The sequence below is a fragment of the Streptosporangium sp. NPDC049376 genome, assembly GCF_044466505.1.
In the GTDB taxonomy this organism is placed as follows: Bacteria; Actinomycetota; Actinomycetes; order Streptosporangiales; family Streptosporangiaceae; genus Streptosporangium.
Window position 1 is genome coordinate 168,563 of sequence record NZ_JBITMT010000010.1, and the last position, 100,117, is coordinate 268,679.

97 protein-coding genes (1 of these 97 only partly in view) are annotated in these 100,117 nt (G+C 70.0%); 40 read left to right on the plus strand and 57 right to left on the minus strand.

Features of this window, described 5'->3' with window-relative positions:
• Positions 1-570: the end of a M28 family metallopeptidase gene (locus tag ACIBVQ_RS24850; protein WP_399180256.1), read on the plus strand. It extends 687 nt beyond the left edge of the window; the window shows 570 of its 1,257 coding nt (coding positions 688-1,257); the start codon falls outside the window, past its left edge; its stop codon occupies positions 568-570.
• On the opposite strand, the gene ACIBVQ_RS24855 is transcribed toward ACIBVQ_RS24850, so the two are convergent.
• Positions 456-1,223 carry a DUF2306 domain-containing protein gene (locus tag ACIBVQ_RS24855; RefSeq protein WP_362913547.1) on the minus strand — a complete coding sequence of 256 codons (768 nt, stop codon included), beginning with the start codon at positions 1,221-1,223 and terminating at the stop codon, positions 456-458. The genes ACIBVQ_RS24850 and ACIBVQ_RS24855 overlap by 115 nt on opposite strands.
• Before the next feature lie 155 nt (positions 1,224-1,378).
• On the opposite strand from ACIBVQ_RS24855, the gene ACIBVQ_RS24860 reads away from it, so the two are divergent.
• Together ACIBVQ_RS24860 and ACIBVQ_RS24865 are read left to right on the plus strand one after the other, a co-directional pair.
• On the plus strand, positions 1,379-2,530 hold the full coding sequence (locus ACIBVQ_RS24860) for a sensor histidine kinase (RefSeq protein ID WP_399180258.1): 1,152 nt from the start codon (positions 1,379-1,381) through the stop codon (positions 2,528-2,530).
• Positions 2,527-3,183: a response regulator transcription factor gene (locus ACIBVQ_RS24865; RefSeq protein ID WP_362913543.1), complete on the plus strand. Its 657-nt coding sequence runs from the start codon at positions 2,527-2,529 to the stop codon at positions 3,181-3,183. Before ACIBVQ_RS24860 ends, ACIBVQ_RS24865 begins: the two co-directional genes overlap by 4 nt.
• 51 nt (positions 3,184-3,234) lie before the next feature.
• On the opposite strand, the gene ACIBVQ_RS24870 is transcribed toward ACIBVQ_RS24865, so the two are convergent.
• The 3 genes from ACIBVQ_RS24870 to ACIBVQ_RS24880 form a co-directional block, all read right to left on the minus strand.
• Positions 3,235-3,606, minus strand: coding sequence for a YciI family protein (locus ACIBVQ_RS24870; RefSeq protein ID WP_386195529.1), 372 nt, complete (start codon positions 3,604-3,606; stop codon positions 3,235-3,237).
• 98 nt (positions 3,607-3,704) lie between these two features.
• Entirely contained in the window at positions 3,705-4,493 is a 789-nt protein-coding gene (locus ACIBVQ_RS24875) for an SDR family oxidoreductase (RefSeq protein WP_352014442.1), read from the minus strand.
• 185 nt (positions 4,494-4,678) lie between these two features.
• Positions 4,679-5,047: a YciI family protein gene (locus ACIBVQ_RS24880; protein WP_386195531.1), complete on the minus strand. Its 369-nt coding sequence runs from the start codon at positions 5,045-5,047 to the stop codon at positions 4,679-4,681.
• A gap of 202 nt (positions 5,048-5,249) precedes the next feature.
• On the opposite strand from ACIBVQ_RS24880, the gene ACIBVQ_RS24885 reads away from it, so the two are divergent.
• Complete coding sequence (locus ACIBVQ_RS24885; protein ID WP_399180261.1) at positions 5,250-6,782, plus strand: MFS transporter; 1,533 nt, start codon at positions 5,250-5,252, stop codon at positions 6,780-6,782.
• 223 nt (positions 6,783-7,005) lie between these two features.
• Positions 7,006-7,782, plus strand: coding sequence for a DUF2306 domain-containing protein (locus ACIBVQ_RS24890; protein WP_352014445.1), 777 nt, complete (start codon positions 7,006-7,008; stop codon positions 7,780-7,782).
• Positions 7,783-7,880: 98 nt separating this feature from the next.
• Here the strand turns inward: ACIBVQ_RS24890 and ACIBVQ_RS24895 are convergent, their stop codons facing one another.
• The 3 genes from ACIBVQ_RS24895 to ACIBVQ_RS24905 form a co-directional block, all read right to left on the minus strand.
• Complete coding sequence (locus tag ACIBVQ_RS24895; protein ID WP_352014446.1) at positions 7,881-8,222, minus strand: VOC family protein; 342 nt, start codon at positions 8,220-8,222, stop codon at positions 7,881-7,883.
• 142 nt (positions 8,223-8,364) lie between these two features.
• Positions 8,365-9,285: a TIGR03619 family F420-dependent LLM class oxidoreductase gene (locus ACIBVQ_RS24900; protein WP_352014447.1), complete on the minus strand. Its 921-nt coding sequence runs from the start codon at positions 9,283-9,285 to the stop codon at positions 8,365-8,367.
• A gap of 24 nt (positions 9,286-9,309) precedes the next feature.
• On the minus strand, positions 9,310-10,626 hold the full coding sequence (locus ACIBVQ_RS24905; protein WP_352014448.1) for an extracellular solute-binding protein: 1,317 nt from the start codon (positions 10,624-10,626) through the stop codon (positions 9,310-9,312).
• 277 nt (positions 10,627-10,903) lie between these two features.
• Between ACIBVQ_RS24905 and ACIBVQ_RS24910 the strand changes: the two genes are divergently transcribed.
• Positions 10,904-12,085 (plus strand): acyl-CoA dehydrogenase family protein, encoded by a 1,182-nt coding sequence (locus ACIBVQ_RS24910; protein ID WP_399180265.1) that lies wholly within the window; start codon positions 10,904-10,906, stop codon positions 12,083-12,085.
• A 57-nt stretch (positions 12,086-12,142) separates the two neighbouring features.
• Here the strand turns inward: ACIBVQ_RS24910 and ACIBVQ_RS24915 are convergent, their stop codons facing one another.
• Positions 12,143-12,847 (minus strand): DUF2306 domain-containing protein, encoded by a 705-nt coding sequence (locus ACIBVQ_RS24915; protein WP_399180267.1) that lies wholly within the window; start codon positions 12,845-12,847, stop codon positions 12,143-12,145.
• A gap of 322 nt (positions 12,848-13,169) precedes the next feature.
• On the opposite strand from ACIBVQ_RS24915, the gene ACIBVQ_RS24920 reads away from it, so the two are divergent.
• From ACIBVQ_RS24920 to ACIBVQ_RS24965, 10 genes are all read left to right on the plus strand, one after another.
• Positions 13,170-14,645 carry an FAD-dependent oxidoreductase gene (locus ACIBVQ_RS24920; RefSeq protein WP_399180269.1) on the plus strand — a complete coding sequence of 492 codons (1,476 nt, stop codon included), beginning with the start codon at positions 13,170-13,172 and terminating at the stop codon, positions 14,643-14,645.
• Complete coding sequence (locus ACIBVQ_RS24925) at positions 14,563-15,720, plus strand: epoxide hydrolase family protein (RefSeq protein ID WP_399180271.1); 1,158 nt, start codon at positions 14,563-14,565, stop codon at positions 15,718-15,720. The genes ACIBVQ_RS24920 and ACIBVQ_RS24925 overlap by 83 nt, the downstream gene beginning before the upstream one ends.
• Before the next feature lie 7 nt (positions 15,721-15,727).
• The gene (locus ACIBVQ_RS24930; protein ID WP_362780276.1) at positions 15,728-17,098 is read left to right on the plus strand and encodes a condensation domain-containing protein; all 1,371 of its coding nucleotides are present in this window, start codon (positions 15,728-15,730) and stop codon (positions 17,096-17,098) included.
• Positions 17,099-17,237: 139 nt separating this feature from the next.
• Positions 17,238-18,476, plus strand: coding sequence for an acyl-CoA dehydrogenase family protein (locus tag ACIBVQ_RS24935; protein WP_352014454.1), 1,239 nt, complete (start codon positions 17,238-17,240; stop codon positions 18,474-18,476).
• Positions 18,473-19,834, plus strand: coding sequence for an FAD-binding oxidoreductase (locus ACIBVQ_RS24940; protein WP_399180273.1), 1,362 nt, complete (start codon positions 18,473-18,475; stop codon positions 19,832-19,834). The genes ACIBVQ_RS24935 and ACIBVQ_RS24940 overlap by 4 nt, the downstream gene beginning before the upstream one ends.
• A gap of 40 nt (positions 19,835-19,874) precedes the next feature.
• Complete coding sequence (locus tag ACIBVQ_RS24945; RefSeq protein ID WP_399180275.1) at positions 19,875-21,356, plus strand: multicopper oxidase family protein; 1,482 nt, start codon at positions 19,875-19,877, stop codon at positions 21,354-21,356.
• Positions 21,357-21,534: 178 nt separating this feature from the next.
• The gene (locus ACIBVQ_RS24950) at positions 21,535-22,284 is read left to right on the plus strand and encodes a maleylpyruvate isomerase family mycothiol-dependent enzyme (protein WP_399180277.1); all 750 of its coding nucleotides are present in this window, start codon (positions 21,535-21,537) and stop codon (positions 22,282-22,284) included.
• 161 nt (positions 22,285-22,445) lie between these two features.
• On the plus strand, positions 22,446-22,982 hold the full coding sequence (locus ACIBVQ_RS24955; protein ID WP_352014458.1) for an NUDIX hydrolase family protein: 537 nt from the start codon (positions 22,446-22,448) through the stop codon (positions 22,980-22,982).
• 115 nt (positions 22,983-23,097) lie between these two features.
• On the plus strand, positions 23,098-23,520 hold the full coding sequence (locus ACIBVQ_RS24960) for a hypothetical protein (RefSeq protein ID WP_399180279.1): 423 nt from the start codon (positions 23,098-23,100) through the stop codon (positions 23,518-23,520).
• Positions 23,517-23,975 carry an NUDIX domain-containing protein gene (locus ACIBVQ_RS24965; RefSeq protein WP_399180281.1) on the plus strand — a complete coding sequence of 153 codons (459 nt, stop codon included), beginning with the start codon at positions 23,517-23,519 and terminating at the stop codon, positions 23,973-23,975. The genes ACIBVQ_RS24960 and ACIBVQ_RS24965 overlap by 4 nt, the downstream gene beginning before the upstream one ends.
• 58 nt (positions 23,976-24,033) lie before the next feature.
• Here the strand turns inward: ACIBVQ_RS24965 and cyaB are convergent, their stop codons facing one another.
• Both cyaB and ACIBVQ_RS24975 read right to left on the minus strand, forming a co-directional pair.
• Positions 24,034-24,573 (minus strand): class IV adenylate cyclase, encoded by a 540-nt coding sequence (cyaB, locus tag ACIBVQ_RS24970; RefSeq protein WP_399180283.1) that lies wholly within the window; start codon positions 24,571-24,573, stop codon positions 24,034-24,036.
• A gap of 318 nt (positions 24,574-24,891) precedes the next feature.
• Positions 24,892-25,734, minus strand: coding sequence for a M55 family metallopeptidase (locus ACIBVQ_RS24975; RefSeq protein ID WP_352014469.1), 843 nt, complete (start codon positions 25,732-25,734; stop codon positions 24,892-24,894).
• Between the two features lie 140 nt (positions 25,735-25,874).
• Here ACIBVQ_RS24975 and ACIBVQ_RS24980 point away from each other — a divergent pair, with 140 nt between their 5' ends.
• Positions 25,875-27,461: an FAD-dependent oxidoreductase gene (locus ACIBVQ_RS24980; RefSeq protein WP_399180286.1), complete on the plus strand. Its 1,587-nt coding sequence runs from the start codon at positions 25,875-25,877 to the stop codon at positions 27,459-27,461.
• 205 nt (positions 27,462-27,666) lie between these two features.
• Here ACIBVQ_RS24980 and ACIBVQ_RS24985 read toward each other — a convergent pair whose 3' ends face one another.
• The 4 genes from ACIBVQ_RS24985 to ACIBVQ_RS25000 form a co-directional block, all read right to left on the minus strand.
• Complete coding sequence (locus tag ACIBVQ_RS24985; protein WP_352014471.1) at positions 27,667-27,927, minus strand: hypothetical protein; 261 nt, start codon at positions 27,925-27,927, stop codon at positions 27,667-27,669.
• A gap of 65 nt (positions 27,928-27,992) precedes the next feature.
• Complete coding sequence (locus tag ACIBVQ_RS24990) at positions 27,993-30,137, minus strand: hypothetical protein (RefSeq protein WP_399180288.1); 2,145 nt, start codon at positions 30,135-30,137, stop codon at positions 27,993-27,995.
• A complete protein-coding gene (locus ACIBVQ_RS24995; RefSeq protein ID WP_362913509.1) occupies positions 30,134-31,705 on the minus strand; it encodes a peroxidase family protein in 1,572 nt (523 codons plus the stop codon). The genes ACIBVQ_RS24990 and ACIBVQ_RS24995 overlap by 4 nt, the downstream gene beginning before the upstream one ends.
• Positions 31,702-33,000: a cytochrome P450 gene (locus tag ACIBVQ_RS25000; protein WP_399180291.1), complete on the minus strand. Its 1,299-nt coding sequence runs from the start codon at positions 32,998-33,000 to the stop codon at positions 31,702-31,704. Before ACIBVQ_RS25000 ends, ACIBVQ_RS24995 begins: the two co-directional genes overlap by 4 nt.
• Before the next feature lie 261 nt (positions 33,001-33,261).
• Here ACIBVQ_RS25000 and ACIBVQ_RS25005 point away from each other — a divergent pair, with 261 nt between their 5' ends.
• Both ACIBVQ_RS25005 and trpS read left to right on the plus strand, forming a co-directional pair.
• Positions 33,262-34,215, plus strand: coding sequence for an acyl-CoA desaturase (locus tag ACIBVQ_RS25005; protein WP_399180293.1), 954 nt, complete (start codon positions 33,262-33,264; stop codon positions 34,213-34,215).
• 269 nt (positions 34,216-34,484) lie between these two features.
• Entirely contained in the window at positions 34,485-35,528 is a 1,044-nt protein-coding gene (trpS, locus tag ACIBVQ_RS25010) for a tryptophan--tRNA ligase (protein WP_399180394.1), read from the plus strand.
• Positions 35,529-35,566: 38 nt separating this feature from the next.
• Here the strand turns inward: trpS and ACIBVQ_RS25015 are convergent, their stop codons facing one another.
• From ACIBVQ_RS25015 to ACIBVQ_RS25030, 4 genes are all read right to left on the minus strand, one after another.
• Positions 35,567-36,769 carry a methyltransferase domain-containing protein gene (locus tag ACIBVQ_RS25015; protein WP_352014476.1) on the minus strand — a complete coding sequence of 401 codons (1,203 nt, stop codon included), beginning with the start codon at positions 36,767-36,769 and terminating at the stop codon, positions 35,567-35,569.
• Positions 36,770-37,201: 432 nt separating this feature from the next.
• On the minus strand, positions 37,202-38,338 hold the full coding sequence (locus ACIBVQ_RS25020; RefSeq protein WP_399180296.1) for a hypothetical protein: 1,137 nt from the start codon (positions 38,336-38,338) through the stop codon (positions 37,202-37,204).
• Positions 38,335-38,835, minus strand: coding sequence for a SigE family RNA polymerase sigma factor (locus ACIBVQ_RS25025; protein WP_352014478.1), 501 nt, complete (start codon positions 38,833-38,835; stop codon positions 38,335-38,337). The genes ACIBVQ_RS25020 and ACIBVQ_RS25025 overlap by 4 nt, the downstream gene beginning before the upstream one ends.
• A gap of 61 nt (positions 38,836-38,896) precedes the next feature.
• On the minus strand, positions 38,897-39,379 hold the full coding sequence (locus ACIBVQ_RS25030; RefSeq protein WP_399180298.1) for a MarR family winged helix-turn-helix transcriptional regulator: 483 nt from the start codon (positions 39,377-39,379) through the stop codon (positions 38,897-38,899).
• Positions 39,380-39,460: 81 nt separating this feature from the next.
• Between ACIBVQ_RS25030 and ACIBVQ_RS25035 the strand changes: the two genes are divergently transcribed.
• A complete protein-coding gene (locus tag ACIBVQ_RS25035; RefSeq protein ID WP_399180300.1) occupies positions 39,461-39,877 on the plus strand; it encodes an SRPBCC domain-containing protein in 417 nt (138 codons plus the stop codon).
• Positions 39,878-40,053: 176 nt separating this feature from the next.
• Positions 40,054-41,445, plus strand: coding sequence for a hypothetical protein (locus ACIBVQ_RS25040; RefSeq protein WP_399180301.1), 1,392 nt, complete (start codon positions 40,054-40,056; stop codon positions 41,443-41,445).
• A gap of 105 nt (positions 41,446-41,550) precedes the next feature.
• Here the strand turns inward: ACIBVQ_RS25040 and ACIBVQ_RS25045 are convergent, their stop codons facing one another.
• The gene (locus ACIBVQ_RS25045; RefSeq protein WP_399180303.1) at positions 41,551-44,916 is read right to left on the minus strand and encodes a BTAD domain-containing putative transcriptional regulator; all 3,366 of its coding nucleotides are present in this window, start codon (positions 44,914-44,916) and stop codon (positions 41,551-41,553) included.
• Between the two features lie 116 nt (positions 44,917-45,032).
• On the minus strand, positions 45,033-45,719 hold the full coding sequence (locus tag ACIBVQ_RS25050; RefSeq protein WP_362913496.1) for a hypothetical protein: 687 nt from the start codon (positions 45,717-45,719) through the stop codon (positions 45,033-45,035).
• A gap of 205 nt (positions 45,720-45,924) precedes the next feature.
• Between ACIBVQ_RS25050 and ACIBVQ_RS25055 the strand changes: the two genes are divergently transcribed.
• From ACIBVQ_RS25055 to ACIBVQ_RS25080, 6 genes are all read left to right on the plus strand, one after another.
• The gene (locus ACIBVQ_RS25055) at positions 45,925-47,127 is read left to right on the plus strand and encodes a sensor histidine kinase (protein WP_399180305.1); all 1,203 of its coding nucleotides are present in this window, start codon (positions 45,925-45,927) and stop codon (positions 47,125-47,127) included.
• A 13-nt stretch (positions 47,128-47,140) separates the two neighbouring features.
• Positions 47,141-47,815, plus strand: coding sequence for a response regulator (locus ACIBVQ_RS25060; protein WP_399180307.1), 675 nt, complete (start codon positions 47,141-47,143; stop codon positions 47,813-47,815).
• A 205-nt stretch (positions 47,816-48,020) separates the two neighbouring features.
• Positions 48,021-48,167 carry a hypothetical protein gene (locus ACIBVQ_RS25065; protein WP_399180309.1) on the plus strand — a complete coding sequence of 49 codons (147 nt, stop codon included), beginning with the start codon at positions 48,021-48,023 and terminating at the stop codon, positions 48,165-48,167.
• A gap of 74 nt (positions 48,168-48,241) precedes the next feature.
• Positions 48,242-49,225, plus strand: coding sequence for an MvdC/MvdD family ATP grasp protein (locus ACIBVQ_RS25070; protein ID WP_399180311.1), 984 nt, complete (start codon positions 48,242-48,244; stop codon positions 49,223-49,225).
• Positions 49,226-49,251: 26 nt separating this feature from the next.
• A complete protein-coding gene (locus ACIBVQ_RS25075; RefSeq protein ID WP_399180313.1) occupies positions 49,252-50,304 on the plus strand; it encodes a TIGR04500 family putative peptide maturation system protein in 1,053 nt (350 codons plus the stop codon).
• Between the two features lie 1,161 nt (positions 50,305-51,465).
• Entirely contained in the window at positions 51,466-51,753 is a 288-nt protein-coding gene (locus ACIBVQ_RS25080) for a carbohydrate-binding protein (protein WP_352014484.1), read from the plus strand.
• A 278-nt stretch (positions 51,754-52,031) separates the two neighbouring features.
• On the opposite strand, the gene ACIBVQ_RS25085 is transcribed toward ACIBVQ_RS25080, so the two are convergent.
• The 16 genes from ACIBVQ_RS25085 to ACIBVQ_RS25160 form a co-directional block, all read right to left on the minus strand.
• The gene (locus ACIBVQ_RS25085) at positions 52,032-52,907 is read right to left on the minus strand and encodes a hypothetical protein (protein WP_399180315.1); all 876 of its coding nucleotides are present in this window, start codon (positions 52,905-52,907) and stop codon (positions 52,032-52,034) included.
• Entirely contained in the window at positions 52,904-53,410 is a 507-nt protein-coding gene (locus tag ACIBVQ_RS25090) for a SigE family RNA polymerase sigma factor (RefSeq protein WP_399180317.1), read from the minus strand. The genes ACIBVQ_RS25085 and ACIBVQ_RS25090 overlap by 4 nt, the downstream gene beginning before the upstream one ends.
• Positions 53,411-54,010: 600 nt before the next feature.
• A complete protein-coding gene (locus tag ACIBVQ_RS25095; protein WP_362913488.1) occupies positions 54,011-55,474 on the minus strand; it encodes an FAD-binding protein in 1,464 nt (487 codons plus the stop codon).
• A 147-nt stretch (positions 55,475-55,621) separates the two neighbouring features.
• Entirely contained in the window at positions 55,622-56,125 is a 504-nt protein-coding gene (locus ACIBVQ_RS25100) for a helix-turn-helix domain-containing protein (RefSeq protein WP_399180319.1), read from the minus strand.
• Positions 56,126-56,251: 126 nt separating this feature from the next.
• On the minus strand, positions 56,252-57,112 hold the full coding sequence (locus tag ACIBVQ_RS25105; RefSeq protein ID WP_399180321.1) for a helix-turn-helix domain-containing protein: 861 nt from the start codon (positions 57,110-57,112) through the stop codon (positions 56,252-56,254).
• 33 nt (positions 57,113-57,145) lie between these two features.
• A complete protein-coding gene (locus ACIBVQ_RS25110) occupies positions 57,146-58,045 on the minus strand; it encodes a transporter substrate-binding domain-containing protein (protein ID WP_362913484.1) in 900 nt (299 codons plus the stop codon).
• Between the two features lie 145 nt (positions 58,046-58,190).
• Complete coding sequence (locus tag ACIBVQ_RS25115; protein ID WP_399180324.1) at positions 58,191-58,952, minus strand: amino acid ABC transporter ATP-binding protein; 762 nt, start codon at positions 58,950-58,952, stop codon at positions 58,191-58,193.
• Positions 58,949-59,776 carry an amino acid ABC transporter permease gene (locus tag ACIBVQ_RS25120; protein WP_352014492.1) on the minus strand — a complete coding sequence of 276 codons (828 nt, stop codon included), beginning with the start codon at positions 59,774-59,776 and terminating at the stop codon, positions 58,949-58,951. The genes ACIBVQ_RS25115 and ACIBVQ_RS25120 overlap by 4 nt, the downstream gene beginning before the upstream one ends.
• 126 nt (positions 59,777-59,902) lie before the next feature.
• Positions 59,903-60,136: a helix-turn-helix domain-containing protein gene (locus ACIBVQ_RS25125; RefSeq protein ID WP_399180326.1), complete on the minus strand. Its 234-nt coding sequence runs from the start codon at positions 60,134-60,136 to the stop codon at positions 59,903-59,905.
• The gene (locus ACIBVQ_RS25130; protein ID WP_399180328.1) at positions 60,136-60,729 is read right to left on the minus strand and encodes a DUF2975 domain-containing protein; all 594 of its coding nucleotides are present in this window, start codon (positions 60,727-60,729) and stop codon (positions 60,136-60,138) included. The genes ACIBVQ_RS25125 and ACIBVQ_RS25130 overlap by 1 nt, the downstream gene beginning before the upstream one ends.
• 125 nt (positions 60,730-60,854) lie before the next feature.
• Positions 60,855-64,142 carry an ATP-binding protein gene (locus tag ACIBVQ_RS25135; RefSeq protein WP_399180330.1) on the minus strand — a complete coding sequence of 1,096 codons (3,288 nt, stop codon included), beginning with the start codon at positions 64,140-64,142 and terminating at the stop codon, positions 60,855-60,857.
• Positions 64,139-64,804, minus strand: a complete 666-nt coding sequence (locus ACIBVQ_RS25140; protein ID WP_399180332.1) for a hypothetical protein — start codon at positions 64,802-64,804, stop codon at positions 64,139-64,141. The genes ACIBVQ_RS25135 and ACIBVQ_RS25140 overlap by 4 nt, the downstream gene beginning before the upstream one ends.
• Before the next feature lie 4 nt (positions 64,805-64,808).
• On the minus strand, positions 64,809-66,077 hold the full coding sequence (locus ACIBVQ_RS25145) for a DUF559 domain-containing protein (protein ID WP_399180334.1): 1,269 nt from the start codon (positions 66,075-66,077) through the stop codon (positions 64,809-64,811).
• A 262-nt stretch (positions 66,078-66,339) separates the two neighbouring features.
• Positions 66,340-67,650 carry a M20/M25/M40 family metallo-hydrolase gene (locus ACIBVQ_RS25150; RefSeq protein ID WP_399180336.1) on the minus strand — a complete coding sequence of 437 codons (1,311 nt, stop codon included), beginning with the start codon at positions 67,648-67,650 and terminating at the stop codon, positions 66,340-66,342.
• Entirely contained in the window at positions 67,647-68,384 is a 738-nt protein-coding gene (locus ACIBVQ_RS25155; protein WP_399180338.1) for a GNAT family N-acetyltransferase, read from the minus strand. Before ACIBVQ_RS25155 ends, ACIBVQ_RS25150 begins: the two co-directional genes overlap by 4 nt.
• A 131-nt stretch (positions 68,385-68,515) precedes the next feature.
• Positions 68,516-69,256, minus strand: a complete 741-nt coding sequence (locus tag ACIBVQ_RS25160) for a helix-turn-helix domain-containing protein (protein ID WP_399180340.1) — start codon at positions 69,254-69,256, stop codon at positions 68,516-68,518.
• A gap of 184 nt (positions 69,257-69,440) precedes the next feature.
• Between ACIBVQ_RS25160 and ACIBVQ_RS25165 the strand changes: the two genes are divergently transcribed.
• The gene (locus tag ACIBVQ_RS25165; protein ID WP_352014503.1) at positions 69,441-70,640 is read left to right on the plus strand and encodes a cytochrome P450; all 1,200 of its coding nucleotides are present in this window, start codon (positions 69,441-69,443) and stop codon (positions 70,638-70,640) included.
• On the opposite strand, the gene ACIBVQ_RS25170 is transcribed toward ACIBVQ_RS25165, so the two are convergent.
• The 3 genes from ACIBVQ_RS25170 to ACIBVQ_RS25180 form a co-directional block, all read right to left on the minus strand.
• Positions 70,641-71,213 carry a hypothetical protein gene (locus ACIBVQ_RS25170; protein ID WP_399180342.1) on the minus strand — a complete coding sequence of 191 codons (573 nt, stop codon included), beginning with the start codon at positions 71,211-71,213 and terminating at the stop codon, positions 70,641-70,643.
• Between the two features lie 780 nt (positions 71,214-71,993).
• On the minus strand, positions 71,994-72,149 hold the full coding sequence (locus ACIBVQ_RS25175; protein WP_399180344.1) for a hypothetical protein: 156 nt from the start codon (positions 72,147-72,149) through the stop codon (positions 71,994-71,996).
• Positions 72,150-72,252: 103 nt separating this feature from the next.
• Positions 72,253-72,708 (minus strand): hypothetical protein, encoded by a 456-nt coding sequence (locus ACIBVQ_RS25180; protein ID WP_399180346.1) that lies wholly within the window; start codon positions 72,706-72,708, stop codon positions 72,253-72,255.
• Between the two features lie 253 nt (positions 72,709-72,961).
• On the opposite strand from ACIBVQ_RS25180, the gene ACIBVQ_RS25185 reads away from it, so the two are divergent.
• Complete coding sequence (locus tag ACIBVQ_RS25185) at positions 72,962-73,927, plus strand: LysR family transcriptional regulator (protein WP_399180348.1); 966 nt, start codon at positions 72,962-72,964, stop codon at positions 73,925-73,927.
• Between the two features lie 281 nt (positions 73,928-74,208).
• On the opposite strand, the gene ACIBVQ_RS25190 is transcribed toward ACIBVQ_RS25185, so the two are convergent.
• A complete protein-coding gene (locus ACIBVQ_RS25190; protein ID WP_399180350.1) occupies positions 74,209-75,591 on the minus strand; it encodes an alpha/beta hydrolase in 1,383 nt (460 codons plus the stop codon).
• Positions 75,592-75,828: 237 nt separating this feature from the next.
• On the opposite strand from ACIBVQ_RS25190, the gene ACIBVQ_RS25195 reads away from it, so the two are divergent.
• Entirely contained in the window at positions 75,829-76,002 is a 174-nt protein-coding gene (locus ACIBVQ_RS25195) for a hypothetical protein (RefSeq protein ID WP_399180352.1), read from the plus strand.
• A gap of 106 nt (positions 76,003-76,108) precedes the next feature.
• Here the strand turns inward: ACIBVQ_RS25195 and ACIBVQ_RS25200 are convergent, their stop codons facing one another.
• Entirely contained in the window at positions 76,109-76,702 is a 594-nt protein-coding gene (locus ACIBVQ_RS25200; RefSeq protein WP_399180354.1) for an RICIN domain-containing protein, read from the minus strand.
• Between the two features lie 124 nt (positions 76,703-76,826).
• On the opposite strand from ACIBVQ_RS25200, the gene ACIBVQ_RS25205 reads away from it, so the two are divergent.
• A complete protein-coding gene (locus ACIBVQ_RS25205) occupies positions 76,827-76,958 on the plus strand; it encodes a LysR family transcriptional regulator (RefSeq protein ID WP_386190321.1) in 132 nt (43 codons plus the stop codon).
• A 3-nt stretch (positions 76,959-76,961) separates the two neighbouring features.
• Here the strand turns inward: ACIBVQ_RS25205 and ACIBVQ_RS25210 are convergent, their stop codons facing one another.
• A complete protein-coding gene (locus ACIBVQ_RS25210) occupies positions 76,962-77,765 on the minus strand; it encodes an ABC transporter permease subunit (protein WP_399180357.1) in 804 nt (267 codons plus the stop codon).
• Positions 77,766-77,770: 5 nt separating this feature from the next.
• Positions 77,771-78,685 (minus strand): ATP-binding cassette domain-containing protein, encoded by a 915-nt coding sequence (locus tag ACIBVQ_RS25215; protein WP_399180359.1) that lies wholly within the window; start codon positions 78,683-78,685, stop codon positions 77,771-77,773.
• 97 nt (positions 78,686-78,782) lie between these two features.
• On the opposite strand from ACIBVQ_RS25215, the gene ACIBVQ_RS25220 reads away from it, so the two are divergent.
• The 4 genes from ACIBVQ_RS25220 to ACIBVQ_RS25235 all read left to right on the plus strand — a co-directional run bounded on the left by ACIBVQ_RS25220 (position 78,783) and on the right by ACIBVQ_RS25235 (position 81,747).
• The gene (locus tag ACIBVQ_RS25220; RefSeq protein ID WP_399180361.1) at positions 78,783-80,150 is read left to right on the plus strand and encodes a sensor histidine kinase; all 1,368 of its coding nucleotides are present in this window, start codon (positions 78,783-78,785) and stop codon (positions 80,148-80,150) included.
• A complete protein-coding gene (locus ACIBVQ_RS25225) occupies positions 80,147-80,794 on the plus strand; it encodes a response regulator transcription factor (RefSeq protein ID WP_362780377.1) in 648 nt (215 codons plus the stop codon). The genes ACIBVQ_RS25220 and ACIBVQ_RS25225 overlap by 4 nt, the downstream gene beginning before the upstream one ends.
• 132 nt (positions 80,795-80,926) lie before the next feature.
• On the plus strand, positions 80,927-81,280 hold the full coding sequence (locus ACIBVQ_RS25230; RefSeq protein ID WP_386190325.1) for a VOC family protein: 354 nt from the start codon (positions 80,927-80,929) through the stop codon (positions 81,278-81,280).
• A gap of 14 nt (positions 81,281-81,294) precedes the next feature.
• Positions 81,295-81,747 (plus strand): pyridoxamine 5'-phosphate oxidase family protein, encoded by a 453-nt coding sequence (locus ACIBVQ_RS25235; protein ID WP_399180364.1) that lies wholly within the window; start codon positions 81,295-81,297, stop codon positions 81,745-81,747.
• A gap of 7 nt (positions 81,748-81,754) precedes the next feature.
• On the opposite strand, the gene ACIBVQ_RS25240 is transcribed toward ACIBVQ_RS25235, so the two are convergent.
• The 6 genes from ACIBVQ_RS25240 to ACIBVQ_RS25265 all read right to left on the minus strand — a co-directional run bounded on the left by ACIBVQ_RS25240 (position 81,755) and on the right by ACIBVQ_RS25265 (position 85,079).
• Positions 81,755-81,979, minus strand: coding sequence for a BldC family transcriptional regulator (locus ACIBVQ_RS25240; RefSeq protein ID WP_362780385.1), 225 nt, complete (start codon positions 81,977-81,979; stop codon positions 81,755-81,757).
• A 12-nt stretch (positions 81,980-81,991) separates the two neighbouring features.
• Entirely contained in the window at positions 81,992-82,225 is a 234-nt protein-coding gene (locus ACIBVQ_RS25245) for a hypothetical protein (protein WP_362780387.1), read from the minus strand.
• Between the two features lie 281 nt (positions 82,226-82,506).
• Entirely contained in the window at positions 82,507-82,806 is a 300-nt protein-coding gene (locus ACIBVQ_RS25250) for a hypothetical protein (RefSeq protein WP_399180366.1), read from the minus strand.
• Between the two features lie 53 nt (positions 82,807-82,859).
• Positions 82,860-83,210 (minus strand): hypothetical protein, encoded by a 351-nt coding sequence (locus ACIBVQ_RS25255; RefSeq protein ID WP_362785490.1) that lies wholly within the window; start codon positions 83,208-83,210, stop codon positions 82,860-82,862.
• On the minus strand, positions 83,207-83,425 hold the full coding sequence (locus ACIBVQ_RS25260) for a hypothetical protein (protein ID WP_399180368.1): 219 nt from the start codon (positions 83,423-83,425) through the stop codon (positions 83,207-83,209). Before ACIBVQ_RS25260 ends, ACIBVQ_RS25255 begins: the two co-directional genes overlap by 4 nt.
• Before the next feature lie 355 nt (positions 83,426-83,780).
• Positions 83,781-85,079 carry a helix-turn-helix domain-containing protein gene (locus ACIBVQ_RS25265; protein ID WP_399180371.1) on the minus strand — a complete coding sequence of 433 codons (1,299 nt, stop codon included), beginning with the start codon at positions 85,077-85,079 and terminating at the stop codon, positions 83,781-83,783.
• Between the two features lie 125 nt (positions 85,080-85,204).
• Between ACIBVQ_RS25265 and ACIBVQ_RS25270 the strand changes: the two genes are divergently transcribed.
• The 3 genes from ACIBVQ_RS25270 (at position 85,205) to ACIBVQ_RS25280 (ending at position 89,301) form a co-directional block, all read left to right on the plus strand.
• Complete coding sequence (locus tag ACIBVQ_RS25270; protein ID WP_362785498.1) at positions 85,205-85,345, plus strand: hypothetical protein; 141 nt, start codon at positions 85,205-85,207, stop codon at positions 85,343-85,345.
• A 23-nt stretch (positions 85,346-85,368) separates the two neighbouring features.
• Positions 85,369-86,295 carry an inositol monophosphatase family protein gene (locus ACIBVQ_RS25275; RefSeq protein ID WP_399180373.1) on the plus strand — a complete coding sequence of 309 codons (927 nt, stop codon included), beginning with the start codon at positions 85,369-85,371 and terminating at the stop codon, positions 86,293-86,295.
• Positions 86,296-86,976: 681 nt separating this feature from the next.
• Positions 86,977-89,301 carry an excinuclease ABC subunit UvrA gene (locus tag ACIBVQ_RS25280; protein ID WP_352014527.1) on the plus strand — a complete coding sequence of 775 codons (2,325 nt, stop codon included), beginning with the start codon at positions 86,977-86,979 and terminating at the stop codon, positions 89,299-89,301.
• A 91-nt stretch (positions 89,302-89,392) separates the two neighbouring features.
• On the opposite strand, the gene ACIBVQ_RS25285 is transcribed toward ACIBVQ_RS25280, so the two are convergent.
• Positions 89,393-89,989: a hypothetical protein gene (locus ACIBVQ_RS25285; RefSeq protein ID WP_399180375.1), complete on the minus strand. Its 597-nt coding sequence runs from the start codon at positions 89,987-89,989 to the stop codon at positions 89,393-89,395.
• 248 nt (positions 89,990-90,237) lie between these two features.
• Between ACIBVQ_RS25285 and ACIBVQ_RS25290 the strand changes: the two genes are divergently transcribed.
• The gene (locus ACIBVQ_RS25290) at positions 90,238-90,822 is read left to right on the plus strand and encodes an ArsR/SmtB family transcription factor (protein ID WP_399180377.1); all 585 of its coding nucleotides are present in this window, start codon (positions 90,238-90,240) and stop codon (positions 90,820-90,822) included.
• Positions 90,819-92,006 carry an MFS transporter gene (locus ACIBVQ_RS25295; protein ID WP_362913417.1) on the plus strand — a complete coding sequence of 396 codons (1,188 nt, stop codon included), beginning with the start codon at positions 90,819-90,821 and terminating at the stop codon, positions 92,004-92,006. Before ACIBVQ_RS25290 ends, ACIBVQ_RS25295 begins: the two co-directional genes overlap by 4 nt.
• A 60-nt stretch (positions 92,007-92,066) precedes the next feature.
• Here ACIBVQ_RS25295 and ACIBVQ_RS25300 read toward each other — a convergent pair whose 3' ends face one another.
• From ACIBVQ_RS25300 to ACIBVQ_RS25330, 7 genes are all read right to left on the minus strand, one after another.
• Complete coding sequence (locus ACIBVQ_RS25300; protein WP_399180379.1) at positions 92,067-92,867, minus strand: S1 family peptidase; 801 nt, start codon at positions 92,865-92,867, stop codon at positions 92,067-92,069.
• Between the two features lie 130 nt (positions 92,868-92,997).
• Positions 92,998-94,113 carry a 50S ribosomal protein L11 methyltransferase gene (locus ACIBVQ_RS25305; RefSeq protein ID WP_399180381.1) on the minus strand — a complete coding sequence of 372 codons (1,116 nt, stop codon included), beginning with the start codon at positions 94,111-94,113 and terminating at the stop codon, positions 92,998-93,000.
• A gap of 4 nt (positions 94,114-94,117) precedes the next feature.
• Positions 94,118-95,278 carry a cytochrome P450 gene (locus ACIBVQ_RS25310; protein ID WP_399180383.1) on the minus strand — a complete coding sequence of 387 codons (1,161 nt, stop codon included), beginning with the start codon at positions 95,276-95,278 and terminating at the stop codon, positions 94,118-94,120.
• A complete protein-coding gene (locus ACIBVQ_RS25315; RefSeq protein WP_352014534.1) occupies positions 95,259-97,025 on the minus strand; it encodes a non-ribosomal peptide synthetase in 1,767 nt (588 codons plus the stop codon). Before ACIBVQ_RS25315 ends, ACIBVQ_RS25310 begins: the two co-directional genes overlap by 20 nt.
• Positions 97,022-97,777, minus strand: a complete 756-nt coding sequence (locus ACIBVQ_RS25320; protein ID WP_352014535.1) for an alpha/beta fold hydrolase — start codon at positions 97,775-97,777, stop codon at positions 97,022-97,024. The genes ACIBVQ_RS25315 and ACIBVQ_RS25320 overlap by 4 nt, the downstream gene beginning before the upstream one ends.
• The gene (locus ACIBVQ_RS25325; RefSeq protein ID WP_362913408.1) at positions 97,777-99,192 is read right to left on the minus strand and encodes a condensation domain-containing protein; all 1,416 of its coding nucleotides are present in this window, start codon (positions 99,190-99,192) and stop codon (positions 97,777-97,779) included. Before ACIBVQ_RS25325 ends, ACIBVQ_RS25320 begins: the two co-directional genes overlap by 1 nt.
• Positions 99,182-100,117: phosphopantetheine-binding protein (locus ACIBVQ_RS25330; protein WP_399180386.1), on the minus strand; the 936-nt coding region annotated here is incomplete at its 5' end. The genes ACIBVQ_RS25330 and ACIBVQ_RS25325, both read right to left, overlap by 11 nt.

Genomic DNA, 100,117 nt, shown 5'->3' on the forward strand with positions numbered 1-100,117 from the left:
CTTGCCGACATCGGCCGCAGGCCCGCCGTACCGGGGGCCAACGACAACCTCTCCGGGGTGGCCGCGCTGGTCTGCGTCGCGCGGGCGCTCCAGCGGGAGCCGGTCTCCGGGCTGCGGGTCGTCCTGCTGTCCGCCGGTGCCGAGGAGGCCCTGCAGGAGGGCATCCGCGGGTTCGCCCGCAGGCACTTCCCCGACCTCGGCCCCGGCACCTGCTTCGTCAACCTCGAAAGCGTCGGCTCGGGAAGGCTCGCCCTGCTCGAAGGTGAGGGGCCCGTGCTGATGCGCGACTACCCCGAGCCGTTCCGCCGGTTCGTCGCGGAGTGCGCGCGCGACATCGGGGTGCCGCTCCTGCGGGGACTGCGTTCGCGCAACAGCACCGACAGCGAGGTCCCCCGGCGGCACGGGTACCCCGTCGCCACGATCGTCTCGCTCGACCACGACAAGCTCATCACCCACTACCACCTCGACTCCGACGTCCCCGACAACGTCGACCTGGACAGCGTGGTCTCCGCCGCCGAACTGGCCGAGGCCGTCATCCGCAGGCTGGCCCGCGAGGAACCGGCCCCCTGAGGAACGGCCCGGCGGCCGCGGCTCCGCCGCAGCAGGGCCTCGGCGAACAGCAGGTTCGGCACCCAGCTCAGGAAGGAGTCGGCCAGATAGGAGCGGTCGAAGGCGGTGACCTCGTCCACGCCGAACGCGGTCTGGAGCGGAACGAGGACAAGCGGCCACGCCCTGAGCATCACCGCGGCGTACGTCAGCGCGAACGCCCGTGTCGCCCAGCGGCGGTGCGCGGCGACGTCACCGCGCCTGATCGCCCGGTAGGCAGCCACGGCGAAGGTCGTCCACAGTACGGCCAGCGTCCCGAAGCCCGCCGTTCCCACCGGACCGGCCATGTTGGCCGGAGCCATCACCAGTCCCGCCACCCCGGCCACGATCATGGCGACGATCACGACCCGCCCGCAGAGCCGGTGGAACCCGGGAAAGCGGGTACGCAGCCGTACGACGAACTGGGTGGGTGAGACCAGCAGCGCCAGGCCGCCGAAGCAGATGTGCACGTACAGGGCCGCCTGCGCCCAGCCCGGCTGATCGACGTAGGTGGCCGCGATCCCGACGTCGCTCCGCGCGAGGTGCCGCAGCGTGTCCGTCAGGTACGGCAGCGGCGCGTACACCGCGATTCCCACCGCGGTGAGGACGACCCACCACAGTCCGACTGTTCTTCTCATGAACGCCCCCATCGTCGATCGACCGTCCGTAACGGCCGTCCACAACGTAGGTTCGTCCCGGTACGGCGGTCGCCCCCCTGCCGAGGGAAGTGCGTCTCCCTCATCAGAGGGAGACCGGTTGACCCGTTTGCCCGGGTTCGGGGAAAGATGGGGACATGCGTTTGACCGGCGGCTTCCGCCGTACCCGGCCCGCCGGGGCCGACCGCTGGCTGGCGGGAGCACTGGCCGCCGGGTCCGCCGTCGCGAGCCTGCTGGCCGCCGCGGGGCCGCCCTACCGGGAGGCCGACCTTCCCGGGCTCGCCCTGGTCACGGTCGCCTCGCTGGCCCTGCTGTGGCGGCAGGTCTTCCCGCTGCCGGTGGTCGCCGTCGTCTCGGCGCTGCTGATCGTCAACGAGGCGGCGGGATACGCGGTGACCGTCGTGCAGTGGCCTGCCTGGATCGCACTGTTCACCTGCTTCTCCCTGTACCGCGACTGGCCGCACAGGCTGGTGGCCGCCCTGTCCGGCGGGCTGGCGGTCCTCGGGTACGTGGTGTTCGACCGTGGCCAGGTGAGCCCGCTCGAACTGTCGGGGATCACCATGTGCTTCCTGATCTCGACCATCGGGGGTGACGCCGCGCTGAGCCGCCGCGCGTACGCCGCGGCGGCCGAGGCGCGGGCCGTGAGTGAGGCGCGGGAGCGGGTGGCGCTCGCCGAACGGGTCCTGCTCCAGGAACGCGCCCGGCTGGCCGGGGAACTGCACGACGCCCTCGGCCACGCCGTCAACGTGATGGTCATGCAGGCCGGGGTCGGCAGGCGGGTCTTCGCGGAGAACCCGGACTTCGGCCACGAGGCGCTCGGGCACATCGAGACCCTCGGCCGGGGCGCGCTCGACGAACTCGACCGTCTGTTACGCGTCCTCGACCCGGCCGCCGACGGCTCGGGGCACACGAACGTCGACCCCACGACGGCCGACCTCGCCGACCTCGCCGGGCGGGTGCGCGCCGCCGGGCGGGAGGTCGAACTCAACACCGGCGAGGTCGAGCTTCCGGCCAGCGGGGCGCGGGCGGTCTACCGGATCACCCAGGAGGCGGTGACCAACGCGCTGCGGCACACCTCCCGCGGACGTATCCGGATCGACCTGACGCAGACCGGGGACCGGGTGCTGCTTGAGGTGACCAACGAGGGGGACGACTTCCCCGAGCCGGTGCCGGGACGCGGCCTGGTCAACATGCGGGAACGGGCCCGGCTTGAGGGCGGCGACCTGGAGGCGGGCCCCGTCGCGGGCGGCTTCGGCGTCCGGGTGGTCCTGCCGGTGGCGCGGCCATGATCAAGGTGTTCCTCGCCGACGACGACGCGCTGGTCAGGGGTGGTCTGCGAGCCCTGCTCGGCGCTGAGAAGGACATCGTCGTCGTGGGAGAGGCGGCCAACGGGACGCAGGCCGTACACGGGGTCAGGGCGAGCAGGCCGGACGTCGTGCTGATGGACGTGCGGATGCCCGGCCACGACGGGGTCCGCGCCACCCGGGAGATCACCTCCTGGCCCCGGCCGAGGCCCCGGGTGCTGGTGCTCACCACCTTCGACCTCGACGAGATCGTGGACGACGCCATCGCGGCGGGGGCCGACGGCTTCCTGCTCAAACGGGCGACCCCGGAGCAGGTGGTCGAGGGCATCCGCACGGTCGCGGGCGGGGACGCGCTCGTCGCGCCCTCGGTGACCCGCAGGCTGCTTGAGACGCTCGCCGCCCGGCGCGGCACCGGCGGCCGGGACGCCGCCCTCGCGGCTCAGCTGACCGAACGCGAGGCCGACGTACTGCGCGCCCTCGCCGAGGGCCTGTCGAACATCGAGATCGCCCGGTCGATGCACGTCTCCCTGGAGACCGTGAAGACCCACATCAAACACATCCTGTACAAACTACGCGTACGCGACCGCACCCAGGCAGTCGTCTGGGCCTACCGCACCGGCTTCGCCGACAGAAGGTGAGCCCGTTCCCACCCGCCCCGAGCCGGGTGGGAACGGGTCACGGGAAGGTGCTCAGAGGTTGGCGCCGGCGGAGAACAGGATCGGGCGGACCTCGACGGCCAGGCCGTCGATCTTCGCGTCCGGGATCAGCGCGGCGACCTCGTAGGCGCGGTCCTTGCTCTCGCACTCGACGATGTAGTAACCGCCGATGCCCAGCTCACTCACCACGGCCGGGCCTTCCTTGACGACGGTGGTGCCGTCGGCGACGCTGACCACCGCGCTGTTGGACGTGTCACCGAGCGCGTGCGTCGAGACGAACTCCCCGGACTCCTTGATCGTCTCCTGGAAGGTGCCGTGACCGCTCATGATCTCGTTGAGTTCGGCCTCGGACAGCTTCTCCATGACCGCGGGGCTGGTGTGCATGATCAGCATGAACTTCGACATATGACTCGCTCCTCCGATTGGGCTTTCGATGTCTTCCATGGAGAGGTCGGAGCCGGGAGCGGGGTTTTGACATCCCGGCGCCGACGAGTTCGGGAGGGTCAGCTGTGGTACTCGCCACCGTTGACGTCGAGGCAGTGCCCGGTGATCGCACGGGCCATGTCGGAGGCCAGGAAGATCACCGCGTCGGCCACCTCCTCGGGCTCCTGGAGCCTGCGGCGGTCGATCGAGCTCGTCATCTCGTCGTAGACCGTCGTCGGGGGGACACCGCGGGCGGTGGCGATCTCCTCGACGAACGCCTTCACCGTGTCGATCAGGATCGGCCCCGGGGCGACGCTGTTGACGCGCACCCCCTGCGGGCCGAGTTCGGTGGAGAGCATCTGGGCGAGCGCGAGCAGCCCTGCCTTGGCCATCTTGTAGGAGCCGCAGCGCTCGATGGAGTGTCGCAGGACAGAGGAGTTGACCATCACGACGGAGCCCCGGTTCTCGACCAGCGTCGGCGCGAGCAGCCTGACCAGCCGCAACGCCGCGTAGACGTTGATCTCGAACCCCTCGCGGACCTCGTCGAGACCGACCTCGACCATCGTCAGGTGCCGCGGCGCGGCGAAGGCGTTGTGGATGAGCGTGTCCACCCGCCCGTAGGTCTCAAGCGCCGCCAGCACCAGGCTCTCGGTCTCCGCCTCGTCGGTCAGGTCGGCCGGTACGACCAGCGCCCGGCGGCCGAGTTGCTTGACCTCGTCGGCCACCACCTCAAGGCGGGACGCGGTGCGCGCGGCCAGCACCAGGTCCGCTCCCGCGCGGGCGCACCGTACGGCCAACTCCCGCCCGAGGCCGGGGCCGACTCCGGCGACCAGGACCACCTTTCCCGGCAGCAGTTCAGGGACGTTCACGGTTCCACCTCCGGTCGAGGACCCGGGAAACGGGCCCTTCCTCGATGTTCGCGATTCCTTTCCCGGCCACGGGACCGGGTTCTCCCGGCCTCGCGTCCAAGATTTCCGACCCCCGTGAAAAGACCTCCCGCCGAAGCGGAAACACGCCTTTCCCGATGCTCTGACGCGGTGCGGAAAGGCGTTTCTCAGACACCCACGCCCACCGAGAAGGCGATCGGCCGGACCTCTATGCCCAGTCCCTCGATTCCCGTGTCCGGGATCATCGCGGCGATGGCGTGCGCGCGTTCCCTGCTCTCGCACTCCACGACGTAGCAGCCGACGAGGTGGTCGGCGCGTTCGGCGTGCAGGCCACCGGTGACCCAGGTCAGTCCGTCACGGACCTGGACGACGGCGCCGTGCGAGAGGTCCCCGAGCGTGATCCTGCCGAGGAGTTCCCCGCTGGCGCCGATCTCCTCGACGAACCGGTGACGGCCCTCGTGCACGTCGGCGCGGACCCGTTCCGGCAGGCCGTTCCAGACGCCGGGGTTCTCGTAGATCGCCAGCAGGTACTTCACGTCTTCGCTCCTAGCGTTCGCGCCGGTTCCGTAGACATGTCGGAGCGGACGTCCCGTTCTTGTCATCCAGCCGCGGAACCCGGCAAATCTCTCGAAGGAGGGCGTCGAGATCCTCGAACCGGCTCCGATCTGTCCATGAGGGGTGCCTTCGGCACCGTCCTCACCAACCGCCATCCGACCGGACGAGGAGTGACAAGCCCCCATGCATGACGAGACGACGAAGGAGGCACCGCCCAGGGCCGGACGCAGGGAGTGGACCGGGCTCGCGGTGCTGGCCCTGCCCACCCTGCTGGTCGCGCTGGACATCGGTGTCCTGTTCCTCGCGGTGCCCCACCTCAGCGCCGACCTGGGGACCAGCAGTGTCGAACAGCTGTGGATCGCCGACGTGTACGGCTTCCTCCTGGCCGGGTTCCTCATCACCATGGGCACCCTCGGCGACCGCGTCGGCCGCAGGAGACTGCTGCTCATCGGCGGTGCCGCCTTCGGCCTGGCCTCCATACTGGCCGCCTACTCCGGCAGCCCCGGCATGCTCATCGCCGCCCGCGCCCTGCTCGGCGTCGCGGGCGCGACCCTCATGCCCTCGACCCTGGCCCTGATCAGCAACATGTTCGCCGACGCCGGGCAGCGTGGCCTGGCCATCTCGCTGTGGGCCGCCTGCCAGTTCGGCGGCGCCGCGCTCGGCCCCGTCATCGGCGGCGTCCTGCTCGAACACTTCTGGTGGGGTTCGGTCTTCCTGCTCGGCGTCCCCGTCATGGCGCTGCTGCTGGTGCTGGCGCCGCTCCTGCTGCCCGAGTACCGCAACCCGGACGCCGGGCGCCTCGACCTCGTCAGCGTCGCCCTGTCGCTGGCGACCGTGCTGCCCCTGGTCTACGGGGTCAAGGAACTGGCCGTCGGCGACGGCACCGCGCCCGCCGTACCCCTCGCCGCGCTCGCCACCGGCCTGCTCCTCGGGTTCGTCTTCGTACGGCGCCAGCTCAGCCTTGAGCGTCCCCTGCTCGACCTGCGGCTGTTCGCCGAACGCTCCTTCGGCGTCGTCCTGGTGACGATGCTGCTCGGCGGCGCGATGATCGCCGGGACGGGGCTGCTGGTCAGCCAGTACCTCCAGTCGGTGCTCGGCCTGTCCCCGGCGACGGCGGCCCTGTGGTACGCGCCCATGGGCCTGGCGCTGGCCGCGGGAGCCGTGCTCTCACCCGCCCTGGTCCGCAGGATGCGGCCGGGCACGGCCATCGCGGGCGGCCTGGCGCTGTCCGCCGCCGGGTTCGCGCTCGTCGCCCTGACCGGCGGCTCCGGTGGCCCCGGCGGGCTGGCCCTGGCCGTACTCGGCATCGCGGTCATCGCGCTCGGCGACGGCCCGCTGGTCTCGCTGGGGACGGGCCTGGTCGTCGGCTCCGTGCCGCCAGGGCGGGCGGGCTCGGCCGCCTCGATCTCCGAGACCAGCCTGCACTTCGGCGGAACGCTCGGCATGGCCCTCATGGGCACGGTCGGCGCCGCCGTCTACCGCTCGCGCATCGCGGGCGCGCTGCCCGCCGGGCTCGGTGACCAGGCGGGACAGGCCGGGGAGACCCTCGCCGGGGCCGTCTCGGTGGCCTCGGGGCTGCCCGCGGAACCCGCGGCCCGGTTGCTGGCCGTCTCGCGGGAGGCCTTCACCGCCGGGCTCAACACCGTCGGCGCCATCGGCGTCGTCGTCTTCGTCTGCCTGGCCGCCCTCACTGCGGCCACCCTGCGCCGCCCCTGACCCGGAAATCGACCTGTTTCCTGAGAACACAACTCCGCATTTTCAGAGAAACGCCGTCCCGATCCCGGTGGGACCATCGAGGCGCGACATTCCCACGCCGTGTTCGAACGCCGATGAGGCGTTTTTCGGCGCGCATTCGTGAACGGCCTCGGAGGGATTCACGCCCCGGCCGAAAAACGCCGTCCGCGTCCCCCGCCGAGATCTTCCAGAGAGGGAGTCGACTGTGACGCAATCACCGGAGAAGGCATTCGACGTCCGCGACGCGCCGGACGAGATGGCCGAGCTCGACCGGAGGCTGACCGAACGGGCGAGGCGGATCTCGCCCAGGCCCCGGTGGTGGCGAAGGCCGTGGATGATCCCGCTGGTCATCCTGGTCGGGGTGTTCCTGACCTACATCTGGGGCCCCTACATCAGGCTGGACCCGCGCACCGCGACCGTGCACCTGGTCCAGAGCATCCCCCTGCACTACGTGCTGGTCGTCACCCACATCGTGACCGCCAGCGTCGCGATGGCCACGGCCTGCCTGCAGGTGTGGCCGTTGGTCCGCAGACGCTACCCGGCCGTGCACCGGATCAGCGGGCGGCTGTTCGTCTTCGCGGGCGCCGTCCCCACCTCGATCGTCGCCATCGTCCTGATGCGCATCCGCAACGACCGCGACGGCGGCGTACAACCCGGCAGTTCGGGCCTGTACATCACGGCCGCCCTGTGGCTGGTCATCACGCTCGTCGGCTACCGGATGGGACGCAAGCACCGGTGGGCCGAACACCGCCGCTGGATGACCTACAGCTTCGCGCTGTCGCTGACGAACATCTACAGCAGGCCCATCGCGATCTACGTGTCGAGCATCCCCGGCGCCAACATGAACCTGTGCTTCGAGCTGATCGGCTGGCTGCCCTTCATCGTGCACCTCGGCATCGCCCAGTGGTGGCTCGACCGGACCTCCGGGCTGCCGTGGGGAGGCCGTCGCAGACCCAGGCGCGCCGTACCGTCACAGAGCTGAGCCGTCGTAAAGCCGCCGTCACGGAGGTGGGCCTCCGCCGGCGGGACCTCGGGCCGGGCGCGCATGGCCCGCCCTGCCCGAGGTCCACGTCCACCGCGTTACTTCTGCTGCATGATCTGGACGTAGTTGCCGTCGGGGTCGACCAGCGTGCCGATCCACCCGTGGTCGTTCTCGCTCAGCTCGGACAGCCACGTCACCCCCAGCCCGTTGAGCCGCTCGGCGGTCTCCACGGCGTTCTCGACGTTGAAGTTGAGAATGTGCCTGCCGGGTTCTGAGTTCTTCTCCGCGACGTCTTCACGCTGGTCGCAGAACAGGGCGACGTCGCCGAAGAACAGGGCGGGTCCCTCGGTCCTGGGGTTGAACGCCTGGACGTACCACTCGCGAAGCCGCTCGGCGTCAGCCGTACCCAGCAGAATGCCGGCGAAGCTCTGTGCGGACATGTCTCCTCCTCAGTGCGGCCCCCTGTGGGCCCCTCTACCCCTGGGTCGGAGCCGTGGACCGATCCTTGACATCCGGCGCCGCGTGAATCACAAAAAAGCCGGGCCCCAGGGCGAAAACCCCGAAACCCGGCCCGAAAAAGGCTCAGAACCCGGCGTCCGTCACCGCCTCGAACACCTCAAGGGCCCGGTCGAGCAGTTCCTCGCCGCCCTTCGCCGAGGGCACCAGGTCGAGCAGGATCTCGGTCGCCCCGGCCTCCGCCAGCGCCGCCACGTCCTCGACCACCTGCCCGATCGACCCCTGGAACGGCCTGCGCCCGGCGGGAGCGGGCGTCTCGGACAGCACGACGGCGGCCCTGGGGACGAGCTCCAGCGCGGCGGCGTCCCTGCCGTGTTCCACGGCCCGCTGCCTGATCCTGTCCCACAGCTCGGCGACCACGGGCGCGGGCAGCCCCGAGGGAAGCCACCCGTCGGCCTTGCGGGCGGCCCGCTCCACGGCCCTGACGGAACGGCCGCCCAGCAGCACCGGGATCCGCCCGGCCGGTTTCGGGGCGACCAGGGCGCCCTCGACGCTGAGCCGTGAGTCCCGGTACGAGACCGGATCACGCCCCCAGAAGGCGCGGCAGGCGTCGAGGGTCTCGTCGAGGGTACGGCCCCGCGCCGCGAAGTCGGCCTCCATCCCCCGGTACTCGTCGGAGGACCAGCCGCTGCCGAACCCGGCGACCACCCGCCCCCCGCTGGCCCGGTCCAGCGTCGCCAGCGCCCGCGCCAGGTGCAGCGAACGGTACAGCGGTGCCACCAGGACGCCGGTGCCGAGCCGTACGGTGTCGGTCACCGCGGCGGCGAGGGTGAGGACGGTCAGCGCGTCCGCGCACTCCCGGTAGTGGTCGATCCACGGCAGCCCCGGCACGCCGTTCATGCCCTCGGCCGGTTCGAGCGGGAAGAGCACCCGTTCGTAGACCCAGAGGCTGGAGTAACCGGCGCTCTCCGCTCCCCTCGCGATCCTCGCGACGTCGAAGCGCAGGTCGAAGCCGCTGCTCTGCGGCAGTCCCAAGCCGAACCTCACGGTGTTCCCTCCGGTCGTCAGAAGTCAGTGCACGCGGTAGCTGCCGGGGTCCCTGCCCGGTCCCCGGTGCGCGTTGTAGTCGTCGATGAGCCGCTGCCCCTCGGCGTTGGCCTGGGCGAAACGGGCGACCGGGTCGGCGCCGGACAGCAGCACGTCGTGCATGGCGTAGGTCATCACGTCCTGGAGTCTGGGCAGCTCCCCCACCAGGGCGCCCAGCGCAGCGGGCGAGTCGTCCGAGCCTTCGAGCTGGTCGACGGCCACCTTCCGGTGCGGGTTCTCCTCGAACCAGCCCTGCTCCTGGAGGAGTTCGACCGCGGAGTAGGTGATCGGCATGTAGTTGGTGCGCCGGTGCCTGTCGATCGCGTTGGCCGGGTTGTTGAGGTACTGCAGGAAGGCCAGCGCGCCGTCCCTGACCTCCTCGTCGAGGCCGTCGGCCAGGAAGATCCCGTCCCCGCCGAGCACGTTGCCCACGTAGGGCACGTCGTCGTTGTACGGCAGGCGGCTCGCCCTGACGACGAACCCCCGGTCCTTTCCGACCTGCACCAGCCGGGGCGCGTCGACCGAGGAGGTGAACATGAAGGCCACCTGCTGTTCGGCGAACACCCCGAAGCTGCCGACCCAGTCCATCCTGGTGCCGGTGTAGTGGTAGTGGCCGTCCCGGTGCAGGCGCCGCCACCAGTCGACGAAGGCCATCATCTCCTCGGAGTCGAGGTGGGCGGTGTCGGCGACGCCCGCCCTGCCGTTGTCCCGGTTGACGAGGTGGCCGCCCTGCGCGGCGACGGCCTGCATGAACATCCAGCCGTGGTTGCACCAGGTGATCGCGTGCGCGGGCGGGTCGGGCAGCTTGGCCAGGGCCCGGCAGGCGGCGTCGATCCCCGCCCAGGTCCGCGGCACCTCGGTGATGCCCGCCGCCTCAAGGAGCGTCATGTTGGCGTACAGCAGGGTCGTCGAGGACAGCGGGGACAGGCCGGTGCGCCCGTCGGGGGCGGTGAAGTAGTGGCGGGCGTGGGAGAGCACGTCGTGGTCGACGACCGGCTCCCCGAGGATCTCCGTACGGCCTCCGATGGCGTCGGCGACCGAGGTGTACAGCGGTGAGCCGTCGTTGCGCACCATGTCGAAGGCGACCTGGCTCGACGTCGAGTAGTACTGGCCAAGAGTGGGGATGACGCCCCGTTCGACCGCGCGGGCGATCTCCAGGGGCATCCGCACGTAGTCGTGCTCGTGCAGCCTGACCTCGTAGCCGGGGTGCGCCTCGTTGAAGCCTCTGATCGCGTCCCTGGTGCTGTCCAGGAAACGCGGGGTCTTGTAGTAGTGCAGCCACGCGTCGATGACGATCCTCATCCGGCGTGCTCCCTCATCTCTGGGTGGTCCCTTGGCGGATGATTCCGCGCGCGACCCCGTGGCAGAGGTTTTCCCGGGATGGCCGGAATCGCGGGGAAAACAAACTCGAAGCCAATGATGCGGGCCGTTCCCCGAAAAGGCATCTTCCTGGTTGCGGCGTTTGTTCTCTCATGCGAACGGTGTGGGAGGTGGGCAATCAGGGAGATGCGTCACGGTGAATGCGACTGTCAGGGTCAACGTGCACCGAAACCTGCCGCATTTTTCCCGAGGAGGACCGATGGAAATCACCGAGGCGCCGTCGAGGGAGGAGCTCGTCCGCCGGGCGTCCGAACTGGTGCCCCTGCTCCAGAAGAACGCCCTGTGGGCCGAGGAGAACAGGCGTCTGCCCGAGGAGTCGATCGAGGCGCTGACCGAGGCGGGCATCCTGAAGATGCGCGTCCCCACCAGGTACGGCGGCTACGAGTCCGACATGGGCACCGTGGTCGAGGTGCTCGCCGAACTGGCCAGGGGGGACGGCTCGCACTCCTGGACCGTCGCGGTCTGGGCGATCAGCACCTGGATGGTCGGGCTGTTCCCCGACGAGGTGCAGGACGAGGTCTTCTCGACCCCCGACGTCCGGGTCAGCGGCATCCTGAGCCCGACGGCGGTCGCCGTACCCGTCGAGGACGGTGTGGTGCTCAACGGCAAGTGGTCGTTCAACACCGGCTCGCAGCAGAGCCACTGGAACACCAACGCCGCGGTCCTGGCCACCGCCGACGGCGGCTACGAACCGATCATGGTCGCGATCCCGCTGCCCGACCTGCGGATCATCGACGACTGGCACACCTCGGGGCTGCGCGGCTCGGGCAGCGTCACCACCGTCGCCCATGACCTGTTCATCCCGCGGGAGCGGGTGCTGGCCATGGGGCCGGTGCTCCAGGGCCGGATCTCCTCGAAGCTGAACGCCGACTCCCCGATCTTCCGCGCGCCGTTCATGCCGACCGCCTGCACCACCGTCGGCGCCACGGCGCTGGGCCTGGCCAGGGCCGCCAGGGACGCCTTCTTCGAGCGCCTGCCCGGCCGGAAGATCAGCTACACGAACTACGACAGCCAGAAGGACGCCCCGCTCACCCACCTCCAGGTCGCCGAGGCCGTCACGAAGATCGACGAGGCCGAGTTCCACGCCTTCCGCGCGGCCCGCCTGGTGGACACCAAGGGGCCGACCGGCGAGCCGTGGACGCTTGAGGAGCGGGCCCGTGTCCGGCTCGACCTGGGGGCGGTCTGCCGGCGGGCCAAGGAGGCGGTGGACATCCTCAACACCGCCAGCGGCGGCTCCTCCGTCTACACCTCGGTCCCGATCCAGCGCATCGAGCGTGACGTGCAGACCCTCAACCTGCACGCCATCATGCACCCCAACACCAACCTCGAACTGTACGGCCGGGTCCTGTGCGGCCTTGAGCCCAACACGGTCTACCTCTGAACCGCCGAAGGGGTCCTCACGGGAGGTCTCCCGTGAGGACCCCTGACGCGGACGGCCCTACCGTCCGGCGGGGACACGCCTCCTGGGGGTGGTCCGCTCAAGCCACAGGTAGGCCGCGATGAGGCTGACCACCCAGCCCATCCACGAGGAGATGTCGAAGAAGACCGCCACGTCGATGCCGTTGCCCGGGATGGCGAACTGGCTGATCACCCGGCCCCACGAGGTGCCCATGGCCAGCGCGAAGCTGTAGACCATCCAGCGCCGGTGGTCCACGTAACGGCGCTGCCGCGCGGCCCGCAGCCCGGCCAGCGACGTCGCGATCCACAGCACCGCCATCGTCGCCAGCCCCAGCTTGCCCATCGGCGCGGTCGAGTACGGCAGCAGCACCAGCGACAGCAGCGAGGCCGGCAGCGCCCCGGCGAAGACGTAGACCCGCCCGGAGATCCGGTGCAGGCCGGGACGGTGACGCCGTACCCACGGCAGCAACTGGACGAAGACCGTCACCAGCGCCACGTTGCCCGCGACGACGTGCGCCACGACCACCGGGTAGTGCAGGGCGAAGCCCGGGTCGATACGGGTGCGCGACAGGACCGGGTCGAAGCTCAGGTAGCGCGGCAGCGCGTAGATCAGGTTGAACACGACGAGCGCGCCGAGCCCGTACAGCCACGGGCTGCGCCACCACGGCCACGGGGAACGTCGCGTGAGGCCCCCCTCCCTGTCCTCCAGCCCGTCGACCAGGGTCCCTTCGGATTTCTTCGTCACTGCTTTTCCACCTTTTCCTAGGCGGCCCCGCCCAGGGCCGAAAACGTCGTCCGGGGGAGAGAAAGATCGCGGCTGAAGGCGCCAATGGGAGTTTCACGTCCGCTCCCCGGAAAACGCATCTCCCGTATTGCCATGTTCGTCGGCGACACCTGGAAAGCGATGACCCGGAGCAATTCAGAAGATGTCTCACCCGTGTCCCCGGTGCGACCATGCAGTGGCGGAGAGGGCGCACGGAATCCACTGGGAAATCCATTTCGGTTGTCCCTTCCGCGTGCCCGGCCGTACCCAGGCCACGGAGTCGAACTTGTGAGGTGAACCCCTGATGGCCGATGGAGCGGGAACCCGCGCGGTGGTGCTCGGCGGGAGCATGGCGGGCCTGCTGGCCGCCCGGGTGCTCTCCGAACGGTTCACCGAGGTGCTGCTCGTCGATCGTGACCGGCTGACCGGGGTGGCCACCTACCGGCCGGGCGTCCCGCACGGGCGGCACGCCCACGGCCTGGTCGCCAGGGGCCACCAGATCCTGGAGGAGCACTTCCCCGGCCTCACCGGGAACCTGGTCGCGGCGGGCGTACGGCCCGGCGACTTCAACGGCGACATCCGCTGGCTGTTCAACGGCCGGCGGATCGCCCCGTCCCACTCGGGGCTGGGGTGCGTCCCCGCGACCAGGCCGGTGCTGGAGAACCAGGTGCGCCTGCGGGTCCAGGCCATCCCCAACGTGCGCTTCGTCGAGGGCCACGACGTCCTCGGCCTTGAGACGACGGCCGACCGGAGCCGGGTGACCGGCGCGCGGGTGCAGCGGCACGACGGCGGCGCCCCGGCGGAGACCCTCGACGCCGACCTGGTGCTCGACACCACGGGCCGGGGGTCGCGCACCCCGCTGTGGCTTGAGGAGCTGGGCTACGGACGCCCCGAGGAGGAGCGCATCAAGATAGACCTGGCCTACACGACCAGGCACTACCGGCTGCGCGCCGACCCGTTCGGCGGCGACCTGGCGATCATCCCGGCCGCCACCCCGCGGACCCCGCGCGGGGCGTTCTTCTTCCCCATCTCCGGAGGCGAGGGCCTGGTCGAGCTCTCGCTCACCGGCATCCTCGGCGACCACCCGCCGACCGACCCCGACGGCTTCCTCGACTTCGCCAGGTCCCTGCCCATCCCGGACATCCACGAGTCGATCAAGGACGCCGAACCGCTCGACGACCCGGTGACGTTCAAGTATCCGGCCAGCGTGCGGCGGCACTACGAACGGCTGGCCGACTTCCCCTCCGGCCTGCTCGTCATGGGCGACGCGGTGTGCACGTTCAACCCGGTCTACGCCCAGGGCATGACGGTCTCCGCGCTGGGGTCCCTCGTCCTGCGGCGCCACCTGGAGCAGGGGACGGAACCGGACGCCAGGGCGTTCTTCAGGGACCTCTCCCGGGAGATCGACTCCCCTTGGGAACTGGCCGCCGGGTCGGACCTGGGCTACGCCGGGGTGCGGGGGAAGCGCTCGGCGAAGGTCAGGTTCGTCAACGCGTACGTGGCCAGGCTCCAGGACGCCGCCGTCAACGACCCCACCCTCGCCAACGCCTTCATCAGGGTCGCCGGGCTCGTCGACCCGCCCGCCTCCCTCATGCTGCCCCGCCACGTCGTCCGGGTGCTGCGCGGGTCACGGCGATCCCCGGCCGCGCACGGAAACCATGACTCCAGCCCCTCCGCACCGACCGAAAGGCCCTTCGATGCGTCCCTTCCGAGTCGAGTTCCCCCAGGCGGACATCGACGACCTGAACCGGAGACTGGCCGGGACCCGCTGGCCCGGTGAACCGCCGAGCGCCGGGTGGGAACGCGGCGTCCCCCCGGACTACCTCAGGGAGCTGGCCGAGTACTGGCGCACCGGTTTCGACTGGCGGGCGGCGCAGGAGCGCCTGAACCGCTTCCCCCAGTTCGTCACCGAGATCGACGGCGTCGACGTGCACTTCCTGCACGCCCGCTCCCCGCGGAGCACGGCCGTACCGCTGGTCATCACGCACGGCTGGCCCGGCTCCTACGCCGAGTTCCTCGACGTGGTCGGGCCGCTGACCGACCCGGCGAGCCACGGCGGCGACCCGGCCGACGCCTTCCACGTCGTGGTCCCCTCCATCCCGGGGTACGGCTTCTCCGGCCACCCGGGCGAGCCGGGGTGGTCGACCCGCAGGGTCGCGCGGGCGTGGGCGGAGCTGATGCGGCGCCTGGGCTACGACCGTTACCTCACGCAGGGCGGCGACTGGGGCATGCCGATCTCCCTGGAGGTCGGGCTGGCCGACCCGAACCACGTGCTGGGCGTCCACGTCAACATGTTCGCCGCGTTCCCGCCGCAGGACCCGGCCGAGTGGGGCGAGCTGAGCGAGTCCGACCTGGCGCGCCTCGATTTCGCGGCGCGTTTCGAGCAGGACGGGGCGGGCTGGCGGTTCATCCAGTCCACCAGGCCGCAGACGCTGGCGTACGCGCTGACCGACTCCCCCGCCGGGCAGCTCGCCTGGATCGTGGAGAAGTACAAGGAGTGGACCGACTCGGCGAAGTCGCCCGAGGACGCCGTCGAACGCGACCACCTGCTGACCATCGCCTCGATCTACTGGCTGACCGCCTCCGCCGGGTCGAGTGCCCAGCTCTACTACGAGTCCAACCACCTGACCGCCGACTTCCTGCGGACCTGGGGCGGCCCCTGGCCGTTGCGGGCCCCCGTCGGGGTCGCGGTCTTCCCCTCCGACGTGGTGCTTCCGGTGCGCTCGTTCGCCGAACGGGTGCTGCCGACGCTGTCGCACTGGTCGGAGTTCGACCGGGGCGGGCACTTCGCGGCCATGGAGCAGCCGGGACTGTTCGTCGAGGACGTGCGGGCCTTCGCCCGCCCGCTGCGGTGAGGACGCCATGACCACTTCGGACACCGTCACCGGAACCATCGCGCCGCTCTCCCTCAACCAGGAGTTCGTCTGCGTCTTCGACCAGGGGGACGACTGCGGCCCGTTCGGCCCGCGCTACCACCTCGTCCACGGCTGGCGGGTACGCGGCGGCGTGGACGAGGAGACCCTGCGGGGCGCCCTCGCCGACGTCGTCGTCAGGCACGAGGCGCTGCGCACCCTCATCGTCAGGAAGGACGGCTCCCGCCACCAGGAGATCCTGCCGCCCTGCCCGGTCGAGCTGGAGGTCAGGGACCTGTCGGGAACCGCCCCCGAACGGCGGGACGCGGTGGTCGACGACCTGCTCGACGAGGTCGAGGCGTCCACGATCGAGTCGGGGACGCTGCCGCACCTGCGGGCCGTACTGGGCCGGTTCGACGACCAGGACGCGATCCTGGTGATCATCACGCACCACACGGCGACCGACGGGTGGTCCATGCGGCTGATCATCAGGGACGTCGCCCGGTACTACGCGGCGCGGCGCGAGGGCGTCCCCGCCGCGCTGCCCGAGACGCGCCCCTACCGGGAGTACGCGCGCTGGCAGCTGGCCTCCGCGCAGGAGGGGGGCGCGGAGGCCGACCACGCCTACTGGCGGGAGAACCTGCGCGGCGCGGAGATCTTCACGGTGCGCACCGACCGGCCCCGGTCGGCCGAGGCCGGGCAGGAGACGTCGGTGCATCGTTTCCTGATCGGCGCCGAGACGATCTCCCGGGCGACGGCCCTGGCCAGGGCGGTGCGCGGCACGCTCTTCATGGTGCTGCTGTCCGCCTTCTACCTGCTCGAACACCGGGAGACCGGCCGTACGGACATCACCGTGCCCACCTTCACCCCCGGCCGGGGCCGGGAACGGGACGGGTTCGGGGACATGGTCGGCTCCTGCTTCAACTTCCTGCCGCTGCGGACCGACCTGGCGGCCTGCCGTACCTTCCGCCAGGTCGTCGAACGGACCAGGACGACCTGCCTTGAGGGGTACTCGCACGACATCCCGACCCTGCGGATCTTCGGGCAGGCGCCCGAACTGATGCGGCCCGCCATGGAGGCCGACCGGGCGCCCTGGGTCTTCCAGGTCTTCCCGTTCCCGTTCGTGCTCGACGGCGAGGTGATCGGCGACCTGGAGTACACGGAGGTACGGCTGCGCCTGCTCGACCAGTCCGTCGGCTCCGACGTGCCCGACGGCGCGCTGTGGACCCTGAACCTCCACCCGACCGGCGAGATCGTGGGCAGCGTCCAGTACAAGAACGCCCTGTACGACCACGACACGATCGCGGGCCTGGTCGCCGAGTACGGCCGCCTGCTCACCGAGGCCGTCGCCGCCCCGGACGCCCCGCTCCCCCGGGACTGACCCGGAAGGAACCGCCGCCCCGGAACCCGACATCCGGAACCGGAACCGGCGCCCCGGAACCCGAAGCCCCAGGGCCGAGACCCCTCCAGGACCCGCCGCCCCCGGACCGAGATCCCAGAACGGAAGGAGCCGATCAGCGATGACGGCCGTCACGAACGCCCCGGGACAGGGCTTCCCGGCTCCGCCCGAGCCCGGCCTCACCCCGAACGAGGTGCTGGCCAGGGCCGAGGCGATCGCGCCCACGCTGGTCGGCCTCCAGGCGGAGACCGAGCAGCGCACCCACTACTCCCGGCGGACGCACGAGGAGTTCGCCAGGGCCGGTTTCCACCGCATCCTGGTGCCCCGCCGCTACGGCGGCTACGAGTTCGGGATCGACACCTTCATGCGGGTGGTGACGACGCTCGCCCGTGGCTGCCCCTCGACGGCCTGGATGTACTGCCTGGGCGCCACCCACGCCATCGCCGCCGCCACACTCTTCGGCGAGGAGGCGCAGGCCGAGATCTTCCGGGACGGCGACTTCGTCTGCCCGGCGACGATCGTGCCCAGCGGCTCCGCCGTACCGGCCGCCGACGGGGGGTGGGTGCTCAACGGCACCTGGAACTACTGCTCGGGCGCGCCGTACGCGACGCACTTCATCGGCCACGCCCTGGCCCAGACCGGCGACGGGCCACCCGCGCCCATGCTGTTCATCGCCCCACGTGACCAGTGGCGCCTCGTCGACGACTGGGGGCGGCAGCTCGGCCTCAAGGGCAGCGGGTCGCACAGCGTCACCATGGAGAACGGCCGCATCCCGGCCTCCTTCGCGCTGCCCGGCACACACCTGAGCGAGGCGACCGTCGCCGGCGGGACCCCGGGCCGCGAGCTGCACGGCAACCCCCAGTACGGCGGCGGCCCGCTCAGCTACATGGTCCTGGAGATCGCGTCGCTGGCCGTCGGCATCGCCCAGGGCGCCCTCGACGTCTACGGCGAGCTGATGCGGTCGAGGAAAACGCTGCTGCCGCCCGTCGTCGGCCGCGCCGAGGACCCCGACTACCAGTTCTGGTACGCCGAGGCCGCCGGAATGATCGCCGCGGCCGAGGCCGGGGTGCAGGGCGCGATCAGGCAGTGGCAGGAACTGTGCGCGCTCGGCCCCGAGGCGTTCACCAGGGAACAGGACCTGCGGATCACCACGATCTGCCGCCACACGATCCGGCTGTGCTGGACGGCGGTGGAGAGCTACCTGTTCCCGACGGCCGGGTCCAGCTCGGTCCGCCAGGGCGAACGCCTCGAACGGGTGTGGCGGGACATGTCCATGCTGCACAGCCACGCCGGGTTCGCGGTCTTCCTGCCGACCGTGGCGAACCGCGAGTTCACCCGCGTCCACTTCACCGCGCCATGACCGCTCCTGAGGCCCGCCTCGCTCGCCGGGGCGAGGCGGGCTACGCGGAGGCGACACGGGTCTTCAACCTGGCCGCGCCCGCCGAACCCGCCGTCGCGGCGACGGTGCGCGACGTCGCGGGGATCAGGGCCGCGCTCGCCCACGCCGTTGCGGAGAACCTGCGGGTCCGTGCGCACTCGACCGGCCACGGCTCGGCCACCGCCCGCCCGATGGGCGAGGCGCTGCTGCTCAGGACCGAACTGTCCGGCGGCGTCGAGATCGACTCCGCGGCCCGCGTCGCCCGGGTGCCCGCGGGGACGCGCTGGGGTCAGGTCGTCGAGGCCGCCGAGCCGTACGGCCTGGCCGCCCCGCACGGCTCCTCCCCGCTCGTCGGCGTCGTCGGCTACCTGCTGCGCGGCGGGGTGAGCCTCTACGGACGGCACACCGGGCTGGCCGCCAACTCCGTCAGGGCGATCGAACTGGTCACCGCGGACGGCGAACCGCGCAGGGCCGACGCCTCCTCCGACCGCGAGCTGCTGTGGGCGCTGCGCGGCGGCGGGGGCGGGTTCGGCGTCGTCACCGCCGTCGAGTTCGACCTGTTCCCCCTGGGACGGGTGGTCACCGGCGCCGCGTACTGGCCCGCCGTACACGCCGGACGGCTGCTGCCGCTGTGGCTGGACTGGACGCGCAAGGCGCCGCGTGAGGCGACCACGACGCTGCGGCTGATGAACCTGCCGCCGCTGCCCGAGGTCCCGGAGCCGTTGCGCGGGCGGAGCGTGCTCTGCGTCGACGGCGTCGTGCTCGGCGGACCCGGGGACGAGGCGGTCGCCGAGGACCTCCTCGGCCCGCTGCGCGCGCTCGCCCCGCCGATCCTCGACACCTGGGGTACGGCACCGCCCCGCCAGGTGACGCTGACCCACATGGACCCCACCGAGCCGTTCCCCATCTTCGGCGACCACATGCTGCTGGACGACCTGCCCGAGGAGGCGGCCGGGGAGTTCCTGCGGATCGCCGGGCCGGGGTCGCCGCTGACCAACGCCGAACTGCGCCAGCTCGGCGGGGCGCTGGCCGTACCGGAACGGGAGGGCGGGGCGCTCGACCGCCTCGACGCGAGCTTCGCCTACATGGGCGGGGGCGTGCCGTTCGGCGACCTCACCCCGGAGGCCCTCGTCGGCCACTGCGCGCGGACGCGGGCCGTACTACGGCCGTGGGACACCGGCCTGACCGCGCCCTCGTTCGTGGAGAACCTCTCCCAGCCCCAGCGCCACCTGAGTCCCGAGCGGGTCGAGGCCGTCGACCGGGTCAGGGCCAGGGTCGATCCCACCGGGCTGTTCCGCGACGACATCGCCCCCGGTGCGACGGCCCACCGCAATCCGTGAGACGCCCGGGTGGAACCGGTATGACCCGATTGGGGAGAAGATGCTGAACAGACGACGCCTGCTGACGGCCGGAGGCCTCACGCTCGGCGGTATGGTCGGCGGGACCCTGCTGCTGCCCAGGCAGGAAGCCTCCCCCGCCATGGCCGACGCGGGCCTCGGCCCCCACCGGCGGACGCACATGACCCACGGCGCGACGCCCACCCGGGGCTCGGACCCGGCCCCGTTCCGGGTGCGGATGCCCGTGCCCCGCGTGCTCACCCCGGTCGCCTCCTACCGCGACGTGGACGTCTACCACCAGGACATCCGCGCCTCCCGGGTGGAGATGCTGCCCGGCGTGCGCACCGAGGTCCTCGGGTACGGCGGCGCCTTCGTCGGCCCGACCCTGCGCGTCAGGCAGGGGCGGCGGGTCGTCGTGCGCTACCGCAACGGCCTCGACCGGGCCGTCAACACCCACCTGCACGGCGGGCACGTCGCGGCCGACAGCGACGGTTATCCGATGGACCTCATCGAACCCGGCCGGTCACGGTTCTACGAGTACCCGAACACCCAGCCGGGGGCGACGCTCTGGTACCACGACCACACCCACCACATGGAGGCCGAACACGTCTACCGGGGCATGCACGGCTTCTACCTGGTCGAGGGCCGGGACGAGAGGCGCCTGCGGCTGCCCTCCAGGGACCACGACGTGCCGATCATGCTCACCGACGCCCACTTCGCCTCCGACGGCTCCCTGATCTACGCCCCCGAGGACACGCCGAACCGCACGACGCTGCTGGCCAACGGACGGCCGCGGCCGTACTTCCCGGTGGCGGCGCGCAAATACCGGTTCCGGCTGCTCAACGTGTCCAACTTCCGGACCTTCCACCTGAGCCTCGACCGTGACATGACGATGACGCAGATCGGCTCGGACGGTGGCCTGCTGCCCGCCCCGGTGCGGCGGGAGGTCGTGGTGCTCTCCCCCGGCGAACGGGCCGAGGTGGTCGTCGACTTCGGCCCCCGCAGGGTCGGCGACCAGGTCGTGCTGAACGACGTCAGCGGCCCGGTCCTGCGCTTCGACGTGGTCACCAGGGCCGCCGACGACAGCCGGGTACCCGACGTGCTGCGCCCCCTGCCGCCGCTGCCCGCCCTCGGCAGCGGACGGACAGACCGGGAGATCACCCTCAAGGTGGACATGGTCCGCGGTGCCGCCTACATCAACGACCAGGTCTTCGACCCCAACCGGGTGGACGTCCGCGTCAGACGGGGAAGCACGGAGATCTGGCGCGTCACCAACCTCGACACCGACGTGTCCCTCGACCACAACCTTCACCTGCACCTGGTGCAGTTCAGGATCCTGGACCGCGACGGCGCCCCGCCGCTGCCCGGCGAGTCGGGGCTGAAGGACACCGTGCTGGTGCCCGCGGGCGCCTCGGTCAGAATCCAGGTCACCTTCGGCGACTTCCTCGGCCGCTACCTCTACCACTGCCACATGCTCGAACACTCGGTCGGCGGAATGATGGCGCAGATGGAGATCGTCCCCTGACCCCGTTCCCCGCCGAAAACCATGTCGTAAGCTCCACTGAAACCCCACCGAAAGCCATGTCTAAGGCCGTCGGCGGCCACCACCAGGAGCCTGCCGGATGCCCGCTCCCGGAACCGATGAGGGTTCTGGGTCACCGCGACAACCTTCCCCGACCTCCAGAACTGATGAGGACCCTGCCATGAGCGACCTGAGGGACGTGATCGACGACCTGCACGCCGAGGCCGAGGAACTCGACCGGACGGTCGTCGATCTCGACGCCGACGGGTGGGCGACGCCGACCGCCGTAACCGGCTGGACGGTCGGGCACCAGATCGCCCACCTCGCCGCCCTCTACCGGCTGATCGGCCTGGCGGCCTCGGACCCGGTGGCGTTCACCGCGCTGACCACGCAGCCCAGGTTCGACCTGGAGGCGAGGCTGCGCGCGTCGTTGTCCGGCTACCTGCTCGAACCGCCGGGGGCGCTGTTCCCCCGCTGGCACACCGAACGCGAGAACACCGCCACCGTCCTCGCCGCCCTCCCGCCGGACCGTACGGTGCCGTGGCTGGGCGGCCCACTGGAGGCCTCGGCGCTCGCGGGCGCCGCGATGACCGAGTTGTTCCGCCACGACCAGGACATCGCGGACGCGCTCGGGCTGAGCAGGAAGCGGACGGACCGGGTCAGGCACGCGATCGAGTTCGGGCTGCTGCCCGAAAGCGCCCGCTACCGCCCCACCGGCTGGACCCCGCCCGGCCCCGACCTGCACGTGTTCCTCACCGCCCCCTCGGGAACCCTGTGGGACTACGGCCCCACCGAGTCCCGGCAGAAGATCGTCGGCGCTGCCGAGGACTTCTGCCTGCTGGTGACCGGGCACGGAGCACAGGCCTCCGACCTCCTCGCCAGCGGCCCCGAGGCGAGACGATGGCTGGCCGACGCCCAGGGACACCCCTGAACCCCCTCCGAACGCCTCCTGCGCATCAGCCGTACCCCCTTGGACACATCCCGTACGCCCTACCAGACTCGGACATGTCCCACATGACCTGGGCATATCCGGTTCGCCACGCCCCAGGGTGCCTACGTGTCCACGCGCTGACCGCGAAGTACGATCGACCAATGACCGAAATGACCGATACCGCGCCCGGATGGCTCTCTCCCGACGAGCTTGAGGCCGCTCGCGCCCGGATGCCGATCCTCTACGTCGACGCCGTCCCCGTCCGGGTGGACGACACGGGGGTGGTCACGCACGTCGGCCTGCTGCTGCGCATCGGCGCCGACGGCACGGTCAGCCGTGCCCTCGTCTCCGGTCGTGTGCTCCTGCACGAACGGGTCCGCGACGCGCTCATGCGCCACCTGGAGAAGGACCTCGGCCCGGTGGCGCTGCCACGCGTACCCGCCTCACCGCAGCCCTTCACGATCGCCGAGTACTTCCCGACGCCGGGTGTCACGCCCTACCACGACCCCCGGCAGCACGCGGTCTCCCTCGCCTACGTCGTCCCGGTGGCCGGGGACTGCCGCCCCAGGCAGGACGCCCTGGACCTGGTCTGGTTCACCCCCGAGGAGGCGGCCTCCCCCCTGGTCCAACAGGAGATGCAGGGCGGCCACGGCACCCTCCTCAAGCAGGCCCTGGCCCACGTGGGCCGCCTGTCCTAAGGCTCAGACGCCCGGCGCCGGAGCTTCCCCGATGCCGTGCGCGAGGGGTGTCGGCTTGTGCTTTACCGGCGCGCCCAAGCCCGCGCCGCCGCCAGGCGGAGCAAAGAGACCCGGCTTGGGCGCGTCGGTGCTTGGACTGAGGAACGCAGGAGCGCAGCAACGGAGTGACGAGGGAAAGCGCCGACTCGAAAGCGCCCAAGCCCGTGACGGCGTCCCCCTGGACTACATCCGCCACCTCAACGCCCTGGCCGACCGGCCCGGTCTGGCAATTCTGGTCACAGCCGCTTCTGCCGTTCTGGAGGAGCGGCTCACCGTGCGAGGAGCACACTCGCGATTTGAGCACGAAGGCTCCAGCGCCGCCGAGGTCGCCCTATACGAGGACCTCGCCGACGTCCTGGCTGTCGATGGATATGTCTTCCACCGAATCGACACAGGTCATCAATCACCGCAAGACGCCGCTGCGGCCCTCACCGGCCACATCCTTGGGCTATCGTCACGGGCGTCCTACCCGCCTCGGGAAAGGCTTCTGCCGCCATGACGACGCAGCGCCAGCAGGTCACCGTGGATGTTCATGTGATCCTCGAACGCGACGGTCATATTCTGCTGTCCCTTCGGCAGGGCACCGGGTACGCCGACGGGCTGTACTGCCTGCCCTCCGGTCATCTCGACCCCGGTGAGACCGTCGTCGACTGCGCGATCCGTGAGGCCCGTGAGGAGGTCGGCGTCATCATCGACCCCGGCCGTCTACGGCCCGCCACCGTGGTCCACCACCTGTCTCCCGAAGGTCGGCCACGGGTCGGGTTCTTCTTCGCCACGGATACCTGGGACGGGGAGGTGGTCAACGCCGAACCGAACAAGTGCGCCAAGGTCGAATGGGTGCCCGCTGACGTCCTGCCGAGTAACACCGTGCCATATACCGCCGCCGGGGTCAGGCTCCACCGCACCGGCACTGGCATCGGCATACATGGTTGGTCCGAACCGGCAGCCACATAACACGAGTACGGCCCCGGCCTCCGAAGAGAACCGGGGCCTTCTTACCAGCTGTTCTAAATCAAGCCAGGACGGCACGTACCAACGAGTCGTAGGTGTCCCTCGTGCGTTCCAACTCGATGCCGAGGGAGCGGGCGAAGGTGTCCAACTCGTCCTGTACGGCGGTGCCGGGCTCCTGGTCACTCGTTGTGCGTTCGAACTCGATGAACACTCCGGCGTGCTCGACCTCGTCCACGCAGATCGCCATGTCGCCAAGCGTCGCGCTCCGGCGAGTCTTCACGATGCGGACAGTGGGGTGGAAGCCCATCGCGACGATGGCGTGGTGCATCTGCTCGCGGTCGGCGATCTCGGTCTCGTGCTCAAGGCAGGCCATCGCGTTGTCCAGTGGTCGTTTGATCGTGAACAGGTACCGCCCCCGCTGGGTGCGCAACCGGGCGAACGTCACGCCGATCTTGCTCTGCTCGTAGGTCCAGCCGTTCTCGGCATACGCCTGGTCGTCCTGCCGTACCGGAGGAGAGAGAATCACTCCGCGCCGGGCCAATGCCTCCTCCAGGGCCACGAGGTCACGCACGCGGTACTTGACCTCAATCTCCTGCGCCACATCGGCCTCCCTGGTCTCCGCTGGGACGCGGGGAGCCTACCGAGAGCGTGCGTGGTTCGACGTGGAATCAGCACAGCCGACTCTGAAACGGCGGAACGCCAAACTCACATCACAAGAGAACCTGGCTGAACCCGTCGATGAGGGAGGGGTTTGGGTTTGGGGTACCGGTGCCAGGTGTGAGGAGTGTCGGCTTGGGCGCGTCGGTGTCTGGACTGAGGAGTGAGGGAGCGCAGCGGACGAACGACGAGGGAAGACACCGACCCGAAAGCGCCCAAGCCCGCGACGCCGAAGGCGGCGCAAAAAGGCACAGCGCAAAAGTCACCGATCAAACAAGATCGAGCGCGCCCTCGCCGTGGCCGCGGCGAGTTGGTAGCAGACGTTGACGACCCCCAGCACCTCACGGGGGCTGGACAGGCCGCCGGCGACCGTACGGTCGCCGGTGCGGGTCATCCCGGGGATCATCGCGCCCTGTTCCGCCGCCGCCGCGCTCGGCATGTCGATCTCCAGGTGTAGTTCGTCGGGCACCTGGATGGTCGGCAGTTCCCCGGCCTTCTCGACCGTCTCGGCCGCGGCCGCCCTGATGCGCTCGCGCGCCACGGTCGGCGAGAGGCTGTCCGCGGCGAAGTAGCCGTGCGCGGCCTTCACCTCGACGGTCCGCGCGCCGGGCAGCCGGTCCCTGATGGTGGCGCAGATGACGTCGTCACCGGTGACGAGCCCGACCGGCACACCGACCGCGGCGGCCCGCAGCGCGTTGACCTCGGCCTCGGAGACGACGAGACCGTTGAGGCGGACCTCGGTGAAGTACGAGGAGTAGGTGTGCGCGAGCACGCCCGGTTCACCGGCCGCCGCGTGGTAGCCGAGGAAGAGCGCCACGTCGTGTTCCTCGCTGATCCCCTCGGCCATGCAGTCGAGTTTGGGGGAGCCGAAGATGAGCCTGGCCCTGGGGTCGAGATCCTCATGGATGAGGTTGTCCATGGTGCCGTGACTGTCGTTGACCAGGACGCTCTCCGCACCGGCGTCGAAGGCGCCCGCGATGGCGGCGTTGGCCTCGGCGGTCATCAGGCGCTGCGCGGCGGGGTAGCCGTGTCCGCCCCTGACCACCTGGTCCATGGTCGCGATCCCGGCGACGCCCTCCATGTCGATGGACACATAGACCCTCATGTTCAGGACTCCTCACGCTCCACGGACGACACCGTCCAGCCTCACCGCGAACGCCTCCGAGGGATACGTTCCGCCCGCCAAGCCGTACGGCTCTCATTTGGAGATGACTCCGTTGCTCCTTCGCGTGATGGATGTTCCGGGTGGTCTTGACGTTCTCCCCAGCAGGTGAGATTACTGACAGCGATATTAATGTCGCTTTACGTGAACATAGGGGGTGTGAAGCTCTGAACACCAACAAACCGCCGGTCCTGGGTACGGCGACGCCCGAAGAGCTGATCGAGGCGGGAGCCCCGAGACCGAGTCACGAGCTGCGAGTCCCCGCCGCCCTGGTCGCGACCGCCGAGCACGGCCTGACCTCAGGCGGCACGCCGCGCAAGCGGGTGCTGGTCATCGGCGGCGGGATGGCCGGCCTCGTCGCCGCCTACGAGCTGATGCGCCAGGGGCACGATCCCGTCGTCCTGGAGGCCCAGCAGCGGGTCGGCGGACGGGTCCTCACCCTGCGGGACTTCGCCCCCGGTCTGTACGCCGAGGCCGGAGCGATGCGCATCCCGCGCGTGCACGACCTCACCCTGGCCTACTGCGAGCGGTTCGGGCTCACCCTGCGGCCTTTCGTGATGGGAAATCCGAACACCCTCGCCTACATCCAGGGCGTCAGGACCACCGTCAGGGAGCTGAACGAGAACCCCGGCATCATCGACTTCGAGCTCGCCGAGCACGAGCGTGGCCGCACCTACGAGGACCTGTGGCGCACCGCCACCCAGGAGATCCACGACCTGTACGCCCAGGAGGGCGAGGCCGCGCTCGACCGCATCTGCGCCGAGTACGACCGCTACTCCATCCGCGGGTTCCTGCGCGAGCGCGGCTTCTCCGAGGGCGCCATCGAGCTGTACGGCGTCATGAGCTTCAGGGAGTCCAACCTGAACGCGGCGATCATCGAGCAGTTCCGCGAGATCATCGGCCGGGCGTTCGAGGACATGCAGGAGATCGAGGGCGGCACGGACCTGCTGCCGACGGCCTTCTACCGGGAGCTGAGGAACCACATCCGGTTCGGCCACGAGGTCACCGCCATCGAGCAGGACGACCACTCGGTCACCCTGCACGTCAGGACGGCCTCCGGCAGGACGACGCTCACCGGTGACTACGCCATCTGCACGATCCCGTTCTCGGTGCTGCGTGATGTGGAGGTCAGGCCCGCCTTCTCGCGCCGCAAGCAGCGCGCCATCCGCGAGCTGAACTACAACGCCTCCACCAAGATCCTCTTCCAGGTGCGGCGGCCGTTCTGGGAGCGGACGGACGGCATCGTCGGCGGCACCACGGTCACCGACCTGCCGATCCGCCGCATCTGCTACCCCTCGCACAACGCCCGCGACGAGGAGCGTTCGGTCCTGCTGGCCAGCTACACCTGGGGACAGGACGCCCTGAGGTGGGGCGCGATGTCTCCGCAGAAGCGGGTCGAGCAGGCGCTTGAGGACGTCGCCAAGATCCACCCCGAGATCCACGACCACATCGAGTTCGGCGTGACGCACGCCTGGTACGACGACCCCTACGCGGCGGGGGCCTTCGCCCTGTTCGAGCCGCACCAGCAGACGAGTCTGCACGACGCGATCATCGCCCCCGAGGGTCGCGTGCACTTCGCCGGTGAGCACTGCTCGCTGTGGCACGCCTGGATCGAAGGAGCCCTGGAGTCCGGGCTCAAGGCGGCCCAGGCCATCCACGAGGCGTCCTGACCCCGGCGCCCGGCGTCTCTCCCCCGGCGCCGGGCGCCGTACCAAACGCCTCGCCCCGCGCCCGGCCTTCACCGCCGTACCAGACACCTCCCACGGCGCCAGACGTTCCTCACCAGGCCGAACCCCCACCGCCACGCCGTACCAAACACCTCGCCCCACGCCCGGCCTTCACCGCCTACCGAACCCCCACCGCCGCCTCGGGCGGTCAGCCGCCGAGTCGTTCGGCGTAGCGGCTCAGTCTGGCCTCCGCCTCCGTCAGGTCGGCCGCGGCCACCGCGCACGCGTCGAGGTGGGCCCGTACCGACTCGCGCAGCCACGGCGGTGCCGCACCGCCCTCCTCAAGCTCCGCCTCGATCCTGCGCAGGCGCTCGGCGCAGTCGGCGAGTCTTCGGACGTCGGAGCGCAGCAGTTCGACCCGCGCGGCGATCCGCTGCGGCGCATCCGGTTTGTCGGGGGAAGAAGGCATTCGTTCCTCCGGTTCTCCGGCCCCGAGGCGGTCGGGCCGCCTCCGGTTCTCCGGTTTCAGGGCGGTCAGACCGTCCGCACCGGGACGCACGCCTCCTGGAGCGTCCGCCTGGTGATCGTGGACAGGCACAGCAACGGACGGGCGCCGTCGAGTCCCAGCTCACGCAGCCGCCCCGTCAGCGGGTTGGCCGAGCGCCCGACGACCAGCCGTACCCGGGGGGCGAGATGCACCCGGCCGAGGCCCCGGGTCCGCACGCACGAGCGCAACGTCGCCCCCTCGTGACGCGCGTAGGCGACCAGGTCGCGGTCGCTCGCGGGCACCCACGGGCCGAGGGAGCCGGTCAGGGTGAGGACCCGGTCGGTGAGCTCCCCCACCGTGACCCGCACCGCCCCGCCGGTCAGGTCGAACTCGACCGGCATGACGTACGGCTCGCCGCCCCACAGCCGGGGCGCGACCGCGCGGACGACGGCGGTGTCCACCACGGAACCGGCCAGGAAGCTGCCCGAACGCCGCCGGTCGGCGCCACGCGGCAGGTCGGGCCAGACCCGGATCGACCGCGAACGCCACGGGTCGGGCACCACGACCCCCAGGTGGGCCTCGTGGTACTCGCCCAGGCTGGTCCGCCGGTTCCACGAGGCGTGCACCGCGACCAGGGCACGCCCCCCGACCCGTACGGCGGGCCCGAGCCCGGTGCTCACGAGCAGGGCGGCCGTGGCGGCCGGGTCCGCGGCGAAGTAGGCGGTCAGGGAGCCGCCGTCCTGGCATCTGACCGGCAGTTCGACCGACCCGTCCCGCGTCTCGGCCAGGTAGGTGGGCACGGTCAGGAACGGGAACCCCTCCGGGCGGGGAGCCCGGTCGAACAGCTGGTAGGCCTGCGACCGCACGACCCGCCCCCGGTAGGGGGCCAGTTCGGCGTCGATCCGCTCCCGCGCCTCGGGCAGGTCATCGGCCAGGTTCGCGATGTAGTGCTCCATGCTGTGGCAGCGCGGGAAGAGGTGGGTCGGGTCGAAGTAGTCGACGACGTACCAGTCGGGGTGCAGGTCGAAGCACGTGCCCGCGCCCTGCCCGTCGAGGGTGGGGATGATGTCGTGCTGGTTGGTGACGCTGGCGACCCGGACACGTGGGTCGGCGGGCCGTTTGAAGTCGATGGGCGCGCCGACGGACACGACGTGGGTGACGGTGTGACGGGCGCAGAACGCGGCGTCCTGGACGAGGTTCATGACGGCCGCGCCGCCCGCGCTGTGCCCGATGAGCGCCAGTTCCTCACCGCGCGGCACGCCGTAGTCCTCCACCGCTCTGATCAGGGCCCGGCTGTAGGGACTGCTGTCGAGTACGGCGCTGCTGAAGGCGCCGAGCAGGTCCTGCGGCGAGTTGTCGTCCGGCAGCCCGACCCGCATGCCGGGCGCCTGGACGACGTGACGCGTCGTCCCCTCGTCGTCCTCGACGCTCTGGATGAGCACCCGGCCCGTCGTGCCGAGCAGGCCGATGTTGCGCAGGAAGCCGAGCAGCGAACCCCGCTGGCTCAGCCGTACGGACTCGACGGTGGCCAGGTCGACGCGGCGGGCGGCTCCCTCGCCGGTGTCGAGGACCGCGACGGCCCTGTTGCCGAGGCCGGTGATCGGGTCGGCGGACGCGAAGCCCCGTCCCGTCGCGATCAGCCAGGCGGCCTCGTCGTTGAACGGGTTCTCGTCCAGCAGGGCCCGCAGGGCGAGCACCTCACCGAAGATCGGCGCGAGCGTGCTGAGCGTGCGCACCGCGCCGCGGTCCTTGAACAGGGCCCGCAGCGCGCGTACCGCCTCAAGGTCGCGGTCCGCCGCCGCGGCCTCGACGAGCCTGGTCAGCATGGGGTCGTCGCGCAGTTCGGGATGCTCGACGGCGGCGGCCGCGATGCGCAGCCGCAGTGAGGTGGCCAGGACGCGGACGGTGAGGCTCTCCGCGCCGCCCAGCACGCCGAGCCTGGCGGCCAGACTTCCGAGCGGCCCGCCCGTGAAGGCGTAGCCGAGCCCCTGAACGTTGGTGACGGCGCGCAGCAGCGCGCGTTCCGCCCGGTAGGCGACGGCGGGCGCGCGGACCACGGCGCCCGGCGCGGCGCTCTCGGTGAGCGCGGTCGTGGCGTGCGTCGACACCTCGTGGATCGTGACGCCGATGTCCACGAGTTCGCAGGCCGCGGCCCGCAGCAGCGCGGCGTGCTCGCGGCCCCGCCCGCTCATCTCCCCACCTCACGGCCCATGCTGACGTAGCGGGGGCGTGGTTCCTCCGGGATGTTGCGGTTGAGCACGTCGGACAGCGTCCCGGTGGTCGCGATGATCCGCAGGCCGAGCGGGGAGAAGGTCGCGGCGTTGAACACCCTCGGCGCCAGCAGCGGATTGGTGAGCGCCTGGGAGAAGGCGTCGATGGCGATGATCTTCGTCAGCAGCGGCGGCAGGATGGCCTCCGAGGAGGCGTGCTCCTCGGCGAACAACCCGACGTACAGGTCGACGTCGTCGACACCGCCGTACAGCTCGCGCAGCGCCTCGACGACCCGCCGGTCGCCGGTGATCTGCTCGAACCGCCGCACCCTGGGGAACCGGCAGTGTTCTCGGTAGGCGTTGTAGGGCGCCAGGCCGAGGGCGCGTGACTCGGCGACGCTGGCCACGTCCACCTCCCGCAGGCCGGGATCGGTGTTGAACAGGCCGATCCGGCCCGCGCGCTGCCGGGAGGCGTCCTCGAAGAGCCTGCCGATCCCGGGGCCGGGGATCAGCTCGGCGCCGAACAGGGTCCGCGCCAGCGGGAGATCGGCGTCACCGACCGAGAGCCGGGAGGGGATGAGCCCGTGCCAGCGGTAGACGAGGTTGAACTCGACCGAGGCCCAGTTCTCCCGCTGCCAGGGCGCGTGGGCCAGTCGTGCCGACAGCCGGGAGTCGAGGGTGAAGCGGAAGTGGTAGGGCGTGATGTGGTTGACGTACTCCTCGACGACCAGCTTGATGAGCAGCACGATGAGGATGTTCCTGGTCGTCTGGAACAGCCGTTCGTCGTCCCAGCGCGGGTTCTGCTCGGCCAGCAGGGCGGCCACCCTGTTGTGCTCGCGCAGGAACAGCACCGTGAGCATCGTGAACCCGACCTGGATGTTGCCCCGGTCGCTGCCGACGGCGAACAGGGTGTCACGCCGTGCGGCGTCGACCTCCGCGAGGCGGACCACCTTCAGCGGGGCGAACTCCGGCTTGATCTCGCCGCCCTCGCACAGGTACGGCGGGAACTCCCCGTCCTCGATGATCTGGCTCTTCAGCCGCCCGCCCTCGAAGGACCGTAACACCGCGGTCGCCTCCGGGGTCAGGCCGTAGAGCTGGTTGAGGTCGATGTGGTGGTTGGAGGTGTTCCTGCGCGGGTCACGCGGCACGTTGCTGTCGCCGCGCAGGAAGCCGTCGGTGAACCACTGGGCGAAGTAGGCGAACAGCACGGTCGAACGGGGGCAGGGGATCATGGCGTCGCCCCGGGCGAACAGGTCGGCGGCCCGTTCGGGGGACGGCCTGCGGCTGTCGTCGGCCGTGACCGGCGGCAGGTGCCTGCCGCTGTAGGTGCGGTCGGTCAGCGAGGTCCACGAGGTGTAGTCGGCCATGGCGCTGAGCGGCTCTGGCCGGGGCGGCATCTCGCGGATCGCGTGGTCGATCAGCGTGGCGTTGAGGCGACGTTGCACGGGAGGCATGGCCTGGGCCGCCTCCCACAGGGCGCGCCCCCTGGTCAGGGCGAGGAAGCGTAACCGGTTCGAGGCCCCGTCGGTGGCGATGCCACGCGCTCTCATCCGGCGTCTCCCAGGACCAGCACGAACCTGTCCGGGAAGATGCCGTGCGCGCGGACGACCTCCCCCTCCGGCCCCGGCAGCCGCCGCACCCCCGGCCGCAGCAGCAGCCGCCGTACGGCCTCGCAGATGATCACCTTCGCGGGGGTCACGCCGAGGCAGGCGTGGTGGCCGTGACCGAAGAACAGCCGGTGGTGGGCGGGCCGGTCGGTACGGAACTCCTCCGGCGCCTCGACCACGTCGGCGTCGAACATCGCCGAGGCGGGCGCGGCCAGCACGAACGTCCCCGCCGGGATCACCGTACGGCGCGGCGTGCCCGCGGCCAGGACGTGGTCGCGCACGCACACCCGGGCCAGCAGCTTGAAGAACGGGTTGAACCGCAGCGCCTCCCAGACGTAGGAGTCGAACCGCGCCGGGTCCGGCTCCGCCGCCGCCTCGACCGCCTGGCCGTACACCTCGGGGCGCAGCATGAGCTGCTCGACCGCCTCGACCATGGCGCCGGGGCCGCTCTCGACGAACCCCAGGGGCAGCCCGGCCATGTTGATCACGACCCGCTCGTCGTCGAACCCGGTGCCCGGGGGCAGCACGGTGCCGACGAGCCTGGCGAAGACGTCGTCGGGCAGGTCGAGCCCGGCCCGCAGCGCGGCCCTGCGCTCGGCGAGCCTGCCGTGCAGGTGGGCGGTCAGCTCGGAGCCCGCGGCGACGGCCGCCGCCTGGATCTCCGGGTCGCCCTGGAAGTTGGCGAAGCCGTCCACGATGACGGCCCTCGTCCAGCGTGACAGGGTCGCCGGGTCGGGGCCGGGCAGGCCGAAGTACTCGGCGCAGACCCCGAGGGCGACGTGCCGGAACAGCTCGTGGACCGCCTCGACCCGGCCTTGGGGCCAGGCTGCGTCCAGCGCCTCGTCGGCCAGCCGCCCTGCCGTGTCGCGCACCCGGGCCGCGTCCCCCTGGGGGAGCATGACCCGCATCAGCCCCTTGTCACGCCAGTTCATCGGGGTGGCGTCCCTGGAGAGCATGAAGGGCGCGCCGAGCGCGGCCTCAAGGCGCGGCCCGAAGGAGCGCACCGTGAAGACCTCCTCGTTGGAGAGCACCTCCACGACGTCGGCGTATCTCGTCACCACCGTGAAGGCCGGGGTGACGAGGACCGGCCTGTGCTCGCGCAGCTCCGCGAGGAAGTCACGCCAGTCGGCGCGCAACCACCGCAGGACGAGGGCGAGCGCGGACACCGGATCGTCGGCCAGGGTCTCGTCGTATCTCCTCAGGTGGTCACCGGTGGTCGTCTGGTCGACAGCGCCCATGTCCTGGCCCCTTCTCCCCCGGTCTCCCCGGATTTCTCCGGGGCTTTCCGGAGTCTCTCCGGACCCCTGGAAAGCCGGAGCGAACACGGGTCGTCACATCGGGTGGCCACAACAATTTAGGAGGGTCGCGAGGGATTCACCGATGACTACTCTATGGAGTGTTTTGCTGCCTCTAAGTGATTATCATGTCACTTTCGGGCGACTGCCACGGCGCCGGAATACGGACGTTCAATAAGCCCCATCCGACCGCAGGGAGAAAACGTGGCCCCGTCGCCCGACTCACGCCCCGACCAGCGGACGGCGGAGACGGTCACGGTCCCCACCGGCCGCAGGGCCGCCTACCTCGTCGTCCTCGTGGTGCTTCCCGCGGTGCTCCTGGCGCTGGCCGTACCGGCCGCGTGGGGGTGGGGGGTCGGGCCGCGCGACCTGGTCATCGCGGTCGTGATGTACTTCGTCAACATCTTCGGCATCGCCATCGGCTACCACCGGCTGTTCACCCACCGCTCCTTCCGGTGCCGCAGGCCGCTGCGGATCGCGCTGATGCTGGCCGGCGGCATGGCCGTCGAGGGGCCGGTCACGCTGTGGGCCGCCGAGCACCGCCGTCACCACAAGTACGCCGACCGCGAGGGCGACCCGCACTCCCCGTGGCGGTACGGCGAGAGCGGCCTGGCGTTGCTGCGCGGCATGGCCCACGCCCACGTCGGCTGGTTCTACACCGCGCGCCGCCGGTCGAGCCGGTCGCACTGGGTGCCCGACCTGCTGGCCGACCCCGACGTCCGGCGTTTCGACGCCGCCTACCCGGCCGTCGTGGCGTTGTCGTTCGCGTTGCCCACGGTCGTCGGAGGGCTGTGGTCGATGTCATGGCAGGGGGCGTTGAGCGCGCTGTTCTGGGGCGGCCTGGTCCGCTACGCCGTGGTGCACCACGTCACGTGGTCGGTGAACTCCGTCTCCCACACCTTCGGGGACCGTCCGTTCGCGACCAGGGACCGCTCGTCGAACGTCCGCTGGGTGGCGATGCTGACCCTCGGCGAGGGCTGGCACAACTGGCACCACGCCGAACCCACCTGTGCCAGGCACGGCGTCCTCAGGGGACAACTCGACCCGAGCGCCCGCCTGATCCGCTGGTTCGAACTGGCCAACTGGGCCGACGACGTCCACTGGCCCAACCCCCACCGCCTCACCGCCCACCGCCTCCCCCACCGGTCAGACGGTTAGGTCCCGGACGGTGGTTATCATGGGGGTGTGTACTCTTCCTCATGTCTGAGCTGGTGGCGCTCCTCGTAGGAGCGGCACCTCTCGCGCATGACCGGGCCGTTCGGATGAACGGCCCTTTCGTGTTCCTGGACCAGGGCTCGTGTCGTCCCGACGGCTCGACCGACCCACCAGGAGACCTCATGAGCACCGTCCAGACCACGGCCCCTTCCACCGCAACGCCGGAAGCACCCGGAGCACCTGGAACGCCCGACGCGCCCGACGCCCTCGGCATGTCCGCCGCGCAGGCCCGCAGCGCCGTACTGGAGGAGTTGATCCTCAAGGACCCGGGGCGGTTCCGGGTGCTGACGGGCGACCGTCCGACCGGGCGGCTGCACCTCGGGCACTACTTCGGCACGCTGCACAACCGGGTGCGGCTGCAGAACCTCGGGGTGGAGATGTTCGTGATCATCCCCGACTACCAGGTCCTGACCGACCGTGACGTGGCGGACAACCTGACCGAGTACGTCGAGGAACTGGTGCTGGACTATCTCGCCATCGGCATCGACCCGGCGCGCAGCACGATCTTCACCCACAGCGCCGTCCCCGCGCTCAACCAGCTGATGCTGCCCTTCCTGAGCCTCGTCTCCGTCTCCGAGCTCAACCGCAACCCCACGGTCAAGGACGAGATCGCCCACTCGCGCCAGTCGTCCGTCAACGGCCTGATGTTCACCTATCCCGTCCACCAGGCCGCCGACATCCTCTCCTGCAAGGCCAACCTGGTCCCGGTCGGCCAGGACCAGCTTCCCCACCTGGAGCTCACCCGGACCGTCGCCCGCCGTTTCAACGACCGGTACGGCGACGGCACCGCGGTGTTCCCCCAGCCCGAGGCGCTGCTGTCGAACGCCCCGCTCCTGCTGGGGACGGACGGCACCAAGATGAGCAAGAGCCGGGGCAACGCCATCGCCCTGTCCGCCGACGCCGACGCGACCGCCCGCCTGATCAGGGGGGCCAAGACCGACGCCGAGCGGCACATCACCTACGACCCGGTCGCCCGCCCCGAGGTGTCCTCCCTCGTCCTGCTGGCGGCCCTGTGCCTGGACCGCTCTCCGCTGCGGGTGGCCGAGGAGATCGGTTCCGCGGGGGCCGCCGCGCTGAAGAGGACCGTGACCGAGGCGGTCAACGAGTATCTGGCGCCGATCAGGGCCCGCCGGGCCGAGTACGCCCGGGACCGCACCCACCTCCGCAAGGTGCTGCGCGAGGGCAACGAGCGGACCAGGGCCGTGGCCGACGCCACCCTCGCCGAGGTACGCGCCGCCATGAACGGCCACTACTGACTGCCCCGCCATGACGGGACACCGGGATCGGTGTCCCGTCAGCCGCCCGCCTCAGCCGGCGCGGCCTCGGACCGGGGCAGAAGGACTGCGGGCTCCCGGAACCACACCTCCTGGCGGCCGTCCGCGGTGACCGTCAGCCCGAACTCCTCGTGCCGCGGCCGTCCCTGCTCCGTCCACCACCGGTGGGCGGCCTCGACCTCGTCCCACAGGTCGCGCGGCCCGCCCTGGAAGACCCGCGACTCCAGTGAGTACTCCTCGTCGAAGAACACCGCGGCCCAGGACGGGCCGTCCAGGCCGTACAGCCACATGGTCCGGTTGCCGGACCGGGTGCGGCCGTGGGCGTGGACGCACCCGGGCACCAGCAGGCCGGCCACGAAGTCGAAGACCGCGTAGCCGGAGTCGTCCATGACCTCGTCCACCGGCAGGTCGGTGAACGACCGGCGGGTGTCCCCCGGCCACTCGTCGCCGGGGACGTAGTCGGCCCGGGTGACCCGGCGGTCACGCTGGGACCGCAGATGCATGAACCGTGCGGCGCTGGAGAAACGCCCTCCCGCGCTGCCGTCGTCGTTGACGACCAGCCGCACCAGCGGGTTCTGCCCGGTGTAGTGGGTGCCCCACGGCATCACCAGCACCCCGCCCGGCCTGGTCTGCTCGATCCACGCGCGCGGAACCTCACGCACCCCCGCCGTCACGAGAACCCGGTCGTACGGCGCGTGCTCCGGGCTGCCGAGCAGGCCGTCCCCGACGACGATCTCGGGGTGCCAGCCCGCGGCGGCCAGTGACCTGCGCGCGGTGTCGGCCACCTCCTCGTCGATCTCGACCGACACCACGTTCCTCTCGCCCAGCCGGGCCGACAGCAGGGCGGCGCACCAGCCGGTGCCGGTGCCGATCTCCAGGACCTTCGCGCCCTCGAACACCAGGAGTTCGGCGAACATGGAGAACACCGCGGTCGGCATCGAACTGGAGCTGGTGGCCAGCACGCCGTGACGAAGACCGAGGTGGGTGCCGTCGTCCCACTGGGTGACGATGGGCACGTCGGCGTTGGCCCAGTGCCACCACCCGTCGGGGTCGTGGATCCTGGAGACGGCCGTGTGCCCCTCCTCGGTCGAGGGCCACATCACCTCGGGCAGGAAGAGATGCCGGGGAACCACCTCGAAGGCGGCTCCCCAGTCGGGGGTCAGCACGCCCGACTTCCGCAACATGTCACGCAGTGCCCGCCGGTCCTGGTGCGAGGTCGTCATTTCTTCCGGCCCCGATGAGCGTCACCGTCCAGCCGTGAAGGCATCGCCCCGAGAATGCGAGGCTCACACCTTTCCTTACGGTCTTCCATTTGCTCCTCTTCCCGTGTCCCGCCCCCGAAACAGAGCACTCGCACCCAGCGTAGGGACAGGTCACGACGGTGACACATGGATTCCCAGGAAAGGTTTACGTCGCTTTTCTTCCCGCCGTTTCGGGGCCCTGGACACAGGAAGTCCATTGAGGATGGAATTTACCTTGTTTTCCACGGCAACCCGGAAATCATGGTGGCTTATGGTTCTTTTTGGTGCCGTTCCTCGACCTCTCGGGTGGGTGTCGGCGCGGCTTCCCGCCTGCCGGATCTCGCCGGGTTCGCACCGAGTACGGCAGGACGGCCGCCCCCGTTGACCGCCCTGCCGTACGGCTGCCCTGTGTCTCTAGCGCGTGGGGCCGTGGTCCTCGCGCCAGAGCTCCGCGCCGTCCCTGTCGTAGCCGACGAGCTCGAAGCCCTCGGCGTAGATGTCGTCGGTGCGCCGTTGTGTTCCGGCGAACATCCGGAAGTCACCGGCCTGCCACGGTTCCGGCCTGGTGTCGGCGGTCACCGTCGTACCGTCCCGGAGGACCAGCGCGACGCGGGCGGTCCCGGCGCCGGTGATGCCGAACCAGCGGTCCTCGTGCTCCCGCAGCTCCGCCTTCATGGGCCTGCCGCCCATGTCGGTCAGCGGCCCTCCCGGCGAGAGGGTGTTCATGGCGACGGCCCGTCCCCCCAGCTTCCAGATCAGTGACCTGTCGGGCGTCTCGTAGAGGCCCACGACGAGGCCGCCGGGCATCTCCACGGTCGAGCCGACCGGCTTCGCGTCGGTCTCGGGGAACGCCGGGGGCTGCCGCTCGATCCTTTTGACCGTCCTGCCCAAGCCGTCCAGGAACTCGAACGCGGTAACCGGTTCGTCCGCGGAAACGGTCACGGTCCAGATGGCCTGGGGGGCGCCCTGCGGCGTCCGCAGCGTGCCGGTGACCCGCCCGCCTCTCTCGCGTACGGCCACGACCCGGGCGATCCCGGCCTGGGCGGTGCCGTAGTGCAGGACCTTTCCCGTGACGGGGGGCGGGAACGACTCCGTGGAGCCCTGGTCCGTCGCCTCCGCGCCGTCGATCACCGGCCCCTCGCCGCAGAACTCCGTTCCCCCTCCGGTCCTGGAGGTGTACTTCCGGCAGAAGACGGTGGCACCGTTCCTCGCCCTGGCGTACCAGAGCGAGAGGGGACGGCCCTCCGAGGGGTTGTCGATCGTCAGGCGCTTCCCGACGGGGTCCGGGTTCCTGAGCGGGTCCTCAAAAGCTGTGGGGGTCGCGGTGACGACGGCGGCGATGCCGCCTCCCCCGGTGTCGCGGGTGACCGTCACCGCGACCGGCACGGCGACCGCGACGACGCAGACGCCCGCCACCAGCGCGTGCCTGCGCGTACGGCGGCGCCGCGACCGGAGCACCACCTCGGCGGAGAACCTCGCCGGGGCCTGCGGCGCACGCGTGGCGGCGGTTCCGAGCGCCGAGCGCAGACGGGATTCCAACCGGTCGGTCATGCGGGGCTCCCGTTGATCGCTGAGGGGCTGGGCAGGACAGAACGGAGCCTGGCCAGGCCGAGTGAGGCGTGGCTGCGTACCGTCCCCCGGGAGACGCCGAGCACGTCGGCGATCTCCGTGTCGGACAGGTCCTCGTAGTAACGCAGCACCAGTACGGCCCGCTGCTTGCGCGGCAGGGTGGCGAGCGCCTGCCACAGCCCCTCGTCGCTGTCGGACGGCGGGCTGTCGAAACGCGCCGTCTCGGGCAGCGCCCAGCCCGGCGCCTCACGCCTGCGCACCCGCCAGATGCTGACGTGCAGCCTGGCCATGATCATCTTGACGTACGGCTCGGGAGCCTGTTTCCGTCGTACCCGTGGCCAGGCCTGGTGCAGCCGGATCAACGCCTCCTGCGTGAGGTCGGCGGCGTCGTGCGGATTGCCGCTGAGCAGATAGCCGTAGCGCAGCAGGGCATCAGCGCGTTCCGCCACGAACTCCTCGAAGCGGGAATCGTCTTCCACCGGCCCCTGCCTTTCCTCGTCCCGTCACGGGATAGACGGCCGAGGAGGCCGAACTGTTGAATCAGCCCTTCCGGTCGTGGGCCTGCCAAGCCCGCTGGGAACGGGTGATGTGCCCGAGGGCGGCCTTGAAGATCCGGTAGTCGTCGTCTCCCAGCTCCTGGCGGTGCCGCTGTTCGATCCGGGCCAGGATGGCGCGGGCCTTGTCGATCTCGTCCAGACCGGTCTCGGTGGGGACGACGAGCTTCGCGCGCCGATCGGCCGGGTCGGCCTCCCTGCGCACGTAGCCGAGCCGCTCCAGCTCGTCGACGATGACCCCGACGATCTGCTTGTGCTGCCCGGACCGCTGCGCGAGCTCGGTCGCCCGCACACCTGAGGCTGGCAGCACCGCCAGCACCGTGCCGTGTCGTGGCCGCACCTGGGGGTGGCCCTGCTCGGCGAGCCGGGCGAACAGCTCCTCCTGCAGCGCCCGGCCCAGCTGCCCGACCAACATCCCCAAGTCCGGCTCCTCGGCGGTGGCGTCCATCTCGACTCCCAAATTATTCACGATCATTGACTATCACTGATCATTACTATACCTTGAGATCAGTTGATCCCCAACCTCCGACACAGACGAAGGAGTCCCACCATGAGCACCGCCGGCTTCGACTACACCATCACCCGGACCCTCGACGCCCCGGCCGACAGGGTGTGGGCCGCCTGGACCGTCGCCGACGAATACGCCGTGTGGGCCAGTGCCGAGGAAGTCGTCCTGGACGTCCGGCCCGGTGGCGCCTGGCGCTCGGTCATGGTCATCCCCGGCGGCGCCCGCGTCCCGCTGACGGGCGGCTACGTCGAGGTCGTGGAGAACAAGCGCCTGGTGATGGGCATGAACGTGCCCGGCCGCGACGAGCCCGTCCTGATGACTCTCGACCTGACCGCCGACGGCGAGCGCACCCAGATCAGCCTCTCCCAGACCTTCGACACCGCGGAGGACCGCGACCAGGCCGAGCAGGGCAGCAACTTCCTGCTCGACAGCCTGACCACCCATCTCGCCGCGGCCTGACCGAACGGACCCACGGGAACCGACGACCGGAAGGCGGCCGGCCCGGCTCCAAAGCGGTTCAACGTCCACGGACAAGGACATCCAGGCCGGGGACCTCCACGAAGGAGCTCCGAAACGGCAAGTCGATTTCAAGTCGCGAGCGCCACGCTGACGTCCTTATGAAGAGACGACGCGACATGAGCAGGCGAGTGCTCCTCCTGAGCAGTGCCCTGACCTTGTGCGCCGGACTGCTCGGGACGACCCCGGCCGCCGCCTCGGCATCCGCCGGGGTCGCGGTGAGTGTGGCCAAGGTCAGGGCCACGCCCGCCAAGCAGTCCGGCGCCTGCCCGACGACGGTCGGCTTCTCGGCCGTGCTTTCGGCCAAGGGCAAGGGAACGGTCCGCTACCGCTGGGTACGCGGGGACGGCAGCAAGGGTGCGTTCAAGACCGCCAAGGTACGAGGCGCCAAGCGGATCGTGGTCAAGGACCGGCAGACGTTCGAGCGAAGCACGTCCGGTTGGCAGGCGGTGCAGGTGGCCGGACGCAAGGGTCTGTCGGCCAAGGCGCGTTTCACCGTGACCTGCGCCGGGCCTCTCATCGTCTACGACAACAGGCACCCGCTACCGCCCAGCGGTGAGACCGCGCCCGTCGAGGCGGCCGCCTCCGTGACCGCGAGCCCCGCCTCGCACAACGGTGCCTGCCCGGTCACCGTGACCTTCACCGGCACCCTCCAGGTCTCCCGCGTGCCCGCCAAGGCCTCCTACCAGTGGGTCGACGACGCCGAAGGCGAGAGCGCGCCGCAGACCGCCGAGTTCGGCAGGAACGACCCGCGCACCCGCACCGTGTCGCTGACCCTGCCGGTCACTAACTCCCGCTCGGGCTGGAAGGCGATCCGCGTGCTGGGCGAGCACGGCCACGACTCCGGCCGCGCCACCTATTCGGTCACCTGCCAGCGGCAGGAGAGCCCCGTGGACGTGGCGGTGGAGGCCGAGTGGACAGAGTACGCGGGACGCTGTCCCACGACGACCAACATCTACGGAGCGCGGCTCAAGGCCAAGACGGGACCGCTGGACGTGACGTTCCGCTGGCTCGATGACAAGGGCAACGCGGGCGAGGTCCAGACGGCGCACTTCACCAAGAACCGGGAGGTCCGGTACGCGGACAGCCTGCAGCGCGGCTACGAGGCGTCGGCCGAGGGCTGGCACGGCATCGAGATCCTCACTCCGGTCAGGCACGTCGTCACGTATCCCTACCGCGTGACCTGCGACCAAGACGAACCCGCGATCCGCTGGGCCAACCTCCCGATACCCTACGTCGAGCACGATGACTGCGGGAACGGAGTCCAGTACGGAGGCAAGGGCCGCATCGAGCTCCCGGCCGGGCCGGCCAGAGACCTCTCCTGGACCGTGCTGTTCGACGGCGTCCGTGTGGACACCGGCACCCTGACCTTCCCCGGCGGCACCGGCACCCGTTACGACGTCACCCCTTCGGTCCTCATCGCCGAGCTGAACAAGAGCGGCACTCATCACGTCACGATCAGGGCGGGTAACGCCTCGATGACCACCAGGATCGTCCTGGTCTGCGTCTGAACAGGGAGGTTCGAGAGGCGGCACTCGCACGAGTGCCGCCTTCTCCACGTGACGGAAGTCCGGACCCACCGCGCCGCAGGCCGCCTCCGCCCGGTGCGTGATCGGCTACCTGAGAGCCGTCCTCCTGGTCGCGGTACGGGCCCAGGAGGACCGGGAACCGACCGAGGAGCCGGTCAGGCGCCTGGTGGCGCGGTCGTGCCACCAGGTCAGCCCGTTCTCGGCGGCCAGGAGGCGCAGCCTGTCGAGATGTCCGGCGATTTCCTCCGTCTGCCCGGTCGCCGACGCCAGCAGCGCCAGGTACCAGTCCACCGGCCCCATGCACCCGGCCGCCGGTAGCGCGGAGATCCGCCCGCTGTAGGGAAGCAGCGATTCGTACAGGGAACGGCACTGGTGGGGATGCCCGAGCGCCGCCGCCGCGGCGGCCCGCAAGCAGACCGCGGACAACCAGGATTCGCCGAGCGGCGGCCGAACCACGCTCGGCGTCAGGGCGTCGCCGGTACGGCCTCGCACGTCATGACCGAGCGCGGGATACGCGCTCCGCGTCGCCTCAACGACCAGGTCGGCCGCGGCCACCGTACCTCGGTGGTAGCTCAGCGGGAGGCGGCCTGCGTGCGCCGTGGGGACGGCGTGCCATACGCCCAGGTGCCCGGCCTGTTCTTCGGCGTCGGCGTACAGGACGTCGGCTTCGTCGAAGCGGCCGTCGAGCGTCAGCCGGCTCGCCCGCCACAGGGTGTGCTGGAAGCGTGGCCATGGGAACGGATGACGCCGCAGCAGGGCGTCACAACGAGCGGCGGCGACGTCGGCGCCGACCACGTCGAACGTCTCCAGAAGACGGTGCGCGTCCATCATGCAGGCCAGCAGCTCGTAGGCGGGCTCATGAGCGGACGACCGATACAGCTCGTCGGCGATCCGCGTCAGTTCGGACGCCTGGAGTCGTCCCGGGAGGGAGAGGTAACGGGCGTTGAGCGCCCGTCGCAGCAGAGCGGGGTCCTCCAGGCGGCGGGCCACGGCGACGGCCTCGGCGGACAGGGAGTCGCAGCGGGCTTCGGCGCCGTCGTCGCAGAGCTCCTGCGCCAGCCCTGCCAGGAGCAGCGCGCGCTCCGGGCCGTCGGTGCGCGGCAGCTCGCCCAGCACGCTCTCGAAGCGGCGCACCAGAGACAGGTCCACCTTTCCGTACGGGTCACGCAGCGGCCACAAGGCCGGCACGTCGAACGCGACGAGAGCACGCACCAGCTGTTCCGTGGCTCCCGTGCGATCGGCTGCGCGGACGGCCGCGGCCCTGGCCCGGCGAGCTCCGATCGGGTCACCGGCCTGCGACAATGCGCGCACCTGCCGCAGCAGCAGCTCGACGTGTTCGGCCGGGTCACCGCCTGAGACGTCGTGCGCGACGACGGCGTGTCCCATCCAGGTCGCCGCCTCGGCGTACGCCCCGCGCAGTTCGGCCTGGTCGGCGGCGGCCACCGACCAGCGCGCCGCCTCCCCCGACGCCGCCGGTCCGGACTGCACCGCGTGGTGGGCGATGACCGCCACATCGGTCCCGGGCCGGGCGGCCAGGGCGGCGGCCACGTCCCGGTGGACGGCGGCCTTGCGCAACGGCGGCAGGTCCTGGACCAGCGCCTCACGCACCAGGTCGTGTCCGAACGCCAGCCGCCCCTGCCCGGCCTCCAGCAAGCCCGATCGAACCGCCTGATCGAGCAGGTCGTAGGCGTCCGCCCCGATCACCTCGCCCACCACCGCGGGATCGAACTCCCTGCCGATCACCCCGGCGACCGCCAGCACGTGCCCCATCTCGCCCCGCGCGTTCATCCGCGTCCGCACCAGCTCGATCACCGACTGCGGAACCTCGTCGGGGTTCCCGTCGAACAGCTTCACCGTCTCGCGCAGGCAGAACGGGTTGCCGCCCGTGCGATCGGTCATCCGCGCCACCGCCTCCTCGCTGAGCTCCACCCCCAGGTTCGCCGCGAGCTCCTGTACGGCGGCGGGGCCGAGCCCGGTGAGGCGCACCCGCGTCAGGTCGTAGGGCACCAGCGGAACCAGCGGGTCGTCCATTCCGCTCCTGGACGCCGCCACCAGAGTGACGGCGCCGCCCCGCACGAGCACGACGAGATCCGCGAGCAGGTCGAGGGAGGCCCGGTCGGCCCACTGCAGGCCGTCCAGGATGATGACGAGCGGGCGCTCCTGTGAGGCGGCGACCAGCCACCGGGCGATCGCCTGGTTCCTGCGGGCCAGGGGCTCAGTCACGTCGTCCGGGCACTCACCGCCGAGGAGGCCGGCGAGCGCCCGCCGGTCCGGCGGCGGGTAATGGCGGGCGAGCGCCTCGAAGACCTGCCTCCAGAGCCACAGTGGGGGAAGGCCCTCCGTGTCGCGGCGGCCGGTGTCCTGGCAGCGGCCCCACACAACGAACTGGCCGAGCAGTGACGCGCATCGCTCGGCGAACTCCTCCAGCAGGCGGGTCTTGCCGATCCCCCGTTCGCCACTGACCGACGCCACCGCCAGGCCCGTAAGCACGGCCTGTCCTGGCAACGCGAGCAAGGTCGAGAGTTGCTCGCCGCGGCCGTACAACCGGTCAGGCGGCTGCGGCCCGGTCAGCGCCACCGCCATGTCGACGGCGGAGTTCAGCCCGTCGGCTTGGCGCAGGATGTCCTCCTCCAGCGAGCGGAGCTCAGGCCCGGGGTCGACTCCGAGCTCGTCGGCCAGTATGTGGCGCGCTCGTCGCAGCACGGCCAGCGCGTCCCCTTGGCGGCCGGTGCGGTAGAGGGCCAGTGCGAGCAGGCACCACAGGCGCTCGCGCAGCGGATTGGTGATCACCTCACCCTCCAGCTCCGTGATCACAGACTGGGGACGGCCCAGTTCAAGCAGCGCACGGGCGCGCCGCTCGACGGCCACCAGCCGCGACTCACGCAGCCGGCTCACCTCGGCCACCGCCCACAGCTGATCGCCGAACTCCTCGTACGGCGAGCCTCGCCACATGCCCAGTGCCTCGTCGGCGGCGGCGAGTTCCTCCATCGGGGAGTGGCGTTCGGCCATGCCCACCAGTTCGGTGAACCGGTCGGCGTCCACGCTCTGGGCGGCCAGCAGATAACCGGGCTGCCGGGCGATCAGCACCTTGGCCTGGCCACGCCTGCCTCTGGACGGCTCAAGCGCCCGGCGCAGGTGCGAGATGAAGGAGTGCAGCGTGGACATGGCACCAGGTGAGGCGGCATCGCCGTACAGGTCATCGATCAGAGTCTCCGCGGACACCACGGAGCCGTGTGCGATCAGCAGCCGGGCCAGTACCGCTCGAAGGCGTGGACCGCCGATCCGGATCGGCGTCCCATCGTCCGCACGAACCTCCATGGGCCCCAGAACTCGAAAATCCACCTTGAACCGCTCGCACTTCTCTCTACTGGAAAGGCCCCGCGCGGCGTGCCCGAGGGCCGAACCTCGGCCCCGCGGTGCTCGGCGGGCCGGCATCGTCGTGGCTCTTGTCATCTTCTTGCGACCACCCGCTGACGGTCTTCCAGCCGATCGCAACCTCTCGGCGGTGGGATCGCGGAACGCGTCACCGGCGCCCGAGCCCTGGTGAGGGCGTTGGAGCAGGGCGCGGGTCACGCACCGGCCCGCTCGCGCCGCAGTACGCGCACGCCGGCGACCGCGAGCGGCAGGAACATCAGGGTGAAGACCGTGCCCGCCACATATGTCAGGTGGATCGGGATGAACATCATTCCGACGAAGGCCGCGACGTAGACCACGGTGAGCCACCATCCGGCCACGCCCGCTCGGGCGAGCCCCACGCTGAGGGCCAGCAGGCCGAGGAAGGCGAAGATCTCCGTGCCGCTCCACAGCGGCATGAACGCGGCCTTGTCCACGGCGTCGGACAGGCGCACCGCGGCGTCCATCTCAAGCTGCCGGCCCAGGATCATGCGCCACCAGTCGTCCCGCACGGCGCCGGACACGTTCAGCATGCTCACCGCGGCGGCCAGCGCCCCGGCCACCGTGAGCAGGCGGCCCCTGCGCCCGCGCACCAGCCCGGGCACGGCCAGCGCGCCCAGCGCGCCCACGAGCAGTCCGTAGTGCAGCAGGATCGCCGACAGCTCGGTCAGGAAGAAGTCGCGGGCCAGTGCGGTGACGTAGTCGGCGGTCGAGTCGGAACTCTGCGGCGGGCAGGTCATCATCCCGGCGAACACCAGCACGGGCCCGGCGACCAGCGCGACGCCACCGGCCGGCCGCAGGAACCGGGCCGTAGGCTCCGCGACGCGGGCCTCGGTCTCCGGGGATGGGGTGAGGGGGGTCATCTCTTACCTCCTGGTGCTTTTCTTGGCGGGCCTCACCCTCTCGCCGGGACGGGGACCGGCGGATCAGCCATCGCGCACCGTGACGGGTCCCCTTCGGGGCGGACCCGCCCACGGCCGGGTCCGCTGTTCGACGGATGCCCCGAGCTGCCAGGGTCCGTCGTTTGGCGGAGTCGGCGGGCGGCGAGCGTGGTTACGATCGGTGGTCATGACGATGAGCCGGCTGAGGAACGTACGCCTCATCCCGATGGTGTTCGGACCTCTGGTCGCCGCACTGGCCGTGGCGGAGGTCCGGCTGGACGACTTCTTCGACGCGACCTCCACGGCCGTCTGGGTCTCGGGCGTGGTGATGGGCGTCGGCCTGGTACCCGCGGCCTGGTGGCCGCTGGCGGGCACGGTCGTCGCAGCCGCCTGCCTGCCGGTGGGCATGGTGGTGTTCGGCGCGCCCGGAGTCAGCGGCGCGACGATGCTCGGGTTGCTCGGGGCGGTCGCCTGGGCGGGCTGGCGCGAGCCACGGTGGCGTTCGGTCGTGGCGCTGTGCGTCGCGGGTGCGTCCTTCGCCGGTACCGCCGCCGTCACGGCCTCACCGTGGGAGCTGCTGTTCGTGCCCTTGATCCTGCTGCCGGGCTGGTCCATGGGGCTGCTGGCGCGGCGCAACGGCGAGCGGGCCGTCAAGCTGGCCGAGCTCGCGGCCGCCCTCGACGCCCAGAGCGAGGTCGTCGCCAAGGCCGCCGTCGTGCAGGAGCGTACGCACATCGCCCGGGAGGTGCACGACGCGGTCGCTCACTCGGTCAGCGTGATGACCCTGCAACTCGGCGCGCTGCGCAGACTGCTCGCCGACCGCCCTGCCGAGCAGGAGGTCGTGGCCGGGCTGGAGCGTCTCGGGCGGCAGACCGTCGAGGAGATGCGCGGCCTGGTGGGCATCCTGCGCGAACGCGTCGACGGCGAGCCGCTCGCCCTCATGCCGTCGCTGGCCCGGCTCGACGAGTTGATCGCCGACGTACGCGCCGCGGGGCTGGCCGTCGCCCTCGACGTCCCCTCCGACCTGCCCCGGTTGCCGCCGGTGCTGGACGTCACCGCGTACCGGGTGCTCCAGGAGGCGTTGACCAACGTGTTGCAGCACGCGGGCGGAGCGCCTGCTTCGGTCGCCATCGGTTACACCGACCGGGCGCTCACCATGGAAGTGCACAACGCCCCCGCTCCCGTCCCTTCGGGGAGCGGGACGCGGGCCAGGACGGCGAAGGCCCGCGACAGCCTCGCTCCCGCCACCCCGCCCAACGGGAGGCGGACCGGCCACGGCCTGGTCGGCATGCGGGAACGGCTGGCGATGGTCCAGGGCAGTCTGCACACCGGCCCGGAGCCGGACGGCGGCTTCGCCGTACGCGCCCGGTTCCCTCTCCCCCGAGTCTGACAAGGACGGCACGATGCCGATCACCGTGGTCCTCGTCGACGACGAGGCGATGATCCGTACCGGCCTGCGGCTGGTGCTCAGCGGCGAGCCCGACATCGAGGTCGTCGGCGAGGCGTCCGACGGGGCCGAGGCCCTCGAACTCGTCGCACGCACCCGTCCGGACGTCGTGCTCATCGACGTGCGCATGCCGCGCATGAACGGGTTGGAGGCGTCCCACCGGCTCGTCCGCGACCACCCGGACAGCAAGGTCATCGTGCTGACGACCTTCGACGAGGACGAGTACGTCACCGCGGCGCTGCGTGCCGGGGTGAGCGGTTTCCTGCTGAAGGTCGCGCCGCCCGAGCAACTGGTCACCGCGCTGAGGACGGTCGCGGCCGGCGACGGGCTGCTCGATCCGGCCGTCACGCTGCGGGTGATCGCCGCGTTCGCCGACTGGCCCGCCTCCGCGAGGGGCACGGGCCGGCCGAGCGAGCTCGACACGCTCACCGGCCGCGAGACGGACGTGCTGAAGCTTCTCGCGCGAGGGCTGACCAACATCCAGATCGCCGGCCGGCTCCACCTGGGCGAGGCCACCGTCAAGACCCACCTGTCCCGGATCCTGATGAAGCTCGGCCTGACCACGCGTGTGCAGGCGGCGGTCTACGCCTACGAGAGCGGACTGGTTCGCCCCGGCGAACAGCGCGACTGACGGAGGCCACCCACGTGGACCCGAGAGCGGCGCGGACACCTGCGCCACGGGACGCGCACACACGGCCCGTGGCCGCGGATCCCCGGCCGGCCGTCGGGATCGGATCGCCTGACCTGCGCGGAGCGTCCTCTCAAGCCATTTCAAGATCATCACAAGTCGTGCCGGGCATCCTCCTCTCACAGCGAACCAAGAGAGAGGAAGACCTTTGCACATCAAGCCGCGTACCACGCTTGACGACATCACCGCGATCGGCGCAGAACTGGACGAGAGCGAGCTCAGCAGCGTCACCGGGGGCATCTATCCCGACGAGGTGACGGTCGTCTACCTGCCGTGGCAGCGCCAGCTCGACTGATTCCCATGAGGTACCGGCCGCCGTCCACGCGACGCGGAGGGCGGCGGCCCCTCACCCGTCCACCAAGGAGTTTCGTGTCGTCACCGCATGTCCTCGTTCTCACCCGTGATGGTGACGGCCACGCCGACCGCGTCAGGGAGTCTCTGGTACGGCGCGGTGTCCGAAGCACGGTCTTCGACAACGCGGACTATCCCGCCCGGTCGTGTGTCGAGCTGGCTCACGACAGTCGAGGGCTCACCCGGCGGGTGTTGTACACCGAGTCGGGTCCTCTCGACCTGGACGTGGTGACCGCCGTGTGGTGGCGCCGCCCGCGGCCGCCCGCGGCGCATCCCGACCTCACCGACCCGGCCGTGGCCGCCCACACCGCCCAGGAGGCCGCCACCATGCTGTCGGGGCTCTGGGAATCCCTGCCATGCCGTACGGTGCCCGGACGGGAGTCGGCGCTCACGCGTGCCCGGCACAAACCAACCCAGCTCACTCTGGCGGCCGAGTTGGGGTTCGAGATCCCGGAGACGCTGATCACGGGCCGGGCGGAGGCCTTGTGGGACTTCCACAACCGGCACGACGGGCACATCATCACCAAGCCCATGAATCTGCCGTGGGTGGAGGATCTGGCCGCCGGGCACACGGTCATCCGCAAGTGCGAGTTCGTCTCGGGGCGGGATGTGGCCTACGCAGCGGGACTGCGGTTCTGTCCAGTCATCGCACAGCCGTACGTGCCCAAGAAGATCGAGCTGCGCGTCACGGTGGTCGGGCGGCGGGTGTTCGCGGCCGAGATCCACTCCCAGGACAGCAACCGGGCCGGCATGGACTGGCGACGTTATGATCTTGGCGCCACCCGGCACGCCGTCCACCCGCTTCCGGACGAGGTCGCCGATCGGTGCGTCGCGCTGACCCAGCGTCTCGGTCTCGTCTACGGCGCCGTCGATCTGATCCTGACGCCGGACGGCCGGTACGTGTTCCTGGAGATCAACCCCAATGGCCAGTGGTTGTGGATCGAGGACCTGACCGGCCTGCCGATCAGCGAGGCGCTCTGTGACCTGCTGGTCGCGCCGTGACGGATACGAAGACGAAAGAACCTGACGTGCTCTCATCCGAGTTGCTCGGCCACGCGCTGGACTGGCTGCGCGAACTGGACGGCGTACCGCCGGAGAAAGCCCGTGACCTGTTGACGAGCCTGCGTGCCCGCCACCCGGAGACCCCGATGCGACTGCTCTGGCAGCGCGAGGCCGCGACCGACGACCACCACTACGACCTGCTGTTCCCCACCTCGCGAGGAACGGTTTCGCTGTCCTTCGCGCCGGACCGCGCCATCCCCTGGCCTCTGCGTGGTGGCCAGCGTTCCGGGGACCACCTCGTGCTGCGCGTCGACGGTGTCGACGTGACCTGGGAGAAGGCCGTCTCGGTGCTCGATGTCCTGTGGGAGGACACGGACCTGGCCCGCCGTCTGGTCGACGTCACCGTCGTCGACCATGTCCTGGCCGCCAGGGACACGACCCTGCCCGCCGACCGTCTCCAGCAGGCGATGGACGCCTTCCGCCGGGCCCGTGGCCTGCTGACCGCTGAGGCCGCGCGGCGCTGGATGGCCGAGCGCGGCCTGAGCCACACCCGCCTGGAGGAGATCGTGGCCGGTGAGGCGGCGGTGGCCGACCTGCGCCGAGAGATGGCCGAAGGCCGTGTGGAGAGGTGTTTCGCCACCCGTCACACCGACTTCGACCGTCTGCGCGTGGTCAGGTTCCGTTACGCCGACGCCGGACACGCCGCGTCCACCGCCGCGCTGCTACGGGAGGGGCGGACAGATCCGGGCACGCTGGCGGTGCAGGAGTTGTTGGCGGGAACAGCCACGAGCCGGATGGAGACGAACGACAGGGCCTCACTGACCGCTCTTTTCGGCCCCTCGACCGAACGGGCCGCCGCCGGTGAGGTGCTCGGCCCCGCCCCGCTTCCGGACGGCGGGCTCTGCGTCGCGCACGTGCTGGCGGTGGAGTCCGCGGTGCTGGACGAGCCGCTCCGGGAATTCATCGAGCGGCGGATCTTCGAGGACTGGCTCGCGGCGCGGCGGCGGGAAGTCCACCTGGAGTGGTTCTGGGGCAGCAGGGTCCGTACGGACGCGCTCGACGCCGACCTGAGCGCGTAACCGTCCACGGCCGAGGGCATACCACGGTGGCCGTACCCTTCCACTTCGCTCGCCCGTGCCGGGCCTGTACCGCTTCGGACCTCGTCACCATGTCCTGGACCGCCTTGATCGATCGCTTGGAACGGGCGGCGAATCGTCCAGGCGACATCGGGCGTCCGCTCGACCGAGGTTCGCGTCCACAGGGGCATAACCCGGGGCCCCGCGCGAGGACGGCGGAGAAGGGGGTGAGCCCCGGGGTGGCCGGGCCTGGTGGAGTGGTCTGGTTTTGGGCGTGGCAGTGGAGGCGTTCCAGCTTCTCTGAAATTGAATTCGAATGGATTAAAACGACTCCCGGTCCGGATAAAAATCTATTTTCGATCGCAATCTTGGCCGTTTCGTACACCATGGTGTATATCTATGTACTGCCATTCTTCACCTGCATCCCCTTTCCCCCTCCCGTGACATGTTGGGCACGTCACGGGCCTTCCACCAGGAGAGCGACATGAAGAAAGCAGTCGATCCGACCATCGTGAGCACACCGGCCGCCACGTCGTCCGCGATATTCGGAACGTTTTCAGAAAAGCATGAAAATCGCGCCGGCAACCTCAGAAACAATGGCGGAGAAGGCTCTATCACCACACAATCCCGCAACGGGGCCGAGCAACCCGCCGTCGGAGTCCGCGGAGACATCGGGAAAGCGAGCGCTCCCGGCGCACGGAGAATCTCCCGGTCGGGGAACCGCTCCGTCAGGAGACCCATCGGCACCCAGTGGACCCTCGCCTAGGACGACCGCCGGGTAGAAGGCCTGGTAAGCCGGTCACCGTACCCCACAGGATGGCGGTGACCGGCGTTCGTGTGAGGGGGGTCATGCGCGCGTGAGAGTGGGCAAACGGTATGGCCGCGAACGTGAGTGTTCGAGGGCCGCCGGAACGCTCGGCGCGGCCGGGCGGACGCGGGACCCGTGAGGCGGTGAGGGTTGACGCGACCGCTGTGACCAGCGTGAACGGCGTATCCCGCCGGACGGGAGCCGGTCGGGCGCCGTCGGCCGTGCGCCGCACGGGACAGGCGATCGTGACGATGCGCGAACCATACAACGGGGATATGCAAAAGCGATGGCTCCTCATACCCCCGGGGCCCAGGGCAGTGTGGGGACGCTCGCTCTCCCCTCTCCCGAGGAGTCACATGAAACCAGACCGCGTGCCCTCCGCCGTCGCGACATTCGCGATGGTCTCCGTGGGCGTCATCCTGTACGGCGTGGCCGCTGCCCTGGCCGCTCCCGTCGGGGGTTCACGCCCGGCGCGCATCACCAATCCGGGTGTCGTGTGGCCGTTATGGTCGGCCTCACGTAACTACACGGCCGGCGATCTGGTCACCTGCGACGGCTGCACCTACAAGTGCGTCCAGGCCCACTCGTCGGCGGACGGTGGTGATCCGTCGACCACCCCCGCTCTGTGGCGGCTCATCACCTGATGACGCCCCGCCCGACCTCAGCACGGGCGGCTCGTGGATGAGCGTCACAGCCATGGGGTGAAGGCGGACGACCGGGCTTCCCGACCCGGTCGCCGCCTCCACCCCTCCCGTCCGGGCGGCCAACGGACCGGCTCCGCTGGTTCGCCGAAGACGCTCACCGGGGTGCCCTCCCCGGTGAGCGTCCAGGTATGACCGCCGGGGCCACCAGGACGGCGGTGGAGTACAGGCTTGAGGTCGGCGGCCGCCGCCCCCGCGGCTCTGGCGGCCACCCGATGCCGTCAGTCGCCGCCGCTCCCCACCGGCCCGAACGCGACGTTCCTCTCCTGCCGCAGGACCTTCCCGTCGGCCCCGTACGCCGTCACCGTGACGGGCGGCGAGTCCAGGACCACGGCCCCCGCCTTCCCGGTGCCCTCAGGGTCGCGCACCGGCCTCCCGATGATCCGTACGATGAAGAACCCGTTGGCGATCCGCGCGGACGTGCGCCGCCCGTCCGCCCAGTCGACCTCGACCCGCCGCACGGTGTCGCTGACCCGCCCGGTGACGACCCGGTACACGTCGTCCTTCTGGATCCGCTGCTCGCCGACCGCGGACGAATGCGTGTGGCTGGTGTACGCGTCCACCCGCAGGTCGCCGGAGAACCCGGCCAGGTCCCCGGGCGGCCGGAACCCCCAGTAGGTGAAGACCGCGCGCTCGGCCATGTCCTTCTGATCGGTCGGCGTGCAGAGCACGAAACCGGCGACACTGCCCACCAGGGCGGTGGTCCCTCCCTTGTCCCGGTACTCCACCAGCACCCGGAAGTCGTCAACCGCCCCGTGCTCGGTGATCCGCCGGTTCCCGTCCATGTTGTGCACGGGCCCGCCCTGGGGCATGCACTCGCGTACGAACCGCAACTGCTCGGGGGTGTTGTCCGGCAGGGCCGCCACACTGGCCCCGGTGTTCGGGCCGGAGGTGTCCGGGAAGGGCAGGACCACTGCCGCCACCACGGTGGCGGCCACCGTGGCGGTCACGGTCACCGCCATGAGTCCGGCGACCGACCACGTCCGGCGCCGACGCCGGACGAGAGCCCGCGTGGCGTAGGCCAGCGGGTCCACGGGGACGGCCTCGTCGGCCATCAGGCGCAGCTCTTCGGCGATCCGCCGTTCGTCGATGGTCACTGCAGGCCCTCCAGGATGACGGTCTCGCCGACCAGTTCGCGCAGGCGGGCGACGGCTTGATGGGTCTGGCTGCGTACGGTGCCCACCGAGCAGCCCATGATCTTGGCGACCTCGGACTCCGGGAGGTCCTCGTAGTAGCGCAGCACCAGCACCGCCCGTTTGCGCGCGGGCAGGACCCGTAACGCCTCGGCCAGCGTGACGCGGGTCTCCACCTCGGAGGTGCGGTCGGCCACACCGTGATCGGGAGGCGCTTCGAGCACCCGTTCACGGCCCCAGCGTGGGCTGCGCCACCGCCCGACCTGTTCGTGGTACACGACCCGGCGCACGTACGCCTCCGGGTTGGCTCGGATGCGCCGCCAGTGGGCGGCCGTCTTGGCCAGCGCCGTCTGCAGCAGGTCCTCGGCGGCGTGCCGGTCGTTGGTCAGAACGTAGGCGAGCCTGATCAGGCTGTCGGATCGGCCGGCGACGAACTCGGTGAAGTCGCGCTGATGGTCAGGGTGCAAGGGCTCTCCTCGTGTCTCGCACCCTTAGATGGAGGAGAGCTCACGGATCTATGGCGCGCGTCAGCCGGCACCGCCGATGCCCTGGAGGCGGAAGCCGGTAAGCGCCCCTGTGCGAACCGACCGTCAGGGCCACGTGGGAGGGGCGGCTCGCGCGAGCCGTCGTCCATGACGATACCGGCTCGATGGCCTGCCGTTCGGCGTCGGTGGCACCGCACACGCCCCGGAACACGCGGAGGCGGGGGTCGACCAGGATGGCGGTCTCGAACGGCCCGGCCCTTGGGCGCGGGCGGGATCAGGATGTTCCATGCCCCCGGCTGTGGCCTGTTTCTCAACGCCGCCTGCGAGGCGGTGTGGTACCGGTCGATGACGGCGGCTCCCGCATCGGATCGACCGTGCGTACCGCGGCCTGCCGGGCGCGCGTCCACGGGATCCGCACGGCCGGGGCCGTCGGCCGCTCACTCCTCGACCGGGTTCACGGGGGCCGACGAACTGGGGCCCCGCGCTGGGTGCCCGAGCGACCGTGGGCCGTACATCGGCCTGTTCTTCGAGGCTCTGGACCTGCCCGGGTCCCGCTCTTCGCGGAGCGGGACGCGGACGTGGTCAGAAGATCCCCGGGCCGGGGGTCAGGATGTGGTCGGGGTCGTACTTCGCCTTGCGGCGCACCAGGTCCGCCCACCGGTCGCCGTACTGGGCGCGCCAGTCGGCCCTGGTGAAGTCCTGGGAGCCGATGGGGTAGCGGGTCCCGCCGATCGCCCGCGCCTTGGCGTGCAGACGGCGGTTGCGCTCCAGCATCTCGGCGGTGAAGGCCGCGTCGGGGCCGGGCGCGGGAGAGGAGGTGAGGATGTCGAACAGGTAGACGTACTCGCTGTCGCCCGGCGGAACCCGGAAGAACGGCCTGGTCAGCTTGGCCCGCCGCTGCGGGAACAGGAAGCCGATGCCGGTCGGGGGGCCGTAGTCGCGGGCGGTGAGCGACGGCATGACCTCCGAGACGTAGGCCTCGGCCGACTCCCCGGGAAGCATGACGTCGAACCACGGCTTGATCAGGTCGTCCCAGGCGCACTGTCGCTGCCACAGCTCGATGACCGGGTCGTAGCGCTTCACCCACCCCAGGTAGGTGCTGTTCTCGATCTCCGCGGAGGCCGGGGAGACACTCAGGTCACGCAGCAGGCGCTGGTCGTTGGGCGGGGTGTCGGCGTCGTGGAAGACGACCACGTTGAGCTGGCAGGTGATGTTCGTGCCGTCGGGTACGGACATCAGCAGGTAGGAGCCGTCGACCTCGTTCCTGTCCAGCAGGATGTGCAGGTCGTCCCAGGCCCTCGCCACCTCGGTGACCGGGTAGCGGATCATGTAGTTGCGCGCCAGCGAGCGGGAGGGCACCAGGTCGAGCGTGGCGCGGGTGATCACGCCGCACTGGCCGAGACCGCCGAGCATCACCTCGAACAGGTCCCGCTCGCGGTCCATCGAGCACCGGTGCAGGCGGCCGTCGCCGGTGACGACCTCAAGCTCGCGGACGTGGTCGATCTGCACACCGAAGTTGTTCTGCGCGGGGACGCCGCCGACCGAGAGCGTTCCACCGACCGAGAGCCCGACGTAGGTGGTGAACAGCGGGGGCGTCAGACCGCGGGGCGCGGCGGCGTCGGCCGCCTCCCGCCACAGTGCGCCGGAGCCCACGGTGATGGAGTCGGGGCCGATCGAGTGGATGGCGGACAGCGACCGGTTCTCGATGATGAGACCGTCGGTGAGCCCCTGCCCGTGGGTCGAGTGCCCCTGGCCGCGGGTGGAGACCGGGATGCGGTGCTCGCGGCAGAAGCGGACCATTTTCTGGATGTCGCGGACGGACCCGGGCCGAAGCACCGCGCGGGGTAGGCGCTTCACGATCCTGCCGAGGTCACGGCCGTCGGCCTGACGGGTGGCGAGATCGGTGAGCAGGACGCCGTCCAGGTGAGGGATGCGCTGGAGTCCACCGGAGCCGGGACCGGTCGCCCACGCCCGCTCCACAGGATCGAAGCCGACAATGAGGGCGCTCGCACCGAGCGTGCCGAGGAATCGTCGTCGTGTAACCACGTTTGAGACGCTAGTGATCAAGCTATATGGGGACAACGCGCCTTTCGTGACATTGCGCATCGCGCGTCCGCGTGTACAACCGTTTTCCGGGGATCGGGACGCCTCGAAACCGGCCTCAACCCTCGGGGTTCGGGACCGGAACCGGCCTCAGGAGGCCTTGAGACCGTGCCGGTAGGCCCGGGGTGAGCAGCCGTACGTCTGCCTGAAGACCCTGCTGAAGTAGGAGGAGTCGGCGAACCCCCACTGCGCGCCCACCTCGCCGACGGCCCTGCCGCCGAGCCGGGGGTCGGACAGGTCCTTCCTGCAACGTTCCAGACGGCGCTGCCTGATCCAGCGGGCGACCGAGACGCCCTGCCGGGCGAACAGCTTGTAGAGGTAGCTGGTGGAGATGTGGTGCGCCGAGGCCACCGACTCCGGTGACAGGTCCGGGTCGCCCAGGTTGTCGTCGATGTAGGCACGGATCCTGGGCATCAGGCCGTCACGGGGACCCTCGTTGGGACCGGCTTCGACGAAGCCGGCGGCGGTGTGCCGTACGGCGTCCTTCAACCGCTCGACGGTCGCGGAGTCCGCCGCCAGGTGTCCGGGCAGCCTGAGCACCAGCATCCCGGCGTCCTCGGCGGAGACGTACGTCACCGACATCGTCTCGCCCATCAGGAACCGACGCCCCTGTCCGTCTCGCCGATGTGTCCGCCGGTCGTCACCCCACGAGTCACACGGACCTCCTCAACACTGGGATTTCTCCCACATTAAGGAGGTGTTCACCTGCGGGAACAGGCACTAGGTACGGCCAGGCTGGTACTTTTCCCGGATTTCCTTACGGAAGTCCCCCGGCGTCACCCCGGCCTCCCGCTTGAAGAACCGGCCGAAGTAGGAGGCGTCGTCGAAGGCGAGCGCGCGGGCGATCTGCGCGACCGACAGGTCGCTCTGCACCAGCAGTCGCTTGGCCTCAAGCGTGAGTGCGTCCCTGATCACCTCACCCGGACTGCGTCCCGTCGCCTCCTTGACCGTCTCCGCCAGGTGCCCCGAGGTGACGCCGAGCCGTTCCGCGTAGGCCCGGACGGAACGGACGTCGATCACGTGCTTGGCGACCAGCCGGGTGAAGGCCCGCGCCAGTATCGAGGAGCGCGTGACGGCCCCTCCGCCGTTGCCCGCCTCAAGCAGACGTCCGCTGGTGACCAGCAGGATCTGCAGGTACGACTGGAGCATCGAGGCGAACCCGGCGCCCCGCCCCCGGTACTCCTCGCACATCAGCCCCAGCAACCGCGCCATGCCCTCCGCCTCCACGCCGGAAAGGCGCAGTTCGGCACGTTCGCTGAGACCGTGGAAGAAGGGCGGCTCCTCCTGCCACAGCAGGAACTCCTCGGTGAACAGCACCAGCGTGCCCTGCATGGGCACCTCGTACGTCCAGTGGTGGACCTGGCCCGGCGCGATGAAGTACATCGTGTCGGGCCGGATCGGGGACGACCTGAAGTCGACGGTGTGGGTGCCGCTTCCCGCGCTCACGTAGAGGATCTCGTAGAACACGTGACGGTGCGGGAAGGCGGCCCGCGACCACGACCCCATCTCGTCGAAGGTACCGACGGCGAAGGGCGAGAGCCCCATCGGTACCGGCACCTCGATCTCATGCATCGGCAACATCCGGCTCACCCCCTCTGCGTGTGGAACCCGGCCCTAGGACGTGGCGAGATTGATTCCGGGCTCGTCGATGGGCTTGAGGCCGTACCCGTCGAGGATCCTGTCGAGCGTGCCGTCCGCCTTGAGCTCCTTCAGCGCGGCCAGCAGGGCGTCGGCGAAGGCCTTGTCCTTCTTCGCGACGAACATGCCGACGTAGGTCGGCGCGAAGCCCTCGGCCACGATCGCCACCGGCGAGCCCTGGCTGATGGCGTACTTGGCGGTCTCGGCGACCAGCACCTCCACGTCCACCCGGCCCGAGCGCAGCGCCAGGTCGGCGTCCTGGGCCGTGGGGAACTCGACCGCCTCCGCGGCGGGCCTGCCACCGTCGGCGCACTTCTTCGAGGCGTCCTTGACCACCTGCACGTCGGTCGTGCCGCGGATCGCGGCGACCTTCTTGCCGCAGACGTCGTCGAGTGACTTGATCGTCGCCGCCTTGTCCTTGCTGGTCACCAGGACCTGCGAGGACTGCATGTAGTCGACGAAGTAGCCGATCTGCTGGCGTTCGAGCGTGTCGGAGATGCCGTCGTCGGCCATGTCGTACCGCCCGCCCGCGACGCCCGGCAGCAGCGCCTCCCAGGCCACGTTCTGGATCTTGTACTCCAGGCCGAGCTTGGCGGCGACCGCCTTGCCGACCTCCGGGGTGATGCCCCCGGTGATGTTGTTGGCCGAGTCGGTCAGCAGGTAGGGCAGGTTCGGCAGGGTCGTGCCGACGTTGATGACCCCCGCCTGCTTGATCCGGTCGGGCACCAGCGCCGCCGCGCCGGACGCCGCCGGGGCCTCCGACGCTCCCGGGGCGGGCGCGGCCGAGGACGGGGACGCCTCCGGCGTCGAGGTGCCGCACCCGGCGAGTACGGCCACGGCCGCGATCAGGACACAACCACGGGTGATGACTGACATGTCACTCCTTGCTCTGCGAACTCATGCCGGGCTGTGCTTCGCAGCCCGTGGGGGGGTGGCTCGGGGACCTTGCTTCGGGCGCCTCGGGCTCCGGGCTCTTGGGACCCGGGGCTCGGCGTCGAGGGCTTCGAGGTGTCGCCGGCCCTTACAGGACGCGGGCCAGGAACGACGCCGTCCGCTCCGACGAGGGCGAACGCAGTACCTGCTGTGCCGGGCCCTGCTCCTCGACGACACCGCCGTGGAGGAACACCACGGTGTCCCCCACCTCCTGCGCGAACCCCACCTCGTGCGTGACGACGAGCATGGTCATGCCCTGACCGGCCAGGTCGCGCATGACGCCGAGGACCTCGCCGACCAGTTCGGGGTCGAGCGCGCTCGTCGGCTCGTCGAACAGCAGCACCGACGGGTCCATGGCCAGCGCGCGGGCGATCGCCACCCGCTGCTGCTGGCCGCCGGACAGCTGCGCCGGACGCTTGTCCGCGTGCGCCGCCAGCCCGACCCGCCCCAGCAGGTCACGTGCCCGCCTCGCGACCTCGTTGTGGTCGCGCCGCAGGACCGTCACCGGCCCGAGCATGACGTTCTCCAGCGCCGTGAGGTGCGCGAACAGGTTGAACTGCTGGAAGACCATGCCCATCTTGCGGCGCGTCATGGCCAGCCGCTTCGGCGACGACTCGACCAGCCTGCCGTCCTTCGGCTCGTAGCCGACCACTTCCCCGTCCACGGCGACCAGCCCGGCGTCCACGGTCTCCAGGTGGGCGATGCAGCGCAGCAACGTGCTCTTGCCGCCGCCCGACGGGCCGAGGAAGCAGACCACCTCACCGGGGGCCACGTCCAGGTCGATGCCCCGCAGAACCGGGGTCGCGCCGTACGACTTGCGCAGACCCCTGACACTCACCGCGCCCTTCACCGCAGCCCCCGCTCAAGGTAGTGCTGGCCGATCGAGGCCAGGCTGACCAGCGCCAGGTACCACAGGGAGGCGACCAGAAGCAGGGCGATGACCTGGTAGTTCTGGCCGTAGATCTGCTGGGCGCGGGTCAGCAGGTCACCGCCGCCGATGACCGAGACCATCGAGGTGCCCTTCAGGATGAGGATGAACTGGTTGCCGAGCGCGGGCAGGATCACCCGTACGGCCTGCGGCACCACGATCCGCCGCGACGCCTGTGCCGGGGTCATGCCGATCATGAGCGCGGCGTCCACCTGGCCACGCGGGACGGCCAGGAACCCGCCTCGGATGATCTCCGCCATGTACGCGGCCTCGTGCAGGGCCAGGCCGAACAGCGCCGCGACGAACGGGGTGATCAGCGTGTTGGCCTCGCCGTACCAGCCGAGTGAGGTGCCGGGAATCCCGATGCCGATCCTGGGGAACAGCAGCGCGAGGTTGAACCAGAAGACCAGCTGGACCAGCAGCGGCGTCCCACGGAAGAACCAGACGTACGCCGCGTAGGCCGCGCTGAGCACCGGGTTGTCGGACTGCCTCATCAGGGCCAGCAGCATCCCGAGGACCAGGCCGAACAACAGGGTCGAGACGGTGAGCAGCAGCGTCACCCCGACCCCGCTGAGGATCGGTTCCGCGAACAGATAGGATCCGATCACCGCCCAGTCAAGGTTCGGGCTGGTGACGACCGTCCAGCAAAGCCAGGCGGTCAGCGCGAGCAGTACCGCGCCGAGCCCCCATCGTGACCCCAGGCGCCGCCGCCGTGCGACGGGCATCTTCGAGAGTTCGTCGAGCACGCGACGACCGTAGAACCGCCCCCGACGCCAAAGCTTGACGCTGACTGCACTCTTGTGGGATCTCCCGATACAGATGCCATGTTCAGCTTGATCATCCCGGCTTGCGGCGTCGCGGGCGCCTGCCTGTCAGTCCTCCCGGCGACAGGAGAGCAGGTCCCCGGGCTGACACTCCAAGGTCTCGCAGATCTTGGTCAACGTGCTGAACCTGATCGCCCTGGCGCGGCCGTTCTTGAGGATGGACAGGTTCACGATGGTCACGCCGACGCGTTCCGACAACTCCGTGAGGGTCATCCCCCGCTCCGCGAGAAGGCGGTCGAGGTGTACGGCTATGCCGTGTTCTTCCAGGTCGGCGGGTGACATCAGACCAGGCCTTCGAGGTCCTCACGCATCCGGACGGCGTTCCTCATGACGCGGGTGAGCGTGATGAGACCCAGCCCGGTGAGAACGACCGCCGGTGAGATGTCAGGCAGCCGGAACGTGTAGGAGTAGCCGACGCTGAGCGTGCCGAGCAGCTGAGCGTTGGCGAGGTCCTGAACGGCGGGAGCCAGGACGGCACCGGCCAGCAGCCACCACCCCAGGGAACGAAGCCCTCGCGCCACATCGAGTGTGTAGACGCCCCGCCTGTCCGCGACGCGGACCATACGCCACACCATGACGAGCGCGCCGACGGCGAGCACGAAGCCGGGGAACGTGGTGAGCGCCTGCCAGATCATCTGCGCCCCGCTGGGGTCGCCCGTGCAGAACCGCGTTCCCGTCGCCATCGTCGACACACCCGAAGTGGCGCGGTCGACGAGAACCTCTCCCGCCTGCAGGCCCGGATCGACGGCGCACGCGGTCTCGCCGTCCAGCCCGAAGAGACTGCCTCTCCCGGAGGCGAGAAGCCCCAAGCCCACCACCGTGACGACGACGAACCACAACAGCCCAAGCGGCGCCGCGCTGGCCAAGGGCTCCAACGAAGGTTTCCTCTCGGACATCTCGCTCCCACTTATCGTTTTTCGATAACCAGGACGATAAGTTATCGAAAAACGATAAGTCAACCGGCCGTCCCGAGGCCACCTCGTGTGGTCGCCGAGGGTGTTCAGGGCTGGGTGGGGTTGGCCCTGGTTATCACCTCTTCGGCGGTCAGGGGGGCCTTGGGGTGGTGGGACAGGCAGAGGGGGACCAGGGTTTTGGCGAAGGCGGTTCCCTCGGCCGCCAGGTAGAACTGGCCCGTCGTCAGCCGGGAGACGTCGGTGACCGCGCCGCCCTTCGACCTGGCCATCTCCTTGGCCGCCTCGATCTGGGCCGGGGAGTTCAGCAGGCCGTAGAACTGGGTCGCGGCGTTGCCCGGAATCCAGTTGTGCAGCCCCTTGGGCGCCTGGGTGGCGAACACCAGGCCGAGGCCGTACTTGCGGGCCTGGGTGGCCAACGCCAGCGTGCTCCGCGTGCAGGCGGTCGTCCCGCCCGAGGGCGCGAAGGTCTGCGCCTCGTCCATCACGAACAGACCGCCGAGCGGACGGTCACCGGCCGGATTCCTCCTGATCCAGGCGAACAGCGCCATCTGCAGCTGGTTCACGAAGCTCTGCCGCTGTTCGTCCGACGGCAGGCCGACGAAGCTGATCACCGAGATCCGCGCCCGCTTCCCCGGGGGCGGGGTGAGCAGCACGCCGGGATCGACCGGCGTCCCCTCCCCGGCGAACAACGGGTCGTTGACCATGGCCGCCATCAACGTCTGCGCCAGCTCGGCCGCGACCTTCCCGGCGTTGGCGAGTTCGCTCACGCCGTACGGCAGCTCCGCGAGCAGGTCGACGAAGCCGGACATGCCCACTCCGCCCCCGCGCCCGTAGTGCACGAGGGCCTCCCTGAGCACGGCCAGCCCGACCTCGGTCTTCGCCGTCCTGGTGGTGAGCTTGGCGCGCGGCGCGAGCGAGGCCACGGCGGCGTCCACGGCGACACCGAACTCGTCCGGATCGGCCGCGACGCTCGCGAAGTCCGGCAGCGGCTGGAAGCTCAACGGCCGTCCCGCCTTCCGCCGTGGCGTCCAGACGACGACGTCGGTGGCCGCGAGGTACTCGGCCGCCTTCTCCGCGTCACCCGGCCCCCAGCCCTGCGGCGGTTCCGGCCAGCCGTCACCGAGTCGCGCGAGGTCGTTGTTGGGGTCGAGCACGATCGCGGAGACCCCTCGGAGCGCGCACTCCTCGACCAGCCTGCGGATGAGGACGGTCTTCCCCGACCCCGACCCGGCGAAGATCACGGTGTGCTTCCTGAGCGCCTCAAGCTCGACCGAGACGGGCCGGCCGCCGATGACGGTGTTGCCCAATGGCACGTACGGCGGTTGCTCCGCGATCTGTGGGGTCACGGACCGGGAGTCCACGGGCCTGACGGGCGCGAGGTTGGGGGACACGGGCTGAGGGGACACGGGCCTGACGGGTTCGGGGGTCACGGCGCCGGTGGGTGTGGGGGTGGGGATCGGTGCGGGCTCCGGCTCGGTCCTGGGGAACGGCTCCGCGACGCCGTTCGAACGCCCGGTTCCGGTCTCGGGGAGCGTGCCGCCCGAATGCTCGGGCTCTCCCTCGGGGAGGGTGTCCCCCAGGGCCTCGCGGAGCAGTTTCACGTCCCGTGCCGGACGCCGTACGGCCAGCCAGGCCCGCAGGTTCGGCGGGTTGTCCGCGTACAGCTGCCGCAGCACGGCCAGGACCCTGAGGTCCTCCTCGTCGACCGTGAGCACCCGGCCGCCCGCCTTCTCGAACTCGGCGACGGCGGCGATCGTCTTGGGACCCTGCGTCCAGGCCACGTTGCGCAGCACGAACAGCCGCCTGCGGGAGACCTCGGCGTTCAACCCGGCCGTGACGGAGGCGGCGCGCAGGCGGCTGAGGGCGGCGATGTGGTGCGTGGCGGCGATGGCCCGGAACGCCCAGTGCTCCTCGTCCTCGGTCTCCTCGTCCAGGGTGCGCCGCAGTCGCGCGTGGAGCGGGGGCTTGCTGCTGGGCGGCGGGTCCACACTGAACTGGGCCCCGGCCTCACCGAGTCCGTCGATCCAGGCCGAAAGCCCGGCCGCGAGCAGGGCGGGCATGACGGCGTCCTCAACGGTGGCGTTCAGGGCGTCGTCCGTGGGCGTCAGCTTCTTGAGATCGGCGAACCGGGCATCGAGCTCGGCGAAGGCGGAAGGCTGGATGATCATGGGCTTACGGTCAGTGGCCTGGTCGAGACGCTCAAGCTCCCTTACCTGCTGATCTGCCAGGCAGGCATTGATGTGGGCGTCGATCTTCGTCAGAAGTTGCCGGGGGGTGTACTCGCTGGCGCCCTCGAAGACGGTTGGCCGGATCGGCCAGGTCGGATACGGCGGCAAGAAGCCGATCTCCGCGAACCTGGAGGCGAACCGCTTCTCCACCAACTTCTGGGCGGCCTCGGCACTGGGCAGGGGCTTGAGGTTGGGCATCACGTTGAACCGGTCGCGTGCGGTGTCAACGGCGTATTTCTCGATGAGGGTCCAGGTCTGCTGCAGGCAGGAGACGGTTGTCAGGGTTCTGCGGGTGGCCTCGCGCAACGCCATCAGACCACCGGCCACCTGGTCGATCGTGATCAGGTCATGCCAGTCATGTGTCGCCTTATCATCGGTGGCGAGCGAGGAGCGAGTGACGAGCCCGTCGATCTGGTCGACGGCGATGACGGACGGTCCGGTCAGTGCGAGCAGGCGGGAGATGTCCTTGACCATCTCCTGCGGTGTCTTGGGGAATTGCCGGATGCCCCAGGCAGTGCGCCCGCTCCCGTCGAATTCCTCTTCCTTCAACGCGCGCAGGAATCCATCGCCGACATCCTGGGCGTCGTAGTCGGCTCCCGCGTACAGCACGAGGGCACGAAGAGTGTCCTTGGTGTCCTTGCCGACGTGGGGGTTGAGTGTGCGCACCCCGTTCACGAAGGCGTCGAGGCTTTCCCGCGTCACCGCGCGGTTCCCGATCACCTCACGGTGTACTCCACGAGGCATGTCGGTGAGTTCGGACAACCGCCGTAGCAAGATCTTGAGCTGGCTCTCCCCCTCAGCACCGTTTCGGGACAGTCCATCGAGGATGGCGGAAAGGGCGCTCTCCCAGAAGGCCTTCGCGTCCAGCAGCTCGATCAGGAAGAAGTAACCACCGTCCTGTTGGAGCCGTTCCCGAATCCAACCGAGCAGACGGGTCTTACCAGTACCCCGCTGCCCGCGCAGAACCAGGCCGATGGGATTGGTCGCGCCTCCGGTCACCACATCGTCGAGGCCGCTGAGGATGGCGCGCTCCACGGTCCGGTTCAGACCCTCGACGTGGAAAGCCGCCGGGCTCCACACGTCATCCGGCCCTTCGACGTAGTTACCCCTCAGCCTCTGGAGAACTTCGAGCTCCCGGCTGCTCACAACGCCTCGATCGCGATGAGGTGCTTCTCCTGCTCCCCGATGATCACCGCAGCCGCCCTGGCCTCCGGAGTGAGGGTTTTCCTGTTGCTCTCTGGCACGATGCTCACCTCAGGAATGTGAATCATCCCCTTGAGTGCGATGTCCACCTCCTCCCGCGTGGCATCTCCGAGCAACGGGCGCAGTCGTACCAGGTTGACCCAGTCACCAGGCTTCTCCACTAACTTCGCGTAGGCGGAGCGGATGCGTGCGGTGATGTCTCCGCTCTCGGCCTCTACCAACTCAGTGGTTTCGACCTCGGGGGCCGTTGGAGTCTCCTCCGAGAGGGGGAGTTCATTGAGTTGCAACCCTGTTCGTGCCAGAAGCCTGCGGGTCAGAGATACCAAAGCAAGGTTCATCGCCCCAGCCACACCCCGAGGCATGGGTATACCGTTCTCGAACTCCTTGGCAACCCTGGCCCAACCGTCATCGGTCAGAACGTGGCTAAAGGAACGGCCCTGCTTCCGGCTCTCGACAAGCTTGAGGTCGTTCAGCTTCCTACGTGCATCTCCAGTAAGAGTCACGCTGTACTGCTCGCCGAGGTAGGAGTTGGAGACTTCCTTCGCCTCCACCATCAAAATCACCAAAAAAGACACTTCAGAGAACGAAAGACCCGAATCAGACATATCTCTATCCTTCGTGCGTGGCGCGGTGGGTGTGGAGAAAGCGCTTCAGTTCTCGGAGTACGGACGGCATATCGGTCAAGACGCGCTCATTGGTAAAACGGATGACCGCGTAACCGTCCTCAATGAGGCGTTCGTCGCGCAGATGGTCCTTGGCGAGGCCTTCGGCACTGCGGTGTTCCCGGCCGTCGAGTTCGACGACGCAGCGTTCGGCCTGCCAGATCAGATCGACCTTGATGGGGTTGACCAGCGGATGCGGCTGGTAGGTCTGGTTCCAGGCGCGCCCCGCCGCCCAGGCGTGCGCACTGAGCGCCCGCTCCAGGGCCGCCTCGACGGAACTCCCCGGATGCGGACGCCCCGCCACGGCCGAAGACCCCGCCACCGAGGACGCCGAGGAACCAGCCACCGGCGAGCCCGGAGAACCGACCGCCGAGGACTCCACAGCCGAAGAAGCCGAAGGCCTTCCCATCAAGGGACCTGCCACCGAAGAAACCGAAGAGGCCGGAGGACCGCCCATCGATGAAGCCTCAGGAGACGAGGAACCGCGCGCGGTAAAGGCCGTAGAACCGTTCATGGAGGAACCGGCCAGCGGAGAAGCCGAAGAACCGGCCGCCGGGGAACTCGTCCCTGGTGAGGCGGGGCCGTACTCCTGGAGAGACGACAGCACCGGGACTCGGTCGACCGTGGTCAGGGCGGCTCCGGTGAGGCAGACGCCCAGGTGGCCGCGGTGGGTGAGCCATTCGGCCGCCGCCACCAGCGTCTCCTCCCGGGCGGGCGAGAGTCCCTCGGGGATCGTGGCCAGGACCACGGTGTGCGGGCGGCCGAAGCTCGCGGCGAACGCCATGGCCAGGCCCTCGGCCCGCGTCTCCGGCGGGACGGGCCGGTGGGGAAGGCGAAGGCTCCCGCCCGCCAGGGAGCGCGCGGCGAGGTCGGCCAGGAAGGCGGCGAGGTCGCGACGGCCCCGGACCTTCCGTCTGGCCAGTTCGCGTACGGCGGGCAGCGCGAGCCCGCCCGGCCCGGTGATGTCCGCGGCCTCGGGGAGCCAGGCGGGGTAGAGACCGGTGACGGCCTTCTCCAGCGCGTCGAGCACCTCGGCGACCGTCTCCCGTACGGCCGGGCCGCCGCCCATGGTGTGGGGAAACATCGCGGACGCCGTGGTGGTCGTGAAATCGGCCGAGGACGACGGGGCCGAGGTGACCTTCGTGGCGGCCGTGGGATCAGCCCGGCGAATCCAGACGACCCGCCGCGCCGGTGGCTCGTTCCACGATCGCACCATGTCGTTTCCTCCGGGCCGCGGAGTTTCAGCCCGATGGAGACCGGGTCTTTTCCGGATCTCCCGCCTGTCGTGGTCGTTCTCCGGGAAAACGGTGGACGCCCCGGGGAAACGGGCCTGGTGGTACGTCAACCCGCACGAGCGAAAGATCCAGGGAAAAGACCATAGGGGAATGCCTGGACCCGTGTATAGATTTCCCGAGAAATGCCCTTAAGGCGCTAGTTGGGACCGTACCGGACTCGGGGCGACGAGTCCGGTACGGCGTTCAGCACGCGCGCAGGAAACGGTCGAGAACCCTGGTGCCGAACTCCAGGGCATCGACCGGTACGCGTTCGTCCACCCCGTGGAACAGCGCGGTGAAGTCGAGATCGGGCGGCAGTTTCAGCGGTGAGAAACCGAAGTGCCGCACGCCGAGTCGCTGGAAGGACTTGGCGTCCGTGCCCGCCGACAGCATGTAGGGCAGGAGGCGGGCGCCCGGATCCTCCGCCGTGACGGCCGTGGCCATCGCCTCGACGAGCGCCCCGTCGAAGGTGGTCCGCACCGGGGGCAGGCTGTCCCACTCGCGGATGATGTCCGGGCCGAGGACCTCGGCGAGTTCGGCCTCGAAGGCCTTCTCCCGCCCGGGGAGCATCCGGCCGTCCACGGTCGCCCTGGCCACCGAGGGGACGACGTTGGCCTTGTATCCGGCCTCGAACATCGTGACGTTCGCGGTGTCCCTGAGGGTCGCGCCGATCATCCTGGACAGGTTCCCGAGGCGGGCGACGGCGGCCTCGGGGTCGTCGGGGTCGAAGGGGACGCCGGTCACCTCGGCGACGCCGGTGAGCAGCTCACGCACCGGGTCGGTGAGCACGAGCGGGAAGCGGTGCTGTTCGAGGCGGGTGATCGCGGCGGCCAGTTTCGCCACCGCGTTGTCCCTGTGCAGCATCGACCCGTGCCCCGCCGTACCCCTGGCTGTCAGCCGCAGCCACATGACGCCCTTCTCCGCCGTCTCGACGAGGTAGGCGCGCACGTCGTCGGCGAGGGTGACCGAGAAGCCGCCGACCTCGCTGATCGCCTCGGTCGCGCCCTCGAACAGCTCGGGGCGGTTGTCGACCAGCCAGCGGGCGCCGTAGAAGCCGCCGGCCTCCTCGTCGGCGAGGAAGGCGAAGATCAGGTCCCGGGGCGGGACGACGCCGTCGCGTTTGAAGGAGCGCGCGACGGCCAGCGTCATGGCCACCATGTCCTTCATGTCGACCGCGCCGCGTCCCCACACGTAGCCGTCGCGCACCTCCCCGGAGAACGGGTGCACCGACCATTCGGCCGGGTCTGCGGGCACGACGTCGAGGTGGCCGTGGATCAGCAGCGCGCCCCGCGCCGGGTCGGCCCCCGGCAGCCTGGCGATGACGTTCCCCCTGCCCCGGGCGCCGGACTCGACGTAGGTGGTCTCGTAACCGACCTCGGACAGTTTGGCCGCGACGTACTCGGCCGCCGCCCGTTCGGTGCCCGGCGCCGTGGGGTCGCCGGTGTTGGTGGTGTCGATCGCGATGAGTTCACTGGCCAGGGTCACGACCTCGGCGACGGCCGCCTCGACGCTCATGCGACGGGGACGACGGGGATATGGCCGGGGACGCGCACGGCGAGGAACGTCGTCGTACGGCGGAACCTGAACCCGAGCGACTCGTAGAGGCGGATCGCGTTCGTGTTGCTCGCCGCGGCGTGCATGAACGGCGTCTCGCCCCGGCCGCGGATGCCGTGGGCCACGGCGAGCACGAGCCGGGTCGCCAGCCCCTGCCCCCGGAAGGCCTCGTCGGTGCAGACGGCGCTGATCTCCGTCCAGCCCGGTGGGTGCAGCCGTTCGCCCGCCATCGCGACCAGCGCGCCGTTCCTGCGGACGCCGAGGTAGGTTCCCATCTCGATGGTCCGGGGCAGGAACGGCCCCGGCCTGGTCCGTTCGACGAGTTCGAGCATCTCCGGCACGTCCTTCCTCTCCAGGCGGACCGCCTCCTCGTACGGCGCGGCGCGCACCCCGTCGTCGACCAGCTGGACACCGGCCAGCCGCATCACGACCTCCCACCCGTCGGGTGGTGGGGTTCGTACCCCGTTGAGGGGGACCACCTCACCGGGGCCGACCAGCGTGGCGATGTCCTCCCAGTCGGTGGCGTCGGGCTCCTCGGGGAGCGCGGTGAACGTGGCGACGTCGGCCGGGTAGCGCAGCACGTTGCCGCGCCGTTCGGCGAAGTGGGCGTGCGGTCCGTTCAGGGACGACCTGGCGGGGGCGTCCAGGGGATGCGGCTCACCGGCCGCGTCCCACCCCGAAGGCGCGTTCGACATCCGGCCCTCCATAACCCTTTATTCCTACTTGAATAGAAGGGTTAATTGTCTCCCGTCCGGCGTTATTCCCCTACTCCCGAGGCCGGCGGAACCGCTCCAGGACCGGCGAACCGCTCCAGGGACCGGCCGAACTACTCCCGAGGCCAGCGGAACACGACCGGCCGCCGGGCCCGGGGTTCGCGCGAGGGATTTTCCGGCCGGTCGGCGTACACGTGCCAGCGCTCGACCGACCTCAGGATGTCCAGGCCGATCCGCTCCAGGAGCGCCCCTCCCCTGACCAGCCGCCGTCCGACGGGCCCGTCGAAACCGACCGCCTCCGCCGCCGCCATCGCGGCCCGTCCCGCCTCAAGTGTCTGGCCCGCGCTGATCACGATCGAGTGGTACCAGCTGTCGTCGTCGACCACGTAGACGTCACGACGCCGCCGCGGATCGCGCTCGCGCCGGATGAACCCGTGCTGGAGCAGGTAGTTCACGGCCACGGAGACGGAGGCCGGGCTGATCTTCAGCCTGCGGGTCAGTTCGGCGGCGGTGCGCCTGCCCTCCTCGGACATCATCAGGTCGAGGTGCACGCGCGCCATCATCCTCGGCAGCCCCGTCCTGACCGCCATCTCGATGATCTCCTCCTCCCTGGCGTCACCCGGCGACCCGGTCGCGCGCGGGGGCGCCGGGGTGCCGCGCCGCGCCCGCTGGACCGTCGCCAGGTGCGCCTCCTGGGGCCGGTAGTCGCCGGGGCCGCCGTTGCGGGCGATCTCCCGGCTGATCGTCGAGGTCGGCCGGTCGAGCCGCCGGGCGATCTCGGCGTAGGAGAGGCCGTCGGTGAGTCCGGTGGCGATGCGCCTGCGTTCCTGCTGGGTCAACCGTCCGCCTGGCATGCCGTCAGTATTGCCTTCGCCTCCATTCATTGCAACGATCGATTGCATTCGACCCCAGCGTCATTGCACCAATTTATCGCGATTTACCTGGGCAAATGCATTTCGAATGATTGACAGCCATTCCTGATGCAACGTAGCTTTCAAGATGTATCGAACACGTACTATCGCGAGGTGAGGAATGGCAATGGAACACACCGTCACAGCACTGCCGACCGCGCGTCAGTCCGGCTGTCCGTTCGACCCGCCCAAGGAGCTGACCGAGGCCCGCGCGCAGAGCCCCATCAGCCGTCTGACCTTCGCCGACGGGCACCAGGGCTGGCTGGTCACCGGCTACGACCTGGTCAGATCCATCCTGGCCGACCCGCGCTTCAGCTCCCGCAGGGAACTCATGCGCCACCACCCGCTGATCGACTACGGCGACGTCGAGACCCCTCCGGCGGCACCGGGCGAGTTCCTTCTCATGGACGAGCCCCTGCACGGCCGCTACCGCAAGCCGCTCGTCGGCAAGTTCACCGTACGGCGGATGCGGCAGCTCACCGAGCGCGTCGAACAGATCACCGCCGACCACCTGGACGCCATGGAGAAGGCCGGTCCTCCGACGGACCTGGTGACCGCGTTCGCCAAGCCCATCCCCGCCATGATGATCTGCGAACTCCTCGGCGTGCCGTACGAGGACCGGGGGTCCTTCCAGTCGCAGGTCGAGTCGCTCATCAGCGGGCAGGTCGGCGACGACGAGATGCTCACCGCCTACACCTCGGTCCAGCACTATCTCGCCGAACTGGTGACCGCCAAGCGCGCCGACCCCACCGACGACGTGCTCAGCGACCTCGTCGACGGCGACTTCACCGACGAGGAGCTCCGGGGGATCGGCTTCCTCCTACTGGCCGCCGGACTCGACACCACCGCCAACATGCTGGCTCTGGGCACCTTCGCGCTACTGCGCAACCCCGCGCAGCTGGCCGCGCTGCGCGCCGACCCCGCCCTCACCGACCGGGCCGTCGAGGAACTCCTGCGCTACCTGTCGGTCGCCAAGCAGTTCTACCGGGTCGCCCTTGAGGACGTGGAGGTCGGCGGCCACACCATCACGGCCGGAACCATGATCATCCTGGCCTACCACGCCGCCAACCGCGACCCCCAGCGCTTCGCCGACCCCCACCTGCTCGACCTGCGCCGCGACGACGGCGGCCACCTGGCCTTCGGTCACGGCATCCACCAGTGCCTGGGTCAGCAGCTCGCCCGCGTCGAGATGCGCGTCGCCTTCCCCGCGCTCGTCAACCGCTTCCCCACGCTCCGCCTGGCCGTACCGGCCGAGGAGGTCGGCCTGCGCCCGGAGGCCGCCGACATCCACGGGGTCACGAGCCTGCCGGTCACCTGGGACGTGTGATCACGACATGAACACGAAGGGCATGACCACCAGGAACACGTACACGATGAAGACCACCGCGTACAGCAGGCCCGCGAGAACGGGCCGCCGGTGCCACCAGGGCAGCTCCAGGCGCGGGTAACGGCTGATCACCTCGCGGAACGACAGGTCGTCGCGGTTCACGACGACGCCGTTCTGCTTCCAGACCCGAAGCAGCCCGTCGGGCCAGTCGCTCTGCCACAGCACCCGCGCGACGTCGTCGGCGTTCGTGCTGATGATGATCCAGGGTGTCGGTTTCGTGGCCATCGGGTTCATGACATTGACGTAGTGCACGTTGGTGATCGTGGAGCGGGAGAGCTGCCACCCTTTCCCGTTCCATCCCACGTACCGCAGCGTGTCGCCGTCAACGATCAGGCGCATCGTCCGCCCGCGCCGCAGCAGATACACGATGCCCCAGACGGCGGGCACGCCCAACAGGATCACGAACGCGGGCAGGGCGAGCAGCCCGAGGCCCTCACTGCCGTACGAACCGTTGACCATCCGTAGCAGCAGGAACACCAGCCCGATGAGCAGCAACGGGATCGACGCGGCCATGGCGACCAGCCATCCCGGCCGCTGAGGACGTAAGACCACAGCATCAGACCGGCCCGGGGAAACATCAGTCATGAAAGAAATCATCTGCCACCGCGGAATCCGCGTCCATCACAATGAACCAACCGACCGGCCCGCCGACTGTGAAAAGTATACGAGCGCGGGGCACCGCACACCCCCGAGCAGGGAAGTAGCCCCGACGACCGCGTCGAATCCGGTGAAAAGCAAACAGCACATGAACGCGACCGCATCCCGTTTCGGCCATGCCGATTCACCGGAATCCGCCACGGGTCCGAGAACCAAACGGATTTCAAATTTCTCCACACGGTGACCGTCCAGACCCACTGATCTTTAACTCGTGATGTCCGGTTCCGGTGGTACCCCCCGCTCATGCGGTACGCGCGAGGCGGCGGGCTGACCGCCACGCGACGCGTCAAGCGACATCGGACACCGTGTCCACCGGCACCCGGCGCCGCACCGCCTTCGTCGGCGGCCGGTGAGACCTGGCCATCTTCCTGGAGGCCAACGCCGCCGTTCCCGTCCCGACCGACAGACCCTGCGATCATCAGCCGACACGGGTTCCCTCCGGCGAACGGCCGGCCATGGGACCCCCTGGTACTCCCTGGAGGCGAGGGAGCACTCAGGGGCGACCGGCCCGCCTCCTGCGCCCTGTGGATCTTGTCCACCTCGGCCTGGAGGGGGCCGCGGTCGACCTGCGGGACTTCGAAGCTCATCACCACGTCGTCGGCGTTCGCCGCCAGCGCGGCGAGGTGCGCGGGAGCCTCACCCGCACATCAGGCGTATCGCCCCTCCCTTAACGGCCGCCAGTCGGGCGGCGGCGCGGTTCGCGCCTTCACACGTGGACAGGGCCTGCGCGGGTACGGCGATGCCGGTGAAAACCAGCACGACGGAGACCGCGACCGCGACGAGGCTGAGCAAGGGGGTGAACGATGTTTCACAACGCTCTCCCAAAAGGGCACGCGTAGAAACACCAGCGGTATTTGCGGGTTTCCGTAATCCGGGAGCGGAGGAAGGCGAACGGTCAGCAGTCGACGGTCACCTCACGGTCCACCCACATCTGGTCGACGCCCTTGTTCCCGAACACGGAGGCGAAGACGGTGCCCTGGTAGGTGCCGTCGACGCATGGCACGGTGCTGCTCGCGGAGTGGGACTTCTCGGGGCCGTTTCCCTCGCCGACCGCTTCGTCGTAGGGCGCGTCGTTCTGCGGGGAGAGCCAGACGAGCAGCCAGTCAACGGTGGCCGGAGCGGATTCGGAGCATCGCGCGCCGCCGTTGAAACGCACCTTGCCGTCCACCACGTGGGGATCCTCGAAGAACACCTCGCACCCGGGGTAGACCTCCGACACCTGGACCCCGCTCCCGGATTGGACGAGCCCGGAGGATGACGGGGCGGCGCTCGCCGTCCCACTCGGGGTGACGCTCACCAGGGCGGCGACGATCGCCCCGGCCACCATGGTGAATGTGCGGAGTCGGTTCATGAATTTCTCCAATCGGGGGGCATTGCGGAACAGCCCTGACGGCCCGGAGGAGAAATCCGAAACCTCAACTCGGCGGTTCTTTCCGGGCGCGGGTCGATCACGATTTCGATCGGGTGGCACGAAGCGCATCGGCCTGATTGGTCTACATGTCATCCCAGGACGGAGCGGAGATCAACGACTGATCGACGTATGTCTGACAGGCCGTGCCTGTCGATCCTGTTCACGCCTGTCAACGCGCTGAAATCATGAAGGCGTGGAGCTCCGCCAGCTTGAATACGCCATCGCGGTCGCCGAGGCACTGCACTTCGGAAAGGCCGCCGCCCGGATGCACGTCACCCAGCAATCGATCAGCGAGCAGATTCGCCGGCTGGAAAAGGAGATCGGTGCCCCGCTGTTCGTCCGCACCAGCCGCCGGGTCACCGTGACCGTGGTGGGTGAGGCGTTCCTGCCCGAGGCCCGCCGGACGGTGGCCGCCGCCCGCCACGCGCTCGACGCCGGACGTCGCGCCGCCGCCGGCCCGGCCGACGAACTTCGCATCGGTCACGCCGCGGACCTCGGCCTGCGCCTGTTCCAGCTCGTCATCCCCGCGCTACGCGCGCGTCTGCCCGAGGTACGGCCGGCGCCGTGCCCGATGACCACCGCCGACCAGCTCGCCGCGCTGGAGGACCGCCGCCTGGACATCGGCTTCTGCTGGAACACCGAAGCCCGGCCGGGGCTGGACTCGCTGCTGGTGGTCCGCGAACCGTTCGTCCTGGCCCTGGCCGCCACCCATCCCCTCGCCGCCGAGACCGCCATCGACCCCGTACGGCTCTCCCACCGGCCGATCATCGTGCACGAGCGGAACCTCAGCCCCTGGCTGTACGACCACATCATCGGCCACCTGCGCGACCACGGCACCGTGGTGACGATCCACCGGGAGATCTCCAGCCTGGACCGGCTGCTGCCACTGGTCCTCGCCGACGCGGCGATCGGGATCACGGTCGCGGCCTCCGCCGCGGCCCGGCCGTTCGCCGGCGTGGTGTACCGGCCCTTCACCGAACCGAGCCCGCTCGCCGACCAGCGCATCGTATGGCGGCGGGGCACCACCGATCCCGCCGTCCTGGCCTTCGTCCAGATCGTCCGTGAACTCCGGGAGGCCGGGGCGTTCGTCCCCGGTTACCCGGATCTGCGGAGCGGACCGCCGGACGGGCTCGACCCCCTCAGCGAAACCTCAGGATGAACGACCTCTGCCGAGCACGAATCATCCGCCGCTGTGGGCTCTCGGAACAACGGTCGCAGCGTGATCGCGAGTCGCGGGTGGGCATGCCGGTTGAGTTCCTGGCTGATGGTGACCGTGCGCCGGCTTCGGTCCGCTTCAGAGCCGTGACCCCAGGCTTTTCCGATCGCTCCGCTTCGCCGGGTGACCGCTTTCAGCATCTTCCATCCTCGGCCCGGTATGGGGCCTCTGGCACCTGCCGCTGGCCATGCTGCTGCACGTCAGCATCAACAACTTCATGTCGATCATCTACGTGGACATGTTCCCATCCATGCGGGCCGGTCGGCCGCGTCGGGTGGCGCCACCGGTACGGCCGGGCACCGGGTTCCTCGCGCGGGCAGCCTCAGCGAGATCAGGTAGGCGTCGACGGCGGCCGTGACGCAGTCGCCACGGCCATAGGCGCCGTGCCCCCACCCTTCGTAGGTGAGCAGCCGCGCCTTCTTCCCGATCTGGGCGGCGGCGTTGCGCGCCCAGGCGTAGCCGGTGGCCGGGTCGTGCAGCCCGTTGACGATCAGCAGCGGCGGGCCGCCCTTCACCCGCAGGCGATGCTGTGGGTTCGGGATCGGATCCGGTTCACCCAGACACAGGGCGGTGAGCGTCAGACTGGTCGGGATGATCCCCATGTCCGGTGCGATGGCCTTGGCGCGGCGGAGATGTTTGGTGTACTCGCGGTAGTCGCGGATCGGCCAGCGAAAATCCTCACAGAAGATCTGGAGAGGGTTGGACACTTCCGGCTCGGCGGCCGCAGGAGCCTGCCGCGAGTTCGTCGTCTCACCCAGCAGCCAGGCCGCGGAGGCGGGCGGCTCCTGCGCGCCCGCATCCAGGGCGACGAGCAGTTCGGCCAGTTCGAACCACGTGGGTACATAGCCCGCCCGGAAGGCGTAGCGGATCACGTCCTGTCTGGTGAGTGACCTGGCAGGGGCGCCGGGGGCGCGGATCTCACCGCGGTCGGCACGCTCCAGCAGGCGAGCCCAGAACGCGCGCACGTTCGTGCCGTGCAGCGCGCATCGGGTCTCCCTGCCGCACCACTTCACGAACTCGTCGAAACTGTCCTGGGCGAACGTGGCCCAGCTGTAGAGGTAGGGGCCGGTGCTCAGACTGTGGTCCAGGTTGCTGTCCAGGGCGAGGGCGCGGATCCGGTGGGGGAACAGTTCGGCGTACATCTGGCCGACCAGCGTGCCGTAGGAGAGGCCGTAGTAGGTGACCTTCTCCTCGCCGAGCGCTTCGCGGATCGCGTCGATGTCGCGGGCCGCGCTCACGCTGTCGACATGGTCGAAGACCGGCCCTGTCCGGGCACGGCAGTCGGCGCGCAACCGCTTGCCGTAGTCGAGCCAGGCGTCGAACTCCGCCTGATTCTTGATGAGCGGATCGGGGAACTGGGACATCAGCTGGGCCGAACATGCGATGCGCCCGCTGCCCTCTACACCGCGGGGGTCGAAGCCCACGATGTCGAACCGGCGCTTGAGCTCCGGGCTGAAGTTGTTCAGGGAAAGCGCGTAGCCGACCCCGGAGGAACCGGGGCCGCCGGGATGCAGCAGCAGCGAGCCGATCCTGGCCGCGGGGTCGGTGGCCTTGAGCCTGGCCACGGCCAGGTCGATCGTCGGCCCGCCGGGGTCGTTCCAGTCCACCGGTACGGCGAGCTTGCCGCACTCGCCAAAGGGGTATCGCGGGCACGGCGTCCAGGCGATCGCCGCAGCAGGCGCCGCTGAAGCCGTTGGAGCCGTTGGAGCCGCAGGCGTGGCCTCGGCGGACACAAGGGGGGACAACATCGTAAGAGCCGTCAGAACGACGGCGAACAGTGAAACGGTTCTACGCACGCGATCTCCAATCACAGGCGTATGCCGATATCCTCGACGCCACGATTCTTGACCGGTCAATATCGCGCGTTCGTCCGCGAGCGGTCGGGCGTGGTGTACGACACGCCCCGGACCTCGCGAATCGCCGGGAAAACGATCCGCGAGGCGGCGCACGACCCAGCCGACCTGATCAATCCTCACAATCGGCTGTTCCACCGCTACGCGGCACTCACGCCGCGCTGACCGGCGCCGAAGCCGTTCGTCGAACCGTCGGTCGGCGGCCTCGCCGCGCATCGGGCAGCCGGCCGCCGGAGGCTATCCGGCGGGCAGGCAATGCCGAAAGGGAACGTCAGTAACCGAATTTCCAGTTCCTGAGGAAGGGATTGGAGGTGTAGTAGGTAAAGACACGGCCGGACCGGTCGCTTTTCAGCGTATCCTTCGTCACGTAATTGCCCGCCATCCAGGCGTCCGGGTTCGAATCGAGCCCCGATGGCTCAATGACCCATTCCTGGTAAAATCCCCCCGTGTCGCATGGCACGGTACGGACCGTGTTCCCCTCGGAAGTTACCAGGCAAAGTCCCGTGGCGAGGTTCTGGATCCAGGTCCTGCCCGTACTCGGATAGTTCGTGCGCCATTTCTGGTGGTTGTTGTTCTGGGGCACGTTGCAGGGCAAGGTGTAAACCTCCCCGGCAAAGTTGCTGTCCAGGCACAGCCCCGTCTCCCAGCTGCGGATGATGGTCACGCTTGCCGCGTGGGCCGGTGTGGCGATGAGGGTGGTCGATGCGAGAATCGCCCCCACCGGAATGAGACGCAGGCCGATGCGCATCGCGACCTGTCGCGCGCGGGATGAATTGCCTGCCGTAGGCATGGCCTCTCCTTTTCCTGGAATCTGGTCGGGCACATCCAATTGATTACGATTTCGATCGGGCGACACGGAACGCATCCGCCTGATTGATCTACATGTCATCTCAGGACGGAGCGGAGATCAACGACTGATCGGCGTATGTCTGACAGGCCGTGCCTGTCGATCCTGTTCACGCCTGTCAACGCGCTGAAATCATGAGGGCGTGGAGCTCCGCCGGCTTGAATACGCCATCGCGGTCGCCGAGGAACCGCACTTCGGAAAGGCCGCCGCCCGGATGCACGTCACCCAGCAATCGGGCGGCGAACAGATCCGCCGCCTGGAAAAGGAGAACTGAGGATCAGCGGACGTCGCGGCGGCGCAGTACGAGGTAACCGCCCCCGAGGGAGAGGACGACCCACAGCACGAGAACGCCCATCCCCGTCCAGGGACCGAGGTCGCGGCCGAACCTCGGATCGCCCGGCGGACCGGTGAGGTGCATGATCACCGCAGCCGCCTGGTCGGGGAGATACTGGGTCACGGCCTTGAGGCCGGGGACGTTCCCGAGCCCCTGCGAACCGAGGAACAGCAGCGGCATCAGGATCGCGAGCGGCCCCGCCGAGCCACGCAGCATCGTCGCGACCCCCATGGCGAACACGCAGATCAGCGCCAGGTACAGCCAGGCCCCGACGACCGCCTGCGGCACCCCCGCCGCGCCGAACGAGGTGCGGTACGGCCCCAGCCCCGCCTGCGCGGCGACGAAGGCCGCCACCACCGAGAGCGCCGAGACGCCCAGGGCCGTCAGCAGCACGGCCAGCACCTTGCCCGTGTAGAACAGGCCGCGACGCGGCACCGCCGTCAGCGAGGCCGTGATCGTCCCCGAGGTGTACTCGCCACCGACCACCAGCACGCCGAACACCACCAGGGGAAGCTGGCTCAGCGTGAGGCCGTAGAAGGTGATGAACAACGGGTCGAACCTGCTCTGCATCTCGCTCGACATGCGGGTGAAACCGTTGGCGGTGCTCGCTCCGACGAGATACGCGAGAACGGCGCTGAGCACGAACGTCAACGGCAGGACGAGGACCGTCGAACGCAGCGACCAGATCTTGGCCCATTCCGCGGCCACGGCCGCCCGGATCGCCGTCGTCCGGGACGTCTCCGTCATGGCACTCACCGCCGCCCGGCTTCGGTTCGGGCACCGGCTTCGGCACCGGTGAGCCTCATGAAGGCCTCCTCAAGGGAGGGCGACTGCGTGCTGACCTCGTGCAACGTCACGCCGTTTGCGGCGGCCAGCTCGCCGAGCCTGGCGGCCTCGACGCCGTGGACCTCAAGGGAGCCGTCCTCCGCCGTCCCCACCTGTATCCCGGCCATGGCCAGCGCCTCGCGCATCCGCCCCGGCTCCGGGGTGCGCAGCCGTACGTGGGAGCGGGCGTTGTCCTCGACGAACCGCCGCACGGTCGTGTCGGCGAGCAACCGGCCCCCGCCGATGACCACCAGACGTTCGGCGGTCAGGGCCGTCTCCCCCATCAGGTGGCTGGAGAAGAAGACCGTCCTGCCCTCCGCGGCCAGGGTCCTCAGCATGCCCCTGATCCACAGGACCCCCTCGGGGTCCAGCCCGTTGACCGGTTCGTCCAGCAGCAGCACCGGAGGGTCACCGAGCAGGGCGGCGGCGATGCCGAGCCGCTGGGTCATGCCGAGGGAGAGGGAGCCCGCCCGCTGACGCGCCGCGCCGGTGAGCCCGACCGTCTCCAGGACCTCCCCGACCCGCCCCCGGGGGACGCGGTTGGTCCTGGCCAGCCACAGCAGGTGGTCGAAGGCGGTGCGGCCCGGGTGCACGGCCGGCGGCGACAGCATGACCCCCACCCGCCGCAGCGGCTCGGGAAGCCGCCGGTACGGCACGCCGTCGAAGAGGACCCGTCCCGCGCAGGGGTGGTCGAGGCCCAGCATCAGCCTCATCGTGGTGCTCTTGCCCGCGCCGTTGCGGCCCAGGAATCCGGTGACGTGACCGGGTTCGACCGTGAAGGACAGGTCGTCGACGACCGCCCTGCCCCGGCGTCGTTTCGTGAGATTCCGTACTTCGATCACCCGTTCAGGCTAGGAACGGGGCAGGTCACGCACAGTCCTCGAAAGTCTCCGGTCCCGACGACGAAAGTCGCGCACGACCACGCATAGCCTGCTGGGCATGGGCCGACACCTCATCGCCGCCGCCGTGGTCGTCGTGGACACCGTGCTGTTCCTCTCCGCGCACCGGTCCTGGGCCGTCGTGGCGTACGCCCTGGCGACGGTGCTGGTGGTCGTGCTGCGCACGCGGAGCCCGGTCGCCGCCTTCGTCGCGGCCCTGGCGCTCGCCTCGCTGAGCGGCGGCTCCTACATCCTGCTGCTGTGGAGCGCCTACCAGGCCGGGCAGGAGGTCCTCTCCCGCTCCGGCGTGGCGGTGGTCGCCGGTGCCGGTGCGGGGGGCCTGGCCGTACGGCTCGCGGCGGGACCGTTGACCCCGCAGGCGGTCGGCACCCTGCTGTCCACCTACCTCGTGTTCGTGGCGCTGCCGCTGCTCGTCGGCCTCTATCTCGCACAGCACCGGCGGCTGGTCGCGGCCCTCGACCAGAGCAACCGGCAACTGCGGCTGCGGCGGGACCTCCTGGCCGAACAGGAACGGCTGCGCGAACGCCTGCGGATCGCCAGGGACATGCACGACTCCCTGGGCCACCGGCTCAGCCTGGTCTCCGTACAGGCCGCCGCCCTTGAGGTCTCCGCGCTGCCCGTACGGCACCGGCAAGCCGTCGGGCAGTTGGCCGAGTCCGCGCGGGCCGCCATGCACGAGCTGCACGAGCTGGTCGGGGCGCTACGCGGCGAGGAGGAGCCGTCCAGGTCTCCGACGGTCGAGGCGATCGGCACCGTGACCGAGGAGTTCCGCAGGGCGGGCGTCCCGGTGACGCTGCGGGAACGGGGGCGGCCGCGTCCCCTGTCCTTCGCGGCGGGACAGGCCGCCTACCGGGTGGTCGAGGAGGGGCTGACCAACGCGGCCAAACACGCCCCGCGCCAGCCGGTCACCGTGAACGTCGACTGGGAGTCGGACGCCCTGCTGCTCACGGTCGTCAACCCCCTGCCGGAACGGCCGGAGACCGGGGCCGGGGATGAGACGCGAGCCGGAGTCGAGGTCGGGTGGGACGGTCTCTCGGGTCCCGGGGTCTCGGGTCTTGGGAGCGAGGGTTCTGAGACCGGGGCCGGGGTCTCGGATCTCGGAGCTTTGGGTCCCGAGGTCGGGGCCGAGGCCGGTAGGGGTGATGTCCCGGGTTCTGGGAGCGGGGGCCACGGTCTCGCGGGGCTCGCCGAGCGGGTACGGCCCGCCGGTGGGGTCCTGGACCACCGGCTGTCCGACGACGGCTTCCGGCTCTTCGCGATGCTCCCCGTCACGCCTCTGGAGGAGGATCCCGTCGTGGACGACCTGCCCGCCGTGGGACGGGTCCGTACGGTCGCCCTCGGCGCCGCCGTCGCGGTCCTGATGTTCGTGACGCTGCCCGCGAGCCTGCTGCTGGGGGTGGTCCGGTGATCAGGGTTCTGGTGGCCGACGACGAGCCGCTGATCACGGCGGGCATCCGCACGGTGCTGGAGTCCGCGCCCGACATCGAGGTCGTGGCCGAGGCGGCGAACGGCAGGGCCGCCGTCGAGGCGGCGCTTGGGCACCGCGTGGACGTCGCGTTGGTCGACGTCAACATGCCGGTGCTCGACGGCCTGAGCGCGATCGAGGAGCTGCGCGGGCTGGTGCCCGCACTGCGGACGCTGGTGCTGACGTCGTTCGGCACCGAGCCGAACGTGGTGCGGGCGCTGCGGGGCGGCGCGGCCGGGTTCGTGCTCAAGAGCTGCGCGCCGGACGAGCTGATCCGCGCTGTCAGGGCCGCGCACGGCGGCGACGCCTACCTGTCTCCCCCGGTCACCCGGCTGGTCCTGGGCATGGTCACCCCCGCCGAGGTGGACCGCAGAAGGGAGGCCGCCGAACTGCTCGGCGCGCTGACCCCCCGCGAGGACGAGGTCCTGCGGCTGCTGGCCGAGGGCATGTCGAACGCCGAGATCGGCCGTGGGCTGGCGATGAGCGAGGCGTCCGTCAAAACCTACGTGAGCCGGATCCTGACCAAGCTCAACTGCTCCAACCGCGTCCAGGCCGCCCTACTGGTCAGGGACGCGGGCCACCGCTGATTCCGGGGTGCTTCAGGGGCCGGTCAGAATCGGAGAAGCGCCGGGGCGTGGGACACAGATAGCGTGGTCATCGTGAACGGGGATTTACCCCCGACACATCACCAGATATACGCATTTGATCCAGGAGCGACCATGGCTGACTCTTCCCACCAGGGCATCAGGACCGTGCTGCACCCCGTCTCCGACCTGGCGGCGGCCAAGGCCGTCTACACCGCCCTGCTCGGAGTGGAGCCGCAGGCCGACTCCCCCTACTACGTAGGCTTCGACGTCGAGGGCCAGCACATCGGGCTGGTGCCCTCCGGACCGCAGAGCCCGGACGCTCCGGTGGCCTACTGGCACGTGACCGACATCGAGGCGAAGCTGGCCGAGGTGACCGCCGCCGGAGCCACCGTGAAGGAGGCCGCGCACGACGTCGGCGGCGGCCGTCTGGTGGCCACCTTCACCGACCTCGACGGCAACGTCCTCGGCCTCCTCCAGGACAAGTGAGCGACACACCGGCTATGAACGACGCACCCCGCTCCCGTGTCCAGCGACGTCACGACGCCGAGCACCGGCTCGCCCACGACGTCGACCTCTGGGTGTCCAGCGCCTCGGCGGACGGAGTGCCGTACATGGTGCCGCTGTCCTTCGACTGGGACGGCGAAGCGCTGCTGCTGTCCACCCCGGCCAACAGCCCGACCGGCAGGAACCTGGCCGCCACCCGAACCGTCAGGCTCGGGCTCGGCCACACCCGCGACGTGACCATGATCGAGGGCACGGTCGAGGTCCTTGAGATGGACGCGCTGTCCCCGGAACAGGGAGACCGCTTCGCCAAGCGCACCGGCTTCGACCCGCGCGAGTCGGCCGGGCCGTACCGCTGGTTCCGCGTCTCACCGCGCCACATCCAGTCCTGGCGCGAGGTGGAGGAACTACGAGACCGCGACCTGATGCGCGACGGCCACTGGCTGGTCTGACCTTCTCTCAATGGGAGACCCCGAGGAGGGCCTTGATGTCGCTCTCCCGATAACGCCGCTGTCTGCTGGGTGTCCGCACCGAGGGAATCCGCCCGGTCAGGGCCCAGCGGTTGACGGTCTTGGGGTCCACGCCGAAGATCCGCGCGACCTCTCCAGGGGTGAGGAGGCGTTCTGTGGTGTCCGGTCCGGTGGTGAAAGTCCCATCGGGGGCGACGGCCTTGAGGGGGGACATGGCGGGGCTCCTTCAGTAACGGCTGCGGTGGAGGATCTCGTCGTGCCGGGCCAGAGCGTGGGCCAACCGACGCAGTGTCGTACGGCCGAGCATGTCTCTGGCTCCGGCTTCGCGCTGGTCGAGGCATAGCGGCTTGTACCGGATGGCCCACCATTTGGGCAGACCGGGCAGGTGGAGGTGTTCATACCGCCAGCCGGGGTGGGTGCTGATGAGCAGGTCGATCAACCGTCGTTCGTCGTCGGTCATGGTCTTCCCTGGGTGCGGGATGAGGTGGGGGCTGCCTTTTCAGGGGGCGGGTGCCCGGCCCCGAGCCGGGGAGCACGGACCGGGCACCCTGGAGGAGGACCGGCCTTCCTTATAGGAAGACCGGTGCGCCAGACGGCTCCCTCTTCCCCAGCACACTCGGCGTGTGCGGGAGCCGTCTTGCGAGGGTGTGCGGCCCAGGTCCCTCCCACCTGAGCCGCACGTTCACGAGGTACGGCGGGGCGGCGGGTGGGATGACGTCCCACCGCCCGCCGTACCGGCTTCTAGGAGCGCAGCAGTCTGCGCAACGCCGTGGACCGACCTGGTCCGACGGCGTGAACGGCCCGGGAGATCCGGGCGGTCCGGGTCTGCAGAGCACGGGCGACGGCGACGGCCTGAATGCTCGGCGGCACCACCGGGAACACCTGAGCGGCCAGCTTGCGATCCAGTTCTTCGGCGGACCCGGCCCGCACCAACAACACGTCCCCGGCGTACGGCCTGCCGGGCAGGACACCTCGGTAGGCGCTCCACAGGCCGGAATGCGAGCTGTGGAAGACCAGCCAGTCCGGATGAGCCGCTTGCACGGAGTTACAGGCTCGATCCGAAAACTCAGAAACTTGGCGAGGAATCCAGGTCGTCATGCCGCCCTCCCACCCGGCGAACGCCCTTCGGCCATGTCCCGGCCCTGCACCTCAGAGTCCGGACGCCTCCGCCGAGCCAGTGAAGGCGGCGCAAGCCGGATCGCCCTGATCATCTCCGCTTCCCGCATCCGCTCCTCCAGTCCCTCACCGGTAGCGTCCTCGACGATGACCGGGCGTGGGCCGTCCCAGACGGCCATGGCGTAGAAGTTGCGTCGGCCCAGACTGTAGAGAACCGTCCAGTCCGCCCACGCCAGGTCGATTCGCTCGGCCTCCGCACGGGCCGGGCCGTCCCACACCCTTCGATAGACCGGCACGTACGGTTGGCCGTCCCGATGCCTTCCGGTCACGAAGGCACCCCCTCAACGGCGTCCCGGGCCTTCTCCTCCTGCTTCGCCACGGCCTCCCGGACCTCCTCGAAGGTGTCGGCGTCCACCGTCGGCTCCGTCCCGGCCCGCAACGCCGTACGCGGAAAGGCCCGGTTGCGGATCGCCCAGAACCGCCCAGCGTCGCTGATGATCAACCGCCACCCCGGGATCGTCGGGACGGTGGGAGCGTCGTGCATGATCTGAACCTCCGTGATCCGATCAGGGCTCTTCCTGGCGAGGTGTTCGCCGGGCGACCGGTCCTGCGAGGACATGGCGTCGGCTGTTCGGTCGGCGAGAAGACGTGCCGCTTCCACCGGATCGTCGATGGAGTGCCATATCCAGCCGCCGGGAGCACGAGACCAGCGGAGACGTTCAGGCCCGCACCATACGAGCAGGCCGCCGAGGATGAATGTGGCGTACCCGCCGGATGTCGGGACACCGTGGACGGTCAGAGCCTCACGTGGTTGCCGCACGGCCTGTTCCGGAAGCATGGAAGGACCGTAGAAGGCGGCGGAGAGACCAGGGGACACACTCTGTGACCCCTGGTTTCGGTCAGACCATCAACGCGATTTTGTCCGCCAGCTCCCGGGCGCGCGGACGCAGCGGGGCAGGACCCGTCTCCACGAGTTCGACGAGCATGCGGCGGGCGTACCCGTTGTAGCGGATCGTCTCCGGTGCCGCCTGCCGGGCGAGTTCCAGGGTGCCGAGCACGGCGTCGTGATCACGCTGAAGGCGATGCGCCCGAGCGATCTCGATCAGGTGGCGTCCCCTGCGCGGCTGGGAGGGAATGGCCGCCAGGGCCGCCCGTTCCGCCTGCCTGGCCGACTCACCACTCTGGGACAGCTCCACAGCGAGCGTGACCGCGTGCGCGTCCATGATGACCCGGGAGAAACTCGTCCACGGCTGGTAGTAGTCGCCGGGCAACCGGTCGGCGACCCGGCCTGCCTTCTCCCAGTACGACCAGGCTTCTCCGGCATTCCCGACACGGGCAGCCGTGAACGCCAACTCGAAGTGCAACGCGCCCCACATGGCCAGCAGGTCCACGCCCGGATCGTCCATGTACGGCTGGACGGCGGCCATGCCCTGCTTGTTGATCGCCCACGCAGCCTCGAAGTCCCCGACGTCCCGGTGAGCCTGGCCCAGGAACCACACCGCGCAGGTCAGCGCGAGCGGATCGTCAGCCTCCTGAGCTGCTGTCAACGCCCTGTCCGCGACCCGCCACAGCAGGTCCTGGGCAGGCTGGTAGGCCAGGAACATCTGGGCCAGGCCGTAGGTCTCGGCGAGGAGCGCGTTCGCGCGGCGCCGGTCCTCTCCCCGGTACATCACAGCTGCCAGCTGCACGTCACGGACCAGGTCGGGGAGAAGACGCCCCAGAGCGGTCCGATGGTCGGCGGAAGCGTGCCGGGCACGCCAGGCGGCGTCCAGACGGCCACGCAGATGACCGAGCGGCTGGACCGTCCCGGATGGGCGCAGCGGCGTCGTGTTGATGGCCTGCCGTACGGCGTCCAGCGCCGGATGGCCAGGGCCGGTGAACATGCGGACCGGCATGGACTGGTCTCCTGTCAGTGCCGACAGGTCACGCACCCGCAGCGCTTCGGCGAGCTGCAGAAGGATGGGAAGACGCGGGTTCTGCTGAAGCCGCCCCGCCTCCACGCTTTTCAACCAGGAAACAGACTTTCCAACGAGGCCCGCGAGGACCTCCTGGGTCATACCGCGCCGCTCGCGCAGATATTTGATGCGTTGCCCGACAGTGAGCACCGGATCGGTGGGCTCATTACGGTCGTCATTCACCGGCCACATCCCCTTCCTGATGTTCCGACAGCTCAAGGCTAGGACGCCACCCCGTCCCATGGGAGAAGTCGGAACTTCCCGATCCCGGGCCGTACGGTGGAAAGGCTTTCTACGAAATGAACTGACGAGCTGTTCCCCGTCTTCGATCGGGTGTTCACCTCGCTGTGGGAGCGGAGCCTGCCGGTATGACCCTTGACGTCCGTACGGTCCTGCCCATCGCCGAGCAGGCCGTCACCATCGCCGCCACCCCGGCGTTTCTCACCGGCCTCCTCGACCTCATCACCGAAACCGACAAGAACGCCCCTCACCCCGTCCAACCACGCTGATCACAGCCGAACGAAGGTGCACCGTGACGCCCCAACTGTCCGCTCTCGCGCGTGACCTTGTCCGGCTGGTCGTCACGGTGATGGACGAGATCCGGCCCCGCCTCATCGAGGCCGCGCTGTCGGGTGAGCGCTCCGAGAGCCGAAACCATCGGCACGCCGGCAACTTCCTGTCCGCACACGACCTGTGGATGCACGAACGCTACCGGGACCTGCTGAGCGCGATCATCCCGTCCTATGTCTACGCCTCAGAAGAGGCCGACCCCCAGGTCATCGGGACCGACCCCGACCCGGACCTGTGCGTCCTGGTCGATCCGCTCGACACCAGCGAACTGGCCGTCCGCGCCCTGTACGGCTACACGCACGTCCTGGTCTACTCCCGCCGTCTCGCCCGCCCGATCGCGGCGGTCGTCGGCGACATCTTCCACCACCTGCAGATCTACCTCGCCGCCCGCGACGACACCGGCCACGAACACGCCTTCGTCATCACCCAGGACGGAACCCCCCACCCCCTGCGGCTGAACCGGGTAGTCCCCCTGCCGGAGGCCCTGGTCACGAACTACCTCATGAAACCCGCCGAACGCTTTCATCCCCTCACCCAGCAGGCCCGACTCCTTGAGGAACTCAGCCGCCCCTCCCCGGAAGGTGCCCGCAGGGGCCGTCTCGGAGTGGACTTCGGGTCCGTCGGACTGTGCCACGTCGCCGCAGGGCTCAGCGACGCGATGATCGAGTTCGCGAAGGGCTTCGCCGTCTGGGACCTGGCCCCCGGCCACTACATCCTCAACGCCGCCAACGGAGTGGTCCTCGACCTCCACGGCCACCCCATCCCGCTGGACTATCGCTTCGACACCCTCGCCGACATCGGCAAGGCCATGAACCAACGCCGCAGGTTCATCGCCGCCTCCAGCCTGCCCCTCGCCGAGAACATCTTCACCGCGCTACGAGAAGCCTGAACCCCGACAGGCCAACACCGCTTCGCCCTTCCCCTTCATCTCCCCTTCGGGGGCTGATATGAAAGCGAGTAGCTTACGGAAGAGCCGTTGGACTCGACCGGACTCCAAGATGATCAACGCTCTGACCTGCACCGCTGCACTACCGCCGGACTGCTGCAGAAATAGCGAATCCCGCTCCTGCGGTACCCGGCTTGACCTGGGACTTTACCCTCGGGTCGCTCATCACCCTGAAGGGTTCGCAACCACTTCTGGGTGAGGGGGAACAGCGGGTTGCGGCCCTGTCGCTCATCACCCTGAAGGGTCCACAACACCCCCAGCCCGCCAGTAGCCACGAGCACGCCCATCGAGGGACCAGATCCTGGGCCGTGGGAAAATTTGTGCGAAAACTCGGGGGAAAGAAGCTCGCATTGTGCTCGAAGCCCTCCAGATCGGGCTAGGGTCTGTTTCCGGGTCTCTCCCCCCTTGCCATGATCGTTCGGACGGCGCCCTGTGGCGTTGTCACCTCACCCCCGCAAGAACCGCGAACATCGCGTGAATCCCGCGGACGCGCCCAACAACCGCCGTGAGCTTCGTCTTGTGGCGTGTCCATCCGGATGGTTCCGGCTGTGGTGGAGATCCCCGACAACCCAGGCGACGCCGACGGAAGACCGCGAAAGCGGTTCCCAGACGGATGGAGAGAAGTTGAGCAAGGCCATCAGAACGGACACGCAGTCGCCCGCATCACACACCGCCGACAGTCATGACCTGATCCGCGTGCAGGGTGCGCGGGAGAACAACCTCAAGGACGTCAGCGTCGAGATCCCCAAGCGGCGGCTGACGGTGTTCACCGGCGTCTCCGGCTCGGGCAAGAGCTCGCTGGTGTTCGGCACGATCGCCGCGGAGTCCCAGCGGTTGATCAACGAGACCTACAGCGCCTTCGTTCAGGGCTTCATGCCCACGCTGGCCCGGCCCGAGGTCGACCTCCTCGAAGGGCTGACCACGGCGATCATCGTCGACCAGGAGCGGATGGGCGCCAACTCCCGTTCCACCGTCGGCACCGCGACCGACGCCAACGCGATGCTGCGGATCGTCTTCAGCAGGCTGGGTGAGCCGAGCGCCGGGCCGTCGTTCCACTACAGCTTCAACCTGCCCGCCGGTGCCTGTCCTCGCTGTGAGGGCATGGGCAAGGTGACCGACATCGACCTGACCCAGCTCTTCGACGCGAGCAAGTCGCTCAACGAGGGCGCGATCACCATCCCCGGCTACACCCCGGACGGCTGGCTGGTGCGGGTCTTCACCTCCTCCGGCTTCATGGACCCGGACAAGCCCATCCGCGACTACAGCGAGACCGAGCTGCACGACTTCCTGTACCGCGAGCAGACCAAGGTGAAGGTCGAGAGCATGAACCTCACCTACGAGGGTCTGGTCCTCAGGGTCCAGAAGTCGTTCCTGGCCAAGGACAAGGAGGCGTTGCAGCCGCACATCCGGGCGTTCGTCGACCGGGCGGTCACCTTCACCGCCTGCCCCGAGTGCGGGGGCACCCGGCTCAACGAGGCCGCCCGTTCCTCGCGGATCAACGGCGTCAACATCGCCGACGCCTGCGCGATGCAGATCAGCGACCTGGCCAAGTGGGTACGCGGCATCGACGAGCCCTCGGTCGCGCCGCTGCTGGCCACGCTGCAGCAGACCCTCGACTCGTTCGTGGAGATCGGGCTCGGCTACCTCTCCCTCGACCGGCCCTCGGGCACGCTGTCGGGCGGTGAGGCGCAGCGCACCAAGATGATCCGTCACCTCGGCTCCTCGCTGACCGACGTCACCTACGTCTTCGACGAGCCGACGACCGGTCTGCACCCCCACGACATCCAGCGGATGAACGGCCTGCTGCTGCGGCTGCGCGACAAGGGCAACACCGTGCTCGTCGTCGAGCACAAGCCGGAGGCGATCGCGATCGCCGACCACGTCGTGGACCTCGGCCCCGGCGCCGGTACGGCGGGCGGCACCGTCTGCTTCGAGGGCACCGTGGAGGAACTGCGGGCCAGCGGCACCCTCACCGGCCGCCACCTCGACGACCGCGCCGCCCTCAAGGAGAAGGTGCGCACGCCGAAGGGTGCCCTGGAGATCCGGGGCGCCACCTCGCACAACCTGCGCGAGGTGGACGTGGACATCCCGCTCGGGGTGCTCGTCGTGGTCACCGGTGTCGCCGGGTCGGGCAAGAGTTCGCTGGTGCACGGGTCGATCCCGGCGGGCGCGGGCGTGGTCTCGATCGACCAGGGCGCGATCCGGGGGTCGCGGCGGAGCAACCCGGCCACCTACACCGGGCTGCTCGACCCGATCCGCAAGGCGTTCGCCAAGGCCAACGGCGTCAAGCCCGCGCTGTTCAGCGCCAACTCCGAGGGCGCCTGCCCCAACTGCAACGGCGCCGGTGTCATCTACACCGACCTGGCGATGGTGGCCGGGGTGGCGACCGTCTGTGAGGAGTGCGAGGGCAAGCGCTTCCAGGCGTCGGTGCTCGACCACCACTTCGGCGGGCGGGACATCAGCCAGGTGCTCGCGATGTCGGTGAGCGAGGCCGAGAAGTTCTTCGGCTCGGGTGAGGCGCGCACTCCCGCCGCGCACGCCATCCTCAAGCGGCTCGTCGACGTCGGGCTCGGCTACATCAGCCTGGGTCAGCCGCTCACCACGCTGTCCGGCGGCGAACGGCAGCGCCTCAAGCTGGCCACCCACATGGCGGAGAAGGGCGGCGTCTACGTCCTCGACGAGCCGACGACCGGTCTGCACCTCGCCGACGTGGAGCAGTTGCTCGGTCTGCTCGACCGGCTCGTCGAGTCCGGCAAGTCGGTCATCGTCATCGAGCACCACCAGGCCGTGATGGCGCACGCCGACTGGATCATCGACCTCGGTCCCGGTGCCGGTCACGACGGCGGCCGGATCGTCTTCCAGGGCACGCCCGCCGAGCTGGTCGCCGCCCGCTCCACCCTCACCGGGGAGCACCTGGCGGCGTACGTCGGGGCCCACACGGAGTCCTGAGCGAAGGTCTGACGTGAAGCGCCGGGCGTCGTCACCGCGACGCCCGGCGCGATCGTGCCCCTGAGGTCGCCTCGGCCTCAGGGGGTCGGGGTCATGAGCACTTGGCCACCTGGCAGATCTTGGCGAGCATTGTCTGGGCGTCCTTCGTCTGGTGTGCGAAGTCTGTCTTGTCGGGGGCTCCCCACTCCCCGGATCGGGCGTAGACGACCAGCGCGTTGCCGCGGCGGGTGAGGACCACCCGTTCGCCGCCGACCTTGGCCTTGTTGCCCTGGTAGAGCTGTCCGGTCACGGCCAGCCCCTCGTCGCCGAGGGCCAGGGGGCTGCCGGAGTACCGGTAGGCCGTCTGCGACGTCTGGATGGCGGGGCAGCGGACCAGGGCCTTGCGCACGTCGGCCAGGGCCTGGGAGGCGGCCTTCGCCGACTGGTAGAGGATGACCTGCTCGGAACGCTGGTCGGAGACCGCGACGTAGGTGACCGTACGGGCCGCGATCCTGCCCGCGGCGGCGGGAGAGCCGACGTAGCAGGGGTTCACCGCGAGCTTGGCGTCCTTGGCCTGGCTGACCGACCACATACCGTTCACGCTCTTCTGCTCCGCGGCCTTCTCGTACAGCAGGAACCCCGGCGGAATCGCCCCCGCGGAGGCGGATGAGGACGCGAACGCGAGGGCGGGGGTCATGACAGTCGCCATGACAACAGCGAGGGTACAGGTTGTCAGGATCTTCATGGAAGGTGAGACGTATGAGACCCCTGGGATGGTTCGCCCGATCCGTCATCAGACCGATCGGGCATGAGTCCCGCACCGGACCGCAGGTCACGACAGGTCGACCGACTGTCACACGACAGTCACTCTCATGACGGCCAGGTGACGGCGCGTCAACCGTTCACGCATTCTAAAGAATTCTTGCGAAAGGGTTCTTGTCTCATCATAATGGCGCCATGGACGAGCACCCCGCCATCACCGATCCACGCGCACTGCGTGCTCTGGCACATCCCATCAGGCTCGCGTTGCTCGAAGCTCTCGGAGTGCTGGGCACGGCCACCGCGACACGGTGCGCGGAGGTGATCGGAGAGAGCGTCGCGAGCTGCTCGTTCCATCTGCGCACCCTCGCCGAGTACGGCTTCATCGAACGGGCTCCCTCCCATACCAGGGAGAAGCCGTGGCGGCTGGCCAAGCCCGTCCAGTCGATCGCGTCCACGGCGGAGACCACCCCGATGGGGAACGCCCTCGCGGAGGTGTTCCTCGAAAAAGAGTTCGCGCGCCTGCGTGCCTGGCGTGGGCGCATGGAATCAGAGCCCGAGGAGTGGAAGAACGCGAGCCTGGTCCTGGGCGCCACGCTCTGGATGACCCCGACGGAGTTGTCGGAGTTCAGGGAGTTCCTCAGGTCGATGGTCATGGGATACCTCGACCGGGTCGAGAAGGCCGAGCTGCGGCCCGAGGGGGCGCGCCCGGTGAGACTGTTCATGGCCAGCAGCGCCGAACACTACCCGGAGCCGGCCGACGACGCGGCGACCCAGGCATGAGCGCGCTGGGCGACTCACGCTTCCGCAGGCTCCTGGCCGGTCAGTCGCTCAGCACCTTCGGCGACAGCGCGCTCTACCTGTCGCTGGGCATCTGGGCCAAGGATCTGACGGGCCAGAACGCGGCGGCGGGAGTGGTCTTCCTCTGTCTGGCCCTGCCGGTGGTCCTCACCCCGTTCGCGGGCCACATCGTCGACCGATTACGCCGCAAGCCTCTGCTCATCGGGGTCAACATCGTCGCCGGCCTCGGCGTGCTCGCCCTGCTGCGGGTGCACACGGTGGCCGATCTGTGGATCATCTACGCGGTCGCCCTCGGGTACGGCCTCTCCTTCATCCTGTTGCGCCCTGCCCAGGTGGGGCTGGTCAAGGAGATCCTCTCCGGTGAGGACCTCGCGGGCGCGAACGCCGCCATCCGGACGGTCGGCGAGGGCATCCGGCTGTTCAGCCCGCTGGCCGGAGCCGCCGTCTACACCGCGGTCGGCGGCCCCATGCTCGCCGTACTCGACTCGATCACCTTCGCCGTCGCGGTCGTCATCCTGCTCACCCTGCGCGTCGAGGAGTCCGCCCCGACCCCGCCCCAGGAGCGCGAGCCGTTCCGGCGGGAGATCATGGCGGGGTTCCGGCAGATCGCGAGCACTCCCCTGGTGGCCTTCACCACGGTCGCCGTCGCCGCCAGCTTCGCGGTGGTCGGGTTGCTGGACACGGTCGACTTCGCGGTCATCGAGTACGGCCTGGGGCGCCCCGCCTCGTTCTTCGGCGTGCTGATGTCGGTCCAGGGCGCGGGCGGGATCTGCGGCGGCCTGGTCGTCGCCGCGCTGATCCGCAGGTACGGCGAGGCCAGGGCGGTCGGCGCGGGCCTGCTGACGGTCGCCGTCGGTACGGCGCTGCTGACCACGACGAGCCTGCCGGTGGTCGTCGCGGGGTTCGCGTTGATCGGCTGCGGGGTGCCCTGGCTGGTGGTCGGCTACACCACGGCGTGGCAGCGTTCGACGCCGCAGCAGGTCCTGGGCAGGGTGGCCGCGGCGGCCGACCTGGCCACGGTCGGGCCGCAGACGCTCTCCATCGCGCTCGGCGCCGCGCTCATCGCGTCGGTCGACTACCGCGTCCTGCTGGGCGTCTGCTGCGCGGTCCTGACCCTTTCGGGGGCCGTGCTCCTGCGCAGGGCCCCCAAGCTCGTCGCCGCCTGACCGGGCGTGGGCCGGACTCCCACGACCGGCCGAGGACGGCCTTCCCCACGGCTCCGGGCGTCAGCCGTACTTCTTGATGGTCCTGCTGATCCAGTCCGCGTAGGCGGGGACGTTGGCGTAGAGGCCGGGGCCCTCCGCGCAGGACGGGCTGGCGGCGCCGGGCCCCGAGGTGACGCCGATGAGCTCCCAGCGGCCGGTACGGCCCCGCCGGATCTGCGGTGAGCCGGAGTCGCCGTTGCAGGCCATGGCGTCGCGCACCCGGCTGACCGTGCACAGGCGCCTGCCCGAGGCGTAGCCGGGGCCGCACTCGGAGACGGCGCCCCTGCGGGTGTCGAGCTCCTGGAGCCGTTCGGCCATCTTCCACTCGGCCGGGTTCTTGCTGAACACGGTGGTGCCGAAGCCGATGATCCTGGTCGGGGTGCCGGGGCGGCCGGGCTGTTCGGCGATCCTGACGGGTTCCTGGGTGACCGGGCGGTCCAGGCGGATCAGGGCGATGTCGTCGCGGTTGGGGCCACCCTTGAGGTTCTGCCGGAACCCGGGGTGGACCACCTTCTTCGAGATGGCGCGGACGGTGCCTCCCGAGGTGCGGTTCTCGCTGCCGACCCGGACGGTTCCCGCCGGGATCGAGCCGATCTCCGTGTTGAGGCAGTGGGCCGCGGTCACCACCCACCGCGGGTGGATCAGCGCCGCTCCGCACTGGCCGTCCTTGAGGCCCTGGGCGGGGGCGGAGATCGGGACGGACGCCATGAACGGGTAGGACTCGGTGGAGTCCTTGCCGTTGATGATCGCTCCGGCGCTGCCGGCCGTGACGGCGAGGCAGGCCGTACCGGCGACGACGACGATGGCGAGACGCGACGCCACCCGGCGGGATGATTGCATGCCAAACAAAAGGGCCAGCCCTTCAGTGGGAATTAATACTGAATAAGGCTATTTATCCGCTTTTGTCGGGAAAATCCTGGCAGCACGTGGCCGTACGGTAGGGACAGCCCCCTCAGCCGGGCAGGGTGAGCGTCACCAGGGCCGGGACCACCTCACGGACACGACGCTCACGCAGGTGCTTGACCAGCCGGGCGGCCCCTGCGGCGCCGTCGGCCATGAGACAGCCGGGGTCGAGTCTGCCCCCGGTGACGGCGGCGGCGGAGATCGCCAGCGGAGAACGGCGCAGCTCGGCCACCTGGACGTCCTGTTCCTCCGGCAGCCAGCCCCGCACCAGCTCCGGCACCGAGGGGCTGTCCTCGGGCACCTCGACGATCAGCAGCACGCGGGCCGTACCCCCCGGGCGGAGCACGCCGGGCATCGCGGCGGCCACGAACCCGAGGGCGTGCTCGGCGCTCATCCAGCCGACCTCGGCCTCGGCGTGGTGGTTGGGACCGGTCGGGCTGTTGAACACCAGGTGGTCGGCCAGGTCACCGACCGCCAGCCCGGAGCGCAGGTCCGCGGCCAGGAAGTCGGCCTTCTCCTCCGGGCCCACGTCGAGCCCGTTGACCAGGGCGTTCACCTGGGAGTACGCGACCGCCCTCGGATTGAGATCGACACCGACGACCGAGGAACAACCCTCCCGCAACGCCAGGGCCAGGATCCCGCAGCCGCACCCGACGTCCAGGAGCCTGCCGTCGACGGGACCAAGGTTGTCCAGCAGTTCGAAACTCGACGCGTGCGGCGGCATGACCAGCGTGGACCGGGCGGCCATGGTGACCGAGACGTCACCCCTGAACAGCTGGTCGGACAGCAGATACATGGAACGGCAGGGCGAGACGGAGACCTCCGACGTCACCGTCCCGTCCCGCTCCACGACCAGTTCGAGCGCCGCGAGCAGCCCGCGCAGCCCGGTGGGCACCACCGTCGTGTAGACGTCCCCGGGCACCTCGCCGTTGCGCACGAAGAGCTGCGCCATGACGCCCGCCGGGCTCGTCAGCAGCTCGGGGACCCGCTCTGCGGAGCAGACGGCGTAGAAGGCCGTGTTGCTCAGCAGGTCCGTCGGGTCCTCGGCGGACAGGGCGGCGACCGTCGCCTCCTCGGTGAACCCCACCTCGCGCAGCGCCCCGCCGAGGGAGCGAAGGGCCTGGACGCCACGTGCCCGCGCCACCTGGGCGCCCGGTTGCCACACGACGTCACCTGCGGTGCAGGCGGACCGGGAAGGAGTCCAGCCCGAAGTTGATGATGGAGGAGTTGTACTCGGGTTCGCCGAGCGGTTCGACCTCCGCCACCAGCCTGGACAGCTCCGTGAACAGCACCCGCAGCTCGGTCCTGGCCAGCGGCCCGCCGATGCAGTAGTGCTCGCCCCAGCCGAAGGCGATGTGCCGGTTGGGGTGCCGGTTGAGGTCGAGGCGGTGCGGTTCTTCGAAGACGGCGGTGTCCCGGTTGGCCCCCGGCGTCCATACCACGACCCGGTCACCCGCCTTGATCCGCTGTCCGGCCAGCTCGGTGTCCGTCTTGGCCGTGCGCAGCACGTGCAGCCCGACGGAGGTCCACCGCAGCAGCTCCTCGGTGGCGAGCTTCGGGTCGGCCTTGCCGTCCAGTTCCCGCCAGGCGTCGGTGTTGCGCACCAGGGAGAGCATCGCCATCGCGGCCGTGTGCCGTACGGTCTGGATGCCGCCCACGATGATGTTGTCGCAGTTCAGCACGACCTCGTCGAGTTCGAGGTCGGCGGCGAGCGCGCTGATGACGTCGTCCCCCGGGGCGGCCTTGCGCTCCATCGCGAGCTGCAGCAGGTACGGCAGCAGCCGCTGGTGCGCGGCACGCCGTTCCGCCGGGTTGCGGCCGAGGAACGCCTGGTCGCACATCGCCACGATCTCGTCGCGGTCCTCGTCCGGGATGCCCATGAGGTCGCACATCACGGTGAGCGGGACGACCGCCCCGATGTCCTTGACGAAGTCGATCTTCTCCCTGACCAGCAGCCGTTCGATGACGCCCTCGGTCAGGTCGCGGATGCGCTCCTCAAGGCCGTTGGCGCGCCTGGCGGAGAAGAACGGCATGACCGGGTCACGGTAGGCGCGGTGCTTCGGCGGGTCGCTCAGCGCCATCATCCGCCCGGCCCCGGCGGGGGGACCGTACCCGGTGCCCAGCAGCGAACCGCCCTGTGAGCTGTAGGTCTTGGCGTCGCCGAGGACCGCGAGCGACTCCCGGTGGGTGAGCACCGCCCACAGGGGGCCCTCCTGGCCCGACTCGTGCCGCTGGACCGCGCCTTCACCCCGGATCTCGTCGAGGATCGTGTACGCGTCGTCCCTGGCCCAGAATCCGGCGTCGGTGAGGTCATAGGTGTCCAGCAGCATTGGGATTCCTTTCCGCTGTCTGGTCCGGCTCTGCTGACTCGGCCGGGTTTCCGGCGAGTTCGTGGTCGACGCGGGCGGCCAGTTCCCGCAGGGTCGGGTGGTCGAACACGGCCCGTACCGGCAGCCCGACCTCGAACCGCTCCAGCACCTCCGCCGTGACCTGCGGCGCGAGCAGCGAGTAGCCGCCGACGGTGAAGAAGTCGTCGTCCGGTCCCACCTGCTCGCAGCCGATGACCTGGCACCAGATCTCCCCGAGCACGCGTTCCGTCTCGGTGCTGAACGCGACCGGTTCGACACCCCGGTCACGGGCGTCGGGGGCGTCCGGGGTGGGCAGCCGCAGCCGGTCGATCTTGCCTGTCGAGGTCAGCGGCATCTCGTCAAGCACGACGTACGCCGCCGGGATCATGTACGTGGGCAGCGACCTGGTCAGCCGCCGGTGCAGCGCGGCGACGTCGATCACCGCGTCGGGACGCGGCTGGACGTACGCGGCCGGGCGCAGCGTCTCCGGGCTGTCGCCGTAGGTCCTGACGGCGGCCTGGGCGACCGCCGGGTCGCGGTAGAGCGCCGCCTCGATCTCCCCCAGCTCGACCCGCGCGCCCCTGATCTTGACCTGGTCGTCGATCCTTCCCGAGAAGACCAGCCCTCCGTCGGCCGTACGGCGGGCCAGGTCACCGGTGCGGTAGGTCTGTTCGGGCAGGAAGACCTGTCGTGTCTCCTCGGGCCGGTTGAGGTAGCCGTGGGCGAGGAACCCGCTGCGGACGCGGATCTCCCCGATCTCCCCGTCCGGCACCGGCCGTCCGTCCTCGTCGGTCAGCAGGATCTCCCGTCCGGGGATGGGCCTGCCCAGCGGGATCGGATCGACGGCGTCCTGCGGCACCTGCTGCGAGGTGGCGAGGATGCACTCGGTCGGCCCGTAGAAGTTGTGCACGGCCGCCTTGGGGAAGGCGTCGCGGGCGGCGAGCACGAGCTCGGCGTGCAGCGACTCGCCGAACAGGCTCAGCGTCCGCACGCTGCCGACCGGCGCCGATCCCGCCGCGGCGTCCAGCAGGTGACGGCACAGGCTCGGCACGGTCTGCAGGTGCGTCACCTCGTGTTCGACGATCCACCGGTGGATCCTGGCCGGGTCGCCCTTGACCTCCCCCGGCGGGATGACCAGCGCGGCCCCGCCGTGCACCGCCGTCATGATCTCGACGTAGGCGGCGTCGTAGGCGAGCCTGGCCCACTGGAGCATCCGCGCGCCCTGACGCGTGTCGAGTTCGGTCGAGAGCCAGCGGGTGAGCTGGTCGAGGTTGCCGGTGCGCTGCACGATGCCCTTGGGGGTGCCGGTGGAGCCCGAGGTGTAGACGACGTACTCGGTGTCCTGCGGTACGGACGTCCGCCTCGCCTCACCCGTCGCCCGCCGTACGACCGTGGCCTCGTCCCCCTCCACCTGCACGAGCGCCGTGGGGAAGGGGTCGGCGCCCGCGGGGGCGAGCACGGCGACCGGGGAGGAGTCGGCCACGATCGCCATCTGCCGCTCAAGCGGCTGGTCGGCGGTCAGCCAGGCGAACGGGGTGCGCGCCCGGCGGGCGGCCAGCAGCGCCGCGACGGCGTCGGGGCCGTCGGGAACGGTGATCACCAGCACGTCACCGGGCCGCAGCCCGGCGCGGACCAGCGCCGCGCTGTACTGCGCGGCCCGCCGCTCAAGTCCTCGGTAGGTCAGCGTGCCCGACTCGGTGATGACGGCGGGGGCGTCGGCGCGGTTCATGCCACACCCGCCGAGGTGCTCAGGAAGTCGGCGACCGTCCGCGCCAGCACGGCTCCGGCCGCCTGGACCACCAGGTGGCCTCCTTCGAGGACCCGCATGCTGTACGGCCCGGTCGTGCTGCGCGCCCAGCCCGTCATCTCCTCACCGCTCACGGTCGGGTCGTCGGTGCCGACCAGCCCGAGCACCGGGCAGTCGAGCAGCGGCTCCCACCGGTGCAGGTAGTCCTGGCACAGGTTGAGGTCGGCGCTCACGACAGAAAGGACGAGATCCCGCAGGTCAGGGTGGTTGAGCACCTCGGTCACCGTGTCGTCGATGGAGGTCAGGAAGGTCACCACGTCCTGCGTCCCCGTCGGCCCGGGTGGGCCGTTCCACAGGTGGGGCGGCAGCAGCGCGGCCAGCACGCACGCGACGGGCGGGTTCTCCGGCGACAGCTCCCTGGCCACGTTGTAGGCGACGAGCGCGCCCATGCTCTGGCCCAGCAGGGCGTACCTCCCGGTGGCGAACGGCCGCATCGCCGCGCTCACCCAGGCGACCAGCTCGTTCACGTCCGCGGCGTGCGGCGCGGTGAACCGCCCGCCCCTGCCGGGCATCCGTACGGCCCACACCTCGATCTCGGGGGGCAGTTCCCTGGCGAGATCGGCGAAGGCGGGCGCGTCCCCGCCGGCGTGCGGGAAGCAGAACAGCCGGGTCTCCGCGTTCGGCCTGGGCACCGGCACCCAGAACCAGTCGGTCACCAGCATCGGCGCCGTCATCACATTCCCCCGTTCTCCGTGGTGTCCGCGCCTGCTCCACTCCGGGTGCCCTCGTGCGTGACGCGGCGCGGGGAGACGTCGAGCTTCGAAAGCGGCAGGTCGGGATCGGCCACGACCTGGGCGAGCAAGGACTGGTAGCCAGCGAGGAGGTTCTCGGCCGAACTCCCGTCGAACAGATCGGTGCGGTAGCACAGCAGCGTCTCGACGGTCTCCGCCGCGGTGTCGAGCACGTGCAGCTCCAGGTCGAGTCTGGTGACCTGCTGACGCACCCCGTCCCACTCCTCGACCTCGATGTCGTGCCAGCGGGCCGGCTGTGCGCGGTGCGGCGTGCGCAGCAGCTGGAACCCCACCTGGACCAGTGGGTTGCACGTGGGGTCACGCGGGACGCCGAGGTGGTCGACCAGCATGTCGAAGGGGAGCGAGTCGTGTTCGAGCGCGTCGAGCGTGGCCGATCCGACCTGGGCCACCGCCTGCCGGAAGGACGGATCTCCCGACAGGTCGCCACGTAACGGGACGGTGTTGACGAAGAACCCGACGGTCGCGTGGAACTCCGGCCGCGACCGCCCCGCGACGGGGACGGCCAGGACGACGTCGTGCACCCCGGTCCACCGGGCCAGCAGCATCATGAAGGCCGTGACGGTGGTGACGAACATCGTGCTGCGCAGTTCACCGGTCAGCCCGCGCAGCCGTACGGCCAGCGGCGGCGGCACCACGTCCGGCAGCTCACCGCCCGCGAACGTCTGCGAGACCGAACGCGGCCGGTCCGTCGGCAGAGGCAGCACGGCGGGCGCCCCGAGCAGCCGTTCCCGCCAGTGGGCGAACTCCCGCTCCAGGTACTCACCGCCCAACAGGCCGCTCTGCCAGGCCGCGTAGTCGGCGTAACCGGCCTGCGGGACGGGCAGCTCGACCTCCTCGCCCTTCACGTACGCCGCGTACAGCTCCCCGATCTCGGCCGTGACGATCTGCACCGACCACGCGTCGATCACGATGTGGTGCATCTCCAGCAGCAGGATGTGCCGCTGTTCGCCCAGCCTCAGCAGGTTCGCCCGCACCGGGGCGGCGGCGGCCAGGTTGAAGGGCCGCGCCACCTGCGCGGCGGCGAACTCGGCGGCGTCCCCACCCTGGGAGGCCAGATCGACGTACGGCAGCGGCACCTCACCGGGGGGTTCGATCCGCGCCCCGGGACGGCCCCGCTCGGCGGGGAAACTCGTACGCAGGGCGTCGTGCCTGGCGACCACCTCGGTCAGCGCGCGCCGCAGGGCCTCGACGTCGAGGGCGCCGCGCAGCTCGTAGCCCAGGCACACGTTGTACTGCGTCGATTCCGGGTCGAACTGCTGCAGGAACCAGAGCCGGTGCTGCGCGGGAGACAGGGGAAGGCGTCCGGTCTCCGCCGCGCTCCTGTGCTCAGTGCTCATCGGGGGACGCCGCCGTGTCGGGAGCCGTGAGTTCCGTACCTGCGGGGAGCCGCTCACCGACCCAGGTGACGAAGGCCGCGAAGTCCTCGGTGTCGTACAGGTCGCGGAGCGTCAGCTCGACCTTCAACCGGTCACGCACCAGGAACAGCAACCGTACGGCCGCCAGCGAATGCCCACCCAGCGTGAAGAAGTTGTCCGCCGAGACCACGGCGGGAACCCCCAGGACCTCTTTCCAGATGCCGACGAGGGTGTCGTGCAGGGGACTGGTTCGCTGCTCGACGACGTCGCTGGTCGGTAGGGGGGTGAGGGTGTGGGGTGGGGGCAGGGCGTTGCGGTCGGTCTTGCCGTTGTGGGTGGTGGGCAGGTGGGTCAGGGGCAGGTAGGTGGCGGGGATCATGTAGTCGGGCAGGTGGGGGGCCAGGTGGGTGCGGATGTCGGTGGCGGTGAGCGTTTCCCCGCCCCCGCCCCCGTCTGCGTCTGCGTCGGTGTTTGTGTGGGTGTTTTTGAGGGTGAGGTAGGCGGTGAGGCGGAGGGTTCCGGTGGGGTCGGGGTGGGTGGTGACGGCGGCGTGGGTGATGCGGGGGTGGGTGGTCAGGACGTTTTCGATCTCGGTGAGTTCGATGCGGTAGCCGCGGATTTTGTGTTGGGTGTCGGTGCGGCGTTGGAAGAGCAGGAGGCCGTCGGGGGTGTAGGTGGCCAGGTCCCCGGTGTGATAGAGCCGCCCGCCGGTCGGTGAGGCCGGGGTGTCGCCCGTCTTTGAGGCCATCACGGTTTCGTCTGGGTTCGCGGAGCTTTCACCTGTCGCACCGCCCGGGTTCTCGCCCGGCTCTAGGCCGGGGTTGGGGCGGAAGTGGGTGGCGGTCAGGGCGGGCCGGTTGAGGTAGCCGTGGGCGAGGCTGGGGCCGCTGATGCAGATCTCCCCGGT

Coding starts and splice junctions, on each gene's coding strand:
- ACIBVQ_RS24855 (WP_362913547.1), bottom strand. CDS start 1,223: ATGAGAAGAACAGTCGGACTGTGGTGGGTCGTCCTCACCGCGGTGGGA.
- ACIBVQ_RS24860 (WP_399180258.1), top strand. CDS start 1,379: ATGCGTTTGACCGGCGGCTTCCGCCGTACCCGGCCCGCCGGGGCCGAC.
- ACIBVQ_RS24865 (WP_362913543.1), top strand. CDS start 2,527: ATGATCAAGGTGTTCCTCGCCGACGACGACGCGCTGGTCAGGGGTGGT.
- ACIBVQ_RS24870 (WP_386195529.1), bottom strand. CDS start 3,606: ATGTCGAAGTTCATGCTGATCATGCACACCAGCCCCGCGGTCATGGAG.
- ACIBVQ_RS24885 (WP_399180261.1), top strand. CDS start 5,250: ATGCATGACGAGACGACGAAGGAGGCACCGCCCAGGGCCGGACGCAGG.
- ACIBVQ_RS24895 (WP_352014446.1), bottom strand. CDS start 8,222: ATGTCCGCACAGAGCTTCGCCGGCATTCTGCTGGGTACGGCTGACGCC.
- ACIBVQ_RS24905 (WP_352014448.1), bottom strand. CDS start 10,626: ATGAGGATCGTCATCGACGCGTGGCTGCACTACTACAAGACCCCGCGT.
- ACIBVQ_RS24910 (WP_399180265.1), top strand. CDS start 10,904: ATGGAAATCACCGAGGCGCCGTCGAGGGAGGAGCTCGTCCGCCGGGCG.
- ACIBVQ_RS24920 (WP_399180269.1), top strand. CDS start 13,170: ATGGCCGATGGAGCGGGAACCCGCGCGGTGGTGCTCGGCGGGAGCATG.
- ACIBVQ_RS24925 (WP_399180271.1), top strand. CDS start 14,563: ATGCGTCCCTTCCGAGTCGAGTTCCCCCAGGCGGACATCGACGACCTG.
- ACIBVQ_RS24930 (WP_362780276.1), top strand. CDS start 15,728: ATGACCACTTCGGACACCGTCACCGGAACCATCGCGCCGCTCTCCCTC.
- ACIBVQ_RS24935 (WP_352014454.1), top strand. CDS start 17,238: ATGACGGCCGTCACGAACGCCCCGGGACAGGGCTTCCCGGCTCCGCCC.
- ACIBVQ_RS24940 (WP_399180273.1), top strand. CDS start 18,473: ATGACCGCTCCTGAGGCCCGCCTCGCTCGCCGGGGCGAGGCGGGCTAC.
- ACIBVQ_RS24945 (WP_399180275.1), top strand. CDS start 19,875: ATGCTGAACAGACGACGCCTGCTGACGGCCGGAGGCCTCACGCTCGGC.
- ACIBVQ_RS24950 (WP_399180277.1), top strand. CDS start 21,535: ATGAGCGACCTGAGGGACGTGATCGACGACCTGCACGCCGAGGCCGAG.
- ACIBVQ_RS24955 (WP_352014458.1), top strand. CDS start 22,446: ATGACCGAAATGACCGATACCGCGCCCGGATGGCTCTCTCCCGACGAG.
- ACIBVQ_RS24965 (WP_399180281.1), top strand. CDS start 23,517: ATGACGACGCAGCGCCAGCAGGTCACCGTGGATGTTCATGTGATCCTC.
- ACIBVQ_RS24975 (WP_352014469.1), bottom strand. CDS start 25,734: ATGAGGGTCTATGTGTCCATCGACATGGAGGGCGTCGCCGGGATCGCG.
- ACIBVQ_RS24985 (WP_352014471.1), bottom strand. CDS start 27,927: ATGCCTTCTTCCCCCGACAAACCGGATGCGCCGCAGCGGATCGCCGCG.
- ACIBVQ_RS24990 (WP_399180288.1), bottom strand. CDS start 30,137: ATGAGCGGGCGGGGCCGCGAGCACGCCGCGCTGCTGCGGGCCGCGGCC.
- ACIBVQ_RS24995 (WP_362913509.1), bottom strand. CDS start 31,705: ATGAGAGCGCGTGGCATCGCCACCGACGGGGCCTCGAACCGGTTACGC.
- ACIBVQ_RS25000 (WP_399180291.1), bottom strand. CDS start 33,000: ATGGGCGCTGTCGACCAGACGACCACCGGTGACCACCTGAGGAGATAC.
- trpS (WP_399180394.1), top strand. CDS start 34,485: ATGTCCGCCGCGCAGGCCCGCAGCGCCGTACTGGAGGAGTTGATCCTC.
- ACIBVQ_RS25015 (WP_352014476.1), bottom strand. CDS start 36,769: ATGACGACCTCGCACCAGGACCGGCGGGCACTGCGTGACATGTTGCGG.
- ACIBVQ_RS25020 (WP_399180296.1), bottom strand. CDS start 38,338: ATGACCGACCGGTTGGAATCCCGTCTGCGCTCGGCGCTCGGAACCGCC.
- ACIBVQ_RS25035 (WP_399180300.1), top strand. CDS start 39,461: ATGAGCACCGCCGGCTTCGACTACACCATCACCCGGACCCTCGACGCC.
- ACIBVQ_RS25040 (WP_399180301.1), top strand. CDS start 40,054: ATGAGCAGGCGAGTGCTCCTCCTGAGCAGTGCCCTGACCTTGTGCGCC.
- ACIBVQ_RS25045 (WP_399180303.1), bottom strand. CDS start 44,916: ATGACAAGAGCCACGACGATGCCGGCCCGCCGAGCACCGCGGGGCCGA.
- ACIBVQ_RS25050 (WP_362913496.1), bottom strand. CDS start 45,719: ATGACCCCCCTCACCCCATCCCCGGAGACCGAGGCCCGCGTCGCGGAG.
- ACIBVQ_RS25055 (WP_399180305.1), top strand. CDS start 45,925: ATGACGATGAGCCGGCTGAGGAACGTACGCCTCATCCCGATGGTGTTC.
- ACIBVQ_RS25060 (WP_399180307.1), top strand. CDS start 47,141: ATGCCGATCACCGTGGTCCTCGTCGACGACGAGGCGATGATCCGTACC.
- ACIBVQ_RS25080 (WP_352014484.1), top strand. CDS start 51,466: ATGAAACCAGACCGCGTGCCCTCCGCCGTCGCGACATTCGCGATGGTC.
- ACIBVQ_RS25100 (WP_399180319.1), bottom strand. CDS start 56,125: ATGGGCGAGACGATGTCGGTGACGTACGTCTCCGCCGAGGACGCCGGG.
- ACIBVQ_RS25105 (WP_399180321.1), bottom strand. CDS start 57,112: ATGTTGCCGATGCATGAGATCGAGGTGCCGGTACCGATGGGGCTCTCG.
- ACIBVQ_RS25110 (WP_362913484.1), bottom strand. CDS start 58,045: ATGTCAGTCATCACCCGTGGTTGTGTCCTGATCGCGGCCGTGGCCGTA.
- ACIBVQ_RS25125 (WP_399180326.1), bottom strand. CDS start 60,136: ATGTCACCCGCCGACCTGGAAGAACACGGCATAGCCGTACACCTCGAC.
- ACIBVQ_RS25140 (WP_399180332.1), bottom strand. CDS start 64,804: ATGTCTGATTCGGGTCTTTCGTTCTCTGAAGTGTCTTTTTTGGTGATT.
- ACIBVQ_RS25145 (WP_399180334.1), bottom strand. CDS start 66,077: ATGGTGCGATCGTGGAACGAGCCACCGGCGCGGCGGGTCGTCTGGATT.
- ACIBVQ_RS25150 (WP_399180336.1), bottom strand. CDS start 67,650: ATGAGCGTCGAGGCGGCCGTCGCCGAGGTCGTGACCCTGGCCAGTGAA.
- ACIBVQ_RS25155 (WP_399180338.1), bottom strand. CDS start 68,384: ATGTCGAACGCGCCTTCGGGGTGGGACGCGGCCGGTGAGCCGCATCCC.
- ACIBVQ_RS25160 (WP_399180340.1), bottom strand. CDS start 69,256: ATGCCAGGCGGACGGTTGACCCAGCAGGAACGCAGGCGCATCGCCACC.
- ACIBVQ_RS25165 (WP_352014503.1), top strand. CDS start 69,441: ATGGAACACACCGTCACAGCACTGCCGACCGCGCGTCAGTCCGGCTGT.
- ACIBVQ_RS25170 (WP_399180342.1), bottom strand. CDS start 71,213: ATGGCCGCGTCGATCCCGTTGCTGCTCATCGGGCTGGTGTTCCTGCTG.
- ACIBVQ_RS25180 (WP_399180346.1), bottom strand. CDS start 72,708: ATGAACCGACTCCGCACATTCACCATGGTGGCCGGGGCGATCGTCGCC.
- ACIBVQ_RS25200 (WP_399180354.1), bottom strand. CDS start 76,702: ATGCGTTCCGTGTCGCCCGATCGAAATCGTAATCAATTGGATGTGCCC.
- ACIBVQ_RS25210 (WP_399180357.1), bottom strand. CDS start 77,765: ATGACGGAGACGTCCCGGACGACGGCGATCCGGGCGGCCGTGGCCGCG.
- ACIBVQ_RS25220 (WP_399180361.1), top strand. CDS start 78,783: ATGGGCCGACACCTCATCGCCGCCGCCGTGGTCGTCGTGGACACCGTG.
- ACIBVQ_RS25230 (WP_386190325.1), top strand. CDS start 80,927: ATGGCTGACTCTTCCCACCAGGGCATCAGGACCGTGCTGCACCCCGTC.
- ACIBVQ_RS25235 (WP_399180364.1), top strand. CDS start 81,295: ATGAACGACGCACCCCGCTCCCGTGTCCAGCGACGTCACGACGCCGAG.
- ACIBVQ_RS25240 (WP_362780385.1), bottom strand. CDS start 81,979: ATGTCCCCCCTCAAGGCCGTCGCCCCCGATGGGACTTTCACCACCGGA.
- ACIBVQ_RS25245 (WP_362780387.1), bottom strand. CDS start 82,225: ATGACCGACGACGAACGACGGTTGATCGACCTGCTCATCAGCACCCAC.
- ACIBVQ_RS25260 (WP_399180368.1), bottom strand. CDS start 83,425: ATGCACGACGCTCCCACCGTCCCGACGATCCCGGGGTGGCGGTTGATC.
- ACIBVQ_RS25265 (WP_399180371.1), bottom strand. CDS start 85,079: ATGGGACGGGGTGGCGTCCTAGCCTTGAGCTGTCGGAACATCAGGAAG.
- ACIBVQ_RS25270 (WP_362785498.1), top strand. CDS start 85,205: ATGACCCTTGACGTCCGTACGGTCCTGCCCATCGCCGAGCAGGCCGTC.
- ACIBVQ_RS25285 (WP_399180375.1), bottom strand. CDS start 89,989: ATGGCGACTGTCATGACCCCCGCCCTCGCGTTCGCGTCCTCATCCGCC.
- ACIBVQ_RS25290 (WP_399180377.1), top strand. CDS start 90,238: ATGGACGAGCACCCCGCCATCACCGATCCACGCGCACTGCGTGCTCTG.
- ACIBVQ_RS25295 (WP_362913417.1), top strand. CDS start 90,819: ATGAGCGCGCTGGGCGACTCACGCTTCCGCAGGCTCCTGGCCGGTCAG.
- ACIBVQ_RS25310 (WP_399180383.1), bottom strand. CDS start 95,278: ATGCTGCTGGACACCTATGACCTCACCGACGCCGGATTCTGGGCCAGG.
- ACIBVQ_RS25315 (WP_352014534.1), bottom strand. CDS start 97,025: ATGAACCGCGCCGACGCCCCCGCCGTCATCACCGAGTCGGGCACGCTG.
- ACIBVQ_RS25320 (WP_352014535.1), bottom strand. CDS start 97,777: ATGACGGCGCCGATGCTGGTGACCGACTGGTTCTGGGTGCCGGTGCCC.
- ACIBVQ_RS25325 (WP_362913408.1), bottom strand. CDS start 99,192: ATGAGCACTGAGCACAGGAGCGCGGCGGAGACCGGACGCCTTCCCCTG.